The 115343-nt window shown below is 73.0% G+C and carries 92 protein-coding genes, 1 pseudogene and 2 riboswitches (1 of these 95 only partly in view); of the genes and pseudogenes, 32 read left to right on the top strand and 61 right to left on the bottom strand.

Translation table 11 applies throughout. The features are described from left to right. From serA to ABFY03_RS26385, 6 genes and pseudogenes are all read right to left on the bottom strand, one after another. A protein-coding gene (gene serA, locus ABFY03_RS26410) for a phosphoglycerate dehydrogenase (RefSeq protein ID WP_319011785.1) crosses the window boundary here: on the bottom strand, positions 1–297 show its start. 1293 nt of this gene lie to the left of the window's left edge; 297 of the gene's 1590 nt are visible here — the first part of the coding sequence; its start codon is at positions 295–297; its stop codon lies off the left edge, out of view. 236 nt (positions 298–533) lie between these two features. Further along, complete coding sequence (gene ilvC, locus ABFY03_RS26405; RefSeq protein WP_043219930.1) at positions 534–1535, bottom strand: ketol-acid reductoisomerase; 1002 nt, start codon at positions 1533–1535, stop codon at positions 534–536. Positions 1536–1654: 119 nt separating this feature from the next. After that, positions 1655–2179, bottom strand: coding sequence for an acetolactate synthase small subunit (gene ilvN, locus ABFY03_RS26400; protein WP_031010337.1), 525 nt, complete (start codon positions 2177–2179; stop codon positions 1655–1657). Between the two features lie 35 nt (positions 2180–2214). Next, positions 2215–4068, bottom strand: coding sequence for an acetolactate synthase large subunit (locus ABFY03_RS26395; RefSeq protein WP_319011786.1), 1854 nt, complete (start codon positions 4066–4068; stop codon positions 2215–2217). A gap of 227 nt (positions 4069–4295) precedes the next feature. Continuing rightward, positions 4296–7119, bottom strand: a pseudogene (locus ABFY03_RS26390) (putative bifunctional diguanylate cyclase/phosphodiesterase). 674 nt (positions 7120–7793) lie between these two features. Continuing rightward, positions 7794–8756 carry a 2-hydroxyacid dehydrogenase gene (locus ABFY03_RS26385; RefSeq protein WP_346170981.1) on the bottom strand — a complete coding sequence of 321 codons (963 nt, stop codon included), beginning with the start codon at positions 8754–8756 and terminating at the stop codon, positions 7794–7796. Between the two features lie 75 nt (positions 8757–8831). On the opposite strand from ABFY03_RS26385, the gene ABFY03_RS26380 reads away from it, so the two are divergent. Both ABFY03_RS26380 and ABFY03_RS26375 read left to right on the top strand, forming a co-directional pair. Then, the gene (locus ABFY03_RS26380; RefSeq protein ID WP_319011788.1) at positions 8832–9845 is read left to right on the top strand and encodes an aldo/keto reductase; all 1014 of its coding nucleotides are present in this window, start codon (positions 8832–8834) and stop codon (positions 9843–9845) included. A 132-nt stretch (positions 9846–9977) separates the two neighbouring features. Next, entirely contained in the window at positions 9978–11111 is a 1134-nt protein-coding gene (locus tag ABFY03_RS26375; protein ID WP_319011789.1) for a PQQ-dependent sugar dehydrogenase, read from the top strand. Positions 11112–11156: 45 nt separating this feature from the next. Here the strand turns inward: ABFY03_RS26375 and ABFY03_RS26370 are convergent, their stop codons facing one another. The 4 genes from ABFY03_RS26370 to ABFY03_RS26355 all read right to left on the bottom strand — a co-directional run bounded on the left by ABFY03_RS26370 (position 11157) and on the right by ABFY03_RS26355 (position 17351). Beyond that, positions 11157–14186: a helix-turn-helix transcriptional regulator gene (locus ABFY03_RS26370; protein ID WP_346172304.1), complete on the bottom strand. Its 3030-nt coding sequence runs from the start codon at positions 14184–14186 to the stop codon at positions 11157–11159. 33 nt (positions 14187–14219) lie between these two features. Continuing rightward, a complete protein-coding gene (locus ABFY03_RS26365; RefSeq protein ID WP_319011790.1) occupies positions 14220–14393 on the bottom strand; it encodes a hypothetical protein in 174 nt (57 codons plus the stop codon). Between the two features lie 179 nt (positions 14394–14572). Next, on the bottom strand, positions 14573–15130 hold the full coding sequence (locus ABFY03_RS26360; RefSeq protein WP_319011791.1) for a GNAT family N-acetyltransferase: 558 nt from the start codon (positions 15128–15130) through the stop codon (positions 14573–14575). Then, the gene (locus tag ABFY03_RS26355; RefSeq protein ID WP_319011792.1) at positions 15108–17351 is read right to left on the bottom strand and encodes an MMPL family transporter; all 2244 of its coding nucleotides are present in this window, start codon (positions 17349–17351) and stop codon (positions 15108–15110) included. The genes ABFY03_RS26360 and ABFY03_RS26355 overlap by 23 nt, the downstream gene beginning before the upstream one ends. A 621-nt stretch (positions 17352–17972) precedes the next feature. On the opposite strand from ABFY03_RS26355, the gene ABFY03_RS26350 reads away from it, so the two are divergent. Then, entirely contained in the window at positions 17973–19964 is a 1992-nt protein-coding gene (locus ABFY03_RS26350; protein ID WP_346170980.1) for a protein kinase domain-containing protein, read from the top strand. 77 nt (positions 19965–20041) lie between these two features. Here ABFY03_RS26350 and gatB read toward each other — a convergent pair whose 3' ends face one another. The 9 genes from gatB to ABFY03_RS26305 all read right to left on the bottom strand — a co-directional run bounded on the left by gatB (position 20042) and on the right by ABFY03_RS26305 (position 30636). After that, the gene (gene gatB / locus ABFY03_RS26345) at positions 20042–21553 is read right to left on the bottom strand and encodes an Asp-tRNA(Asn)/Glu-tRNA(Gln) amidotransferase subunit GatB (RefSeq protein ID WP_319011794.1); all 1512 of its coding nucleotides are present in this window, start codon (positions 21551–21553) and stop codon (positions 20042–20044) included. A 16-nt stretch (positions 21554–21569) separates the two neighbouring features. Then, positions 21570–21803 carry a hypothetical protein gene (locus ABFY03_RS26340; protein WP_030492500.1) on the bottom strand — a complete coding sequence of 78 codons (234 nt, stop codon included), beginning with the start codon at positions 21801–21803 and terminating at the stop codon, positions 21570–21572. A 5-nt stretch (positions 21804–21808) separates the two neighbouring features. Then, positions 21809–23302, bottom strand: coding sequence for an Asp-tRNA(Asn)/Glu-tRNA(Gln) amidotransferase subunit GatA (gene gatA, locus ABFY03_RS26335; protein WP_346170979.1), 1494 nt, complete (start codon positions 23300–23302; stop codon positions 21809–21811). A gap of 2 nt (positions 23303–23304) precedes the next feature. Then, the gene (gene gatC / locus ABFY03_RS26330; RefSeq protein ID WP_030492502.1) at positions 23305–23601 is read right to left on the bottom strand and encodes an Asp-tRNA(Asn)/Glu-tRNA(Gln) amidotransferase subunit GatC; all 297 of its coding nucleotides are present in this window, start codon (positions 23599–23601) and stop codon (positions 23305–23307) included. A gap of 110 nt (positions 23602–23711) precedes the next feature. After that, the gene (locus tag ABFY03_RS26325) at positions 23712–25823 is read right to left on the bottom strand and encodes a putative bifunctional diguanylate cyclase/phosphodiesterase (protein WP_319011796.1); all 2112 of its coding nucleotides are present in this window, start codon (positions 25821–25823) and stop codon (positions 23712–23714) included. Between the two features lie 324 nt (positions 25824–26147). Next, positions 26148–28349: an NAD-dependent DNA ligase LigA gene (gene ligA, locus ABFY03_RS26320; RefSeq protein WP_319011797.1), complete on the bottom strand. Its 2202-nt coding sequence runs from the start codon at positions 28347–28349 to the stop codon at positions 26148–26150. A 33-nt stretch (positions 28350–28382) separates the two neighbouring features. Continuing rightward, the gene (locus tag ABFY03_RS26315) at positions 28383–29381 is read right to left on the bottom strand and encodes a methionine synthase (protein WP_346170978.1); all 999 of its coding nucleotides are present in this window, start codon (positions 29379–29381) and stop codon (positions 28383–28385) included. A gap of 9 nt (positions 29382–29390) precedes the next feature. After that, a complete protein-coding gene (locus tag ABFY03_RS26310) occupies positions 29391–30089 on the bottom strand; it encodes an SDR family oxidoreductase (protein ID WP_319011799.1) in 699 nt (232 codons plus the stop codon). A gap of 7 nt (positions 30090–30096) precedes the next feature. Continuing rightward, a complete protein-coding gene (locus ABFY03_RS26305; protein ID WP_319011800.1) occupies positions 30097–30636 on the bottom strand; it encodes an LOG family protein in 540 nt (179 codons plus the stop codon). Between the two features lie 97 nt (positions 30637–30733). On the opposite strand from ABFY03_RS26305, the gene ABFY03_RS26300 reads away from it, so the two are divergent. Further along, entirely contained in the window at positions 30734–31321 is a 588-nt protein-coding gene (locus ABFY03_RS26300) for an alpha/beta fold hydrolase (protein WP_319011833.1), read from the top strand. 13 nt (positions 31322–31334) lie between these two features. On the opposite strand, the gene mnmA is transcribed toward ABFY03_RS26300, so the two are convergent. After that, on the bottom strand, positions 31335–32459 hold the full coding sequence (gene mnmA, locus ABFY03_RS26295; RefSeq protein WP_319011801.1) for a tRNA 2-thiouridine(34) synthase MnmA: 1125 nt from the start codon (positions 32457–32459) through the stop codon (positions 31335–31337). A gap of 60 nt (positions 32460–32519) precedes the next feature. Between mnmA and ABFY03_RS26290 the strand changes: the two genes are divergently transcribed. Beyond that, complete coding sequence (locus tag ABFY03_RS26290; protein ID WP_319011802.1) at positions 32520–33188, top strand: N-acetylmuramoyl-L-alanine amidase; 669 nt, start codon at positions 32520–32522, stop codon at positions 33186–33188. On the opposite strand, the gene ABFY03_RS26285 is transcribed toward ABFY03_RS26290, so the two are convergent. The 11 genes from ABFY03_RS26285 to ABFY03_RS26235 all read right to left on the bottom strand — a co-directional run bounded on the left by ABFY03_RS26285 (position 33181) and on the right by ABFY03_RS26235 (position 44713). Next, positions 33181–34344, bottom strand: a complete 1164-nt coding sequence (locus ABFY03_RS26285) for a cysteine desulfurase family protein (RefSeq protein WP_346170977.1) — start codon at positions 34342–34344, stop codon at positions 33181–33183. The genes ABFY03_RS26290 and ABFY03_RS26285 overlap by 8 nt on opposite strands. A 100-nt stretch (positions 34345–34444) precedes the next feature. Next, positions 34445–35308 (bottom strand): thioesterase family protein, encoded by an 864-nt coding sequence (locus tag ABFY03_RS26280; protein ID WP_319011804.1) that lies wholly within the window; start codon positions 35306–35308, stop codon positions 34445–34447. 22 nt (positions 35309–35330) lie between these two features. After that, positions 35331–36008, bottom strand: a complete 678-nt coding sequence (locus ABFY03_RS26275) for a trimeric intracellular cation channel family protein (protein ID WP_319011805.1) — start codon at positions 36006–36008, stop codon at positions 35331–35333. 70 nt (positions 36009–36078) lie between these two features. After that, positions 36079–37389 (bottom strand): oligopeptide/dipeptide ABC transporter ATP-binding protein, encoded by a 1311-nt coding sequence (locus ABFY03_RS26270; protein WP_346170976.1) that lies wholly within the window; start codon positions 37387–37389, stop codon positions 36079–36081. After that, positions 37386–38378, bottom strand: a complete 993-nt coding sequence (locus tag ABFY03_RS26265; RefSeq protein ID WP_319011807.1) for an ABC transporter ATP-binding protein — start codon at positions 38376–38378, stop codon at positions 37386–37388. Before ABFY03_RS26265 ends, ABFY03_RS26270 begins: the two co-directional genes overlap by 4 nt. Before the next feature lies 1 nt (position 38379). Then, positions 38380–39339 (bottom strand): ABC transporter permease, encoded by a 960-nt coding sequence (locus tag ABFY03_RS26260; protein WP_319011808.1) that lies wholly within the window; start codon positions 39337–39339, stop codon positions 38380–38382. Then, positions 39339–40334: an ABC transporter permease gene (locus tag ABFY03_RS26255; protein WP_346170975.1), complete on the bottom strand. Its 996-nt coding sequence runs from the start codon at positions 40332–40334 to the stop codon at positions 39339–39341. The genes ABFY03_RS26260 and ABFY03_RS26255 overlap by 1 nt, the downstream gene beginning before the upstream one ends. Positions 40335–40426: 92 nt before the next feature. Continuing rightward, positions 40427–42097, bottom strand: a complete 1671-nt coding sequence (locus ABFY03_RS26250; protein WP_319011810.1) for an ABC transporter substrate-binding protein — start codon at positions 42095–42097, stop codon at positions 40427–40429. A gap of 226 nt (positions 42098–42323) precedes the next feature. After that, positions 42324–43118: an enhanced serine sensitivity protein SseB C-terminal domain-containing protein gene (locus tag ABFY03_RS26245; protein WP_319011811.1), complete on the bottom strand. Its 795-nt coding sequence runs from the start codon at positions 43116–43118 to the stop codon at positions 42324–42326. A gap of 87 nt (positions 43119–43205) precedes the next feature. Then, a complete protein-coding gene (locus tag ABFY03_RS26240; RefSeq protein WP_319011812.1) occupies positions 43206–43946 on the bottom strand; it encodes an enhanced serine sensitivity protein SseB in 741 nt (246 codons plus the stop codon). A 104-nt stretch (positions 43947–44050) separates the two neighbouring features. Then, positions 44051–44713 (bottom strand): AAA family ATPase, encoded by a 663-nt coding sequence (locus ABFY03_RS26235; RefSeq protein ID WP_319011813.1) that lies wholly within the window; start codon positions 44711–44713, stop codon positions 44051–44053. Between the two features lie 172 nt (positions 44714–44885). Then, a riboswitch (glycine riboswitch) is annotated at positions 44886–44988 on the top strand. A gap of 1 nt (position 44989) precedes the next feature. Beyond that, positions 44990–45087: riboswitch (glycine riboswitch) on the top strand. Positions 45088–45140: 53 nt separating this feature from the next. Here ABFY03_RS26235 and gcvT point away from each other — a divergent pair. The 4 genes from gcvT (at position 45141) to ABFY03_RS26215 (ending at position 49524) form a co-directional block, all read left to right on the top strand. After that, positions 45141–46256, top strand: a complete 1116-nt coding sequence (gene gcvT, locus ABFY03_RS26230) for a glycine cleavage system aminomethyltransferase GcvT (RefSeq protein WP_319011814.1) — start codon at positions 45141–45143, stop codon at positions 46254–46256. Between the two features lie 77 nt (positions 46257–46333). Then, positions 46334–46711 carry a glycine cleavage system protein GcvH gene (gene gcvH, locus ABFY03_RS26225; protein WP_031010399.1) on the top strand — a complete coding sequence of 126 codons (378 nt, stop codon included), beginning with the start codon at positions 46334–46336 and terminating at the stop codon, positions 46709–46711. 24 nt (positions 46712–46735) lie between these two features. Continuing rightward, positions 46736–48004 carry a serine hydroxymethyltransferase gene (glyA, locus tag ABFY03_RS26220; RefSeq protein ID WP_319011815.1) on the top strand — a complete coding sequence of 423 codons (1269 nt, stop codon included), beginning with the start codon at positions 46736–46738 and terminating at the stop codon, positions 48002–48004. A 149-nt stretch (positions 48005–48153) separates the two neighbouring features. Then, positions 48154–49524: an L-serine ammonia-lyase gene (locus ABFY03_RS26215; RefSeq protein WP_319011816.1), complete on the top strand. Its 1371-nt coding sequence runs from the start codon at positions 48154–48156 to the stop codon at positions 49522–49524. A 67-nt stretch (positions 49525–49591) separates the two neighbouring features. Here ABFY03_RS26215 and ABFY03_RS26210 read toward each other — a convergent pair whose 3' ends face one another. The 3 genes from ABFY03_RS26210 to ABFY03_RS26200 form a co-directional block, all read right to left on the bottom strand. Continuing rightward, complete coding sequence (locus tag ABFY03_RS26210) at positions 49592–49831, bottom strand: hypothetical protein (RefSeq protein ID WP_319011817.1); 240 nt, start codon at positions 49829–49831, stop codon at positions 49592–49594. 172 nt (positions 49832–50003) lie between these two features. Further along, entirely contained in the window at positions 50004–50921 is a 918-nt protein-coding gene (locus tag ABFY03_RS26205; RefSeq protein ID WP_346170974.1) for a CopD family protein, read from the bottom strand. Positions 50922–51006: 85 nt separating this feature from the next. Then, a complete protein-coding gene (locus ABFY03_RS26200) occupies positions 51007–51222 on the bottom strand; it encodes an EF-hand domain-containing protein (RefSeq protein ID WP_015036303.1) in 216 nt (71 codons plus the stop codon). Between the two features lie 75 nt (positions 51223–51297). Here ABFY03_RS26200 and ABFY03_RS26195 point away from each other — a divergent pair, with 75 nt between their 5' ends. Then, positions 51298–51936, top strand: coding sequence for a GNAT family N-acetyltransferase (locus ABFY03_RS26195; protein ID WP_319011819.1), 639 nt, complete (start codon positions 51298–51300; stop codon positions 51934–51936). 299 nt (positions 51937–52235) lie between these two features. Here the strand turns inward: ABFY03_RS26195 and ABFY03_RS26190 are convergent, their stop codons facing one another. The 4 genes from ABFY03_RS26190 to ABFY03_RS26175 all read right to left on the bottom strand — a co-directional run bounded on the left by ABFY03_RS26190 (position 52236) and on the right by ABFY03_RS26175 (position 56385). Continuing rightward, positions 52236–52736: an ATP-binding protein gene (locus ABFY03_RS26190; protein ID WP_319011820.1), complete on the bottom strand. Its 501-nt coding sequence runs from the start codon at positions 52734–52736 to the stop codon at positions 52236–52238. A gap of 128 nt (positions 52737–52864) precedes the next feature. Next, positions 52865–53632: an enoyl-CoA hydratase/isomerase family protein gene (locus ABFY03_RS26185; protein WP_346170973.1), complete on the bottom strand. Its 768-nt coding sequence runs from the start codon at positions 53630–53632 to the stop codon at positions 52865–52867. 97 nt (positions 53633–53729) lie between these two features. Further along, a complete protein-coding gene (locus ABFY03_RS26180) occupies positions 53730–54974 on the bottom strand; it encodes an Ig-like domain-containing protein (RefSeq protein ID WP_319011822.1) in 1245 nt (414 codons plus the stop codon). Between the two features lie 193 nt (positions 54975–55167). Continuing rightward, entirely contained in the window at positions 55168–56385 is a 1218-nt protein-coding gene (locus tag ABFY03_RS26175; RefSeq protein WP_319011823.1) for a L,D-transpeptidase, read from the bottom strand. 187 nt (positions 56386–56572) lie between these two features. Between ABFY03_RS26175 and glgX the strand changes: the two genes are divergently transcribed. Then, positions 56573–58774, top strand: a complete 2202-nt coding sequence (gene glgX, locus ABFY03_RS26170; protein WP_346170972.1) for a glycogen debranching protein GlgX — start codon at positions 56573–56575, stop codon at positions 58772–58774. Between the two features lie 19 nt (positions 58775–58793). Here glgX and ABFY03_RS26165 read toward each other — a convergent pair whose 3' ends face one another. Further along, complete coding sequence (locus ABFY03_RS26165; RefSeq protein WP_346170971.1) at positions 58794–60032, bottom strand: hypothetical protein; 1239 nt, start codon at positions 60030–60032, stop codon at positions 58794–58796. Between the two features lie 112 nt (positions 60033–60144). Between ABFY03_RS26165 and ABFY03_RS26160 the strand changes: the two genes are divergently transcribed. Next, positions 60145–61941, top strand: coding sequence for an ABC transporter ATP-binding protein (locus ABFY03_RS26160; protein WP_346170970.1), 1797 nt, complete (start codon positions 60145–60147; stop codon positions 61939–61941). Continuing rightward, positions 61938–63797, top strand: a complete 1860-nt coding sequence (locus ABFY03_RS26155) for an ABC transporter ATP-binding protein (RefSeq protein WP_346170969.1) — start codon at positions 61938–61940, stop codon at positions 63795–63797. Before ABFY03_RS26160 ends, ABFY03_RS26155 begins: the two co-directional genes overlap by 4 nt. A gap of 81 nt (positions 63798–63878) precedes the next feature. Here ABFY03_RS26155 and ABFY03_RS26150 read toward each other — a convergent pair whose 3' ends face one another. After that, positions 63879–64142, bottom strand: coding sequence for a hypothetical protein (locus tag ABFY03_RS26150; protein WP_346170968.1), 264 nt, complete (start codon positions 64140–64142; stop codon positions 63879–63881). Between the two features lie 497 nt (positions 64143–64639). On the opposite strand from ABFY03_RS26150, the gene ABFY03_RS26145 reads away from it, so the two are divergent. Beyond that, entirely contained in the window at positions 64640–66667 is a 2028-nt protein-coding gene (locus ABFY03_RS26145; protein ID WP_346170967.1) for a M4 family metallopeptidase, read from the top strand. 79 nt (positions 66668–66746) lie between these two features. On the opposite strand, the gene ABFY03_RS26140 is transcribed toward ABFY03_RS26145, so the two are convergent. From ABFY03_RS26140 to ABFY03_RS26125, 4 genes are all read right to left on the bottom strand, one after another. After that, entirely contained in the window at positions 66747–68261 is a 1515-nt protein-coding gene (locus ABFY03_RS26140) for a sensor histidine kinase (RefSeq protein WP_346170966.1), read from the bottom strand. Beyond that, on the bottom strand, positions 68254–68922 hold the full coding sequence (locus ABFY03_RS26135) for a response regulator transcription factor (RefSeq protein WP_319009513.1): 669 nt from the start codon (positions 68920–68922) through the stop codon (positions 68254–68256). Before ABFY03_RS26135 ends, ABFY03_RS26140 begins: the two co-directional genes overlap by 8 nt. A gap of 65 nt (positions 68923–68987) precedes the next feature. Further along, a complete protein-coding gene (gene glgP, locus ABFY03_RS26130; RefSeq protein ID WP_346170965.1) occupies positions 68988–71555 on the bottom strand; it encodes an alpha-glucan family phosphorylase in 2568 nt (855 codons plus the stop codon). Between the two features lie 118 nt (positions 71556–71673). After that, positions 71674–72477 carry a helix-turn-helix transcriptional regulator gene (locus ABFY03_RS26125; RefSeq protein ID WP_346170964.1) on the bottom strand — a complete coding sequence of 268 codons (804 nt, stop codon included), beginning with the start codon at positions 72475–72477 and terminating at the stop codon, positions 71674–71676. A gap of 365 nt (positions 72478–72842) precedes the next feature. Here ABFY03_RS26125 and ABFY03_RS26120 point away from each other — a divergent pair, with 365 nt between their 5' ends. The 4 genes from ABFY03_RS26120 (at position 72843) to glgB (ending at position 80434) form a co-directional block, all read left to right on the top strand. Further along, positions 72843–74828 carry an alpha-1,4-glucan--maltose-1-phosphate maltosyltransferase gene (locus tag ABFY03_RS26120; protein ID WP_346170963.1) on the top strand — a complete coding sequence of 662 codons (1986 nt, stop codon included), beginning with the start codon at positions 72843–72845 and terminating at the stop codon, positions 74826–74828. After that, a complete protein-coding gene (treS, locus tag ABFY03_RS26115; RefSeq protein ID WP_319009517.1) occupies positions 74825–76537 on the top strand; it encodes a maltose alpha-D-glucosyltransferase in 1713 nt (570 codons plus the stop codon). The genes ABFY03_RS26120 and treS overlap by 4 nt, the downstream gene beginning before the upstream one ends. 224 nt (positions 76538–76761) lie before the next feature. Next, positions 76762–78111 (top strand): maltokinase N-terminal cap-like domain-containing protein, encoded by a 1350-nt coding sequence (locus ABFY03_RS26110; RefSeq protein ID WP_319009518.1) that lies wholly within the window; start codon positions 76762–76764, stop codon positions 78109–78111. 106 nt (positions 78112–78217) lie between these two features. Further along, positions 78218–80434 (top strand): 1,4-alpha-glucan branching enzyme, encoded by a 2217-nt coding sequence (glgB, locus tag ABFY03_RS26105; RefSeq protein WP_346170962.1) that lies wholly within the window; start codon positions 78218–78220, stop codon positions 80432–80434. Here glgB and ABFY03_RS26100 read toward each other — a convergent pair. From ABFY03_RS26100 to ABFY03_RS26090, 3 genes are all read right to left on the bottom strand, one after another. Further along, positions 80421–82655 (bottom strand): HelD family protein, encoded by a 2235-nt coding sequence (locus tag ABFY03_RS26100; RefSeq protein ID WP_346170961.1) that lies wholly within the window; start codon positions 82653–82655, stop codon positions 80421–80423. The genes glgB and ABFY03_RS26100 overlap by 14 nt on opposite strands. Positions 82656–82826: 171 nt before the next feature. Further along, positions 82827–83675, bottom strand: a complete 849-nt coding sequence (locus ABFY03_RS26095; RefSeq protein WP_346170960.1) for a nitroreductase/quinone reductase family protein — start codon at positions 83673–83675, stop codon at positions 82827–82829. A gap of 186 nt (positions 83676–83861) precedes the next feature. Further along, positions 83862–85268, bottom strand: a complete 1407-nt coding sequence (locus ABFY03_RS26090) for a cation:dicarboxylate symporter family transporter (protein WP_346170959.1) — start codon at positions 85266–85268, stop codon at positions 83862–83864. Positions 85269–85422: 154 nt separating this feature from the next. Here ABFY03_RS26090 and ABFY03_RS26085 point away from each other — a divergent pair, with 154 nt between their 5' ends. From ABFY03_RS26085 to ABFY03_RS26075, 3 genes are all read left to right on the top strand, one after another. After that, positions 85423–87051 carry a sensor histidine kinase gene (locus ABFY03_RS26085; RefSeq protein ID WP_319009523.1) on the top strand — a complete coding sequence of 543 codons (1629 nt, stop codon included), beginning with the start codon at positions 85423–85425 and terminating at the stop codon, positions 87049–87051. Further along, positions 87048–87737, top strand: a complete 690-nt coding sequence (locus ABFY03_RS26080; protein ID WP_319009524.1) for a response regulator — start codon at positions 87048–87050, stop codon at positions 87735–87737. The genes ABFY03_RS26085 and ABFY03_RS26080 overlap by 4 nt, the downstream gene beginning before the upstream one ends. Before the next feature lie 394 nt (positions 87738–88131). Continuing rightward, on the top strand, positions 88132–88740 hold the full coding sequence (locus tag ABFY03_RS26075; RefSeq protein WP_346170958.1) for a helix-turn-helix domain-containing protein: 609 nt from the start codon (positions 88132–88134) through the stop codon (positions 88738–88740). 255 nt (positions 88741–88995) lie between these two features. Here the strand turns inward: ABFY03_RS26075 and ABFY03_RS26070 are convergent, their stop codons facing one another. Then, a complete protein-coding gene (locus tag ABFY03_RS26070; RefSeq protein ID WP_319009525.1) occupies positions 88996–90021 on the bottom strand; it encodes a 6-phosphofructokinase in 1026 nt (341 codons plus the stop codon). A gap of 342 nt (positions 90022–90363) precedes the next feature. Here ABFY03_RS26070 and pta point away from each other — a divergent pair, with 342 nt between their 5' ends. The 3 genes from pta (at position 90364) to pyk (ending at position 95191) form a co-directional block, all read left to right on the top strand. Continuing rightward, entirely contained in the window at positions 90364–92457 is a 2094-nt protein-coding gene (pta, locus tag ABFY03_RS26065) for a phosphate acetyltransferase (protein ID WP_319009526.1), read from the top strand. Then, on the top strand, positions 92454–93662 hold the full coding sequence (locus ABFY03_RS26060) for an acetate kinase (RefSeq protein ID WP_319009527.1): 1209 nt from the start codon (positions 92454–92456) through the stop codon (positions 93660–93662). Before pta ends, ABFY03_RS26060 begins: the two co-directional genes overlap by 4 nt. A 98-nt stretch (positions 93663–93760) precedes the next feature. Beyond that, on the top strand, positions 93761–95191 hold the full coding sequence (gene pyk / locus ABFY03_RS26055; RefSeq protein ID WP_319009528.1) for a pyruvate kinase: 1431 nt from the start codon (positions 93761–93763) through the stop codon (positions 95189–95191). A 90-nt stretch (positions 95192–95281) separates the two neighbouring features. Here pyk and ABFY03_RS26050 read toward each other — a convergent pair whose 3' ends face one another. From ABFY03_RS26050 to ABFY03_RS26035, 4 genes are all read right to left on the bottom strand, one after another. Beyond that, positions 95282–96646: a hypothetical protein gene (locus tag ABFY03_RS26050; RefSeq protein ID WP_346170957.1), complete on the bottom strand. Its 1365-nt coding sequence runs from the start codon at positions 96644–96646 to the stop codon at positions 95282–95284. Further along, positions 96636–97208, bottom strand: coding sequence for a DUF6114 domain-containing protein (locus tag ABFY03_RS26045; RefSeq protein ID WP_319009530.1), 573 nt, complete (start codon positions 97206–97208; stop codon positions 96636–96638). The genes ABFY03_RS26050 and ABFY03_RS26045 overlap by 11 nt, the downstream gene beginning before the upstream one ends. 106 nt (positions 97209–97314) lie before the next feature. After that, on the bottom strand, positions 97315–97983 hold the full coding sequence (locus ABFY03_RS26040) for a DUF6230 family protein (protein WP_078868012.1): 669 nt from the start codon (positions 97981–97983) through the stop codon (positions 97315–97317). Between the two features lie 628 nt (positions 97984–98611). Beyond that, a complete protein-coding gene (locus ABFY03_RS26035) occupies positions 98612–99577 on the bottom strand; it encodes a tetratricopeptide repeat protein (protein WP_319009531.1) in 966 nt (321 codons plus the stop codon). Positions 99578–99828: 251 nt separating this feature from the next. On the opposite strand from ABFY03_RS26035, the gene ABFY03_RS26030 reads away from it, so the two are divergent. Together ABFY03_RS26030 and ABFY03_RS26025 are read left to right on the top strand one after the other, a co-directional pair. After that, the gene (locus tag ABFY03_RS26030) at positions 99829–100452 is read left to right on the top strand and encodes a TetR/AcrR family transcriptional regulator (RefSeq protein WP_319009532.1); all 624 of its coding nucleotides are present in this window, start codon (positions 99829–99831) and stop codon (positions 100450–100452) included. A gap of 9 nt (positions 100453–100461) precedes the next feature. Further along, on the top strand, positions 100462–100881 hold the full coding sequence (locus ABFY03_RS26025) for a PPOX class F420-dependent oxidoreductase (RefSeq protein ID WP_319009533.1): 420 nt from the start codon (positions 100462–100464) through the stop codon (positions 100879–100881). A 64-nt stretch (positions 100882–100945) separates the two neighbouring features. Here the strand turns inward: ABFY03_RS26025 and icmA are convergent, their stop codons facing one another. The 4 genes from icmA to ABFY03_RS26005 all read right to left on the bottom strand — a co-directional run bounded on the left by icmA (position 100946) and on the right by ABFY03_RS26005 (position 104925). Further along, a complete protein-coding gene (gene icmA, locus ABFY03_RS26020; RefSeq protein WP_319009534.1) occupies positions 100946–102646 on the bottom strand; it encodes a coenzyme B12-dependent isobutyryl-CoA mutase large subunit in 1701 nt (566 codons plus the stop codon). Between the two features lie 72 nt (positions 102647–102718). Continuing rightward, complete coding sequence (locus ABFY03_RS26015; protein ID WP_346170956.1) at positions 102719–103051, bottom strand: DUF3817 domain-containing protein; 333 nt, start codon at positions 103049–103051, stop codon at positions 102719–102721. Between the two features lie 43 nt (positions 103052–103094). After that, a complete protein-coding gene (locus ABFY03_RS26010; protein WP_319009536.1) occupies positions 103095–103604 on the bottom strand; it encodes a MarR family winged helix-turn-helix transcriptional regulator in 510 nt (169 codons plus the stop codon). Between the two features lie 31 nt (positions 103605–103635). After that, entirely contained in the window at positions 103636–104925 is a 1290-nt protein-coding gene (locus ABFY03_RS26005) for an MFS transporter (RefSeq protein ID WP_346170955.1), read from the bottom strand. A gap of 69 nt (positions 104926–104994) precedes the next feature. On the opposite strand from ABFY03_RS26005, the gene ABFY03_RS26000 reads away from it, so the two are divergent. Both ABFY03_RS26000 and ABFY03_RS25995 read left to right on the top strand, forming a co-directional pair. Continuing rightward, positions 104995–105990, top strand: coding sequence for an ArsR/SmtB family transcription factor (locus tag ABFY03_RS26000; RefSeq protein ID WP_319009538.1), 996 nt, complete (start codon positions 104995–104997; stop codon positions 105988–105990). A gap of 71 nt (positions 105991–106061) precedes the next feature. Continuing rightward, positions 106062–107081 (top strand): glycoside hydrolase family 6 protein, encoded by a 1020-nt coding sequence (locus tag ABFY03_RS25995; protein ID WP_319009539.1) that lies wholly within the window; start codon positions 106062–106064, stop codon positions 107079–107081. 12 nt (positions 107082–107093) lie between these two features. Here ABFY03_RS25995 and glxA read toward each other — a convergent pair whose 3' ends face one another. From glxA to ABFY03_RS25970, 5 genes are all read right to left on the bottom strand, one after another. Next, positions 107094–109061: a radical copper oxidase GlxA gene (glxA, locus tag ABFY03_RS25990; protein WP_319009540.1), complete on the bottom strand. Its 1968-nt coding sequence runs from the start codon at positions 109059–109061 to the stop codon at positions 107094–107096. Positions 109062–109064: 3 nt separating this feature from the next. Then, the gene (locus tag ABFY03_RS25985; protein WP_319009541.1) at positions 109065–110903 is read right to left on the bottom strand and encodes a glycosyltransferase family 2 protein; all 1839 of its coding nucleotides are present in this window, start codon (positions 110901–110903) and stop codon (positions 109065–109067) included. A gap of 91 nt (positions 110904–110994) precedes the next feature. Then, positions 110995–111648 (bottom strand): TetR/AcrR family transcriptional regulator, encoded by a 654-nt coding sequence (locus ABFY03_RS25980; RefSeq protein ID WP_319009542.1) that lies wholly within the window; start codon positions 111646–111648, stop codon positions 110995–110997. Between the two features lie 211 nt (positions 111649–111859). Beyond that, positions 111860–112153, bottom strand: coding sequence for an MTH1187 family thiamine-binding protein (locus ABFY03_RS25975; protein WP_319009543.1), 294 nt, complete (start codon positions 112151–112153; stop codon positions 111860–111862). After that, positions 112150–112503, bottom strand: coding sequence for a DUF3817 domain-containing protein (locus ABFY03_RS25970; RefSeq protein WP_319009544.1), 354 nt, complete (start codon positions 112501–112503; stop codon positions 112150–112152). Before ABFY03_RS25970 ends, ABFY03_RS25975 begins: the two co-directional genes overlap by 4 nt. 135 nt (positions 112504–112638) lie before the next feature. On the opposite strand from ABFY03_RS25970, the gene ABFY03_RS25965 reads away from it, so the two are divergent. The 4 genes from ABFY03_RS25965 (at position 112639) to ABFY03_RS25950 (ending at position 115309) form a co-directional block, all read left to right on the top strand. Next, a complete protein-coding gene (locus tag ABFY03_RS25965; RefSeq protein WP_319009545.1) occupies positions 112639–113277 on the top strand; it encodes an AIM24 family protein in 639 nt (212 codons plus the stop codon). Further along, positions 113277–113927: an AIM24 family protein gene (locus ABFY03_RS25960; protein ID WP_319009546.1), complete on the top strand. Its 651-nt coding sequence runs from the start codon at positions 113277–113279 to the stop codon at positions 113925–113927. The genes ABFY03_RS25965 and ABFY03_RS25960 overlap by 1 nt, the downstream gene beginning before the upstream one ends. Further along, positions 113924–114709, top strand: coding sequence for an AIM24 family protein (locus ABFY03_RS25955; protein WP_319009547.1), 786 nt, complete (start codon positions 113924–113926; stop codon positions 114707–114709). The genes ABFY03_RS25960 and ABFY03_RS25955 overlap by 4 nt, the downstream gene beginning before the upstream one ends. Before the next feature lie 123 nt (positions 114710–114832). Continuing rightward, on the top strand, positions 114833–115309 hold the full coding sequence (locus tag ABFY03_RS25950; RefSeq protein ID WP_031006198.1) for a MarR family winged helix-turn-helix transcriptional regulator: 477 nt from the start codon (positions 114833–114835) through the stop codon (positions 115307–115309). The last annotated feature ends 34 nt before the right edge of the window (positions 115310–115343 follow it).

Raw genomic sequence — 115343 nt, 5'->3', positions numbered from 1 at the left:
GTTGGAGGTCGGGGCGTTCACGACCATCACGCCGGCCTTGGTGGCGGCGGAGACGTCCACGTTGTCCAGGCCGACGCCGGCGCGGGCGACGACCCGCAGCTTCCTGGCGGCGGCGATGGCCTCCGCGTCGACCTTGGTGGCCGAGCGGACGAGGATGGCGTCGACGTCGGCGATCGCGGGGAGCAGCGCGGCGCGGTCGGCGCCGTCGCAGTGCCGGATCTCGAAGTCAGGGCCCAGGGCGTCGACGGTGGCGGGCGACAGCTCTTCAGCGATGAGTACGACAGGTTTCGAGCTCACGTGAGTCCTCACAGAGGCAGTGCGGACGGCCGTCCCGACGGCCGCAGGCGGTGGAGGGGGCTTGCCGCGTGAAAGCGCACGACGCTGTGGGCCAGACGCGATGTTGTTGAGCAGTGTAGTGCCGCATCGGCACACGTCGTGCGCCTCGTTGGAAGGATCACCCGTCCGTGGTTGGACGGGGTGTCCAAGGATGCGGCGCGGGGCCGGACAAGGTGTCCGGCCCCGTGCCGAGAGGCTTACGCCTCCTCGTCGTTCACCCAGCTCATGAGCTTGCGCAGCTCCTTGCCGGTGGTCTCCAGGAGGTGCTTCTCGTCCTGGGTCTTGTACTCGTTGTACTTCTTCAGACCGCCGTGGTACTCGTCCATCCAGTTCTTGGCGAAGGTGCCGTCCTGGATCTCGGTGAGGACCTTCTTCATCTCGGCCTTGGTGTCGGCGGTGATGACGCGCGGGCCGGTGATGTAGTCGCCCCACTCGGCGGTCTCGGAGACGGACCAGCGCATCTTCTCCAGGCCGCCCTCGTACATGAGGTCGACGATGAGCTTCAGCTCGTGGAGGCACTCGAAGTACGCGATCTCCGGCTGGTAGCCGGCCTCGACCAGGGTCTCGAAGCCCGCCTTGACGAGTGCGGACGCTCCACCGCAGAGGACGGCCTGCTCGCCGAAGAGGTCGGTCTCGGTCTCCTCGGTGAAGGTGGTCTTGATGACGCCGGCGCGGGTGCCGCCGATCGCCTTGGCGTACGACAGGGCCAGGGCGAAGGCGTTGCCGGTGGCGTCCTGCTCGACGGCGGCGATCGCGGGGACGCCGCGGCCCTCCTCGTACTGGCGGCGGACCAGGTGGCCCGGGCCCTTCGGGGCGACCAGGGCGACGTCGACGCCGGCCGGGGGCTTGATGAAGCCGAAGCGGACGTTGAAGCCGTGGGCGAAGAACAGCGCGTCGCCGTCCTTCAGGTTCGGGGCGATCGACTCCTCGTAGACCTTGGCCTGGATCGGGTCCGGGATCAGGATCATGATGAGGTCGGCCTCGGCCGCCGCCTCGGCGGGGGTGACCACGCGCAGGCCCTGCTCCTCGGCCTTGGCCTTGGACTTGGAGCCCTCGTGCAGACCGACGCGGACGTCGACACCCGAGTCGCGCAGCGACAGCGCGTGGGCGTGGCCCTGGCTGCCGTAACCGATCACCGCGACCTTGCGGCCCTGGATGATCGAGAGGTCGGCATCGGCGTCGTAGAACAGCTCGGCCACTGGAAATCTCCTTGAGGTGCTGGTGTTGCGTCCCACCGTACGGCGGGGAGCGGAAGGGAAGTTCTCTGGTCTCGTCAGTCGGACCGCCGGGCGGACCGGCGGTTGACGTCCGGTGACGCTCAGGCGCTGCGGTCGAGTGCCCGCAGGGACCGGTCGGTGATGGACCGGGCGCCACGCCCTATGGCGATGGTGCCCGACTGGACGAGCTCCTTGATGCCGAACTGCTCCAGCATCTTGAGCATGGCGTCCAGCTTGTCGCTCGAACCGGTGGCCTCGATGGTGACGGCCTCGGGCGAGACGTCGACGGTCTTGGCGCGGAAGAGCTTGACGATCTCGACGATCTGGGAGCGGGTCTCGTTGTCGGCGCGGACCTTCACCAGGACGAGCTCGCGCTGGATCGCGGCGCTGGGCTCGAGTTCGACGATCTTCAGGACGTTGACCAGCTTGTTGAGCTGCTTGGTCACCTGCTCCAGGGGCAGGTCCTCGACGTTGACCACGATGGTGATGCGGCTGATGTCGGGGTGCTCGGTGACGCCGACGGCGAGGGAGTCGATGTTGAAGCCGCGGCGGGAGAACAGGGCGGCGATCCGGGCCAGGATGCCGGGCGTGTTCTCGACCAGGACGGAGAGCGTGTGCTTGGACATGGTGTGTGGGTCTCTTCCCTGTGGCTCGTCGCTGCTCAGTCGTCTTCGCCGTCGCCGAAGTCGGGGCGGACGCCCCGGGCGGCCATGACCTCGTCGTTGGAGGTGCCGGCGGCGACCATCGGCCAGACCTGGGCGTCCTCGTGGACGATGAAGTCGATGACGACGGGCCGGTCGTTGATGGCGTTGGCCTCGGCGATGACCTTGTCGAGGTCGGCCGGGTCCTCGCAGCGCAGGGCGACGCAGCCCATGGCCTCGGACAGCTTCACGAAGTCCGGAACGCGGGTGCCCTTGGCCTCCGGGTTGACGTCGTCCGGGCCGGAGTGCAGGACCGTGTTGGAGTAGCGCTGGTTGTAGAAGAGGGTCTGCCACTGGCGGACCATCCCGAGGGCGCCGTTGTTGATGATGGCGACCTTGATCGGGATGTTGTTCAGGGCGCAGGTGGTGAGCTCCTGATTTGTCATCTGGAAGCAGCCGTCGCCGTCGATCGCCCAGACGGTGCGGTCGGGCATGCCGGCCTTGGCGCCCATGGCGGCCGGGACGGCGTAGCCCATGGTCCCGGCGCCGCCGGAGTTCAGCCAGGTGGCGGGCTTCTCGTAGTCGATGAAGTGGGCGGCCCACATCTGGTGCTGGCCGACGCCGGCCGCGAAGATCGTGCCCTCGGGGGCGAGCTGGCCGATGCGCTGGATGACCTGCTGCGGCGAGAGGCTGCCGTCCTCCGGCAGGTCGTAGCCGAGCGGGTAGGTCTCGCGCCAGCGGTTCAGGTCCGACCACCAGGCGGAGTAGTCACCCTGGTTGCCCTCGCTGTGCTCGGCCTGGACGGCCTGGACCAGGTCGGCGATGACCTCGCGGGCGTCACCGACGATCGGGACGTCGGCGGCGCGGTTCTTGCCAATCTCGGCCGGGTCGATGTCGGCGTGCACGATCTTGGCGTACGGGGCGAAGCTGTCCAGCTTGCCGGTGACGCGGTCGTCGAAGCGGGCGCCGAGGGCGACGATCAGGTCGGCCTTCTGGAGCGCGGTGACGGCGGTGACGGCGCCGTGCATGCCGGGCATGCCGACGTGCAGCGGGTGGCTGTCGGGGAAGGCGCCGAGGGCCATCAGGGTGGTGGTGACCGGGGCGCCGGTCAGCTCGGCGAGGACCTTCAGCTCGGCCGTGGCGCCCGACTTGATGACACCGCCGCCGACGTACAGGACCGGGCGCCGGGCGCCGGTGATCAGCTTCGCGGCCTCGCGGATCTGCTTGGCGTGCGGCTTGGTGACCGGGCGGTAGCCGGGCAGCTCGGTCTGCGGCGGCCAGGAGAAGGTGGTCTTCGCCTGGAGGGCGTCCTTGGCGATGTCGACCAGGACCGGGCCGGGGCGGCCGGTGGAGGCGATGTGGAAGGCCTCGGCGATCGTCCGCGGGATGTCCTCGGCCTTGGTGACCAGGAAGTTGTGCTTGGTGATCGGCATGGTGATGCCGCAGATGTCCGCCTCCTGGAAGGCGTCGGTGCCGATCGCCTTCGAGGCGACCTGGCCGGTGATCGCGACCATCGGGACGGAGTCCATGTGGGCGTCGGCGATCGGGGTGACCAGGTTGGTCGCGCCGGGGCCGGAGGTCGCCATGCAGACGCCGACCTTGCCGGTGGCCTGGGCGTAGCCGGTGGCCGCGTGGCCGGCGCCCTGCTCGTGGCGGACCAGGACGTGCCGGACCTTCTTGGAGTCCATCATCGGGTCGTACGCCGGGAGGATCGCACCGCCCGGAATGCCGAAGACGGTGTCCGCGCCCACCTCTTCGAGAGAACGGATGAGGGACTGCGCACCCGTGACGTGCTCGACGGTGGGGGCGGGCGTCGCGCCGCTGCGGGGCCGCGGCTGCGGATGGTGCCCGGTGGCCTGCTCGGTCATCAGCATCTCTTCTCGAAGCAGAGGGTTTTTTGCGAGGTGTTTTACGGGGTTTTGCGTCGACTTCCGGGAGAACCAGTGCAACAAAAAACCCCTCGTGCCGGAAGGCAAGCGAGGGGAGCGCGTCGGGTGGTTCTCAGCGGGCCTGAAGGGGCCCGGCCTCAGCCGACGCGCTGTCCAAGTACGAGAATTCGGGTGCGCATGGCACTGACCCTCCCTCTCGGGCCTCGCCACTGTCAAGTGGGTGGGACACGCGTCTCATCATGTGAGCGGATCGGGGGACGGTTTCCGCCGCGGCTCCGGGCCGCTCCCGGCCGGTACGGAGACGGCTCCGGGCAGCGGATAGTCGCCCCGGACGAGGGCGCGGCGGAGCCGGTACTCGTCGAGCGGCCCCGAGAAGGCCATCCCCTGCGCGTGCCGGCAGCCCATGGCGCGCAGGGCCAGCACCTGCTCGGGGACGTCGACGCCCTCGGCGAGGGTCTGCATGCCCAGCTCCCCGGCGATGCGCAGCACGCCGCTGGTGATCTTGCGGAGCCGGGCGGATTCGACCACGCCTTCGACGAGACCTCTGTCCAGTTTCAGTATGTCGACCGGCAGGCGCCGGAGGGCGTGGACGGCGACGTGTCCGCTGCCGAATCCGTCGAGGGCGATCCGCACCCCGAGCCGGCGCAGCGAGACCAGCCGCTGCTCCAGCTCGTCGAGGGGGATCCGGTGGTCGGTGTCGGCCAGCTCGATGACGAGCGAGCCGGAGGGCAGCCCGTGCCGGGCCAGCAGGGCCTCGACGGAACCGAGCGGGACCGAGCGGTCCAGGAGGCGGCGGGCGGCCAGCCGGACGGTCACCGGGGTGCGGTGGCCGCTGCCGGCCCGCTCGGCGGCCTGCTCGACGGCCTCCTCCAGGAGCCAGCGGCCCAGCTCGGCGGTGCGCTCGCCGTCGTCGGTGACCCGCAGGTACTCCGCGGGGGTGAAGAGGATGCCCTGGGCGGAGCGCCAGCGGGCCTGCGCGCTGACGCCGGAGATCCGCCCGGTGGCAAGGTCCACGACGGGCTGGTGGAGCAGGGCGAACTCGCCGTCGTGGAGCGCGCTGCGCAGCCGGGCGGCGAGTTCGGTGCGCCGGACGACCTCGGCCTGCATCTGGGGCACGTACAGCTCGACCCGGTCCTTGCCGCCCGCCTTGGCCCGGTACATGGCGAGGTCCGCGTTGCGCAGCAGGTCGCCGGCGCCGATGCCGGGCTCGGCGAAGGCGACGCCGATGGAGGCGGCGACCCGGACCTCGGTGCCCCCGTCGACGCGGTAGGGGCGGGAGAGGGTGAGCCGCAGCCGGTCGGCGATCTCCTGGACCTGGGTCTCGCGGGCGGTCCGGTCGCGCAGGCCGTCGCCGAGGATGAGGGCGGCGAACTCGTCGCCGCCGAGCCGGGCGGCGGTGTCGCCGGCCCGTACGGCCTCCTGGAGGCGGCGGGCGGCCTGGATCAGCAGGTCGTCGCCTGCCTGGTGGCCGAGCCGGTCGTTGACCGCCTTGAAGCCGTCGAGGTCGATGAAGAGCACGGCGGTGCCGGGGTCGGAGGAGCGGCGGCCGCCGAGGGCCTGCCCGACGCGGCGGGTGAAGAGCGCGCGGTTGGGCAGGTCGGTGAGCGGGTCGTGCTCGGCGTTGTGCTGCAACTGGGCCTGGAGCCGCACCCGTTCGGTGACGTCGCGGCTGTTGAAGATCAGGCCGCCCTGGTGCCGGTTGACGGTGGACTCGACGTTGAGCCAGTCCCCGCTGCCGGAGCGGAAGCGGCACTCGATCCGGGTGGTGGGCTCCTCGGCGGGCGAGGCGGCGAGGAAGCGGCGCACCTCGTGGACGACGGCGCCGAGGTCCTCGGGGTGGATGAGCGCGGCCAGTTCGGTGCCGATCAGCTCCTCGGCGTCGCGCCCGTAGACCCCGCTGGCGGCGGGGCTGACGTACCGCAGCACGCCGCTGGGCGCGGCGATCATGATGACGTCGCTGGAGCCCTGCACGAGCGACCTGAAGTGGTTCTCCTTCTGGGCCAGTTCGTGGGTGAGGGCGATGTTGTCGATCAGCATGATGCCCTGGCGCACGACGAGGGCGAGGACGACGGCGCAGCCGGTGAGGACGACGACCCGGTCGATCCGGCGGCCCTCGACCACGTTGTACAGGATGCCGAGGGTGCAGACCGCGGCGGCGAGGTACGGGGTGAGGGCGGCGAGCGACCCGGCGATGGGCCTGCTGGGCACCCCGGGGCCGCGGACGGCGGAGGGTTCCGGCGGCCGGCGGACGCCCCAGGGCGCGTAGGCGAGCAGCAGCGAGCCGGCGAACCAGCCGGCGTCGAGCAGCTGGCCGGAGACGTAGTTGGCGCGCAGCAGCGGCGAGGTGAAGAGGGCGTCGCAGAGCACGGTGAGGGCCAGGGCGGCGATCGCGGTGTTGACCGCCGAGCGGTTCCCGGGGGACCGCCGGAAGTGGAGCGCGAGGACCATGCTGACGAGCACGATGTCGAGGAGCGGGTACGCCAGCGACAGCGCGGCCTGGGCCACGGACTCGCCCTGGAAGTGGGCGGTGTGGGCGAGGGCGAGGCTCCAGGAGAGGGTCAGCAGGGATCCGGCGATGAGCCAGGCGTCGAGCCCGAGGCAGACCCAGCCGGCCCGGGTGACGGGCTTCTTGGCCAGGACGAGGAGTCCGACGATGGCGGGCGGGGCGAAGAGTAAGAAGAACAGGTCGGCGACGGAGGACTCGGGGACCTGCTGTCCGCGCACGACCTCGTACCAGCCCCAGACGGCGTTGCCGGCGCCGGCCATGAAGGACGAGAAGGCGAAGAGGAGCCAGGCGGGGCGGGTGCCGCCGCGCTCGGTCCTGGCGTAGAGGAAGCAGGAGACGGCAGCGGTGAAGGCCGCCGCGCTCAGCCCGAAGTCGCCCATGAACAGGGCGAGTCGGGGGGTTCCCCAGCCGAGGGCGGCGCCGGTGGTGTAGCCGGCGCAGACCAGGCCGAGGGCGATCTGAGCGAGGAGCGAGCCGGCCCAGGAGGGCGGCCGCTCCGGTGCGGGCGCGGTCCGCTCGGGTCCGGGCAGGCCGGGGGCGGCGGGGGCGGGCCCGCGCCGCAGCACGGCGGTCGCGCCGGTGCCGGTCACCGCGTCCTCCCGCCCCTCGTCGTGTCCGAAGCCGCCCGCCTCCCCGTCCGTCCCGCCGAAGGCGTGCGGGGCCGGGAGGTCGCGCACGGCACCGTCGGCCGCCCCGCGCGGGCGGGGGGCGCGGGAGTACGGCTCCGGGACGGAGGCGCGCAGACGGGCCCGGGCGGGTGTGGCCGGGTCCGGTGCGGTCCGCTCGCGGGACGGGACGGCGTCGGCCGGCCGTGACGCCTCGGTGCCGCGGTCGGGGCAGGGGTCCGGGACGCGGGACAGCCCCGCGGTCTCGGCGTGCGGCGGCGCGCCGTCCAGGCGTTCCGCGCGGTGGGGCGCCGCCTGGTCCGGCACCGAACGCGCGAGACCGGCAACGAGGCGCGGGAGGTCGGCAGGCGGCGTCGCCGCGCGGGACCGTCGGTCCTCCGGTCGCGCTTCACCCGTCACCCCCCTCGGATTCTGATGGCCCGTCACTTCGCTCCCCAGCGTCAGCGCGTACACGACGCAGTCCCCCGATCCGGGACGATACACCAGGACCGTCACTCAGGGACAGGGGCGGAGTACTCTCCGTGACCGCCACGGGGGTCGCGTGCGGCGCGCGAGGGGGCGCGCGCCGCCGGACGGCCTCAGGTGGTGCGGAGGACGTTCGCGAGCTCCTCCCCTGCCGCGAACCGGCCGACCTGCGCCGCGATCAGCCGCTTCGCCCTCGGCATGAACGCCGAGGTGGAACCGCCGACATGGGGGGTGACCAGGACACCCGGAGCGTGCCACAGCGGATGCCCGGCCGGCAGCGGTTCCGGGTCGGTCACGTCCAGGGCCGCCGTGATCCGCCCGCTCTCCACCTCCTTGAGCAGGGCGTTCGTGTCGACGACCGGCCCGCGGGCGACGTTGACGAGCAGCGCGCCGTCCTTCATCCGGGCGAGGAAGCCCGCGTCGGCGAGGTGCCGGGTCTCCGGGGTGAGCGGGGTGGAGAGCACCACCACGTCGGCCTCGGGCAGCAGGGCGGGCAGGTCGGCGAGGGCGTGCACGGGGCCGCGGGCCGTGGTGCGCGCCGAGCGCGCGACGCGCGCGACCCGCGCGCATTCGAAGGGCGCGAGCCGGTCCTCGATCGCCGAGCCGATCGATCCGTAGCCGACGATCAGGACGGACTTGTCGGCGAGCGCCGGGTAGAAGCCGTCCCGCCACTCCTCGGCGTCCTGGCCCCGGACGAAGCGCGGGATGCCGCGCAGGGAGGCGAGGATCAGGGCGAGGGTGAGTTCGGCGGTGCTGGCCTCGTGCACTCCCCTGGCGTTGCAGACCGACACGCCTGGGCCGAGCGAGCCGAGCCCGGGGACGACGTGGTCGATGCCCGCGGAGAGGGTCTGGACGACGCGCAGCGAGGTCATCGCGGCGAGCGGCCGGACCGCGACCGCCGAGCCCTTCATGTACGGGACGACGTAGAAGGCGCAGTCGGCCGGGTCGGCCGGGAAGTCGGGTTCACCGTCCCAGAAGCGGTAGTTCAGCCCCGACGCGCCCGGGTCGGGCAGCCCGTCGATCTCGTCGGCGGGGATCGGAAGCCACACGTCGGCGGCGGTGGGTGCGAGTGTCATGACCGGGAGGCTATGCGAAGAATCCCGCACGCCATTGGTTACTTTGGGGGGCGGCACAGGGAGGGGTAGCGGCACGTGGAGCGCAGGACTATCGGGGCGACGGCGCTCGACGTTGGGGCGGTCGGCCTCGGCTGCATGCCGATGAACTGGGCCTACGGGCGGTCGGAGCAGCGGGGCGACCGCTCGCTGCGGGCCGTGCACGCGGCGCTGGACGCCGGGGTGAGCCTGCTGGACACGGCCGACATGTACGGGCCGTTCACCAACGAACTGCTGCTGGGGCGGGTGCTGAAGGAGCGCCGGGCGGACGTCTTCGTGTCGACGAAGTGCGGGCTGCTCGTCGGCGACGGGCACGTGGTCGCCAACGGGCGGCCCGAGTACGTGCGCCGGGCCTGCGACGCCTCGCTGCGGCGCCTCCAGACGGACGTCCTCGACCTGTACCTGCTGCACCGGGCGGACCCTGAGGTGCCGGTGGAGGAGACCTGGGGGGCGATGGCGGGCCTGGTCGCCGCGGGCAAGGTGCGGGCGCTCGGGCTGAGCGCGGTCGGGGTGCGGCGGACCCGGCGTTCGCCGACCGCCGACCTGTACGAGGGAACGATCCGTCAGCTGGCCCGGGTGCAGCAGGTGTTCCCGGTGGCGGCGGTCCAGGCCGAGCTGTCGGTGTGGGCGCCGGAGGCCCTGGCGCGGCTGCTGCCCTGGTGCGGGGCGCGCGGGATCGGGTTGCTCGCCGCGATGCCGCTGGGCAGCGGTTTCCTGACCGGGACGCTGACGCCGGGCGGCGGTTTCGAGCCGGACGACCCGCGGGCCCGGCACCCGAGGTTCACGGCCGAGATGATGGCGGCGAACCAGCCGCTGGTGGCCGGGCTGCGGCGGGTGGCGGCGCGGCACGGCGACGGGGTGACCGCGGCGCAGGTGGCGCTGGCGTGGGTGCTGGCGCAGGGGCGGCACGTGGTGCCGGTGCCGGGGACGAAGCGGGAGCGGTGGGCGGTGGAGAACGCCGGGGCGGCGGGGCTGCGGCTCACCGACGGCGATCTGGCGGAGCTCGCGGCGCTGCCCGCGGCGCGCGAGTCCTGGGAGTATCCGCGGTCCTGACCTGCGGCTCGGCCGGATGTCCGGAGGGATTCCGGGAAAGCGGGCGGGAGCCGGGAACGTGATCGACGCGAGCGGTGTATCAAGAGGAGAAGGGATGCCGCTCGAACGCTCGTACCGTCGAAGGGACCGATCATGAGCCGTCCTGCTGTGCTGAGGGCCCTGGGGGGTGCCGCCGCGCTGGTGTTCGCGGTGGGCTGCTCCTCGGGCGCCGACACCGGTGTACGGGGCACCTCGCCGCCCGTCTCGTCGGCCCCCACGTCCGCTGCGGCGCCGTCTTCGGCGCGTCCGGCCGGGGACGGCCGGGTGACGGTGGCGGGGACGCTCACGGAGGGGCTGCGGTCGCCCTGGGGGCTCGCCGCGCTGCGGGGCGGCGATCTGCTGGTCTCGTCGCGGGACGAGCGGACCGTCACCCGGGTGGACGGGCGGAGCGGTGCGAAGACCTCGCTGGGCGAGGTGCCGGGGGTGGTGCCGGGCGGCGAGGGCGGGCTGATGGGCCTGGCCGTGCGCGACGGATGGGTGTACGCGTATCTGACCGCCGAGTCGGACAACCGGATCGTGCGGATGCGGTACGGCGGCGCGGCGGGCGACCGGCTGGGGGCGCCGGAGCCGGTGCTCACCGGCATCCCCAAGGGCGTGGTGCACAACGGCGGGCGGATCGCCTTCGGGCCGGACGGGATGCTGTACGCGGGGACCGGCGAGACCGGGCAGACGGGACTGGCCCAGGACCGGGAGTCGCTGGGCGGGAAGATCCTCCGCATGACGCCGGAGGGGAAGCCGGCGCCGGGCAATCCGTTCCCGGACTCGGTGGTCTATTCGTACGGGCACCGCAATGTGCAGGGGATCGCCTGGGACGCCGAAGGGCGGCTGTGGGCGGCAGAGTTCGGGCAGAACACCTGGGACGAGCTGAACCTGGTCGCGCCGGGGCGGAACTACGGCTGGCCGGACGTGGAGGGCCGGGCGGGCGAGGCGCGGTTCGTGGACCCGGTGGCGCAGTGGCCGACCTCGGAGGCGTCGCCGAGCGGGATCGCGTTCGCCCGGGGCGCGGTGTGGATGGCGGGCCTGCGGGGCGAGCGGCTGTGGCGGATCCCCTTGTCGGGGGCGGAGCGGTCCGGGGAGCCGGAGGCGTTCCTGACCGGGGAGTACGGGCGGCTGCGGACGGTCCTCGCGGGCGGGGACGGGCGGCTGTGGCTGGTGACGAGCGAGACCGACACCCGGGGCACGCCGGAGGCCGGGGACGACCGGATCCTGCGGCTCGACGTGAGATGACGGCCCCGGCCCGGCCGCGTGCGGTCCGGGGGCCGGGGCGCGGGGTCAACGCGGGGTGTCGAGGAGGTGGAGGCGGTGGGCCATCGCCGCGGCCTCGCCTCGGCCGGAGACGCCGAGCTTGGCGAGGATGTTGGAGACGTGGACGCTGGCGGTCTTCGGTGAGATGAACAGCTCCTCGGCGATCTGCCGGTTGGTCCGGCCGGCCGCGACCAGTCGCAGGACGTCCTGCTCGCGGGGGGTCAGGCCGAAGGCGTCGGACTCGGACTCCGGCTCCGGCTCCGCGGGCGCGTCGGCGGTGAGGAGGATCCGGGCGCGGGCGGCGAGCAGTTCGACGTCCTCGCGGAGGGGGCGGGCGCCGAGGGCGACGGCGGTGGCGTGGGCCTGCCGGAGCAGGGCCGCGGCCTCCTCGCGCCGGCCGCCCTCGGTGAGGAGGGCGTCGGCGAGCCGGTGGCGGGCGCGGGCCAGCGGGTAGGGCAGACCGAGCGGGGCCCATGCCTCGACGGTCTCGGCCCAGCGGGCGGCGGTCTCGCGGCCCTCGGCGCGGGCCAGTTCCTCGCTGACCTGGGCCGAGTGGGCGGCCCAGACGGGGGCCGGGGCGGCGAGGGCGCGGACGCAGCGGCGGATGGCGGCCAGCGCCTCGGCGCGGCCCTCCTCTGCGGCGGGGAGGCCCCGGCTGTCGGCCTCGGCGGTGACGGCGGTGAGGACGAGGGGCCAGCCGTAGCGGTGGGTGCCGGGCGGGAAGCCGGCCTCGGCGGCGGCCGCGACCCGGGCGCGGACGTCGGCGAGGCGGCCCTCGGCGGCGGCCGTGGCGACGTCGGCGCCGGCCAGCGGAAGCATGTACTGCGGGATCGGGTCGCGGGTGCCGTAGACGGCGCGGGCCTCGTCGAGGTGGCGGGCGGCGGTGGCGGTCTCGCCGCGGGCGACGGCGATCTGGGCGAGCCGGAGGTGGGCGGAGGCGCGGGGCTTGGTGCTGGTGGCGGAGGAGAGGAGGCGTTCGGCCTCGGCGCGGGCCTCGTCCCAGCGGCCGAGGGAGAGGAGGGACTCGGCCTTGTTGCCGCGGATCCAGCCGGCGGACTCGACCAGGCCGCGCGCGCGGGCGAGTTCGAGACCGGCGTCGGCGAGTGCGACGGCCTCGGCGGAGCGGCCGAGGGACTCCAGGGCGGAGACGATGTTGATGTGGGCGCGGGCCGCTTCGTGGAACTGGCCGAGGGCGGTGGTCCGTTCGCGGACCGTGTGCATCTCGGCGAGGCCGGCCTCGCGGTCGCCGGCGGCGACCATGATGGTGCCGAGGGTGAGGCGGGCGTTGAGCTCGGTCGCCTCGGCCTTCACCAGGCGGGCGTACTCGACGGCGCGTTCGGCGGCGGCGAGGGCGTCGGGTCCCGGGCTGCGGAGCATGCCCCAGCCCGCGGCGCCGGCGAGGACGACCGCGTGGACGGCGGACGGCGGCAGGCCCTTGACGAGTTCCTGGGCGCGGGAGATCTCGGCCCAGCCGTCGCCGCGGCCGAGGTTGGACTGGAGCCGGGCCTGCTCGGCCCAGAACCAGGCGGCGCGCAGGGGGTCGTGCTCGTCCTCGCCGTCGAGGAGCCGGAGCGCCATCTTGCCGATCTTGAGGGCGCGTTCGCGTTCGCCGCAGAGCCGGGCGGCGACGGCGGCCTCGGCGAGCAGGTCGAGGTGGCGCAGCGGGGTGGTCTCGGGGTCGCAGCCGCAGGCCGGGTAGGACTCGGCGTAGTCCAGCGGGCGCAGCCCGGCACGGATCTCGGCCGGGGCCTCGTCCCAGAGTTCCATGGCCCGTTCGAGGAGCCGGAGCTGCTCGGCGTAGGCGTAGCGCTTGCGGGTGGCGACGGAGGCGTCGAGGACGGCGGGGAGGGCCTTGGCCGGGTCGTGGGCGTGGTACCAGTACGTGGCCAGGCGGGTGGCCCGCTCGTCGGGGCGGACGAGGCCGGGATCGGCCTCCAGGGCCTCGGCGTAGCGCCGGTTGAGGCGGGAGCGCTCGCCCGGGAGCAGGTCGTCGCTGACGGCCTCGCGGACCAGGGAGTGGCGGAAGCGGTAGCCCTCGCCGTCGGGGACGGCGAGCAGGATGTTGGCGCCGACGGCGGCGCGCAGCGCCTCGATGAGGTCGTCCTCGGCGAGGCGGGAGACGGCGGCGAGGAGCCCGTACTCGACGGTGGAGCCGCCCTCGGCGACGATCCGGGCGACCCGCTGGGCGTCCTCGGGGAGGGCCTCGACGCGGACCAGGAGGAGGTCGCGGAGGGAGTCGCTGAGCGGGCCGGCGCCGTCGCCGCAGGTGCGGGAGGCGACGAGTTCCTCGACGAAGAAGGCGTTGCCGTCGGAGCGGTCGAAGATCTCGTCGACGAGGCCGGGGGCGGGTTCGGCGGCCAGGATGCCGGTGAGCTGGCGGTGCACCTCGGTGCGGGTGAAGCGGGAGAGCTCGATGCGGCGGATGGTGCGCATCCGGTCGAGTTCGGCGAGGAGGGGGCGCAGCGGGTGGCGGCGGTGGATGTCGTCGGCTCGGTAGGTGGCGACGACCACGATCCGGCCGCGGCGCAGGGTGCGCAGCAGGTAGGTGAGGAGGTGTCGGGTGGAGGTGTCGGCCCAGTGCAGGTCTTCGAGGACGAGGACCAGGGTGCGGTCGGCGGCGAGCCGTTCCAGCAGGCGGACGGTGAGCTCGAAGAGGCGGGCGGTGGCGTCCTCGTCGCCGGCGTCGGCGCCGCCGGGGTCGCCGAGCTCGGGGAGGAGGCGGGCGAGTTCGCCCTCGTGGCCGTCGGCCGCGGCGGCGACCTCCTCGGGGAGGCGGCGGCGCAGGGTGCGCAGGGCGGCGGAGAAGGGGGCGAAGGGGAGCCCGTCGGCGCCGAGCTCCACGCAGCCGCCGACGGCCACGACGGCGCCGGTGGCGCAGGCGGCGTCGCGGAACTCCTCGACGAGCCGGGTCTTGCCGACGCCGGCCTCGCCGGCGACGAGCAGGGCCTGGGGCTCTCCCGCGGTCGCGCGGGAGAGCGCCTCGGTGAGGGCGGTGAGTTCGCCGGCGCGGCCGACGAAGACGGGGCTGACGGACCTGGTCTCCACGGCGCCGAGCATCGCACAGGCGCTCCGCGGGTCACCCATACGGGGTCACGCGACCTGGGCGTAGCGGTCCCTGCCGGTGCTCACCCGGCCCTCCGGTTCATGGCGTCCGGCCCGGCGGGCGGCCTTGGCGGCGCGGGCGGCCTCGCGGCCGAGGCGCTGGGCGGCGGCCTCGCGGACCAGCTCGGCGTGGGCGGCGCGGTGGAGTTCGTAGACGAACATGGGGTGCTCCCTGGGCTGTGGTGTCGGCATCGCTCCTTGCGATGCCTCCACCTTCCTCGCCCAGCCGGTGCCGGGGCATCGGGCGAGTGCCGCATGTTCGGGGTGCGGGGGGCCTTAGGGCGGTCCCGGGGGTGCCTTAGGCCGCCCGGGGAGGGTCCGTACGCCCCCGGGCAGCGGCTCTAGGCGTCCCGGGCGGCGCGCCAGTCGGGGGCGAGGACGGACCAGATCTCGGTGTCGGTGCGGGTGCCGCGGTAGAGGTAGTGCTCGCGGAGGACGCCGTCGCGGGTCATGCCGAGCCGGCGGGCGACCGCGATGCTGGCCTCGTTCTTCGAGGAGACGAACCACTCCAGGCGGTGGATGCCCCGCTGGTCGACGGCCCAGTCGATGATGATCCGGCAGGCGCGGGTGACCAGGCCGCGGCCGGCGGCGGCGGGTTCCAGCCAGCAGCCGACCTCGGCGTTGCCGGCGGCCACGTCCATGGTGCGGAACATGACGCCGCCGACGAGGGTGCCGTCCGCCCAGATGCCGTAGAGGCGTCCGGCGTCGTTCGCGGTCTTGTCGGCGTAGCCGCGGAGGAAGGCGCGGGCGGAGTCGAGGTCGTGGACGACGTCGGCGAGGCCGATGTGCGTGCCGACGTACTCCCGGCCGCGGTCCATGTGGGCGAGGAACTCCTCCGCCTGCCAGGGCTCCAGGGGCCTCAGCTCGGCTCCGTCGTCACCCAGCGATATCGCGAACATCCTCGTTCTCCTCCGTGGCCGGTACCGTCACGCGCTGCCCGGGGATCTTCGCACGGGCGTCGGCGGCGGTGCGGCACTCGGGGGGTTCGATGCTGATCCGGGGCAGGATCCGGTCGAGGCTCCGGGGCAGCCACCAGTTGGCGCCGCCGAGCAGGTGCATCAGGGCGGGGACGAGGAGGGTCCGCAGGACGAAGGCGTCGAGGGCGACGGCGGCGGCCAGGGCGATGCCGAACATCGCGATGACCCGGTCGCCGGAGAGCACGAAGGCGAGGAAGACCGAGATCATGATGACGGCGGCGGAGTTGATCACCCGGCTGGTCTCGGCGAGCCCGACCCGGACCGCCCGCCGGTTGTCGCCGGTCTCCAGCCACTCCTCGTACATCCGGCTGACCAGGAAGACCTGGTAGTCCATGGAGAGGCCGAAGAGGACCGAGACCATGATCACGGGCAGGAACGGCTCGATCGGGCCGGCGCTGCCGAGGCCGAGGAGTTCGGCGCCCCAGCCCCACTGGAAGATCGCGACGACGATGCCGAAGGCGGCGGCGACGGCGGCGATGTTCATGGCGGCGGCCTTCAGCGGGATGCCGAGGGAGCGGAAGGCGAGGAGCAGGAGCAGACAGCCGAGGGCGACGACGGCGCCGACGAAGAGCGGCAGCTTGCCGACGATGATCTCGGCGAAGTCGTCGTACGAGGCGGTGATGCCGCCGACGTGGACGTCGAGGGAGGTGCCGGTCTCGGCGGCCGGGATCACGTCGTGGCGGAGCCGGTCGACGAGCTCGCTGGTGGCCTTGGACTGCGGGGAGGAGTCGGGGACGACGGTGAGGACGGCGGTGTCCCCGGAGCCGTTGTAGGTGATCGGGGAGACGGCGGCGACGCCCTTGGTGGCGGCGATCGCGTCCGGCAGCTGGTCGAGGGCGACCCGGTCGTCGGCGCCGTCGAGGCCGGCGACGAGGGTCAGGGGGCCGTTCACGCCCGGGCCGAAACCGTCGGCGAGGAGGTCGTACGCCTGCCGGGTGGTGGCGGTGGCCGGATTGTTGCCCTGGTCGGAGGTGCCGAGGTGGAGCGAGAGGGTCGGCAGCGCGAGGACGGCCATGACGACGGCGGCGACGGCCCCGAGCAGCTTCGGGTGGCGCTCGACGAAGGCGGACCAGCGGGCGGCGAACCCGGTGGGCAGCTCGGGCTGCGGGCCGTGCTCGGCCAGCCTGCGGCGCTCGCGCCGGGAGAGGGCGCGCATGCCGATGAGGGAGAGCAGCGCGGGCAGCAGGGTGACCGAGGCGGCGACGGTGAGCACGACGGTGAGGGAGGCCGCGAGGGCGACGCCGTTGAGGAAGCTCAGCCGGAGGATGAGCATGCCGAGCAGGGCGATGCAGACGGTCGCGCCGGCGAAGACGACGGCCCTGCCGGTGGTGGCGACGGCGGTCTCGGCGGCCTCGGCGACGCTCAGGCCGCGTTTCAGGCCCTTGCGGTGCCGGGTGACGATGAAGAGCGCGTAGTCGATGCCGACGCCGAGCCCGATGAGCATGCCGAGCATCGGCGCGAAGTCGGCGACCGTCATCACGTGCCCGAGGAGCACGATCCCGGAGTACGCGATGCCGACGCTGACCAGGGCGGTCGCGATGGGCAGCAGGGAGGCGGCGAGGGAGCCGAAGGCGAGGAAGAGCACGACGGCGGCGACGGCCACGCCGACGGCCTCGGCGAGGTGCCCGCCGGGCGCCTCGGTGAGGGCGACGGCGCTGCCGCCGAGCTCCACCTGGAGCCCGTCGGTCCCGGCGGCCTTCGCGGTGTCGACGAGGGCCCGCGCCTGCTCGACGGGGATGTCGTCGGCCTGCTCACGGAAGGTGACCGTGGCGTAGGCGGTCCGCCCGTCCTCGCTGACCTGGCCGCGCGCGGCGCCGTCCCCGTACGGCGAGGCGACGGCGGCGACGCCGGGCAGCGCGGCGACCTGCTCCAGCATCGGGCCGACCCGCTCCTGCACGGCGTCGGCGCGGACGCTGCCGCGCTCGGTGTGCCAGACGATGGTGTCGGTGTCGCCGCCGAGCCCCTGGAAGCCGCGGTCGAGCAGGGCGGTGGCCCGCCCGGACTCGGTGCCGGGCACCTCGTAGTCGTTGGAGTACGCGCTGCCGGCGAAGACGGCGGCGCCACCGACCCCGACCAGGGCGAGAACCCAGAGGAGGACGGCGACGAGGCGGTGCCGGATGAACCACCGTGCGATGGCTGCCAAAGGACGTGCTCCCTGCCTGGATCGGTGCTCGGGGCCCACTGTCGCAGCCAAACGTGATCGTTTGACCGTTTCGTGTCGATCCTCACAGATCGCGCGGGGGAAGGGACCGGCACCGCCTCTCGGCGGGTCGCTACTGCCGGGCGGAACCTCCGGGGCACCGGAGCTTGCTCTGGGCGAAGGCCATGAACTCCTTCATCAGCTCCTGCAGGGCGGCCTGGAGCCTGACCGTGTCAGGCGGGTCACTCAGGGAGATCCTCAGCTCGATGTACTTTCCCGGAGAGTCGGGATTCTTCGCGGGGCCGCATCCCGGTCTCCTGCCGCTGCGCGGTGCCGGTCTTCCCACTCGTCACAGGACACCCTGCTCCCCCTCGTTCGGCCCCTCCGGGCGGCCCGCGTCCTCACCCCCGCGAGGCGCTCACTTCACCCGTAGCCATCATGGCCCGGCCGCGAACCGTCCGGGGGAGGGCCTCGGTGCGTGCGCGGGTGCGAAGGGGGCGTGGGCGTGGGCGGTGCGTGCCGCGTTCGTCGGCGTGGGGGGGGGGTGCCATGCGCCTCGGTTGACCCCCGGCTCCCCCGGGCGGCAAGCTGACTTCTTGTCATTCACTGTGCCTTGGGGGGAAGTTGAGCAAGTCGGCACACCACATCGGGCCTGACTCCGCACCGGACCGCTACCGGTTGCTGCGCTCCATCGGGCGGGGCGGGGAGGCGGTGCTCTATCTCGCGGAGATCGAGCTCGCGGGCGGTACCGAGCCCGTCGTCGTCAAGGTCCTCGACTCCAAGACGACGATCACGCCCGAGATCTTCGAGCGGGTCAGCCGCAAGTGGAACGAGCAGGCCGAGCTGCTGCGCTTCGTCAGCCGGCCCGGCGTCGTCGGCGTGCGCGAGCACTTCCAGGGCTCACCCATCCACGCCCCCGGCGAGTCCGGCACCCTCACCGGCCGGGCCCTCGTCCTCGTCATGAACCACGTCGACGGCCTCGACCTGCGCGACTGGCGCGCCGAGCGGACCCTGGCCACCCCCGCCGAGCGGCGCGAGGTGATGCGGACGCTCGAACAGCTCGCGGACGTCCTCGACTGGCTGCACTCCGGCAGGGCCACCCCGTCGGGGCGGACCGTCGTCCACGGCGACCTGTCGCCGGGCAACGTGATGGTCGACGAGCACGGCCAGGCCACCCTCGTCGACTTCGGCCTCAGCAAGCTCACCGCCGACCACCAGACCGCCGAGGTCTGGTTCACGCCCGGGTACGCGGCGCCGGAGATCTTCGAGGGCAAGCGGACCCCGGCCACCGACCGGTACGCCTTCGGTGCCATCGCCTACTTCCTGCTGAGCGGCCAGTCCCCGCCGGCCTCGCCCGAGCAGCTCGCGGCCGCGCTCGCCGCCGTGCCGCAGATCGCCGGGCTCCCCGAGGAGCAGCGGCGGAAGGTGCTCGCCATCGCGGCGGCGGACGCGGACAAGCGGCCGCTGTCGCTGTCGGCGTGGGTGAAGGAGGTCCGGCACGGGGTGGTGTCCACCACGACGACCTCCCGCCCGGTGACCCCGCAGGACGCGGTCCCGCCGCGCCCGTCCGACGCCCCCGCCGTCCCGCCGCTCCCCCCGGTGGCGCCCCCGCCGGCCACGCCCCCGGCCACGTCGCCGACCGCGGCGCCCCAGGACGTCGTACCGCAGGACGCCACGCCGCCGACGCCGCCCCCGCAGCCTCCGGCCCCCGCGGCCACGCCCGCGCCCGCGGAGCCGCCCGCCCCGGCCGTCGAGGCTCCCCCGGCGGGCTTCGGCGCGCCCGCCCCGGTGCCCGCCGCGCCGCTCGGGTACGACGCCGGGCAGGGCGCGTACGGAGCGCCGACCTCCGGAGCGCCGGCGTACGGCGGTCAGGGCTACGGGCCCCCGACGGCCGGGATGCCCACGGTCGGGGGCCCGGCCGCGCCCCGGCCGCCCGAGCCGCGCAAGAGCCGCAAGGGGCTGGTGATCGGCGCCGTGAGCGGTGTCCTCCTGATCGCCGTCCTCGCCGTGATCGGCATCCGGCTGCTCGGCGACCGCGACGCCGGCAACGGCAAGAACGCCCAGGCGGGCCCGTCCGCGACGACGACCTCGGCGCCGGCGTCGCCGACCACCGAGGAACCGACGGAGGAACCCACCGAGGAGCCGACGACGGACGAGCCCACCGAGGAGCCGACCGCCGAGCCGACCGACAGCGGCAGCCCGTCGGTCGACCCCGGCTCCGTGCCGGACGCGACCGAGGCCGACCTCACCACCCTCGCCTCCGTCAGCGAGCCCGACAACGTCAGAATCGGCAGCGCGAAGATCAACACCAAGGAGTACGGCTCCGCGCTGATCGGCGACTGCTACTACGGCGGTTACGTCGAGTACGACCTGAACCGCGAGTGGAAGACCTTCGAGTTCACCGCCGGCGTCGACGACGGCTCCAAGGTCGAGACCGCCCGGGTCGTGATCTCCGTCGACGACAAGCCCGCGCTCTTCAACGAGACCGTGCGCCTGGGCAAGCCGATCTCCGAGACCCTGGACATCACCGGGGCCCTGCGGCTGCGCCTGAAGGTCGAGGAGACCTGCACCGACTCCGGCAGCGGGATCATCGCCGCCCCGATGCTGAAGCGGTAGCCGTACGACGCGGAAGAGCGGCCCCGCACCGGGTCTCCGGTGCGGGGCCGCTCTCGTACGCGTGCGGGCGGGAGGGCTCAGCCCTCGGTGACGCCCAGCTTCTCCAGGATGAGGTCCTTGACCTTCGCCGCGTCGGCCTGGCCACGGGTGGCCTTCATGACCGCGCCGACCAGCGCGCCGACCGCCGCGACCTTGCCGCCGCGGATCTTGTCCGCGATCGCCGCGTTGCCCGCGATGGCCTCGTCGACGGCGGTGCCGAGGGCGCCGTCGTCGGAGACGACCTTCAGACCGCGCTTCTCGACGACCTCGTCCGGGGTGCCCTCGCCGGCGAGGACGCCCTCGATGACCTGGCGGGCCAGCTTGTCGTTGAGGTCGCCGCCGGCCACCAGGGCCGAGACCCGGGCCACGTCCGCCGGCGTGATGGGCAGCTCCTCCAGGGAGACGCCCTTCTCGTTGGCGTTGCGGGCCAGCTCGCCCATCCACCACTTGCGGGCCGAGGCCGCGTCCGCGCCCGCCTCGATCGTGGCGACGATCGGGTCGACCGCGCCCGCGTTCAGGATGGACTGCATCTCCTGCTCGGAGACGGCCCACTCCTCGCGCAGCCGGTTGCGGCGCACGCGCGGCAGCTCGGGCAGGCCCTTCCGCAGCTCCTCGACCCACTCGCGGGACGGGGCGACCGGGACCAGGTCCGGCTCCGGGAAGTAGCGGTAGTCCTCGGCGTTGTCCTTGATGCGGCCGGAGGTGGTGGAGCCGTCGTCCTCGTGGAAGTGACGGGTCTCCTGCACGATCGTGCCGCCGGACTCCAGGACCGCCGCGTGGCGCTGGATCTCGAAGCGCGCCGCCCGCTCGACGGAGCGGAGCGAGTTCACGTTCTTCGTCTCCGAGCGGGTGCCGAAGGTGGAGGAACCCTTCGGCATCAGCGACAGGTTGACGTCGCAGCGCATCTGGCCCTTGTCCATGCGCGCCTCGGAGACGCCCAGGGAACGGATGACCTCGCGCAGCTCGGCGACGTACGCCTTGGCGACCTCGGGAGCGCGGTCACCGGCGCCGACGATCGGCTTGGTGACGATCTCGATCAGCGGGATGCCGGCCCGGTTGTAGTCGAGCAGCGAGTGCGAGGCGCCGTGGATGCGGCCGGTCGCGCCACCGATGTGGGTCGACTTGCCGGTGTCCTCCTCCATGTGGGCGCGCTCGATCTCCACGCGGAAGACCTCGCCGTCCTCCAGCTGGACGTCCAGGTAGCCGTTGAAGGCGATCGGCTCGTCGTACTGGGAGGTCTGGAAGTTCTTCGGCATGTCCGGATAGAAGTAGTTCTTCCGGGCGAAGCGGCACCACTCGGCGATCTCGCAGTGCAGCGCGAGGCCGATCTTGATCGCGGACTCGACGCCGATCTCGTTCACGACCGGCAGCGCGCCGGGCAGGCCGAGGCAGGTCGGGCAGGTCTGCGCGTTGGGCTCGGCGCCCAGCTCGGTCGAGCAGCCGCAGAACATCTTGGTCTTCGTGCCGAGCTCGACATGGACCTCCAGGCCCATGACGGGGTCGAACGAGGCCAGTGCCGCCTCGTACGACAGCAGTTCAGTGACAGTCACGGTGGAACTTTCCCTCTCAGCCCAGCAGGACGTCGTCGTCGCCGAGGCGCTTCAGCTCGCGGTACAGGATCGCGAGGCCGGTGACGATGGCGGCGGCGGACACGGCGGAGTCGATCAGGCGCAGCATGTCGTGGTCGTTGCGGGCCAGCTTGGCCTGCTTGGCGACGCTGACGGCACCGAACGCGGTGGTCGCGAGCGAGACGTAGATGCCGGTCTTCGACTTCTTGAAGTTCTTGGCCTTCTTTGCCATGGCACTCACAGCGACGGAGCCTCCTCGATCAGCGGGTGTCCCCACTTTTCCACGAAGGCGGCCTCGACGGCGGCACCGACCTTGTAGAGCCGGTCGTCCTGCATGGCGGGGGCGATGATCTGCAGCCCGACCGGGAGGCCGTCCTCCGGCGCCAGGCCGCAGGGCAGCGACATGGCGGCGTTGCCGGCCAGGTTGGTCGGGATGGTGCACAGGTCCGCGAGGTACATCGCCATCGGGTCGTCGGCGCGCTCGCCGATCGGGAAGGCGGTGGTCGGCGTCGTCGGGGAGACGATCACGTCGACCTGCTCGAACGCCTTCTCGAACTCGCGGGTGATGAGGGTGCGGACCTTCTGGGCCGAGCCGAACCACGCGTCGTAGTAGCCGGAGCTGAGCGCGTAGGTGCCCAGGATGATGCGGCGCTTCACCTCGGGGCCGAAGCCGGCCTCGCGGGTGAGGGCGGTGACGTCCTCGGCGGACCGGCTGCCGTCGTCGCCGGCGCGCAGGCCGTACCGCAGGCCGTCGAAGCGGGCCAGGTTGGACGAGCACTCGGACGGCGCGATCAGGTAGTACGCCGAGAGGGCCAGGTCGAAGGTCGGGCAGTCCAGCTCCACGACCTCGGCGCCCAGCTCCTTCAGCAGCTCGACGGACTCGTCGAAGCGCTGCATGACGCCGGCCTGGTAGCCCTCGCCGCGGAACTGCTTGACGACGCCGACGCGCATCCCGGCCACCGAGCCGTTGCGCGCGGCCTCGACCACGGGCGGGACCGGCAGGTCGACGGAGGTGGAGTCGAGCGGGTCGTGGCCGGCGATCGCCTCGTGCAGCAGGGCCGCGTCCAGGACCGTGCGGGCGCAGGGGCCGCCCTGGTCGAGGGAGGAGGAGAAGGCCACCATGCCGTAGCGGGAGACCGAGCCGTAGGTCGGCTTGACGCCGACGGTGCCGGTGACGGCGGCGGGCTGGCGGATCGAGCCGCCGGTGTCCGTGCCGATGGCGAGCGGGGCCTGGAAGGCGGCGAGCGCGGCCGAGGAGCCGCCGCCGGAGCCGCCGGGGATCCGGGTGAGGTCCCACGGGTTGCCGGTCGGCCCGTAGGCGCTGTTCTCGGTGGAGGAGCCCATGGCGAACTCGTCCATGTTGGTCTTGCCGAGGATGACGACGTCGGCCGCCTTCAGGCGCTTGACCAGCGTGGCGTCGTACGGCGGGATCCAGCCCTCCAGCATCTTCGAGCCGACCGTGGTGGGCACGCCCCGGGTCGTGAAGATGTCCTTGAGCGCGAGCGGGACGCCGGCCAGCGGGCCGAGCTTCTCGCCGCGGGCGCGCTTCTCGTCGACGGCGCGGGCCTGCGCGAGGGCGCCCTCGCGGTCGACGTGCAGGAAGGCGTGGACCTTCTCGTCGACGGCGTCGATGCGGGCCAGGTGGGCCTCGGTGACCTCGACCGCGGTCAGCTCGCCGGAAGCAATCTTCGCGGCGATCTCGGCGGCGGTGAGCTTGATGATGTCCGTCATGGTCAGTCCTCCCCCAGGATCTGCGGCACCTTGAAACGCTGCTGTTCCTGGGCGGGGGCGCCGGAGAGCGCCTGCGCGGGGGTGAGCGAAGGGCGGACCTCGTCCGCGCGCATGACGTTGGTCAGCGGCAGCGGGTGGGAGGTCGGCGGGACGTCCTGCTCGGCGACCTCGGAGACGCGGGCGACCGCGCCGATGATGTCGTCGAGCTGACCGGCGAAGTGGTCGAGTTCCTCGTCGGCGAGTTCCAGACGCGCCAGCCGAGCGAGGTGTGCGACCTCCTCGCGCGTGATGCCAGGCATGCAGCGATCCTCTGGGGTGAGTCTGATGGTGTTGGCCCAATCCTATGGGGCCCGCACCACTCCCCGTGAAACGGTCGGCCCGGACGGGCCCCCGGTTCTTCCCCTACGGGTCACTGGACGACGTGTCCGGGGGCCGGGTCGAGGGCGGTGACGGGGGCGGTGTCGACCGCCCGGCGCCAGCCGTGCTCGCCGCGGGCGAGGAGCCAGGCGGTGGTCTCGGCGGGCGGCATGGCGGCGGAGACCAGCCAGCCCTGGACGGCGTCGCAGCCCAGGTCGCGCAGCCGCTCCCAGGTCTCGTCGTCCTCGACGCCCTCGGCGACGACGAGCAGGCCGAGGGAGTGGGCGAGGTCGACGGTGCAGCGGACGATCTCGGCGTCCTCGGTGTCGACGGCGAGCCGGGCGACGAAGGAGCGGTCGATCTTCAGCTCGCTGACCGGGAGCCGGCGCAGGTGGACCAGGGAGGAGTAGCCGGTGCCGAAGTCGTCCAGGGACATCTTGACGCCGTGGCCGGTGAGGCCGTTGAGGGTGTCGGCGGCGCGCTGCGGGTCCTCCAGGAGGACGTGTTCCGTTATCTCCAGCTGGAGCGAGCCGGCCGGGACGCCGTGCCGGGCGAGGCGGGCGGCGACGGCGCCGGCGAAGCCGGGGGTGTGGACGTCGCGCGGCGAGACGTTGACGGCGACGGGCACCTCCAGGCCCTGGGCGCGCCAGCGGGCGACCTGGGCGAGGGCGGTCTCCAGGACGTACTCGGTGAGGTGCGGCATCAGCCCGGAGGACTCGGCGATGGCGATGAACTCGTCCGGTGGAACCTTTCCGCGCTCCGGGTGGACCCAGCGGACCAGGGCCTCCAGGCCGGCCACCTGGCCGTCGAAGCGGACCTTCGGCTGGTAGTGGAGCTCGACCTCGCCGGCGTCGAGCGCGCGGCGCAGGTCGCCGAGGAGGCCGAGGCGGTCGGGGGTGTTGGAGTCGCGCTTGGACTCGTACACCTCGACGCCGGTGCGGTCGCGCTTGGCCTGGTACATGGCGACGTCGGCGCGGCGGAGCAGGCCCTCGGCGTCGGCGGCGTGGTCGGGGTAGACGGCGACGCCGGCGCTGGCCTCCAGGACGAGGGTGAGTCCGTCGAGGTCGAGCGGGGAGGAGAGGGCGGCGACGAGGTGGCGGGCGACCCGCTGGGCGCTGGTGGTGGAGTCGGCGACGGGCAGCAGGACGGCGAACTCGTCGCCGCCGAGCCGGGCGGCCTCGGCGCCGCGGGGCAGGGCGAGGCGGAGCCGGTCGGCGATCTGGAGGAGGAGCCGGTCGCCGGCGAGGTGGCCGAGGGTGTCGTTGACCGAGCGGAAGCGGTCCAGGTCGATGAGGACGAGGGCGGCGCGGGCCTGCTCGCCCTCGGCGTCCTCCAGCGCGGTCCAGGTCCGCTCCAGCAGCCACTGGCGGTTGGGGAGGCCGGTGAGCGGGTCGCGGAGCTGTTCCTCGGCGCGGGCGCGGGCGATCCACAGGGTGGAGTCGAGGGCGATCAGCGGGATCGCGAAGAGCGGCAGGAGGACGGGGAAGGCGTCGGCGACGACGCAGATCAGGGGGGCGATGCCGAGCAGGGCGACGGCGACGAGCCCCTGGCGGAGCAGGGCGGTGCGGGCCACGGTGGGCAGTCCGCGGCCGGGCGGCGCGAGCGTGTACCACAGCAGCAGGCGGGTCGCGAGGAGGTACGCGCCGGCGGCGAGCACGATCTCCGGGGCGTCGGCGATCCCCCAGTCGAGCGGCTCCCAGGGGGCGTCGACGCTGGGGACGTCGCCGAAGACGGCGAGGACGAGCGCGGCGGCGCCGACGCCGAGGATGTCGGCGGCGCCGTGCAGCAGGCCCTGCCGCCAGCGGTGCCGGCGGGCGGCGCTGACGAGGACGACGACGGTGAGCGAGACGAGCCCGGCGGGGACCCAGCCGTACAGCAGGAGCACGGCGAGGGTGAGGGCGGCGCCCGATCCGGTGCCGCCCCACCAGCGCTCGCGGCCGAGGGCGACCAGGTGGCCGACGATGAGGCCGGTGAGGAGCGCGAGGGACCAGCCGGTGACCCCGCCCGGGAAGAGCGGGTGGCCGGCGGTCAGGGCCCGCTGGAGCCCGGTGACGAGCACGGCGGCGGCGGTGCCCAGCACGGCGGCGGGCAGCCCGGTGAAGCCCGCGGGGAGCACCCGGCCGCGCGGCCGTGGCACCGGGGCGGCACTCTCGGTCGGTTCCATTCCCGTCCCTCTCACAGGCGGCGGTGCCGTCGCTGTCCGATGGGCCGCGCGCGGCGGCCCGGGTGGCGTCCGGCCGCCCCGCCGTGCGCTCCGCCGGCTTCGGGGGCGGGGCGCGCGGCGCGGGGCCGTTCGTCCTGGCGCACGGCCGCGCAGAACCCTCGCGCGGCGGTGCGGGACGAGACGCACGGTCACCACACTAGGCCGCCGAGGGCGCCGAGGGGCAGCGCTCTCCCTCTCTTGCCCGAATGCGGCCTGGCCACCCGTAACGATCTGGTATGCGCCGAACGGGTGAGCTTCCGGGGTCCGGGGAGGGGCGGGCGGCGGTCACTCCTCGACCGGCTGTGCGGCCTCCCGGGCGGCCTCGGGACCCTGTTCGAGCAGGATCTTGAAGCCCTCCTCGTCCAGAACCGGAACCTTCAGCTGCATGGCCTTGTCGTACTTGGATCCCGGGTTCTCCCCCACCACGACGAAGCCGGTCTTCTTGGAAACGGAACCGGTGACCTTGGCTCCGCGGCTCTGGAGCGATTCTTTTGCGCCATCCCGGGTGAAATTCTCCAGGGTGCCGGTCACGACGACCGTCAGGCCCTCCAGCGGACGCGGTCCCTCGTCCTCCCCGGCGCCCTCGTCCTCCAGGGTGACCCCGGCGGCGCGCCACTTCCGCACGATCTCGCGGTGCCACTCCTCGGCGAACCACTGCTTCACGGCGGCGGCGATGATCCCGCCGACGCCGTCGACGGCGGCCAGCTCCTCCTCGGTGGCCTGCTCGATCCGCTCCAGGGAGCGGAACTCGCGGGCCAGCGCCTCGGCGGCCACGGGGCCGACGTGGCGGATGGAGAGGCCGTTGATGAAGCGGGCGAGCGGACGGGTCTTGGCAGCCTCGATGTTGGCCAGCATGGCGAGCGCGTTCTTCTTCGGCTCGCCCTTCTGGTTGGCGAAGACGGTGACGATCTTCTCCTCGCCGGTCTTCGGGTCCCGCTTGGGCAGTCCGGAGTCGGCGTCGAGGACGTACGCCTTGATCGGCAGCAGCTGCTCGATGGTGAGGTCGAAGAGGTCGCCCTCGTCGGCGAGCGGCGGCTCGGCGGGCTCCAGGGGCCGGGTGAGGGCGGCGGCGGCGACCGCGCCGAAGTTCTCGATGTCCAGGCACTGGCGGCCGGCGAGGAAGAAGAGGCGCTCGCGCAGCTGCGCCGGGCAGGTCCGGGCGTTCGGGCAGCGGAGGTCGATGTCGCCCTCCTTCATCGGCTTCAGCGCCGTGCCGCACTCGGGGCACTCGGCGGGCATCACGAACTCCCGCTCGGTGCCGTCCCGCAGGTCGACGACCGGGCCGAGGATCTCCGGGATGACGTCGCCGGCCTTGCGGAGCACCACGGTGTCGCCGATGAGGACACCCTTGGCCTTCACCACCTCCTGGTTGTGGAGGGTGGCGAACTCGACCTCGGAGCCGGCCACGGTGACCGGCTCGACCTGGGCGTACGGGGTGACGCGGCCGGTGCGGCCGACGCCGACCTTGATGTCGACGAGCTTGGTGTTGACCTCCTCCGGCGCGTACTTCCAGGCGATGGCCCAGCGCGGGGCGCGCGCGGTGGAGCCGAGCCGGCCCTGGAGGGGGATCTCGTCGAGCTTGACGACGACGCCGTCGATCTCGTGCTCGACGGAGTGCCGGTTCTCGCCGTAGTACGCGATGAACTCGCGCACCTCGGGGAGGGTGCCGACCACCTTGTTGTGCGTGGCGGTGGGCAGGCCCCACTCGTGGAGCAGCCCGTACGCCTCCGAGAGGCGGGTGATCTCGAAGCCCTCGCGGGCGCCGATGCCGTGGACCACCATGTGGAGCGGTCGGGTGGCGGTGACCTTGGGATCCTTCTGGCGCAGCGAGCCGGCGGCGGCGTTGCGCGGGTTGGCGAAGGGCTTGTCGCCGGCCTCGACCAGGCGGGCGTTGAGCGCCTCGAACGCCTCCATGGGGAAGTAGACCTCGCCCCGGATCTCGACGAGCTCCGGGATCCGGTCGCCGTGGAGGCGCTCGGGGATGTCGGCGATCGTGCGCACGTTGGGCGTGATGTCCTCGCCGGTGCGGCCGTCGCCGCGGGTGGCGGCGCGGGTGAGCCGGCCGTGCTCGTAGGTGAGGTTGACGGCGAGGCCGTCGACCTTGAGCTCGCACAGGAAGTGGAAGTCGGGGGTGCCGACGTCCCGGGCGACGCGCTCGGCCCAGGTGGAGAGCTCCTCCTCGTCGAAGGCGTTGTCCAGCGAGAGCATGCGCTCGCGGTGCTCGACCGCGGTGAAGTCGGTCTCGTACTGCCCCGCCACCTTCTGGGTCGGCGAGTCGGGCGTGCGCAGCTCCGGGTACTCGTCCTCCAGCGCCTCCAGGGCGCGCAGGAGCCGGTCGAACTCCGCGTCGCTGACGACCGGCTGGTCCTTCACGTAGTACCGGAAGCGGTGCTCCTCGACCTGCTCGGCCAGCTCGGCGTGCTTCTCGCGGGCCTCGGCGGGCACGACCGCCTCCCCGTCGGGCAGGGCCCCCTGTTCGACTGCCACCTTCGTCCGTCCTCCCGTACCTTCAGAACCCGGTCACTCTGGGTTGTCCGCGAGCGATCTCGCCGCCCGGGCGCAGTGGGCGAGCGCCGCCCGCGCGTACGCGGGCGAGGCGCCCGCGAGCCCGCAGGTGGGGGTGACGACCACGGACTCGGCGAGAGTCCCCGGATTCAGCCCCAGCCTGCGCCACAGCGTCCTGACACCCATGACGCTACCGCCCGGGTCGGACAATGCCGTGTCGGTGGACGGCACCACACCGGCGAAGAGCTTGGTGCCGGCCTCCACGGCCTCGCCGAGGGGCTCCTCGTCACGTTCGGTGAGCAGCCCGAAGTCGAACGAGACGCCGGCGACTCCGGCGCGCCGCAGCAGCGCGAAGGGCACGCCGGGGGCGCAGGAGTGGACGACGACGGGCCCGTCGTGGGCGGCGATCACGTCCCGCAGGGCGGACTCGACGACCTGCCGGTCGACGGCCCGGTGGGTGCGGTAGCCGGAGGCCGTACGGATCTGCCCGAGCAGGACGGCGGTCAGCGAGGGCTCGTCGAGCTGGAGCACGATCCGGGCGCCGGGGACGCGCCTGGCGACGTCGGCGAGGTGCTCGCGCAGGCCCTCGGCGAGGGAGGCGGCGAGGTCGCGGCAGGCGCCGGCGTCGGCCAGGGCGGCCTCTCCGCCGCGGAGTTCGAGGGCGGCGGCCAGGGTCCACGGCCCGACGGCCTGGACCTTGAGGGGGCCCTCATAGCCCTGGGTGAACTCCTCCAGGGCGTCGAGGTCCTCGCCGAGCCAGGAGCGGGCGCGGCGGGTGTCGCGGCCGGGCCGGTCGCTGATCCGCCAGCCGCTGGGCTCCACGTGCGCGTACAGGTCGACGAGCAGCCCGAGGGTGCGGCCGATCATGTCGGCGCCGGGGCCGCGGGCGGGGAGTTCGGCGAGGAAGGGGAAGTCCTCGAAGGACCCGGTGACGGTCTTGGCGGCCTCGCGGGCGTCGCCGCCGGGCAGGGAGCCGACGCCGGTGGCGGGGCCCCACAGCTTGGTCTCGCTCACGTGCCGGCCCTACCGTCCCGGACGGACCGTCAGGTCGTTGACCTCGGCGTCGCGCGGGAGGTCGAGGGCCATCACGATGGTGGTCGCCACGGACTCGGGGTCGATCCACTTCCCGGGGTCGTACTCCTTGCCCTCCTGCTGGTGCACCTTGGCCTGCATGGGGCTGGCGGTGCGGCCGGGGTAGACGGAGGTGACCCGGACGCCGTGGGCGTGCTCCTCGTGGCGCAGGGAGTCGGCGAGGGCCTTCAGGCCGTGCTTGGAGGCGGCGTACGCGCCCCACTCCGCGTGCGCGTTCAGCCCGGCGCCGGAGTTGACGAAGACGACGTGGCCCTGGGTGAGGCGGAGCTGCGGCAGGAAGTGCCGGGTGAGCTCGGCGGGGGCGACCAGGTTGACGTTCAGCTGGTGGTGCCAGGACTTGGGCGTCAGCTCCCCCACCGCGCCGAGGTCCACGACGCCGGCGATGTGCAGCAGCGAGTCGACCCGGTCGGGCAGGCTCTGGTGCGAGAACGCCCAGGAGAGCCGGTCCGGGTCCGCCAGGTCCCCGACGAGGGTGCGGGCGCCGGGGAACTCGGCCGCCAGCTCCTTCGCGCGCCCCGCGTCGCGCGCGTGCAGCACGAGTTCGTCCCCGCGCGCGTGCAGCCGGCGCGCGACGGCGGCGCCGATGCCGGACCCGGCCCCGGTGATCACATGAGTAGCCATGGTCACCATGGTCCCATCAGCGGGCGGCGATCTCGCCCTCCAGGTACGCCAGCGCCGTCGCCCCGTCCTCGGCGAAGAAGGCCAGCTCGGCGAGGGGCCGGGGGAGGAAGCCCTCGTCCTCCATGCGCTGGAACTGGGTCTTGAGGCCGTCGTAGAAGCCGGCGGTGTTGAGGACGACGACGGGCTTGGTGTGCCGGGCGTGCTTCTTCAGCTCCAGGATCTCGGTGGCCTCGTCGAGGGTGCCGGTGCCGCCGACCATGACGACGATCGCGTCGGACTTGGCGAGGAGGAGCGCCTTCCGCTCGGCGAGGTCCTCGGTGACGGTCATCTCGTCGGCGTTCGCACGGGCCTTGGCGGCGAGGAAGTCGACGGAGACGCCGACGAGCCGGCCTCCGGCCTCCTGGACGCCGTCCGCGACGACCTTCATCAGGCCGGTGTCGGAGCCGCCCCAGACGAGGGTGTGGCCGGCCTTGCCGAGGAGGCCGGCGAACTCCCGGGCGGGGGCGGTGTAGCGCTCGTCGAGGTCGGCGGCGGAGAGGAAGACGCAGATGTTCATGCCGCCACCGTATGCCGTGACCTGCGGGTTCCGAGATTCTTCGGGAAATCCCGGGCGACGGCGATGAGTTCCGGTGAGCCCGCCGGTCTGCCCTGCCATGGACGAGGTGAAGACGGTCGTGTCACGGGACGGGACGCCGATCGCGTACGCGCGGTACGGGACGGGGGCCGCGGACGGGCCCGCGGTGGTGCTGGTGGGCGGGGGCCCGGGCACGGAGGCGGCGGAGGCGCCGCTCGCGCGGCTGCTGGCCCGGAGCTGCCCCGTGTACGTGTACGACCGCCGGGAGGACGCGGCCGGCTGCCCGGTCGAGCGGGAGGTCGAGGACCTGGCGGCGGTCCTCGCGGCGGCGGGTCCCCGGGCGGCGGTGCACGGCAGCGGGTCGGGCGGTGCGCTGGCGCTGGCGGCCGCGGCGGCCGGGCTGCCGGTGGCGGCGGTGTCGGTCTTCGAGCCGCCGTACGACGCCACGCTCGGGCCGCTGCCGGAGGTCCACGCGCGCGTACTGGTGGTCGACGGGGGCGCGAGCCCGGCGCCGGTGCGGCGGGCGGCCCGGGAGCTGTCGGCGCGGCTGCCGCGGGCCCGGCACCGGACGCTGACGGGCCAGACCCACGAGGTGGCGCCGCACGTGCTGGCGCCGGTCCTCGCGGAGTTCGTGGCGGAGGCCGCGGAGGCGTCCGACGGCCTGTGAGCGGGGCGCCTCGTCAGGCGGGCGCGGCGGCCGTGCGACGTACCGTCGTGGCGATGGTCGCCGAGCCGACCACGCGGGTGCCGTCGTAGAGGACGATCGCCTGGCCGGGGGCGACGCCGCGGACGGGCTCGTCGAAGGTGACCTTCAGTTCGCCGTCCTCCAGGGCGGCGCTGACCTCGGTCTCGCCGCCGTGGGCGCGGAGCTGGGCGGTGTAGCGGCCGGGGCCCTCGGGGGCGGTGCCGCACCAGCGGGGCTTGATCGCGGTGAGGGCGGTGACGTCGAGGGACGCGGCGGGGCCGACGGTGACCGTGTTGTTCACGGGCGAGATGTCCAGGACGTAGCGGGGCTTGCCGTCGGCGGCCGGGTGGCCGATCCGGAGGCCCTTGCGCTGGCCGATGGTGAAGCCGTACGCGCCCTCGTGGGTGCCGAGCTTGGCGCCGGACTCGTCGACGATGTCGCCCTCCGCCCTGCCCAGGCGGGCGGCGAGGAAGCCCTGGGTGTCGCCGTCGGCGATGAAGCAGATGTCGTGGCTGTCGGGCTTCTTGGCGACGGCGAGGCCGCGCCGCTCGGCCTCGGCCCGGATCTCGTCCTTGGTGGTGAGGGTGTCGCCGAGCGGGAACATGGCGTGGGCGAGCTGCTGCTCGTCGAGGACGCCGAGCACGTACGACTGGTCCTTGGCCATGTCGGAGGCGCGGTGGAGCTCGCGGCTGCCGTCCTCGTTCAGCACCACGGTGGCGTAGTGGCCGGTGCAGACCGCGTCGAAGCCGAGGGCGAGCGCCTTGTCGAGCAGGGCCGCGAACTTGATCTTCTCGTTGCAGCGCAGGCACGGGTTGGGCGTGCGGCCGGCCTCGTACTCGGCGACGAAGTCGTCGACGACGTCGGCGCGGAAGCGCTCGGCGAGGTCCCAGACGTAGAAGGGGATGCCGATGACGTCGGCGGCCCGGCGCGCGTCCCGGGAGTCCTCGATGGTGCAGCAGCCGCGGGCTCCGGTGCGGAAGGACTGCGGGTTCGCGGAGAGCGCGAGGTGCACTCCGGTGACGTCGTGGCCGGCCTCGACGGCTCGGGCGGCGGCGACGGCGGAGTCCACTCCGCCGGACATGGCGGCGAGGACGCGGAGGGGGCGCGGAGTCTCAGTCATAGCCCTACCAGGGTACGGGGCGGCGGGAACCGCGCGGGCGGGACCGGCGTTCTGGGGAGCATGGGGAGCGAGAACGGCAAGAAGCGGGGGGTCGGCCGGCGGGCCGTGCTGCTCGGCGGCGGCGCGGCCGTGGTGGGCACGGCGGTGCTGGCGCGCGAGGAGCTGGCGCGGGCCTGGTGGCGGCTGCCGGGCATGGAGAAGCCGCGGACGGACGGGGAGCTGGACCACGAGGCGGCCGAGTGGACGGCGGCGCACCAGGCGAACTGGCGGCGGGCGGACCGCCCGGACGACTACCGGATCGACCGGGTGGTGATCCACGTGGTGCAGGGCTCGTACGCGACGGCGCTGAAGGTGTTCCGCAATCCGCTGCACGGGGCGGCCGCCCACTACGTGGTCCGCAAGGACGGGCATGTGGCGCAGATGATCCGGGAGCTCGACGTGGCCTTCCACGCCGGGAACCGGGACATGAACGAGCGGAGCGTCGGCATCGAGCACGAGGGCTTCGTGGACCGTCCCGCGGACTTCACGGCGGAGATGTACGCGGGGTCGGCGCGGCTGGCGGCGGACATCTGCCGGCGGCACGGGATACCGGTGGACCGGGAGCACATCATCGGGCACGTGGAGGTCGAGGGCACCGACCACACCGATCCCGGCCCGCACTGGGACTGGGACCGGTATCTGACCCTGGTGCGGAAGGAGCTGACGAAGCTCCCGGCCCGGACTAGCTGAGGCCGGCGGTCCTGGCGCGTTCGACCGCCGGGCCGATGGCGTCGGCGACGGCGCGTACGTCGTCCTGGGTCGAGGTGTGGCCGAGGGAGAAGCGGAGGGTGCCGCGGGCCAGTTCGGGGTCGGTGCCGGTGGCGAGGAGGACGTGGCTGGGCTGGGCGATGCCGGCGGTGCAGGCGGAGCCGGTGGAGCAGGCGATGCCGGCGGCGTCGAGGAGCAGGAGCAGGGAGTCGCCCTCGCAGCCGGGGAAGGTGAAGTGGGCGTTGGCGGGGAGCCGGTCGAGCGGGTCGCCGCCGAGGATCGCGTCGGGGACGGCCGTGCGGACGGCGGTGACGAGGGCGTCGCGCAGGGCGCCGATCACGCGGGCGAAGCCCTCCTGCCCGTCGGTGGCGACGCGGGCGGCGGTGGCGAAGGCGGCGACGGCGGGGACGTCGAGGGTGCCGGAGCGGACGTGTCGCTCCTGGCCGCCGCCGTGCAGCACGGGGACGGGGGTGTGCTCGCGGCCGAGGAGCAGGGCGCCGATGCCGTAGGGGCCGCCGATCTTGTGGCCGGAGACGGTCATGGCGGCGAGCCCGGAGGCGCCGAAGTCGACCGGGAGCTGGCCGACGGCCTGGACGGCGTCGGCGTGCAGCGGGACGCCGAACTCGGCGGCGGCGTCGGCGAGCGCGCGGACCGGCATGACGGTGCCGATCTCGTTGTTCGCCCACATGACGGTGGCGAGGGCGACGGACTCCGGGTCGCGGGCGATCGCCTCGCGCAGCGCGTCGGGGTGGACCCGGCCGTGGGCGTCGACGGGGAGGTACTCCACCTCGGCGCCCTCGTGGCCGGCGAGCCAGTCGACGGCGTCGAGGACGGCGTGGTGCTCGACGGGGCTGGCGAGGACGCGGGTGCGGCGGGGGTCGGCGTCCCGGCGGGACCAGTAGAGGCCCTTCACCGCGAGGTTGTCGGCCTCGGTACCGCCGGAGGTGAACACCACCTCGCTGGGGCGGGCGCCGAGCGCGGCGGCGAGCGTCTCGCGGCCTTCCTCGACGGTCCGCCGGGCGCGCCGCCCGGCGGCGTGCAGGGACGAGGCGTTGCCCGTGACGGCGAGGTGGGCGGTCATCGCCTCGATCGCCTCGGGCAGCATGGGCGTGGTCGCGGCGTGGTCGAGGTAAGCCATGGTGGGTCGATTCTACGAGCCCGGTCAGGGCGCTCCTCGACGAGCCCGGGCCGGCCCCGGCGGCCGTACGGTCCGGGCCGTGCCGCCGGGACCGGCCGGTTCAGTCGCGCGGGGCGCGGGCGAGCTGGCGGGACTGGGCGACGAGCCGGCCGGCGCTGTCCCAGACCTCGGCGTCCTCCTCCAGGAAGCCGCCGGCGAGGTTGCGGGTGGTGATGGCGACCCGCAGCGGGCCGGGGGCGGGGCGGCAGCGGACGTGGGTGGTGAGCTCCACGGTCGGCGTCCAGCCCTTGAGGCCCAGCTCGAAGGAGGTCGGCGGCAGGGCGTCGACGGCGAGCAGCAGGGAGAGCGCGTCGGGCTCGCGGCCGTCGGCGAGGCCGAACCAGGCGCGCATCTCGCCCTTGCCCGAGGGGGCGCCGAGCGCCCAGCCGACGCAGGCGGGGTCGAGGCGGAGGTCGAGCCGGTCGGCGATGGCGGAGGAGCCGGGGATCGCCGGGGCGGGGTTGTCGGCGGCGCTGAAGCACTGCTCGATCGGAGCGAGGGCGGGCGGGGTCGCGCTGGTGCGGACGTCGTCCGGGAGCGCGCCGAGGTCGCCGTACGAGGCGAGGACGCGGATCCGCTCGACCTCGGTGCCGTCCTCGGCGTACTGGTAGAGCGAGGCGGTGCCGGTGGAGAGGGTCCGGCCGGTGCGGACGGTCTCGGTGCGGATGACCGCGGGGCCCGGCACCGACGGGGTGAGGTAGTGCGCCGAGATGGTGAAGGGGTCGGGGTGCGGCAGGTGCTCGCCGAGGGCGCGGCCGAGGAGGGCGAGGAGGTAGCCGCCGTTGACGGCGTGGATGATCGTCCAGCCGGCGGAGAGCTCGGCGTCGTAGACCCCGGGCTCGCGGAGGGTGACGGCGGTGTCCCGGTCGAACTCGCTGCGCGCCTCGGTCCGCGGGGCCGGGCTCGTCTCGGTACTCGTGCTCATGTCCCGAAGGTACAGCAGGAAATTACTGAGCGGTAGCTTTTTCGGGCTCCTCGCGGGCGGACGACCGGCGGTTCCAGGCGCGCGGCGCCCGCCAGTGGTAGCGCATGGCGAGCAGCCGCAGGAGGAAGGCGGTGAGCACCGCCGCGCCGCTGGTGTACGCGTTCAGCACGTCGAAGCGGATGCAGAGGACGACCATGGCGGCGCCGACGATCGCGGGGACGGCGTACAGGTCGCGGTCCCAGCGGAGCAGCGAGGGCACCTCGTTGGCGAGCACGTCGCGCAGCACACCGCCGCCGACGGCGGTGGCGAGGCCGAGCGCCGCCGAGGAGGTGAGGCCGAGCCCGTAGTCGTACGCCTTCGTCGTCCCGGTCACGCAGAAGAGACCGAGGCCGGCGGCGTCGAACACGTTCACCATCGTCTGGGTGCGCTCCACCTCGGGGTGGAGGAAGAAGACCAGGGCCGTGGCGACCAGCGGCATGAGGAAGTAGCCGAGGTCGGTGAAGGCGGCCGGGGGTACGGCTCCGATGATGAGGTCGCGGAGGAGACCGCCGCCGAGCGCGGTGACCTCGGCGAGCACGGCCATGCCGAAGACGTCGAAGTTCTTCCGGACGCCGAGGAGGGCGCCGGAGATGGCGAAGACGAAGATCCCGACGAGGTCGAGCGTGTGTTGGACCGACGGGCTGAACAGATCGTGAAGCACCGGCCAATTGTGCCGTGTGTACGGAAAGGGCCCGTCCGCCACACGGCGGACGGGCCCTTCCGGCTCCGCGCTACTTGCCCCCGGCCTTCCCGGAGGCGCCCCCGTCGCCCGGGGCCCCCTCGGCCGGCGCCTCGTCCTGGGCGGCCTCCTCCGACGGGTCCTCGTCCGAAGCGGTCGCCTCGGCCGGCGCCTCCTCCGTAGCGGCCTCGTCCGAAGCGGTCGCCTCGGCCGGCGCCTCCTCCGAAGCGGCCTCGTCCGAAGCGGTCGCCTCGGCCGCGCCCTCGGCCGAGGGCGTCGCCTCGGCCGGTGTCGCCTTCGAGGCGGTCTCCTCCGCCGGGGCCTTCGCCTGGGCCGGGATCGCCGTGGCGTCGGTCTCGCCCGCCGCGCGGAGTTCGCCCGAGCGGATCTCCTGGGTGAAGTGGCAGGCCACCTTGTGGCCGTCGCCCGCGTCCGTGAGCTCCGGCCGCTCCTCCGCGCACTTGGGCTGCGCCCACGGGCAGCGGGTGTGGAAGCGGCAGCCGGCCGGCGGGTTCGCCGGGGACGGCAGGTCGCCGCGGAGGAGGATCCGCTCGCGCCGCTCCTCGACCTCCGGGTCGGGCACCGGCACGGCGGACATGAGCGCCCGGGTGTACGGGTGCAGCGGCTCCTCGTACAGCGTGTCGCTCGGCGCCTCCTCCACCAGCGCGCCGAGGTACATCACGCCGATGACGTCCGAGATGTGCCGGACGACGGCCAGGTCGTGGGCGATGACCAGGTAGGTCAGGCCCATCGACTCCTGGAGCTCCTCCAGGAGGTTGATCACCTGCGCCTGGATGGAGACGTCCAGCGCGGAGACCGGCTCGTCGCAGATGATGAGGTCCGGCTCCAGGACCAGCGCGCGGGCGATGCCGATGCGCTGGCGCTGGCCGCCGGAGAACTCGTGCGGGTAGCGGGAGAGCGCGTTGGCGGGCAGGCCCACCTTGGCGAGGATCTCCCGGATCTTCTCCCGCCGCTCCTCCTGGTTCGCGCCGATCCCGTGCGCGGCCATGCCCTCGCTGAGGATCGACTCGATGTTCTGGCGCGGGTTGAGGCTGCCCAGCGGGTCCTGGAAGACCATCTGGAGCCGGCGGCGGAAGGAGCGCAGCTCCTTCTCCGGCAGCTTGGCCACGTCGGTGCCGTCGAGGACGACGGAGCCGTCGGTGACGTCCACGAGCCGCAGCACGGCCCGTCCGAGCGTGGTCTTGCCGCAGCCCGACTCGCCGACCAGGCCGTACGTCTGGCCCGCCTCGACCTTGAGCGAGATGCCGTCCACGGCGTAGACGTGGCCGACCGTGCGGTCGAAGAGGATGCCCTTCTTGACGGGGAAGTGGACCTTCACGCCGTCGAGTTCGAGCAGGCTCATGCCGGTACCTCCGTCGTGGCGAGGACCGGGTTCGCGCAGCGGGCGCGGTGGCCGGCCGCGCGCGGTTCGGTCAGTTCGGGCGTGCCGGTGAGGCACTCCATCTCGTACCGGTCGCAGCGCGGGGCGAAGGCGCAGCCGTCGGCCCAGGCGATCTGGTCGTTGATGGACCCGCGGATCGGGTGGAGCGGCTCGCCGCGGGGGGCGTCGAGCCGGGGGATGGAGCCGAGCAGGCCGTGGGTGTACGGGTGCGTCGGGTGGGCGAACAGCTCGCGCCGGGCGGCCGATTCGACGACCTTGCCCGCGTAGAGGACGTTCACCTGGTCGCAGAGGCCGGCGACGACACCCAGGTCGTGGGTGATCATCAGCAGCGCGGTGCCCTCCTGGTCGACCAGTTCCTTGAGGAGTTCGAGGATCTGGGCCTGGATGGTGACGTCGAGCGCGGTGGTCGGCTCGTCGGCGATGAGCAGGCGGGGGGCGCAGGCCACCGCCATGGCGATGAGCGCGCGCTGCCGCATGCCGCCGGAGAGCTGGTGCGGGAACTCCTTGAGCCGCCGGGTGGGGTCGGGGATGCCGACCCGGTCGAGCAGGTGGGCGGCCTCCTTGCGGGCGGCCTCGCCCTTCAGCCCGCGGTGGCGCTGGAGGATCTCGGTGACCTGGACGCCGATGGGGACGACCGGGTTCAGCGAGGACAGCGGGTCCTGGAAGATCATCGCCATGTCGCGTCCGCGCAGGTCGCGCATCTTCGACGGGGAGAGCGACAGCAGTTCCGTGCCGTCGAGGTCGGCCCGGCCGCCGAGGGTGACGCCCTTGGCGGGCAGCAGCCCCATGAGGGCGAGCGAGGTCACGGACTTGCCGCAGCCCGACTCGCCGACGAGGCCGACGACCTGGCCCTGGTCGACGCTGAACGAGACGCCGTTGACCGCCCGGACGTCCTTGCGGCCGCGGCCGCCGAAGGTGACGGTGAGTTCGTCCACGGTGAGCAGTGGCATGTCAGCCTCGCAGCTTCGGGTCGAGGGCTTCGCGCATGGCCTCGCCGAGCAGGGTGAAGCCGAGGGCGGTGATGACGATGCCGACCGCCGGGTACATGGACATCATCGGCTCGTTGTCGAAGAACCGCTGGGCCGCGGAGAGCATGACGCCCCACTCGGGCACCGCGGGGTCGGGGTTGCCGAGTCCGAGGTAGGAGAGGGCGGCGGCCTCGATGATGGCGGTGGCGAGGCTGAGCGTCGCCTGGACGATCACCGGGCTCAGCGAGTTCGGCAGGATCTGGGTGAAGACGATCCGCCGCTTGCGGATGCCCAGCGAGCGGGCGGCGAGGACGTAGTCGCTGCCGCCCTGGGCGAGCATCGAGCCGCGCAGGAGCCGGGTGAAGACCGGGATCTGCACCACGCCGACGGCGATCATCACGGTGGTGAGCGACTGGCCCAGCACGGCGGCGACGGAGACGGCGAGGAGCAGCGACGGCAGGGCGAGCAGGATGTCGGTGACGCGCATGATCGCGTCGTCGATCCGCCGTCCGGCCTTCCCGCCGAGGGTGGCCGCGGCGCCCGAGACGATGCCGACGAGGGCGCCGATCAGCAGGCCGATGAGCATGGAGACGACGCCGACGAGCAGCGTCTGGCGGGCGCCCACGAGCATCCGGGAGAACAGGTCGCGGCCGAGGTGGTCCAGGCCGAACCAGTTCTCGGCGCGGGCGCCGACGAACTCGCCGCGGTTGGCGAAGACCTCGCCGCGCCAGGTCTGCTCGGTGGGGCTGTAGGGGGCGATCCAGGGGCCGATGATCGCGAGCACGACGAAGCCGGCGATGATCGCGCCGCCGATGAGCGCCATCTTGCTGTTGCGCAGCCGGCGCATCGCCTCGCGCCACAGGCTGGCGCCGCTGGCGGTCTCGGTCTTCGCCGTGAGCTGGGCGAGCCGGTCGATCTTGGAGGCAGTGTTGGTCAGACTCATCAGTGCACCCGCACCCTCGGGTCGATGACGCTGTACGCGAGGTCGACGAGCATGTTGATCACCACGTAGATCATGGCGATGAACATGATGAAGCCGACGAGCACCGGGTAGTCGCGGGCGTCGATGGCGGTCCGGATGAAGGAGCCGATGCCGCCGAAGGTGAAGACGGACTCGGTGAGCACCGCGCCGGAGAGCAGGCTGCCGGTGAGCAGGCCGATGGCGGTGACGACGGGGAGCAGCGCGTTGCGCAGCACGTGGCGGACGCGGACGACCCGGCGCTCCAGGCCCTTGGACTCGGCGGTGCGGATGTAGTCCTCGCCGAGCACCTCCAGGACGCTGGCGCGGGTCATGCGGACGATGACCGCGAGCGGGATGGTGGCCAGGGCGATGCCGGGCAGCACCAGGTGCATGAGGGCGTCCCAGGCGGCGTCGAACTCGCCGGTCAGCACGCCGTCGAGGACGGCGAAGCCGGTGACGCTGGTGGCGTCGATGCCGGTGGACTGGCGGCCGAAGGTGCCGAAGATCTCGCCGAAGGCGCCCTTGAGCAGCTGTGCCAGGAAGAAGACCGGGATGCAGATGCCGACGAGGGAGCCGGAGACGGAGGCCACGTCGATCCAGCCGCCGCGCTTGCGGGCGGCGAGGTAGCCGAGCGGGATGCCCACGACGGTGGCGATGAGCATGGCCGCGAGGCTGAGTTCGACCGTGGCGGGGAAGCGCAGCACGAACTCGTCCCAGACGGGCTGTCCGGTCTGCACCGAGGTGCCGAGGTCGAGGTCGAGGAGCCGCTTGAGGAAGCGTCCGTACTGGACGTAGATCGGCTGGTCGAGGCCCAGCGCGCGGTTGATGCGCGCCACATCGGCTTCGGTCGCCCGCTCGCCCAGGATCGCTGAGGCGGGTCCGCCGGGCAGTCGGTTCAGCCAGATGAAGAGCAGAACCGACAGGCCGAGCAGGGTGGGTATGAGCTGGAGAAGTCGTCGTACGACGAGTCGCAACACCCCGCGTGCCCCTTTCTTGCGTATGGAGGGTGGATGCGCGGACGCCCGGTCACGGGAGGAACGCGTGACCGGGCGGACCGCTTACGGGTGTGTTACTTGAAGGAGACCTCGGCGAAGTTCTCCTGCGTCAGCGGGGAGACCTTCGGCGGGACCACGTTCTTGCCGAACGCGATGGCCGGCGGGGAGGAGGTCAGCGGGAGACCCGGCAGGTACTCCATGATCGCCTCGTTGGCGGCCTTGTAGAGGTCCGTGCGCTTGGTCGGGTCGCCCTGGAGCGAGCCGGCCTTCACCGCGTTGAAGACCTTGTCGTTCTTGAAGCCCCACTGCTTGTCGTACCCGGCGAACCAGGTGCCGATGAAGTTGTAGCCGTCGTTGAAGTCACCGGTCCAGCCGAGCATGTGGAGGGCGCAGCCGCCCTTCTCCACCGCGTCGACGTAGTCCGGGTTCCACTTCTTCGGCTTGGGGTTGACCTTGATGCCGGCCTTCTCCAGGTCGGCCTTGACCAGCTCGAAGATGTCCTGCGGGGCAGGCATGTACGGGCGGGTGACCTCGGTCGGGTAGCAGAAGTCGACCGACAGGCCGCTCGCGCCGGCGCCGGCGAGGAGCGACTTGGCCTTGGCGGTGTCGAAGGCGTACTTCTTCACGTTCTCCGAGTAGCCGGCGACGGTGTCGGGCATGAACTGGGTCGCGACCTTGCCGCCCTCGGGCAGCTGGGTCTTGACGATGTTCTCGCGGTCGACGGCGTGCGCGATGGCCTGGCGGACCTCGGGCTTCTTCAGCGCCGGGTTGGCCTCCTGCGTCATACCGAGGTAGAGCAGGTTGAAGACGTCACGGGTCGGGACCTGGAAGCCGGCGCCCTCGAGGGTCTTGATGTCGGCGGGCGCGACCAGGTCGTAGCCGTCGATGTCACCGGCCTGGAGCGCCTGGCGGCGGCCCTCCTCGGTGTCGATCGTGCGGAAGACCAGGTTCTTGACCTTGGCCTTCTCACCCCAGTAGTCGTCGAAGCGCTCCAGGGCGACTTCCTTGTTGCCCTTGTTCCACTTCGTGATCTTGTACGGGCCGGTGCCGGCGACCGTGCCGGCCTCCTGGCTGTACTTGGGGTACGTGATGGCGTCGCCGGCCTCGGTGACCTGCTGCTTCGCGTACTCCTGGAGCGCCTTCGGCGAGTGGATCGCGAGGGCCTGGAGGGAGAAGCCGCCGGGGAGGTTGGCGGAGGGCTCGAAGACCTCGATGACGGCGGTGGCGTCGTCCTTGACCGTGCAGGACTTGTAGTTCGCCTTGGGCGTCTCCTTGTCCTCGTTGGCCTTGAAGCCGCCCATGATGGTCTGCCAGTAGTACGAGACCGCGCTCGACTGGTAGGTGCCCTTCCAGTTGAACCAGTAGTCGTAGTTGGCGCAGACCGCCTTCGCGTCGAAGGTCTCGCCGTCGTGGAACTTCACGCCCTTGCGGAGGTTGAAGGTCCAGACGGTGCCCTCGGGGTTGCTCGACCACTTCTCGGCGAGCCCGCCGATGAGCTTGCTGCCACCGGACTCGTGCTCCAGGAGCGCCTCGAACGCCTGACGGGTGACCCGGAAGGTCTCGCCGTCGGAGGCGAGGGCCGGGTCGAGGGAGGCCGGGTCGCCGGGGGCGCCGAACACGAAGGTGTCCTTGGCTCCGGACTTGTTCTCGTCCTTGTCCCGGTCGCTCGCGCAGCCCGTGGCGATGAGGCCGACCGTGATGGCCGCCGTCAGAGCCCGGGTCGACCGGGAATTGAGTATGCGCATGGGTCCACCCCTGGGTCGCCATGTGTGGTCTTGACCGGCCGAACGCTACTGGCGAGTGACGGCGCAGAGAACAGTCCGCATAGCGGTGATACCAACCTGAGACCCGGACACTCACCAAATCGGGCGGTTGCCGGACATCGACGGCCGGAGCGGCTTCAAGTGGACGCAAAACCCCGCCCTGGCAAGGCATTTCGGCCAGGGCGGGGTAACGGGTGCGAAGGGGGCGTCAGCGGTGCTGCGCCGGCGGGTAGCCGTATCCCGGACGGTGGGATCCCGCATGCTGGGACGGGGTGCCGTGCGCCTCGCGGTCGTAGAAGGGCCGCGCGTGGGCCCGCAGCCAGAGCGCGACCGGGTCGTACGCGTCGGAGAGCGCGACCGTCGAGACGGGCAGCCCCTCGGGCACGGCGTTGATCGACTGGCGCATCATCGCGCGCACCTCGTCCACGGTCGCCGCCGAACCGTCGTACAGATCGAGGCCGATGACCAGGTACGGGGTCCCGAGCGCGGGCTGCACCCAGCCGCGGCGGAGCGAGCGGACGGCCGGGGTCCGGTGCGCGTTCTGGGTCAGCTGGGCGTAGAAGTGCGGGATCTCCAGGGCGGGTTCGGAGACCCGGAGGGGCCCGGCGGGCATCCGGTCGAGGCCGGTGGCGATCCGCCGCAGATCGGCCCACGGGATGCCGACGCCGCCGCCGGGCGCGTGCGGGTTGAGCCAGACGCCCCAGCGCTCGGGGTAGAGGGCCCGGGCGATCTCACGGCCGGTGACGCGCTCGTGGGCGCGGTGCCAGCCGGAGGCGGCGAGTTCGCCGGCGGAGGTGACGCAGGGCGCGTACCCGAGGCCGTCGACCTCCATGTTGCCGTACTGGGCCTCCGGCGAGCCCGGGCTGCCCTGCCACAGCAGCATGTACAGCTCGCCGTCGGCCAGGGCGTGCAGCAGCCCCTCGTACGCGTCGTAGCGTCCGGGCGCCACCTGGCGCAGCATGTGCTCGACCTGTCCGGTCGTGGCGCCCCCTGACGCGCTCACCCTGGGTCCCGCCCCTCTGTCCTCTGTGTCGTACGGCTCGGTTCGGTGGATCGGTGTCGGTCGGTCCAGCTTAGACAGGACCGGAGGTCACCCGGTGGCGCGCTGGTAGAAGGGGCGCACCCGTTCCAGCATCCAGTCGCCGACCGGGTCGGCGGCCATGTCGAGCAGGATCAGGTTGACCGGCCAGGCGACCTCGACGCGGCCGAGGGCGCGGCCGAGGGCGTCCAGCGGGGCGTTGCGGTCGACGCCGTCCCAGCCGGTGAGCTGGACGCCGACGAAGAGGGCCGGTTCGGTGCCCTCGACGCTGGCGAGGGTGCGGCGGGCGGTGGCGACGACGCCGGTGGCGTCGAACTCGGCGGCGGCCGCGGCGAGGAAGTCGACCGGGTCGTCCTGCCAGTCGGGCTCGAAGAGCCGGACCCGGCCTCCGGACGCGGGCCCGTCGAGGGCGGTGCGCCCGACCCGGCAGAGCTCGGCGACGGCGGGCGGGGGCAGCGGGACGCCGACGACGCCGCCGGGGTTCACCGCGATGCCGAGCTGCGGGGGCAGCCCGCGGGCGAAGTCACGGGCGGGGGCGACGGTGAAGGACATGTGGTCGCCGACGCAGGCGAGGAACTGCTCCTGCGAGCTGTAGACGGGGACGTAGGCGGCGCCGCCGATCTCCATCGTGGCGAGGTCCAGGCTGGGGCTGTCGGGGCCGCCGCCGTTGGGCAGCGGGACCCAGACCTGGCTGCGGCCGAGCACCTCGATGAGCCGGCCTCCGGCCGCGGGCTCCCCGAGCGCGGCGGCCAGCGCCTCCTCCAGCTCGTTGCCCGGCCACGTCACGTCCACGGTGGTTCCGTCCCCTTCTCGTACGGCCCTGGTCCCGGCCGTCCCGCAGCACCCTAACGCCGCCCCGCCCCGGCCGTGACCAGAACCCGCCTCCGGGACGGGCGTCAGGCGGTGTCGCGGAAGCCGATGCGGCGCAGCACGGTCGCCGCGTCCCGGTCGAGGAGGGTGGCGGAGGCGCAGCCGCGGGGCAGCCGGCCCGCCTCGACGGCGGCGACGAGCCGGCCGACGGCCCTGCGGTGCCGGGCGAAGGCGTACGCGGACACCCCCCGGCCCCGCTCGCGCTGGCCGTCCCGGGCGGTGGCCGGATCGACGTCGAGGAGGACCAGGTGGAGGGCGCGGCCGCGGCGGGCGGCGGAGCGGGCCAGCCAGCCGCGGACCCAGGACTGGGTGCCGCAGTCGTGGACGACGACCCCGGCGCCGGAGCGCAGGGCCCGCCGGAGCCCGGCGTAGTGGGCGATCCGGACCAGCGGGCGGTAGAGCGCGTACGGCAGGAGGCGGGGCATCCGGGCCTCCCAGCGCTCGCGGGCGTCCTGCGAGTCGACGCCGCGGCCCTCGGCGGTCCGCCGCAGCAGCGTGGACTTGCCGCTGCCGGGCAGTCCGGAGACGACCACGACGTCGCCGGCGGCGAAGGTCAGGGCGCGCGGGCCGCGCCCGCCCCGGTCGCGCAGGTCCCGCACGACGCGCCCGCGGGCGCGGGTCCGGGCGCGGGCCCGCTGGGCCGGTATGGCTGCTTCGCCGGCGAAGACGCCGGTGTGCTGGATCCTCATCGCTGCTCCCCCTGTCGGGCCCCGGGAGACGTACCGGGTGACCTCACGGAGACCCTTGCCCACGAAGTGTAAAGAAACGGTAATCCGAGACAAGCGATTTGCGGCGCCGACACCGTATGCGAGGATGTGCGCGCCAGGCGCGCGCAGCGCCCACAACCGCATACCGGCCGCTCGAATCCGCGCGGGAGAGTTCCGGACCGGCCCTGGGGCCGTCCGGGCGCCGAAGGAGCAAGTCCCTCCCTTGAATCTCTCAGGCCCCGTACCGCGTGGATGAGGCAGATCTGAAAAGCGGGACACCCGTCGTGTCCCCACCCAAGGTGCAAGCCGGGGATGCCCCCGGTGAACCTCTCAGGTTCCATGACAGATGGGGAGGAACGTCCTTGCCTGTCATGTTTTCCGCCTTCGGGACCCGGGAGCCACGTCCATCATGAGCACCACCCCCCGCCTGACCGCCCTCGATGCCCTGCATCGTTCGCTGGGCGCGACCATGACCGACTTCGCCGGCTGGGACATGCCGCTGCGGTACGGCAGCGAGCGCGACGAGCACAACGCCGTCCGCACCCGGGCCGGCCTCTTCGACCTCTCCCACATGGGCGAGATCACCGTGACCGGCCCGCAGGCCGTCGACCTGCTCGACTACGCCCTGGTCGGCAACATCTCCACGGTGGGCAACGGCCGCGCCCGCTACACGATGATCTGCCAGGAGGACGGCGGGATCCTCGACGACCTGATCGTCTACCGCCTCGGCGAGACCGAGTACATGGTGGTGGCGAACGCCTCCAACGCCCAGGTCGTCCTGGACGCCCTGGTGGCCCGTGCCGGGGGCTTCGACGCCGAGGTCCGCGACGACCGCGACGCGTACGCCCTGCTCGCCGTGCAGGGCCCCGAGTCCCCCGGCATCCTCAAGCAGCTCACCGACGCCGACCTGGACGGCCTGAAGTACTACGCGGGCCTCCCCGGCACCGTCGCCGGCGTCCCGGCGCTGATCGCCCGGACCGGCTACACCGGCGAGGACGGCTTCGAGCTCTTCCTGAAGCCGGAGCACGCCGAGGGCGTCTGGAAGGCCCTGACCGAGGCGGGCGCGGGCGTCGGCCTGATCCCGTGCGGCCTGTCCTGCCGCGACACGCTCCGCCTGGAGGCGGGCATGCCGCTGTACGGGCACGAGCTCACCACCTCGCTCACCCCCTTCGACGCCGGTCTCGGCCGGGTCGTGAAGTTCGAGAAGCCGGGCGACTTCGTCGGCCGCAAGGCCCTGGAGGCCGCCGCCGAGCGCGCCGAGACCGCCCCGCCGCGCAAGCTGGTCGGCCTGATCGCCGAGGGCCGCCGCGTCCCGCGCGCCGGCATGCAGGTCGTCTTCGGCGGCGAGGCCGTCGGCGAGATCACCTCCGGCGCCCCCTCCCCCACGCTCGGCGTGCCGATCGCGATGGCGTACGTCGACGCGGCGCACGCGGCCCCCGGGACCGAGGGCGTGGGCGTGGACATCCGCGGCACCCACGAGCCCTACAAGGTCGTGGCGCTGCCGTTCTACAAGCGCCAGAAGTGACGCATTCGTCTCACGACACGTCTCACCCCGCAAGACCCCCGTACATCCGCACTCCCCCGATCCAGGAGAATCAGGCCATGAGCAACCCCCAGCAGCTTCGCTACAGCAAGGAGCACGAGTGGCTGTCGGCCGTCGAGGACGGCGTCGCCACGGTCGGCATCACCGAGCACGCGGCCAACGCCCTCGGTGACATCGTGTTCGTCCAGCTCCCCGAGGTCGGCTCCACCGTGACCGCGACCGAGGAGTGCGGCGAGCTGGAGTCGACCAAGTCCGTGAGCGAGCTGTACTCCCCGGTGACCGGCGAGGTCGTCGAGGCGAACCAGGACGTCGTGGACGACCCGTCGCTGGTGAACTCCGCTCCGTTCGAGGGCGGCTGGCTGTTCAAGGTGCGCCTCACGGCCGAGCAGGACGACCTGCTCACCGCCGACGAGTACACCGCCTTCACCGCAGGCTGACCGAGACCCCGTAGGGATCGCTTCATGTCGCTTCTGAACACTCCCCTCCACGAGCTGGACCCCGACGTCGCCGCCACCGTCGACGCCGAGCTCCGCCGTCAGCAGTCCACCCTCGAGATGATCGCCTCGGAGAACTTCGCTCCGGTCGCGGTCATGGAGGCCCAGGGCTCCGTCCTCACCAACAAGTACGCCGAGGGCTACCCGGGCCGCCGCTACTACGGCGGCTGCGAGCACGTCGACGTGGCCGAGCAGATCGCGATCGACCGGATCAAGGACCTGTTCGGCGCCGAGTACGCCAACGTGCAGCCGCACTCCGGCGCCTCCGCCAACCAGGCCGCGCTCTTCGCGATGGCCCAGCCGGGCGACACGATCCTCGGCCTGGACCTGGCGCACGGCGGTCACCTGACCCACGGCATGCGCCTGAACTTCTCGGGCAAGCAGTTCAACGTGGTCGCGTACCACGTGGACGAGGCCGGCCTGGTCGACATGGCCGAGGTCGAGCGCCTGGCCAAGGAGCACCGCCCGAAGGTGATCATCGCCGGCTGGTCGGCGTACCCGCGTCAGCTGGACTTCGCGGAGTTCCGCCGGATCGCCGACGAGGTCGAGGCGTACCTGTGGGTCGACATGGCCCACTTCGCCGGCCTGGTCGCGGCCGGTCTGCACCCGAACCCGGTCGCGTACGCGGACGTGGTGACCTCCACCACGCACAAGACGCTCGGCGGCCCGCGCGGCGGCGTCATCCTGGCGAAGAAGGAGTTCGCGAAGAAGCTGAACTCCTCGGTCTTCCCCGGCTTCCAGGGCGGCCCGCTGGAGCACGTGATCGCGGCCAAGGCGGTCTCCTTCAAGGTCGCGGCCTCGGAGGAGTTCAAGGAGCGCCAGCAGCGCACCCTGGACGGCGCCCGGATCCTGGCCGAGCGCCTGGTCCAGGACGACGTCACGGCGCACGGCGTCTCGGTCCTCTCCGGCGGCACCGACGTGCACCTGGTCCTGGTGGACCTGCGGAACTCGGAGCTCGACGGCCAGCAGGCCGAGGACCGGCTCCACGAGGTCGGCATCACGGTCAACCGGAACGCCGTCCCGAACGACCCGCGCCCGCCGATGGTCACCTCCGGCCTGCGCATCGGCACGCCGGCCCTCGCCACCCGCGGCTTCGGGGCCGAGGACTTCACCGAGGTCGCCGACATCATCGCCGAGGCCCTCAAGCCGGGCTACGACGAGGACAAGGCCGCGGCGCTGAAGGCCCGCGTGACGGCGCTGGCCGACAAGCACCCGCTGTACCCCGGCCTGAAGTAATTTCGTACGATTTAGTTCCGAGCCTGTTCGTACGGAACACCTGGGGCACCGCGCACACTGGACGGTGAGCGCGGTGCCCCGCCCCATGCTCAGCGTTTCTGCACCACCCCGGCAGACAACGACGTCTAGCCCCCACAAGGAGTCCTTCCGTGGCCATCTCGGTCTTCGACCTGTTCTCGATCGGCATCGGCCCGTCGAGCTCCCACACGGTGGGCCCCATGCGCGCGGCCCGGATGTTCGCCCGCCGGCTGAAGAACGAGGGCCTCCTGGCGCGGACGGCCTCGGTCCGGGCCGAGCTGTACGGCTCGCTGGGCGCGACCGGCCACGGCCACGGGACCCCGAAGGCGGTCCTCCTCGGCCTGGAAGGGAACTCGCCGCGCACGGTCGACGTGGAGAGCGCCGACGACGAGTTCGAGCGGATCAAGGCGAGCGGGCGGATCAACCTGCTCGGCGCCCACGAGATCCCGTTCTCCTTCGACGACGACCTCGTCCTGCACCGCCGCAAGGCGCTGCCCTACCACGCCAACGGCATGACGGTCTTCGCGTACGACGCCGAGGGCGGGCTCGTCCTGGAGAAGACGTACTACTCGGTCGGCGGCGGCTTCGTCGTCGACGAGGACGCGGTGGCGGGCGAGAACCCGATCATCCCGGACGACACCGTCCTGAAGTACCCCTTCCGCACCGGCGACGAGCTGCTCCGCCTCACCAAGGAGACCGGCCTGTCGATCTCCTCGCTGATGCTGGAGAACGAGAAGGCGTGGCGGACCGAGGAGGAGATCCGCGCGGGGCTCCTGGAGATCTGGCGGGTCATGCAGTCCTGCGTCTCGCGCGGCATGTCCCGCGAGGGCATCCTCCCCGGCGGCCTGAAGGTCCGCCGCCGCGCCGCGACCTCCGCCCGCAAGCTGCGCTCCGAGGGCGACCCGGCGGCGCACGCGATGGAGTGGATCACGCTCTACGCCATGGCGGTGAACGAGGAGAACGCGGCGGGCGGCCGGGTGGTCACCGCCCCGACCAACGGCGCGGCCGGCATCATCCCCGCCGTCCTGCACTACTACATGAACTTCGTCCCGGGCGCCGACGAGGACGGCATCGTCCGCTTCCTCCTGGCGGCGGGCGCGGTCGGCATGCTCTTCAAGGAGAACGCCTCGATCTCCGGCGCCGAGGTCGGCTGCCAGGGCGAGGTCGGCTCGGCCTGCTCGATGGCGGCGGGCGCCCTCGCCGAGGTCCTGGGCGGCTCCCCCGAGCAGGTGGAGAACGCGGCCGAGATCGGCATGGAGCACAACCTGGGCCTGACCTGCGACCCGGTCGGCGGCCTGGTCCAGATCCCCTGCATCGAGCGGAACGGCATGGCGGCGGTCAAGGCCGTGACGGCGGCGAAGATGTCGATGCGCGGCGACGGCAGCCACCTGGTCTCCCTCGACAAGGTCATCAAGACCATGAAGGAGACCGGCGCGGACATGAGCGTCAAGTACAAGGAGACCGCCCGCGGCGGCCTCGCGGTGAACATCATCGAGTGCTGAGCACGCGCGCGCGTACGTGACGCACGGCCGGTCCCGCCCCCGCGGGACCGGCCTTCGCGCGTGCGGGTCAGTAGCGGACCCAGAGGACGTAGACGTCCGGGCGGCTGGGGTGGAAGGGCTCGCAGAAGTAGATCTTGCCCCACATCCACTCGCCCGCCTGGCCGGCCGCCTGGCACTCCGCGTACGAGGCGTGGTGGCTGCGCGGATAGAAGCCGGGACCGGCGGCCTCGGCGGTGCCGGCGGCGCCGAGGGCGAGGGCCCCGGCGGTGGCCGCGGTGGCGAGGGCGGCGGCGACGCGACGGAACATGGCATGTCCTCCTGAAATGAACGATGCGATGCGTTACGGGATGGTGCCGTGCGTTTCGTGCCGGCTGCGCAGCCGGGACGAAACGTATCGGCCGCCCCCGTCACGGGCAATAGGTCTAGGCCAATCCCCGGACGTATGGCCGGATTCCGGGCAGACGGCCGGAATCGAGCGGTCAGGAGCGGATCCAGTGCGGGTCCGGCACCACCGTGAGGAGGGCGGAGAGGGCCACGATCACCGCGAGGGCGGTGAGCTCGATCCGGGCCGGGGGGCGGGCGTCGGCGCCGGACATCAGGCGGGAGCGGGCCATCAGGGCCAGCAGGCTGGCGCCGCCGAAGAGGGCGAGCTTCACGAGCAGGACCCTGCCGTACGCGGTCCCCAGCACGACGTCCAGCGGCAGCCGGCGCAGCGTGGAGACGGTGCCGGTGACGGCCAGGGCGGCGTAGACGAAGGCGGCCATCCGGGCGTACCGGAGCAGCACCTCGCGGCCGCCGCCGCGCAGCCGCAGCACCCGGAGGACGTACAGCAGGGAGCCGGTCCAGAGCGAGGCGGCGGTGAGGTGGACGACGGTGAGTCCGGCGCCGACGCCGAAGCCGGCGCTCTCGGGGTGGGCGCGCAGCGCCTCGGCGACGATCGCGGCGGCGAGCGGGAGGGCGGCGAGGCCGGGGCGCCGGGAGGCGGCGCAGACCGCGGCGAGCAGACAGGCGTTGGCGGTGACCAGCAGCAGCCGGCCCTCGCGGAGCCCGTAGACGACGGGGAGGCTCAGCCCGCTGACGGCGGCGAGGAGGAGCAGGAGGGCGGCGGAGGCGGCCGCGGCGAGCAGGGCGCCGGGGGCAGCCAGGCGGCGCGGCAGGGGGCCGTCGCCGGCCAGCCGGGTGCCGGCGAGTTCGCCGACGGCGAGGGCCAGTCCGGCGAGGAGGAGGATCCGGAGCAGGGTGGTGGTGCCGGCCGCGGGTATCCGCAGTTCACCGGTGCCTGTCCGGGCGAGGCCGGCGCCCAGGAGGGCGACGGCGAGGACGCCGAGGACGGCGGCGGCGGCGAGCACCGCGGCGCCTCGACGGCTCGGGGTGCCGAGGGGTCCGGGAAGCGTCACCGGACGATCGTCACCGAGCCCGGGACGGGCGGCAACTCAGGGTGAACGCCGCCCGGTCCCGGTCCCGGAGCAGGTCAGGCCCGGGTCACGCCTTGCTGAGGTGGGACCAGAACTCGTCCCACGACAGGCGGCCGTCGCCGTTGTCGTCGCGCTGCTTGATGAGGGCCTCGGCGACCGTCTCGGTGACGTTGAAGTCACCCAGCTGGGCCATGACGCTCTTGTACTCCGCGGCGGTGATGAAGCCGTCCCCGTCCACGTCGTACCGGTTGAATGCCGTGCGTGCCGACTCGATGTCCGCCACTGCTGTCCGCCCCTTCTCGGTGCTGTTCTGACGGGGGTCAGATTAGCTGGCCGCGCGGTGTCCGATGATGGCGGTATGAGCGGTGACGTGACACGGATACTGGCGGCGGCGGCGCGCGGGGAGTTCCCGCCCATGGACGGCGGGACGACGGTGGTGCCGCAGCCGGACCGGCGGGACGCCGGGGTGCTGGCCTTCACGGCCCATTCGGTGGTCTTCGCCGACGTCGACCCGGCGTGGGTGCGGGCGGAGCTGGCGGCGACCGGCAGCGACCCGCTCGCGGCGAGCATGAACCCCGGCTTTCTGGTGCGGCTGATGACCCGGACCGGCCGGCGGATGAACACGGTCGACCTGCTGACGGTCGCCGACGCCCTGCCGGGCCCGCCGCCGCTGGAGCTGCGGGAGATCGAGGACCCGGAGCACCCGCGGGTGGCGCGGGCGCTGAAGTACCGGGACGACGTACGGGTGTGGGCCGCGGACGGCGGGGTGCTGATCCTGGGGCGCGGGGTGGCAGGGCGCTGGGAGGCGGCCGTGGAGGTGGACGAGGCGGTGCGGCACCGGGGTCTGGGCCGGGCGCTGGCGACGGCGGCGCGCCATCTGACGCCGGGCGGGGTGGTCTGGGCGCAGCAGTCGCCCGGGAACGCGCGGAGCGTGCGGACGTTCCAGGCGGCCGGGTACCGACCGGTGGCCTCGGAGGCGCTGCTCACCGCCGCCTGACGCTGTCCAGTATGTGGATGATCGAGGGAAACAAACGATGAATCGCATAGCCATTCACAGTTTTCAAGGTGAGTGCCGCACGTCACCAACGATTCACAATGAAAACGTCACCATATGTCCGTTTTGATGTATATACGGGCGCTTGGCGGTATGGCCCGCCGTCTGCCATAGTCGGTGCTACGACCCCCATTGACCCGGGCCAGGTCGCTTCAGCGGCCGTGGATACACCCCCCCGTCCACGGCGCATCACACGGAAGCCCCCAGCAGCCTCACCACGGCGCACGGGGGCTTTCGTGCGTTCAGCGGTCGCTGACCCTCATCTCGAACCAGGTGGTCTTGCCGCGCGGCCCCAGGTCCACGCCCCACCGGTCGGAGAGCTTGTCGACCAGGAAGAGGCCCCGGCCGCTCACGTCGAGCTCGGCGACCGGCATCAGACAGGGCAGTCCGCGGGACGGGTCCCGCACCTCGATCCGGATCCGCCCCGGGCGCCGCTGGGCGCGCAGCGCGAAGACCCGGGCACCGGTGTGCCGGACCGCGTTCCCCACCAGCTCCGAGACGAGCAGGACCGCGTGCTCGGCGAGGGTCGGACCGAGCCCCCACTGCCGGAGCACCACGTACTGGGTCATCCGGCGGGCGGTCCTGGCGGACTCCGGCCGCGACGGCAGACGCACGTCGCCCTCCGCCGGGTTGCCCCACTCCGCCATCGCCACGAGGGCCTCTTCGTCCTCCAGGGTCGGTGTCCACCGTGCGGCGGGCACACCGCCCTGCCGCGGTTGTTCCCTGCTCTCCAGGCCCGCCATGCCCCCCATCATGACCGCCGGAGACGCACCGCGGGGGCCGTTCCGGTGGAATGGCCCCCGCGGGACGGCGCGTCGCCCTGACGGCCCGTCGGAAACGACGGGCCGTCAGGCGGACGGACGGACGGACGTCAGGCGAACTTCGCCTTGCCCGGGCCCTCCTCGACGAAGCTGCGCATGCCGGTCTCGCGGTCGGCGGTGGCGAACAGCGCCGAGAACCAGGTGCGTTCGAGGGCGAGCCCGGTGTCGATGTCGGCCTCCAGGCCCTGGTCGACGGCCTCCTTGGCGGCGCGCAGCGCCACCGCCGGGCCCTGGGCCAGCTTCGCCGCCCAGGCGTGCGCCTGCTCGTACACCTCGGCGGCCGGGACGACCCAGTCGACCAGGCCGAGCGTGAGCGCCTCGTCGGCCTTCACCATCCGGCCGGTGAAGATGAGGTCCTTGGCCCTGGAGGGACCGACGAGCCGGGACAGCCGCTGGGTGCCGCCGGCGCCGGGGATCAGGCCGAGCAGGATCTCGGGCTGGCCGAGCTTCGCGTTGTCGGCGGCGATCCGGTAGTCGGCGCAGAGGGCGAGTTCGCAGCCACCGCCGAGCGCGTAGCCGGTGATCGCGGCGACGACCGGCTTGGGGATGCGGGCGACGGCGGTGAAGGAGTCCTGGAGCGCGCGGGACCGCTCGACCATGGCCACGTGGTCCATGACCTGCATCTCCTTGATGTCCGCGCCGGCCGCGAAGACCTTCTCGCCGCCGTAGAGGACGACGGCCCGCACGTCGTCGCGGTCGGTGGCCTCCTGGGCCAGCTCGCGCAGCCGGTCCTGGGTGGCGATGTCCAGGGCGTTCATCGGCGGGCGGTCGAGACGGATCGTGCCGACGCCGTCGGCGACTTCGAGGTTCACAGTCATGGGGAAGAGGTTAGTGGCCGTTAACGGGACCGGGCCCGGTGCCGTTGCTCACAGAGCGGACGGCACCGGGCCCGGGTCGGACGCGGGAGGACGCGGATCAGGCGGTCCACTCCGCCCAGGACATGTTCCAGCCGTTCAGGCCGTTCTCCGGCTTGATCTGCTTGTCCTTGGAGTTCTTCACGATGACGACGTCACCGATGATCGACCGGTCGTAGAACCAGGCGGCGGGGGTGGAGCTGTCGCCCGCGCCCCGGGTGTCCGACAGGCCGACGCAGCCGTGGCTGACGTTCTGCGAGCCGAAGGTGGACTTCGGCGCCCAGTAGTTGCCGTGCACGAAGGTGCCGGAGGTGGACAGGCGCATGGCGTGCGGCACGTCCTTGATGTCGTACTCGCCGCCGAAGCCGACGGTGGCCCCGTTCATGCGGGTCACCTTGTACTTCTCGCTGATGACCATCTGACCGTTGTACGTGGTCGTGGACGGGGCGCCCGCGGTGATCGGCAGGGTCTTGATGATCTGCCCGTCGCGCTCGACCTTCATCGTCTTGGCGCTCGCGTCGACGGTGGAGACCTGACGGCGGCCGATGGTGAAGGAGTACGTCTTCTTCTGCTTGCCGTAGACGCCCGGGCGGCCCTCGACGCCGTCCAGGTTCAGCTCGACCGTGACCTTCGTGCCGGCCTTCCAGTACTCCTCGGGGCGGAAGTCCAGGCGGTCGTTGCCGAACCAGTGGCCCTCGATCTCGACGGCCGGCTCGGCCGTGACCTTGATGGCCTTCTCCACGGCCTCGGGGTCGGTGATGCCCCGGGTGAAGTTGATGGAGACCGGCATGCCCACGCCGACGGTCGTGTCCGCCTCCGGCGTGTAGTGGCCGATGAAGGTGTTCTTCGGGACCAGGGTCGTGAAGGTGGTGTCCTTCGCCGACTCGCGGCCCTCGGCGTCCTTCGCGATCGCGTGGACCTTGTACTGGGTGCCGGCCGACAGGTGGGCCAGCGGCTCCCAGCTCGCGCCGTCCGCCGAGATCTTCCCCTCGACCGGGGCGCCCTTGGAGTCGGCGACCGTCACGGTGGTCAGCTTGCCCTGCTCGGCGGTGACCTTGAGGGCCCCGCTGGTGGCGACCGAGTCGGCGCCGTCCTTCGGCAGGACGGTCACGACCGCCTGCGAGGCGGCGTTGTCGGGGGCCGCGGTCCCCTGGCCCGAGCCCTTGGCCCCGGCACCGTCCGCCGTCCCGGACGGCTCCTCGCCGCCGCACGCGGTCAGGACGAGGAGCAGCGCCCCCGTGGCCAGGGCCCCGAGGCGGAGCCCCCGCCGCCGCGCCGGCGTCCCCGATATCGGCTGCCCGTTCACTATGGTCTTCTCCCCTCGCACGACCCGGCGTCTGACCGGGCCCCACCCCCATGCGCACGTCCCGTGCACGGCGCTAGATAATCACACCGGAAGACACGAAAGTTCCACGTGAATGTCACCGTTCAGTCCCAGTCGGGACGGGCCGGAGGCGAGCGGGGAGCGGCCCGCGTCCGGCCCTCGCGCCGGAGCCGGGTCAGCGGAGGGCGGAACCCGCCTTCCAGGCCGCCCAGTCCAGGTTCCAGCCGCCGAGACCGTTGTCCGGGGCGACCTTCCGGTCCCGGGAGTTGACCACCTCGACGACGTCGCCGATCAGGCTCCGGTCGAAGAACCAGCCCGCCGGGGTGTCGGAGCCGCCGCCCTTCACGTCCCGCAGCCCCACGCAGCCGTGGCTGACGTTGGCGGAGCCGAAGGTGGAGGCGTCGGCCCAGTAGTTGCCGTGGATGAAGGTGCCCGACTCGGTGAGCCGCATCGCGTGCGGCACGTCCTTGATGTCGTACTCGCCGCCGAAGCCGACGGTGGCCCCGTTCATCCGGGTCACGTCGTACAGCTCGGTCACCACCATCTTGCCGTTGTACGTGGTGGTCTTCGGCGCGCCCGCGGTGATCGGCAGGGTGGCGAGGACCCGCCCGTCCCGCCGCACCTCCATCGTGTGGGCGGCGGCGTCGACCAGGGAGACCTGGGAGCGGCCGACCGTGAAGCCGACCGTCTTGCGCTGGATGCCGTAGACGCCGGGGGCGCCCTCGACGTCCCGGAGCCCCAGCTCGACCGTCACCTTCGTGCCGGGCGCCCAGTACGCGGCGGGGCGGAAGTCGAGCCGCTCCTTGCCGAACCAGTGGCCGACGACCTCGACCGGCGGGTCGGCGGTGACCCGGATGGCCCGCTCCACCTCGGCCCGGTTCTCGATCGGGCGGTTGAAGCCGAAGGAGACGATCATGCCGGCGCCGACAGTGGAACGGTTCTCCGGCGTGAAGTAGCCGATGAACCGGCTCTCCGGCACCACCGTGGTGAAGGTGGTGTGCCGGGCCGAGCGGCGCCCGTGCGCGTCGAGCGCCACCGCGTCCACGCTGTACTTCGCGGCGAGCGCGAGCCGGGTGGCGCCGGCGGGCCGCCAGCTCAGCCCGTCGGCCGAGAACGTGCCGGGGACGGCGGACCGGCGCCCGTCCGCCACCTGGGTCACGCTCACCCGTTCGAGCCGCCCGCTGTCCACCCGTACCTCCAGGGGGCCGTCGGCGGGCACCGCGCGGCTGCCGTCCTCCGGGACGACCCGGATCACGTCGCCGGGGGCCCGCGCCTTGCCGGGAAGCCCCAGGCCGACGCCTCCTTCCCCGTCCGATCCGGTGCAGCCGGCGAGACCCACGAGGAGCCCCGCGACCGCGAGGAATTGTCCGGCCCGTTCCCATACACGTGTCACGCGTGGCCCAACGACGACCCCCCTCCAGGGGAAACGTGCGCGCGGGCCATGTTGGGGGGACGGCGCTGCGGGCAGAACAGGGAGGACGACCGGGAGTACACGAGGGTGCGGGAGGACGCGCGGGGCAGGGGCCGGGACGCCCCCGCCCCGGCACGCGGGCCCGCCGGAGCCGCGGGAGGCCAGGGCGGTGTCGAGCGCAGCCGAACAGCAGGCGGTAGAGGAGCATGCCCCGGGACGGACCGCGCCCCCGGTCTGGCCGGGCGCGCCCACCCCCCTCGGGGCCCGCTGCCGGGTCGGACCGGACGGGACCCGGGGCACCAACTTCGCCCTCTGGGCGGGCGGCGCGGAGGCGGTCGAGCTCTGCCTCTTCGCCGCCGACGGCACCGAGACCCGTCTGCCGCTGACCGAGCTCACCCACGAGATCTGGCACGGCTTCGTGCCCGGCGTCGGACCCGGGCAGCGGTACGGCTACCGGGTGCACGGCCGGTGGGACCCGTGGACCGGCGCCCGCTGGAACCCGGCGAAGCTGCTCCTCGACCCGTACGCGCGGGCCGTCGACGGCGAGTTCGCGCTGCCGCCCGAGGTGTACGGGCACGTGCGGGACTGGCCGCAGCAGCACGTCGCCGACACCGTCCGCGACGAGCGGGACTCCGCCCCGCACGTCCCCAAGGGGGTCGTCGTGCGGGACGACGACGACTGGTCCGACGACCGCAGGCCCAAGACGCCCTGGCAGGACTCCGTCATCTACGAGCTGCACGTCAAGGGCTTCACCGCCCGGCACCCCGGCATCCCGGAGCGGCTGCGGGGCACGTACGCGGGGCTCGCCCACCCGGCCGCGATCGACCACCTCGTACGCCTCGGGGTGACGGCCGTCGAGCTGCTGCCGGTCCACCAGTTCGCCCACGAGGACCACCTGCTGCGCCGCGGCCTCACCAACTACTGGGGCTACAACTCGATCGGGTACTTCGCCCCGCACGCCGGCTACTCCTCGTCCGGCACCACCGGGCAGCAGGTCGGCGAGTTCAAGCGGATGGTCCGGGCGCTGCACGCGGCCGGCATCGAGGTCATCCTCGACGTCGTCTACAACCACACGGCGGAGGCGGGCGAACTCGGCCCGACCCTGTCCCTGAAGGGCATCGACAACCGCGGCTACTACCGGCTCCAGTCGGACGCCCGGCGCTACGCCGACTACACCGGCTGCGGCAACACCCTGCACGTCGTCCAGCCGCAGGTGCTCCGGCTCATCACCGACTCCCTGCGGTACTGGGTGACCGAGATGGGCGTCGACGGCTTCCGCTTCGACCTGGCGGCGGCGCTGGCCCGCTCGATGCACGACGTCGACATGCTGTCGCCGTTCCTCGCCGTCATCGCCCAGGACCCGGTGCTGCGCCGGGTGAAGCTCATCGCCGAACCGTGGGACGTCGGCAACGGCGGCTACCAGGTCGGCGCCTTCCCGCCGCTGTGGACCGAGTGGAACGACCGCTACCGGGACGCCGTACGGGACTTCTGGCGCGGCGCCCTGCCCGACGTGCGCGACCTCGGCTACCGGCTCTCCGGCTCCAGCGACCTCTACGCCTGGGGCGGCCGGCGGCCGTACGCCTCCGTCAACTTCGTCACCGCCCACGACGGCTTCACCCTCCGCGACCTGGTCAGTTACGAGCGCAAGCACAACGAGGCCAACGGGGAGGGCAACCGGGACGGCACCCACGACAACCGCTCCTGGAACTGCGGCGCGGAGGGCGAGACCGACGACCCGGAGGTGAACGCCCTCCGGCTCCGCCAGCTCCGCAACCTGCTCACCACGCTGCTGCTCTCCACCGGCGTGCCGATGCTCGTCGCGGGCGACGAGATGGGCCGCACCCAGGGCGGCAACAACAACGCGTACTGCCAGGACAACGAGATCGGCTGGCTCGACTGGTCCCTCCCCGACGACCCCGGCCGCGGCCAGCTCCTCGCCCTCACCCGGCGGCTGCTCGCGCTCCGGCACCGCCACCCGGTGCTGCGCCGCCGCGCCTTCTTCTCCGGCCGCCCCCAGGGCGCCGACGGGCTGCGCGACCTGGCCTGGTTCGGCCCCGACGGCACCGAGATGACCGAGCGGGACTGGTACGCGCCCTCCGCCACCCTCGCCCTCTATCTGTCGGGCCGCGACATACCGGGCCGTGACGAGCGGGGCGAGCAGGTCCTCGACGACAGCTTCCTCGCCGTCCTCCACGCGGGCCCCCGCCCCCTGTCCTTCCGCCTCCCGGGCCCGCCGTGGGCCCAGACGTACGAGCGCGTCCTGGACACGTCCCTCGACGACCAGACCGCGCCCCCGGGCACGCTCCACCCGGGCGGGGCGGTGCTCGACGTGGGGGCGCGGTCGGTGGTGCTGCTGCGGGTGGCGGGGTGAGGGCCGCCGCCCGCGCCGGTCAGCGGAGGGTCACGTAGCAGACGAAGTCGCCGGAGACGGAGGCCTCGGGACCGGTGTAGCCGTAGCTGACGGTCTCCTGGCCGCCGACCTGGTACGTGCCGGCCGGGCGGGCGTCCCGCGTCCACGCGGCGGGCACGGTGCGGAAGTCCTCGCGGCAGCGCTCGGCCGCCAGGGCGCGCCCGAGGCCCTGGGGGTCCTTGTTCCGGAAGGTCTCGTCGACCCGTTTCACGGCGAAGACCCGCAGGTCGGCCTCCTTGCCGCAGGGCACGGGCCGGACGAGGTCCTGCGAGCCGAGGCCGGTGTCCGTCGAGGCGCAGGCGCCGGGCTTCACCTCGCCCAGCGCCGCGGTGACCCGCTCGGCGTCGTCGGTCCGCTCCCCCGACGGGATGCCGGGCACGGTCTGCCCGCCATGCCCGGCGAGCGTGTACGTGGCGCGCAGCGAGGTGACGCCCCGCAGGACGCCCGCGCCGCGCAGGCCGCGCAGCAGCGGGGCGTAGTCGGCCTCGGCGCTCAGCAGTCGGCCGTCCTTGTCGAGGACCACCGTCACCGGGACCTCTCCCGGCGTCTTCGCGTCGCGGGAGGCGTACCCGACCGCGGCGGGCAGGAGGTCGACGAGGCTCCGGGTGTACACCTCGACGCGGTACGTCCGCCGGCCGTCCGCGCCGGTCTCGGGCGCGCGCTCCGGGTCGGCGTGGCGCACGACGTCGGCGAGGGTGCCGCCCCAGGGCTCCGACTCGCCCGCGAGGGACAGGATCTCGCCGGCGCCGTCCGTGAACTCCTTGGAGCCGGAGGCGTCGTACCGCAGCCAGGTGCCCCGGGCGGTGCGGTAGCTGACGTCGTTCTTCTCGACGGCGAAGACCTGGGAGTCGCGCGAGCCGGAGGGCAGGCCGAGTTCGGTGGCCGTGTCCTCCGGGAAGCCGCGCGGGACGACGTACGAGCGCTTCACGCGCGCGGAGTCCTTCGCGTAGTCGAGGACGCCGGCGGTGGTCTCCACGGCGGTGCCCTCGGCGGAGCCGTAGGCGAGCGTGGCGGTGAAGCGCGCGGAGCCGGTGGCGGCGGTGGCCCGGGAGGCGGCGTTGAGCTGGTCCGCGAGCCGCTCCTCGTAGACCGGCTTCCCGGTCGGCTTCGGCGCCTCGGCGGCCGGCGCCTCCGTGCCGGCCGCCTGGCAGCCGACGGCCGCGGCGAGCAGCGGCAGCAGGACGGCGGCCGCGGCGGCTCTGCTCGTACGGGTCCTCATGGTGTTCTCCCCACCCATGGTGCGTGTACCGGGCAGGGATCCTACGGTGCCGTCCGAAGCCGTCCGAAAATCGGGTGAGACGTGTCAGTGGTGAATCGTAGGGTCGGGCCTGATGCCCGAGAAACCTGTCACCTCCGAGTCCGTCCCCGTCCCCGTCCGCCGTTCGGCCGTCCGGGTGCTGCTGCGGCTCTGGCCGTACGTGCGGCCCGTGCGGGGGCGGTTCTTCACCGCCGCCTTCGTCGCGGTCGTCGCCTCCTGTCTCGCGCTCGTCATCCCGCTGGTGCTGAAGTGGCTGGTGGACGGGCCGGTCGCGGACCGGGACCCGGGCGGGGTGTGGCTGGGGGCCCTGTACCTGCTGCTGCTCGGGATCGCCGAGGCCGGGCTGTTCGGGCTGCGGCGGTGGCTGGTGGCGCGGCCGCTGTCGTCCGTGGAGGCGCGGATGCGGGAGGACCTGTACGGGCGGCTCCAGCGGCTGCCGATCGCCTTCCACGACCGGTGGGCGTCCGGGCAGTTGCTGTCCCGCGGCACCACAGACCTGATGATCGTCCGGATGTTCCTGGCCTTCCCGCTGACCTTCCTGGTCGTCAACGCGGTGACCATCCTGGCCGGCTGCGCACTGCTGCTCGCGCAGGACCGGTCGCTGGGGCTGGTGCTGCTGACGCCGGTGGTGCCGGTGGTGGTGCTGTGCTCGTACTTCGAGCGGCGGTACGGCGTGGTGGCGCGGCGGGCGCAGGACCAGGTGGGCGATCTGACGACGGTGGTGGAGGAGAGCGTCCTCGGCATCCGGATCGTCAAGGGCTTCGGCCGGCACCGCAGCCAGGCGGACGCCTTCCGCCGGCTCGCGGTGCTGCTGCGCTCGACGGAGCTGTCCAAGGCGCGGCTGCTCGCCACGATCTGGGCGCTGATCACGGTCCTGCCGGAGCTGGCGATCGGCGCCGCGCTGGTGCTGGGCTCGGTGCGGGTCGCGGACGGCGGGCTGTCGGCGGGCACCCTGGTGGCCTTCCTGTCGACGGCGCTCGCGCTGCGCTGGCCGGTGGAGTCGATCGGCTTCCTGCTCGCGATGAGCCAGGAGGCGGTGACGGCGACGGAGCGGTACTTCGAGGTGATGGACGCCGAGGAGGAGCGGGACGCGGTCGCCCCGGCGGCGGTGCCGGGGGCGCCGGACGGGCTCCGCTTCGAGGGCGTGTCGTTCCGGTACCCGGACGCGCCGGACGGCGCCCCGCCCGTCCTCGACTGCGTCGACCTGCACGTGCGGCCGGGCGAGACGCTGGCGCTGGTCGGGGCGACCGGTTCCGGCAAGACCACGCTGACCGCGCTGGTGCCGCGGCTGCACGAGGCGAGCGCCGGGCGGATCCTGCTGGACGGCGAGGACGTCGCCCTGATGGAGCGTGAGCGGCTGCGGACGCTGGTGTCGGTGGCGTTCGAGGAGCCGACCCTCTTCTCGGCGAGCGTCGGCGAGAACGTGCTGATGGGCGCGGACGCGTCCGCCGGGACGCCGGAGCTGGACCGGGCGCTCGGCATCGCGCAGGCGGACGGGTTCGTCGGACGGCTGCCGGAGGGGGCCGGGACGCGGGTCGGCGAGCAGGGGCTGAGCCTCTCGGGCGGTCAGCGGCAGCGGCTCGCGCTGGCCCGGGCGGTGGTCGGCCGGCCGCGCTTCCTGGTGCTCGACGATCCGCTGTCGGCGCTGGACGTGCACACCGAGGCGCGGGTGGAGGCGGCCCTGCGCGAGGTGCTGAAGGAGACGACGGCGCTGGTCGTGGCGCACCGGCCGTCGACCGTGATGCTGGCCGACCGGGTGGCGCTGCTGTCCGGCGGCCGGATCGCGGCCGTCGGCACCCATCAGGAACTGCTGCGGAGCAGCGCCGAGTACGCCTGGCTGATGTCGGGCGAGGGGGACGAGGAGCGATGACGGACACCACGCTCGTACAGCCGGAGGAGGAGCGGGAGGGGCGGGAGGAGCAGGCCGCGGCCGGTGACCCGTTCGACCGGGACGACCTGCCGGCGCCGCGCGGGGCGACCGGCGCGCTGCTGCGCTCGCTGCTGGCCGCGCACCGGTTCCGGGTGGCGGTGGCGGCGCTGGTGCTGCTGGTGAAGGAAGCGGCGGTCCAGGCGGGCCCGCTGCTCGTGGCGTACGCGATCGACCGCGGGGTGCCGGCCTTCCGGGCCGGGGACCACGGTCCGCTGGTCGCGGTGGCGGTGGGCTACCTGCTGTGCGCGGTGGGCGCGGGGGCGCTCCAGTACGCGTTCGTGCGGGGCGCGGCGCGGATCAACCAGGACGTGCTGCTCGATCTGCGGGGGCGGATCTTCCGGCACGCGCAGGTTCTGAGCGTGGACTTCCACGAGCGGTACACCTCGGGGCGGCTGATCTCGCGGTCGACCACCGATGTGGAGTCGCTGCGGGAGCTGCTGTCGGAGGGGCTCCAGGAGCTGATCGGGGTGGTGCTGTCGTTCGTGTCGATCGCGCTGGTGCTGCTCTGGCTGGACCTGGGGATCGGCGCGGTGGCGGTGGCCTCGTTCGGACCGCTGTACCTGCTGGTGCGCCGGTACCGGCGGCGGGCGGGCGCGGTGTTCGCGGAGCGGTCGACGGCGATCGCCGGGGTGATCGTGAAGTTCGCGGAGACGATGAACGGGATCCGGCCGGTGCGGGCGTTCCGCCGGGAGCGGGTGAACGACGCGGAGTTCGCGGGGCTCAACCACCGGCACGAGCGGAGCAACGGCGACGCGCTGCTGGAGATGGCCCGCTATGTGGTGGGCTCGCGGCTGGTGGCGAACACGGCGGTGGCCGGCATGTGCCTGTGGGGCGCCTACCGGGTGGCGGAGGGTTCGCTGGAGCTGGGCGTGCTCGCGGCGGCGGTGCTGTACGTGCGGCGGCTCTACGACCCGATCGACCGGCTCGGCATGTTCCTCAACTCGTACGAGTCGGCGGCGGCGTCGCTGTCGAAGATCGCGGGCCTGCTGGCGCAGGAGCCGGGCGTGCCGGAGGCGGCGGCGCCGCGGGAGCTGCCGGAGCGGGCCGGGACGGCGCCGGGCCGTGAGGTCGTCTTCGACGGGGTGCGGTTCGCCTACCGGACGGGCGGCGAGGTGCTGCCCCGCTTCTCCTTGCGGATCCCGGCGGGGCAGACGGTGGCGGTGGTCGGCGCGACCGGCGCCGGCAAGTCGACACTGGCGAAGCTGCTCGCGCGCTTCTACGACCCGACGGAGGGCCGGGTGCTGCTCGACGGCGTCGACCTGCGCGATCTGGCCACTCCGGAGCTGCGGCGCGGGGTGGTGATGGTGACGCAGGAGGCGTTCCTGTTCTCGGGGACGGTCGCGGAGAACATCGCGATCGGCCGCCCGGACGCCGGCCGGGAGGAGATCGAGCAGGCGGCGAAGGCGATCGGCGCGCACGACTTCATCGCCGGGCTGCCGGACGGCTACGACACGGACGTCCGTAAGCGCGGCGGCCGGATCTCGGCCGGCCAGCGCCAGCTGGTGGCCTTCGCCCGGGCGCTCCTCGCGGACCCGGCGGTGCTCATCCTGGACGAGGCGACGAGCTCGCTGGACGTACCGGGCGAGCGGGCGGTGCAGCACGCGATGGACACGGTCCTGGCGGGCCGTACGGCGGTGGTCATCGCCCACCGCCTGTCCACGGTCGAGGTCGCGGACCGGGTCCTGGTCATGGAGGCGGGCCGGATCGTGGAGGACGGCCCCCCGGCCGCCCTGGTGGCCGGCGAGGGCCGCTACGCCGGCCTCCACCGCGCCTGGCGCGACTCCCTGACGGAGTGACGGGCCGACCCGGGGCCGGGGGAACGGGCCGGCCGACCCGGGACCGGCGGAACGGGCCGGCCGGCGGCGGGTTCCGGCGGCTCAGTCGAAGGTGACGACGATCCCGACGAGGACGAGGGCCGGGGAGCCGACGAGGAGCACCGCTCCACGCAGCCGGAAGTACCCGGCCCCGGGGGAGGACGGGCCCGCCAGGCCCAGGTCGCCGGTGCGGGCTCTGGTCAGCATCCGCATCTCCTTGGCGCGTGCCGCGAGCCTGTGGGCGGTGCCGCGCAGGTTGAAGGCGAGCATCGCGCCCCACACCAGCCCGAAGACCCCGAACGCGCACAGTCCGATTCCGGCGATCACCGACGCACTCTCCCCCCGGCCTCCCGGTCCGTCGGGAGAGCCCGGCCGGATCATGCCAGAGGCATGGTCCGCCCCGGTCGTCGGCCCCGGCGGTCCCGCACGGGCGGTCGGGGCGGGGGCGGAGGTTCCGGTTCCTCGGGGTGTGATCCGGCCATCGGTTCGGTAAAGGGGGGTCGCGTCCGAAGGGCGGGACGGCGGACGCCGGGGCGGCGGGGCGGCGCGCGGGCCGGGAGGCGTTTCCGCACGCCGAACGGGGTGTGGCGGGGCGCCCAAGATCGATGAAACGTCCGGTTAACGAACGCGCCCGTGCGCGCAGCGGACGACTTCCGGCCAAGTTATTGACGCGCTCCTGACAGATACCGCCGGTAGCTGCCAGTCTTCCCCCGGTTCCTCGCAACCACGTTCGCCGCTTCACCCGATCGTGCGTCACCGCTCTGCTTGCTCCGCCCGGCCCGTCCACCCAGCGGCCCGGTACCCCCCTCGCAAAAGGAGTTCGCGTGAGATCCACGCCCAGCCGCCGTGCCACCGCGACCGGCGCGCTCGTCGCCGCCGCCGCCATGATCGCCGTCGGCGTCCAGGCCGGCAGCGCCTCCGCCGACAACCTCGGCACGGCCGCCGCCCCGGCGTCGGCCCTCGGCAAGGTCAACCCGGGCAAGCTCCCCGCCGACCTCACCCCCGCCCAGCGCACCGCGCTGATCAAGGCCGCCGACGCGGCCAAGGCCGAGACGGCCGCGGAGCTGGGCCTCGGCTCCCAGGAGAAGCTGGTCGTCCGCGACGTGGTCCAGGACCGCGACGGCACCACCCACACGCGCTACGAGCGCACCTACGCGGGCCTCCCGGTCCTCGGCGGCGACCTGATCGTGGCCGAGTCCAAGACCGGCGCCACCACCGGCGTCTCCAAGTCCTCCCGCGCGGAGCTGAAGAACGTCGACCTCACGGCCGCCGTCGCCCCCGCCGCCGCCGAGAAGCAGGCCGTCGGCGCGGCCGCCGCCGAGGGCTCCAAGGCCACCAAGAGCGAGCGCGCCCCGCGCAAGGTCGTCTGGATGGGCCCGGGCGGCGCCCCGGTCCTCGCGTACGAGACCGTCGTCGGCGGCCTCCAGCACGACGGCACGCCGAACGAGCTGCACGTCGTCACCGACGCCAAGTCCGGCGCCAAGCTGTACGAGTGGCAGGCCGTGCACACCGGCACCGGCAACACCCAGTACAGCGGCCAGGTCACGCTCGGCACCGCGCCCTCGTACACGCTGACCGACACCGGCCGCGGCAACCACAAGACGTACAACCTCAACCGGGGCACCTCCGGCACCGGCACGCTGTTCACCAACAGCACCGACGTCTGGGGCAACGGGCTGCCGTCCAACCTGGAGACGGCCGGCGCCGACGCCCACTACGGCGCCGCGCTCACCTGGGACTACTACAAGAACGTGCACGGCCGCAGCGGCATCCGCGGCGACGGCGTCGGCGCGTACTCCCGGGTCCACTACGGCAACGCCTACGTCAACGCCTTCTGGCAGGACTCCTGCTTCTGCATGACCTACGGCGACGGCACGAACAACGCCAAGCCGCTCACCTCCATCGACGTGGCCGCCCACGAGATGACCCACGGCCTCACCTCGGTCACCGCCAAGCTCGTCTACAGCGGCGAGTCCGGCGGCCTCAACGAGGCCACCTCCGACATCTTCGCGGCGGCCGTCGAGTTCTACGCCAACAACCCGAACGACAAGGGCGACTACCTCGTCGGCGAGAAGATCGACATCCGCGGCAACGGCACCCCGCTCCGCTACATGGACAAGCCCAGCAAGGACGGCTCGTCCAAGGACGCGTGGTACTCGGGCATCGGCTCGATCGACGTCCACTACTCCTCGGGCCCGGCGAACCACTTCTTCTACCTGCTCTCCGAGGGCAGCGGCGTCAAGACCGTCAACGGCGTCACCTACGACTCGCCGACCTCCGACGGCCTGCCGGTGACCGGCATCGGCATCGACAAGGCCCGGATGATCTGGTTCAAGGCCCTCACCACCAAGTGGACCTCGTCCACCAACTACGCGGGCGCCCGCACCGGCACGGTCGCGGCCGCCGAGGAGCTGTACGGCGTCGGCAGCCCCGAGGCCCTCGCCGTCCAGCACGCCTGGGCCGCCGTCAACGTCGGCACCCGCCCCGGCACCACCCCGCCCACCGGCACGGTCTTCGAGAACACCGCCGACGTCTCCATCCCGGACAACGGCGCCGCGGTGACCTCCTCGGTCAACGTCACCGGCCGCACGGGCAACGCGCCCAGCAACCTCTCCGTCGGCGTGGACGTCGTCCACACCTACATCGGTGACCTGGTCGTCGACCTCATCGCCCCCGACGGCTCGGTCTACAACCTGCACAACCGCTCCGGCGGCAGCGCCGACAACATCAGCCAGACCTACACCGTGAACGCCTCCTCCGAGGTGGCCAACGGCACCTGGAAGCTCCGCGTCCAGGACAAGGCGTCCATCGACACCGGCTACATCAACAGCTTCAAGCTGACCTTCCCGTAGCCGGCCCTCCCGGAAGGGACGGCGGGAACGGGACGCGGACGCCCGGAGGGAACCCTCCCTCCGGGCGTCCGCCCTCGTGTCACCCCGGCAGCTCGTCCCGCGCGACCAGCCGCCCGCCCGTGAAGCAGAGCCGGTAGACGGGGAGCTCCGCGAAGACCGTCGCCCGGTAGTAGCGGCACTCGTCCACGCCGCCCGGCTCCGGCGGCAGCCCCGCGGGCAGCCGCTCCAGAGCGTGCTCCGGCAGGTCGTCCACGATCTCCGCGTACGCCTGGCCGACCAGCAGCCGCGCGTAGTTGTCGGGCTCCAGGTACGAGCGGGACTGCGACCACACCGCCACGCCCGCCGTCAGCACCGCCAGCGCGGCCAGCAGCGCCAGCGGGATCCAGATCGCCCGCACCAGGTCCTTGCGCACCCGCCGCCGGGCCCGGTCCAGCTCCCGGGCCGAGGTCGGCGCGGCCGGCACCGCCGCCGGCGCCCGCCGGGGCAGCACCGCCGTCAGCGCGAACCCGCCGCCGGGCACCGGGCCGTGGGTCAGCGTGCCGCCCGCGAGCCGCACCCGCTCGTCGAGACCGACCAGACCGGAGCCCCCGGAGGCGGGCCGCCCCGCCCCGGCGCCCGGACCGTTCGCCACCCGCGCCGTCACCCGCTCGCCGTCCTCCCGGAGCTCGACCGCGACGGACGCGCCCGGGGCGTGCCGGGCGGCGTTCGTCAGCCCCTCCTGCACCACCCGGTGCAGCGCCCGGCCCGCCATCCCCGGCAGCTCCGGCACCGGACCGGCGAGCGTCACGTCGAGGCCCGACGCCCGCGCCCGGTCCACCAGCTCGCCGACCGTCTCGTCGGCCGGCGCCGTCGGGGCCGCGGCGCCCTCCTCCCGCAGCACCCCGATGACGTCCCGCAGCCGCTCGGTCGCCTCCGCCGCCGCCCGCCGCAGCTCGCCCGCCGCCCGCTGCTGCTCGGGACCGAGCCCCGGATCCACCTCCAGGACGCCCGCCCGCACCGCGATCAGCGCCAGGTCGTGGCCGAGGGAGTCGTGCATGTCCCCGGCGATCCTGGACCGCTCCCGCAGCCGCTCCCGGTCGGCGACCGCCGCCTGCTCCCGCTCCATCCGGTCCGCCAGCTCCCAGCCGCTGCGCACCAGCCGGTCGTACTGGCGCACGTACCGGCCGACCAGCCAGGGCGCCACGATCGCCAGCGCGAGCGCGAGGAGCAGGGTGAACCAGGGGCCGAGCGAGGTGCCGGTGAGCCGGGTGAGCAGCAGCCCCACCGCCGCCACGCCGCCGAACAGCCAGAGCGAGCCGCGGGTGTGGTCCTGCCGGCGCCCGGCGAGATAGCCGAAGGCGACCAGGGCGAGGCTGTACGAGGGGGTGAACAGCTCCAGCGAGGCCGGCAGGCTCGCCGCGCAGGTGACGGCGAGCGGCAGCAGCGGCCACCGGCGGCTGACGGCGACGCAGCCGCCGAGCACGGTGACGCCGGCGGCGACCTGGAACCAGGACCCGCCGTCGTTCGGGTCGGAGCGGAGCAGCACCGGGACGGAGAGCAGCAGCCACAGCACCAGGTCGAAGAGGCGGCGGCGCGCCGGGGAGGTCTCAGGCACCGGGCGGTTCCTCCGCCACCAGTCCGGCCTCGTGGGCGAGGACCGCGAGCTGGACGCGGTTGCGCAGGCCGAGCCGGGCCAGGACCGCGCTCACATGGGCCTTCACGGTGCCCTCGACGACGTGCATCCGGGCGGCGATCTCCTGGTTGGAGCAGCCGGCGGCGAGCAGCGAGACGACCTCGCGTTCGCGGCCGGTGAGCGGGGCCAGCCGGGCGCGGGCGTCGGCCGCGCGGGTGAGCCGCTCGCCGCCGAGGGTGTCGATGACCCGGCGGGCGACTGCGGGCGAGAGGGCGGCGCCGCCGGCGGCGACCGCCCGGACCCCGGCGATCAGTTCGCGCGGGTCGCCGGACTTCAGGAGGAAGCCGCCGACGCCGCCGCCGAGGGCGCGGGCGATGTAGTCGTCCTCGGAGAAGGTGGTGAGCATGACGACCGCGGTGTCCGGCAGGGTGCGGCGGAGCGCGTCGGCGGCGGCGAGGCCGTCGAGGCGCGGCATCCGGATGTCGAGGAGGGCCACGTCGGGCCGGTGGAGCCGGGCCAGCTCCACGGCCTCGTGGCCGTCGCCCGCCTCGGCGACCACCTCGATCCCCGGGTCGGTGGTGAGGATGGCCCGCACCCCGGCACGGATCATCGCCTCGTCGTCCGCGAGCAGCACCCTGATCATGCGCTCCAGCGTAGGCGGTGCCCCGCGGACCGCCCGGGGCCCGGAAGGGGCCCCGGGCGGGCGGGCTACCTCAGGAGGACCCCCGCGCCCCGGCTCGCCGCGCCCTCGCCGCCGGGCTCCTCCGGGAGGGCGACGAGGCCGAGTTCGGCGGGGTGGGCGAGGAGCGGGTGGGCGGGCAGCACGCGGACCGTGCAGCCGAAGGAGCCGGTGCGGTCGAGCTCCAGGGTGCCCGCGTAGGGCTGCCGGCCCTCCAGGTCCGGGCCGCCGGCCGGTTTGAGCGTGACGGTCCGGGTGGCGCTGAGGGTGTCGTCGGCGTCCACCCGGCCCGTGACGGCCTGCACCTCCACGTCGTCGGGGCCGAGGCCGCCGAGCGCGACCCGGACCCGGACGACCGGGGTGGCGCCCAGCTCGGCGCCGGCCTCCGCGAGGTCGTCGCCGATCTCCACGTGGTCCACCGAGACGCCCGGCCAGGCCGCCCGGACCCGGGTCTTCCAGGCGGCGAGCTGCCGGGCGCGGTCGGGGGTGAGCGCCCGGCGGGCCGCGGCGGCGGGGACGTACAGCCGCTCCACGTAGTCGCGGACCATCCGGTCGGCGAGCACCTTGGGGCCGAGGTCGGCGAGGGTGCGGCGGACCATGGCGGTCCAGGCGGCGGGGACTCCGTCGGCGCCGCGGTCGTAGAAGCGGGGGGCGACCCGGCGTTCGATCAGCTCGTAGAGGGCGGCGGCCTCCAGGTCGTCGCGGCGCTCCTCGTCGGCCGCGGCGGCGCCGTCGGCGGTGGGGATGGCCCAGCCGAACTCGGGCTCGTACCACTCGTCCCACCAGCCGTCGAGGACGGAGAGGTTGAGGCAGCCGTTGAGGGCGGCCTTCATGCCGCTGGTGCCGCAGGCCTCCAGGGGGCGCAGCGGGTTGTTGAGCCAGACGTCGCAGCCGGGGTAGAGGCCGCGGGCCATCTCCATGCCGTAGTCGGGCAGGAAGACGATCCGGTGCCGGACCCGGGGGTCGTCGGCGAACCGGACGAGTTCCTGGACGAGCTTCTTGCCTCCGTCGTCGGCCGGGTGCGCCTTGCCGGCGACGACCAGCTGCACCGGCCGCTCGGGGTGGAGCAGCAGGGCGCGCAGCCGTTCCTTGTCGCGGAGCATCAGGGTGAGGCGCTTGTACGAGGGGACCCGGCGGGCGAAGCCGATGGTGAGGACGTCGGGGTCGAGGACGGTGTCGGTCCAGCCGAGTTCGGCGGCGGCGGCGCCGCGCTGCCGCCAGGAGGCCCGCACCCGGTCCCGGACGTCGGCGACGAGCCGGCCGCGCAGGGCGCGGCGCAGTTCCCACAGCTCGCGGTCGCTCGCGTCGGCGCCGAGCCGGGTGACCTCGGGGGCGGTCCAGGTGGGGGCGTGGACGCCGTTGGTGACGGAGCCGATGGGCACCTCGTCGGCGTCGAAGCCGGGCCAGAGTCCGGCGAACATCTCGCGGCTGACGGTGCCGTGGAGGGTGGAGACGCCGTTGGCGCGCTGGGCGAGGCGCAGGCCCATGGCGGCCATGTTGAAGACGCCGGGGTCGCCGCCGAGCGGGGTCTCGTCGCCGAGGGCGAGGACGCGGCCGGTGTCGAGGCCGGGCAGGGCGCCGTCGTCGCCGAGGTGGCGGGCGACGAGCTCGCGGTCGAAGCGGTCGATGCCGGCCGGGACGGGGGTGTGGGTGGTGAAGACGGTGCCGGCCCGGACCGTTTCCAGGGCGGCGTCGAAGTCCAGTCCCTGCCCCTGGAGTTCACGGATGCGTTCGAGGCCGAGGAAGCCGGCGTGGCCCTCGTTGGTGTGGAAGACCTCGGGCTCGGGGTGGCCGGTGAGCCGGGTGTACGTGCGGACCGCGCGGACGCCGCCGATGCCGAGGAGCATCTCCTGGAGGAGCCGGTGCTCGCCGCCGCCGCCGTACAGCCGGTCGGTGACCGACCGCTCGCCGGGGGCGTTCTCCTCGACGTCCGAGTCGAGCATCAGCAGCGGGACCCGGCCGACCTCGGCGACCCACAGGTGGGCGTGGAGGCTGCGGCCGCCGGGCAGGGCGAGGGCGATCCGGGCGGGGGTGCCGTCGGCTTCGCGGAGCAGGGTGACGGGCAGCTCGCCCGGGTCGAGGACGGGGTACTGCTCCTGCTGCCAGCCGTCGCGGCCGAGGGACTGCCGGAAGTAGCCGTGGCGGTAGAGGAGTCCGACGCCGATGAGCGGGACGCCGAGGTCGCTGGCGGACTTGAGGTGGTCGCCGGCGAGGATGCCGAGCCCGCCGGAGTACTGGGGCAGGGCGGCGGCGACGCCGAACTCGGGCGAGAAGTAGGCGAGGGCGGCGGGCCCGTCGCCGGAGCCGCGCTCCTGGTACCAGCGGGGCCGGGTCAGGTAGGCGTCGAGGTCGTCGGCGGCGGCGGTGATCCGGTCGAGGACGTCGCGGTCGGCGGCGAGCGCGGCCAGCCGGGGCGCCTCCAGGGCGGCGAGGACGCCGACGGGGTCGGCGCCCTCGAACCCCGCGGGGGCGAGGGAGTCGAAGAGGGCGCGGGTCGGCTCGTGCCAGGACCAGCGCAGGTTGCGCGCCAGGGCGGCGAGGGGTCGAAGGGTGTCGGGGAGGACAGGACGCACGGTGAATCGACGGATTGCCTTCACGTGTCCCACCTTCGCAGGCCGGTGACGGAACGGAGCGGACGCACCACGCTGTGCGTCCGGCGTGCCGCACCGAGCGTAGGGGCTCGGCGGCCGCGCGGCCACGGTGCCTCCGCCGCGGTCAGACCCGGCGGGGCGCGGCGGCCCGGTACTCCCCCGGGGTCATGCCGTAGGCGGTGCGGAAGGCGAGGTGGAAGCCGACCCGGCTGCGGTAGCCGACGCGGGCGGGCACGGCCGACTGGGGAAGCCCGGTCTCGGCGAGCAGCCGGGCGGCCTCCCGTATCCGGCGGGCCGTCAGATGGCGGGCCGGGGGTGTGCCGACGGCCTCGCGGAAGGCGGCGGTGAAGGCGGAGCGGGACATCCCGGCCTCGCGGGCCAGGGTGACGACGGTCCAGGGCTCGGCGTACCGGGTCTCGATGGCGGCGACGGAGCGGTCGATGCCGGGGTGGCGGCCGGGGCCGTCCGGCGACCGGGGCGCGGCGGCCAGGCCGAGGGCGGTCTCCAGGACCCGCAGGGCGAGCAGCCGGTCGCCGGGGCCGGGGCGCCGGCCGGGGGCGGCGAGCAGGGCGAGGGTGTCGCGGAGCAGCGGTTCGGCCTCGACGCGGGCCCGGTCGAGGCGCAGGGCGCGGGGCAGGGCGGCGGCGAGGAGCGGGCCGGGCGGGCGGCCGTAACCGCCGCGGACGGTCAGGATCCGGACACCCGCGCCGGGTTCGACCACGGAGACGGCGGGCCCGGCCGGTCCGGCGAGGGGCGGGAAGGGCGGACCGTCCGGCCCGGGCGCGAGCCGGTGGCGGGCGCCGGCGGGGAGCAGCGCGAGGTCTCCGGGGGCGAGTTCGAGGGCGCGGACCCCCGCGGCGGCGAGTCGGCACCGTCCGGCGAGGATGTGGTGGAGGACGGCCCGCGTGCCGCCGGTCTCGGTCTGCATGGGGATCTGCCGCCTTCCGCACCCGGTGAACGACGGACGGTCAGCGTAGCGAGCGCGGCCGGGAGATCGGGCCCGCCCGGGGCGTCCGGCCGGGTTTCGTGTCCGGCACGCGTCTTGCCCCGCCCCCTACGCCCTAGTAGTTAACAAAGGGCCGGATTGCCCGCCCGGGAAGCTGGGCAAGGCTCCCCCGGTACCCCCCGAATCCGTCCTCCCCGTACCCGTCTTCATCCCTGTGGGCCCGCCATCCGAGTGAACGCGGAGGGGCGCGGCGATGCCGTCCTCCCCCCGGCCTCCGGCGCGGCTAGAAAGAGCGCACCACCACCCGCACCCCCGTACCCCCGTCAGGTGATGCTGTGAATCCGCTCATGGGACGCATTCCCGTACTGGACGTCCGCCCGCTGGTCGACTGTGGCCGGCGCCCCGCGAAGGCGGTGGCCGGCGAGACCTTCGAGGTGTCGGCGACCGTCTTCCGCGAGGGCCACGACGCGGTCGCCGCCAATGTCGTACTGACCGGCCCGACCGGTCGGCCGGGGCCGTGGACCCCGATGCGCGAGCTCGCCGAGGGCTCCGACCGCTGGGGTGCCGAGGTCACCCCGGACTCCGAGGGCCTGTGGACGTTCACCGTCGAGGCCTGGAGCGACCCGCTGGCGACCTGGCGTCACGCGGCGAAGATCAAGATCCCGGCCGGGATCGACTCCGAACTCGTCCTGGCCGAGGGCGCGGAGCTGCACGAGCGGGCCGCCAAGGGCGTCCCGAAGAAGGACGGCGGGCGGGAGGCGGTGCTCGCGGCGGCGGACGCGCTGCGCGACGCCTCCACGCCGGCGGCGGCCCGGCTCGCGGCGGCGCTGGCGCCGCGGGTGACGGAGACGCTCGACCGGTATCCGCTGCGCGAACTGGTCTCCGCCTCCCCGGCGTTCCCGCTCCGGGTGGAGCGCGAGCGGGCGCTGTACGGCTCCTGGTACGAGTTCTTCCCGCGCTCGGAGGGCGTGCGGAAGGTCAAGGGCCGTACCGTGCCGGGGAACTTCCGGACCGCCGCCGAACGGCTCCCGGCCATCGCGGCGATGGGCTTCGACGTGGTCTATCTGCCGCCGATCCACCCGATCGGCGAGACCCACCGCAAGGGCCCCAACAACGCCCTGTCGGCGGCGCCGAACGACGTCGGCGTGCCGTGGGCGATCGGTTCGCCGGAGGGCGGGCACGACGCGGTCCACCCCGACCTGGGCACGATCGAGGACTTCGACGCCTTCGTGGCCCGGGCCCGCGAACTGCGCCTGGAGATCGCGCTGGACTTCGCCCTCCAGTGCTCGCCGGACCACCCGTGGGTGGAGAAGCACCCGGAGTGGTTCCACCACCGGGCGGACGGTTCGATCGCGTACGCGGAGAACCCGCCGAAGAAGTACCAGGACATCTACCCGATCGCGTTCGACCAGGACATGGACGGGATCGTCGCGGAGACGGTCCGGGTGCTGCGGCACTGGATGGACCACGGGGTGCGGATCTTCCGCGTCGACAACCCGCACACGAAGCCGGTGGTGTTCTGGGAGCGGGTGATCGGGGAGATCAACGCGAAGGACCCGGACGTGATCTTCCTGGCGGAGGCGTTCACCCGGCCGGCGATGATGCGGACGCTGGGCGCGATCGGCTTCCAGCAGTCCTACACGTACTTCACCTGGCGGAACACCAAGGACGAGCTGACCGAGTACCTGACCGAGCTGTCCGGGGACGTGGCCGCGCAGATGCGGCCCAACTTCTTCGTGAACACCCCGGACATCCTGCACGCCTACCTCCAGGAGGGCGGCCGTCCGGCCTTCGAGGCGCGGGCAGTGCTGGCGGCGACGCTCTCGCCGACCTGGGGGATCTACGCCGGGTACGAGCTGTGCGAGAACACCCCGCTGCGTCCGGGCAGCGAGGAGTACCTGGACTCGGAGAAGTACCAACTCCGGCCGCGCGACTGGGAGTCGGCGGAGCGCGCGGGCGCGACGATCACTCCGCTCATCACCACGCTGAACCGGATCCGGCGCCGCCACCCGGCGCTCCGGCGACTGCGGAACCTGACCTTCCACACGACGGACAACGCGCAGGTGATCGCGTACTCCAAGAAGTCGGGTTCGAACACCGTTCTGGTGGTCGTCAACCTCGACCCGCACCACACCCAGGAGACGACGGTCTCGTTGAACATGCCGGAACTCGGCCTCGGCTGGCACGAGACCGTACCGGTGCGCGACGAGCTCACCGGCACCACCTATCACTGGGGCAGGAACGCCTACGTGCGCCTGGAACCGGGCGTCGCGCCCGCGCACGTGCTCGTCCTGCGACCGTCCCCGCAGACCGGAGGGTCACCCACCTCATGACTGTCAACGATCCCGTCCCCGACACCTTCGAGGACACCCCCGCCAAGGACCGCGACCCCGAGTGGTTCAAGCGGGCCGTCTTCTACGAGGTCCTCGTCCGGTCCTTCCAGGACAGCAACGGCGACGGCGTCGGCGACCTGAAGGGCATCACGTCCCGGCTGGACTACCTCCAGTGGCTGGGCGTGGACTGCCTGTGGCTGCCGCCGTTCTTCAAGTCCCCGCTGCGCGACGGCGGCTACGACGTCGCCGACTACACCTCGGTCCTCCCCGAGTTCGGCGACCTCGCCGACTTCGTGGAGTTCGTGGACGCGGCGCACCAGCGCGGGATGCGCGTGATCATCGACTTCGTCATGAACCACACGAGCGACCAGCACCCGTGGTTCCAGGAGTCGCGGCGCGACCCGGACGGCCCGTACGGCGACTACTACGTCTGGGCCGACGACGACAAGCAGTACCCGGACGCCCGGATCATCTTCGTCGACACGGAGACCTCCAACTGGACCTTCGACCCGGTCCGCAAGCAGTACTACTGGCACCGCTTCTTCTCGCACCAGCCGGACCTCAACTACGAGAACCCGGCGGTGCGGGAGGAGATCCTGTCGGCGCTGAAGTTCTGGCTGGACCTGGGGATCGACGGCTTTCGGCTGGACGCGGTGCCGTACCTGTACCAGCAGGAGGGCACCAACTGCGAGAACCTGCCGGCCACCCACGCCTTCCTGAAGGAGGTCCGGAAGGAGATCGACGACCACTACCCGGACACGGTGCTGCTCGCCGAGGCGAACCAGTGGCCCGAGGACGTGGTCGACTACTTCGGCGACTTCCGCTCCGGCGGCGACGAGTGCCACATGGCCTTCCACTTCCCGGTCATGCCTCGGATCTTCATGGCCGTGCGGCGCGAGTCCCGCTACCCGGTCTCGGAGATCCTGGCGAAGACGCCGGAGATCCCCTCCGGCTGCCAGTGGGGCATCTTCCTCCGCAACCACGACGAGCTCACCCTCGAGATGGTCACGGACGAGGAGCGGGACTACATGTACGCCGAGTACGCCAAGGACCCGCGGATGCGGGCCAACATCGGCATCCGGCGGCGGCTCGCCCCGCTCCTCGACAACGACCGCAAGCAGATGGAGCTGTTCACCGCGCTGCTCTTCTCGCTGCCGGGATCGCCGGTGCTGTACTACGGCGACGAGATCGGCATGGGCGACAACATCTGGCTGGGCGACCGGGACGGGGTGCGGACCCCGATGCAGTGGACCCCGGACCGGAACGCTGGCTTCTCCTCCTGCGACCCGGGCCGACTCTATCTGCCGACCATCATGGACCCGGTGCACGGCTACCAGGTGACCAACGTGGAGGCGGGCATGGCCTCGCCGTCCTCGCTGCTGCACTGGACGAAGCGGATGATCGAGATCCGCAAGCAGAACCGGGCCTTCGGGACGGGCACGTACACCGAACTCCCGGCGTCCAACCCGTCGGTGCTCGCCTTCCTCCGCGAGACCGCTCCAGAGGAGGGAGAGGACGCCGATCTCGTGCTCTGCGTCAACAACTTCTCGCGGTTCGCACAGCCGACCGAACTGGACCTGCGGCGCTTCGCCGGAATGCGGCCGGTGGAGCTGATCGGCGGGGTCGCCTTCCCCGCGATCGGCGAGCTGCCGTACCTGCTGACGCTGGCCGGCCACGGCTTCTACTGGTTCCGCATGCAACGGAGTTGACAACGCGTCAGCTCGACACGCACCGGGGTGGGGCGGTTTCCGCCGTCCCACTCTGGGAACGGTGTCCCACACACGAACCATCCCCATCCGGGTCCATCCATATGGATCTTCCCTTTCCGACACGTCCCGCACATCCGGACAGCCCCAGCCGCCATCCGGGACAATCTGCGCATTTGAACGCCTACGACAGCCAACTGCGCGCCCCGGGGAAAGGACGCGATGCCATGCCGGAGACCGCATCCACCACCCGGGCCCCGGACGCCCTCCTTCCGTCCCTCACGCCCCTGCTCCGCGAATGGCTGCCCCGGCAGCGCTGGTTCGCGGGCAAGGGCCGCCGGGTCACCGGATTCACGCTGGACGCGGCCACCGAGCTGCTGCCCCTGGACGGCGCCGGGCCCGGACTCCTCCACCTCCTGCTGCGGGTGGAACAGCCAGGCCGCCCGGCCGGCGAACCCGCCGACTGCTACCAGGTCCTGCTCGGCGTGCGGTCCCAGCTGCCGCCGCGCCTCGCCCCCGCCCTCATCGGCCGGATCCGGCAGGGACCGCTGGCCGGCCGCGCCGTCTACGAGGGGCTGCGCGATCCGCGCCTCGCCGGGCTGCTGTACGAGCGGCTGCGCACCCCCGGCCGCACCGGACCGCTCCGCTTCCACGCCACCCGCCCCCTGCCGGGGGCGCTCGCCCCCCGGGTCCTCGACGCCGAACAGTCCAACTCCTCGCTCGTCTTCGGCGACGCGTACATCCTGAAGATCTTCCGCCGGGTCAGCCCCGGCGCCAACCCGGACCTGGAACTGCCGCTCGCCCTCGACCGGGCCGGCTGCGCCCGGGTCCCGGCCCCGGTGGCCTGGTTCGAGTCGGGGGCGTCGACGCTGGGCGTGCTCCAGCCGTACCTGCGGGACTCCCGTGACGGCTGGCGGCTCGCCCTCGACGCCCTAGCGGCGGGGCGGGAGTTCGCCTCCGAGGCGCGGGCGCTCGGCCGGGCCACCGCCGAGGTCCACCTCGCCCTCGCCGAGGCGCTGCCCACCCAGCGGCTGCCGCGCGCCGAGACCGAGGGCCTGGCGGCCGCGATGGACCGGCGGCTGCACGCGGCCGCCCAGGCCGTCCCCGCGCTCCTGCCGTACGTCCCCGGCCTGCGGGCCGTCTTCGCGGCGGCCGGCGACGCGGAGGGCGCGGGCACGGTCCAGCGGATCCACGGCGACCTGCACCTCGGGCAGACCCTGCGCGGCTCCGACGGCGCCTGGGCCGTCATCGACTTCGAGGGCGAGCCGGCGAAGCCGCTCGACGAGCGGTGCCGCCCGCAGCCGACCGTCCGGGACGTCGCCGGCATGCTCCGTTCCTTCGACTACGCGGCCCGCACCCACCGGCCGTGGAACGCCGACTGGGCGGCCCGCTGCCGGGCCGCGTACTGCACCGGCTACGCCGAGGTCGCCGGCGCGGACCCCCGCGCCGATCCCGCGCTGCTGCGGGCCTACGAGACCGACAAGGCGGTGTACGAGGTCGTCTACGAGGCCCGGCACCGCCCCGACTGGCTCCCCGTGCCGATGTCCGCCATCCACCGCCTCGCCACCACCCGGTGAGCGGGTGGCACCGGGCGGGCGAGATGGCCCGTTCGGCGGAGTGTCCTGGCACCCGGCGAGGGAGTTGCCTATTTCATACACTTTTCGACGTTTCAGGAGGCTACCGGTGACCGCCAAGACGCCCCGCACGGCGCCCCCGATCGACCCCGGCGAGCGCGCGCGGCTGCTCGCCGGGGAGCACCACGATCCCCACGCGCTGCTCGGCGCCCACCCGGTGAAGGGCGGCGTCGTCCTCCGGGCGCTGCGGCCCTGGGCCCGGTCGGTCACGGCCGTCCTGCCGAAGGGGCGGACGGTCGAGCTGCGCGACGAGGGCGACGGCCTGTTCTCGACGCTGCTGCCGCGGCTCCGGAAGGTCCCGGCGTACGAGCTGCGCGTGCGGTACGGGGACGGGCCCGAGCTCGTCGTCCAGGATCCGTACCGGCACCTGCCCTCGCTCGGCGAGCTGGACCTGCACCTGATCGGCGAGGGCCGACACGAGGAGCTGTGGACGGCGCTCGGCTCCCGGGTGATGACCCACGGCGGGGTGTCCGGCACCCGTTTCGCCGTCTGGGCGCCGAACGCCCGGGGCGTCCGCGTCACCGGCGACTTCGTGCACTGGGACGGCACCGGCCTGCCGATGCGCTCGCTCGGCTCGACCGGCGTGTGGGAGCTGTTCGTGCCCGGCATCGGGGAGGGGGCGGTCTACAAGTACGACATCACCCGCCCCGACGGCTCGCACACCGTGCGGGCCGACCCGATGGCGCGGCGCACCGAGTGCCCGCCGGACACCGCCTCGATCGTCACCGCGTCGCACTACGAGTGGAGCGACCAGGAGTGGATGGCGCGGCGTGGCGCCCGGCCGCCGCACGAGGCGCCGATCTCCGTCTACGAGCTGCATCTGCCGTCCTGGCGGCCCGGCCTGACCTATCGCGAGCTGGCCGGGGAACTGCCCGCGTACGTCCGTGAACTCGGTTTCACGCACGTGGAGTTCATGCCGGTCACCGAGCACCCCTTCGGCGGCTCCTGGGGCTACCAGGTCACCGGTTTCTACGCGCCGACCGCCCGGCTCGGCACTCCGGACGACTTCAAGTACCTGGTGGACGCGCTGCACCGGGCCGGCATCGGGGTGCTGATGGACTGGGTGCCGGCCCACTTCCCCAAGGACGACTGGGCGCTGGCCGAGTTCGACGGGCGACCGCTGTACGAGCACGCGGACCCGCGCCGCTCGCACCACCCGGACTGGGGCACCCTGGAGTTCGACTACGGCCGCAAGGAGGTGCGGAACTTCCTCGTCGCCAACGCGGTCTACTGGTGCCAGGAGTTCCACGTCGACGGCCTGCGGGTGGACGCGGTGGCGTCGATGCTCTACCTCGACTACTCGCGCGAGTACGGCGAGTGGCTGCCGAACGAGCACGGCGGCCGGGAGAACCTGGACGCGGTCGCCTTCCTGCAGGAGATGAACGCCACCGTCTACCGCCGCTGCCCCGGCATCGTGACCTTCGCCGAGGAGTCGACGGCCTGGGACGGGGTGACCCGGGCGACGGACCTGGTCGGCCCGGGCGGCTTCGGCGGGCTCGGCTTCGGCATGAAGTGGAACATGGGCTGGATGCACGACTCGCTCCAGTACATGGAGAAGGAGCCGGTGCACCGCAAGTACCACCACCACGAGATGACCTTCTCGATGGTGTACGCGTACAGCGAGAACTACATCCTGCCGATCTCGCACGACGAAGTGGTGCACGGCAAGCGGGCGCTGGTGTCCAAGATGCCCGGCGACTGGTGGCAGCGGCGCGCCAACCACCGCGCCTACCTGGGCTTCATGTGGGCCCACCCGGGCAAGCAACTCCTCTTCATGGGGCAGGAGTTCGCGCAGGGTTCGGAGTGGTCGGCGGACCACGGGCCGGAGTGGTGGCTGCTCGACCCGGAGTACGGCGCCGAGGCCGACCACCGGGGCGTGAAGGACCTGGTGCGGGACCTGAACCGGGTCTACACGGCGACGCCGTCGCTGTGGGAGCGGGACACCGTGCCGGAGGGCTTCGAGTGGGTGGTCGGGGACGCGGCCGACGACAACGTCCTCGCCTTCCTCCGCTACGACGCCTTCGGCTCGCCGCTGCTCGCCGTCTGCAACTTCTCCCCCGTGGTCCGGCACGACTACCGGCTCGGGGTGCCGGACTCCTTCGCCGCGTGGGGCGAGGTGCTGAACACGGACGCCTCCCGGTACGGCGGTTCGGACGTGGTCGGCACCGACCCGGTGAAGACCGAGTCGGTGCCCTGGCACGGGCGGGCGGCGAGCGTCCGGATGACGCTGCCGCCGCTCGCGACGGTCTGGCTCAGGCCCGCCTGACGATCCCGAGCCGCTGGGTGGCCCGGGTCAGCGCCACGTACAGGTCGTTCGTGCCGTGCGCGGCGCCGGCCCGGATGCCCTCCGGGTCGACGACGAGGACCGTGTCGAACTCGAGGCCCTTCGCCTGGCGGGGGTCGAGGAGGACCACCGGCCGGGTGAGGTCGGGCTTCGGCCCGTGGGAGGCGTCGGGAAGGGCCGCGGCCAGGCCGGGCAGCAGCTCCGGCGGGGCGATCACGGCGATCCGGCCCTCGCCGCCGAGTTCGGCGGCGACCGCGTCGGCGGTCTCCTTCACCGGGTCCTCGACGGTGCGGTCCCACGGCTCGACGCCGGTGGAGCGGACCGAGCCGGGCGGCTCGAAGGCGGGGTCGTCCGCCCGGCGCACGGCGGCGGCGACCGCCATGATCTCGGCGGGCGTGCGGTAGTTGACCCCGAGCCGCACGTGCTGCCAGCGGTCCTGCACGTACGGGGCGAGGATCGCGTCCCACGCGCCGACGCCGGCCGGGTCGCCGGTCTGGGCGGGGTCCCCGACCAGGGTCATCGAGCGGGTGGGGCTGCGGCGCATCAGCAGCCGCCACTGCATCGCGGACAGCTCCTGCGCCTCGTCGACGATGATGTGGCCGAAGGCCCAGGTGCGGTCGGCGGCGGCCCGCTCGGCGGCGGTGCGGTGGTCGGCCTCCTCGTGCCGCTCGGCGAACCGCTCGGCGTCGATGATGTCGTGCGCGGACAGCACCTCGGAGGCGTCCTCGTCGAGCTCCTCCTTGTCCTCGAACTCGTAGGTGCGGGAGGCGAAGGAGACGTCGAGGACGCCCTGCGCGTACTGCACCTGCCGCTGCCGTTCGGCCTCCTGCGCGGCCCGCTCGGCGGAGTCGTCGCGGCCGAGCAGCTCGGCGGCCTCGTCGAGGAGCGGTACGTCGCCCGGGGTCCAGGCGCCGCCGTCGCGGCGGATCGCCGCCGCGTCCTCCTCGGGGAGGTGGGTGGGCTCGGCGAGGTAGTCGGCGAGGAAGTCCTCGGGGGTGAGGTCCGGCCAGAGGGTGTCGATCGCGGCGTGCACGTCGGGGTTGGCGGCGATGCCCTTGGCGAGCAGGGCGATGTCGTCCGGGCCGAGGAAGTTGGGGCCGCCGTACGGGTCGGCGCCGATCCGGTCGGCGAGCTGCGCGGCGAGCGCGTCGAGGATCCGGAAGGCGAAGTAGGGGCGGGCGAGGTTGTGCGGGAGGGCGGTCTCGCGGGCCTTGTGGCGGGCCTCCAGGGCCATGTCCCAGTCGATGACCAGGTCGCCGTCCTCGTGCGGGACCACGAGCGGGGCGCCGCGCTCGGGGACCTGCTGCCGGTCGCGCACGGCCTCCGCCAGGGCGGCGGCCATCCGGGCGTCGCCCTTCACGGCGGCGGCGCGGGGGGTGTCCGTGGCGGTGGCGTGGACGCCCGGGTACAGCTCGCCGGGGGTGGAGAGCAGGACGCCGGTCTCGCCGAGCGAGGGCAGCACGTTCCCGATGTAGCCGAGGAAGGCCGGGTTGGGGCCCACGATGAGGACGGCCCGCTTGGCGAGCTGCTCGCGGTGGGCGTAGAGCAGGTACGCGGCGCGGTGCAGGGCGACCGCGGTCTTGCCGGTGCCCGGACCGCCCTCGACGACCAGGACGCCGGCGTGCGGGGAGCGGATGATGGCGTCCTGCTCGGCCTGGATGGTCTGCACGATGTCGTGCATGCGGCCGGTGCGGGCCGCGTCGAGCGCGGCGAGCAGCACCTCGTCGGCGTCCCGGCCCTCGTGGCCGGAGCGGGTGCGGTCGGCGAGGTCGAGGACCTCGTCGTGGAGGGAGACGACCTCCCGGCCCTTGGTGGTGATGTGCCGGCGGCGGGTGAGGCCCATCGGCTCGTGGCCGGTGGCGAGGTAGAAGGGGCGGGCGATGTCGGCCCGCCAGTCGACGACGAGCGGGGTCCGCTGCGGGTCGTCCTCGCGCAGGCCGATGCGCCCGATGTGGTGGTCGCGCCCGTCCCGGAAGACGAGCCGGCCGAAGCAGAGCCCGGTCTCGCCGGCGTTGAAGGCGGCGAGCAGTCCGGACTGCTCGGCCACCATGATGTCCCGCTCCAGGCGCGACTGCGCGCTCCCGGTCCCGGGCGTCCTGAGCGCCTCGCCGACGGCGGCCTCGGCCCGGTCCCTCAGGTCGTCGAGCCGCGCGTAGAGCGAGGTGATGAATTTCTGCTCTTCCCGAATTGGCTCGGTTGACAATTCGACTCCCAGCGCGATACAGTGCCTTTAGTGAAATGCTCCATTAATTCCTCACGAGATTCTCGTGAGTGAGCACACGGAATTCACTAATATAGGCGCCGCACCACCCCGACTGTCAATTCAGCCGGGGTTTTTTCGTGTGCCGGGCGGGAGCGGCGCCGGGGTGCGGGATCAGCCGGCCGCTCTGAGGAGCGGGACGATCTCCGCCTCCTCGTACGCGAAGTGCGTCTCCAGTTCCGTCCGCAGCCGGTCGAACTCGGGGCGCAGCTGGTCCGGACCGGTCTCGTCGACCCGGGCGAGCAGCTCCCGCAGGCCGTCGAGCGCGCGGGAGACGGTGGCGTGTTCGGCCTGGAGCCGCTCGAAGACCCCCGCCCGGTCGGGGAACTCCCGGGCCAGGTACGGGAAGAGCCCCGCGTCCTCGCCGCCGTGGTGGTGGGCGAGGCCGGCGCAGAAGGTGAGGCAGTGCCGGCGGAGCTCCACCGTGAGGTCGGTGGCGCCCGGCGCGGCGAGGCCGTCGGCGAGGGCGGCGAGTTCGCCGCGCAGCCAGTCGTGGATCTTCACCAGCTCGTCGGCGAGGGCGTCGAGCCGGTTCGGCGGGGTGTAGTCGGAGACGGGGTTCCGGTGGAGGACGACGACGGGCAGGACCCGGTCGGTGGCCTTCTGGTAGTCGGCGTAGCCGGGGGCGACGGCGACGACCTTCGCGAAGAGCTCGTCCCGTTCGGCGCCGGTGGCGGCGACCGCGGTGGCCTGCCAGGTGTCCGCGCCCAGCTCCACGGTCACCGTGGGGTGGACGAGGACGTTGCGGTACCAGTCCGGATGGCGGTCGGAGCCGCCGGCCGAGCCGACCACGAGGAGGCGGTCGCCGTCCTCGACGAAGCCGAGCGGAGTGGTGTGTTCTTTTCCGGACCTGGCGCCGGTGGTGGTGAGGAGAAGGAGCACCCATCCCTCGAAGGGGCCGCCGAGTCGACCGGCGTTGGTGCGGAATTCTTCGATGACGCTGACGTTGAAGTCGAGAGGCAACTGCCGTCCCTACTGCCCTCTTGCCTCCATGTCTCCGCTTTCGAGCGCGGACCGACACGCGACGTGAGTGGGCCCATTCTGACGCGGAGGCCCTTGACGGTGTCAAGGGCCTTTCGCACGGGGCGGGTTCCTCCCGGTGCCCGGATCCGGCTCAAGGCCCGGGTCCCGGGAGGAGGTTCGGGGCGGTCAGACGCCGGCGCGGGCGCGCTCCTCGCCCTGGTCACGCTGGTCGGGTACGGCGGCCGGGTCCTCGCCGGCGTGGTCGGCGTGGCCGGCGTGGTCGTCGGCGAAGCTCTTCTCGTCGAAGGGGAACTTCCCCGCCAGGACCTCCGTCACCCGCGTCCGGTCGATCTCCTTCGTCCAGGTGCCGACGAGGACGGTGGCGACGGCGTTGCCGGCGAAGTTGGTCAGGGCCCGGGCCTCGCTCATGAAGCGGTCGATGCCGACGATCAGGCCGACGCCGTCGACCAGGTCGGGGCGGTGCGACTGGAGGCCGCCGGCGAGGGTGGCGAGACCGGCGCCGGTGACGCCGGCGGCACCCTTCGAGGCGATGATCATGAAGACGAGGAGGGAGATCTGCTCGGCGATCGAGAGCGGGTCGCCCATCGCCTCGGCGACGAAGAGCGAGGCCATCGTGAGGTAGATGGCGGTGCCGTCGAGGTTGAAGGAGTAGCCGGTGGGGACGGTGATGCCGACGACCGGCTTGGAGACGCCCAGGTGCTCCATCTTCGCGATCAGACGCGGCAGCGCGGACTCGGACGAGGAGGTCGAGAGGATCAGCAGGAACTCGCGGCCCAGGTACTTCAGGAGCGACAGGATGTTGATCCCGGCGACCAGCCGGAGCAGCGCGCCGAGGACGACGAAGACGAAGAGCGCGCAGGTCACGTAGAAGCCGACCATGATGACGGCGAGCGACTTCAGCGCGTCGAGGCCGGTCGCGCCGACGACGGCGGCGATGGCGCCGAAGGCGCCGACCGGGGCCGCCCACATGATCATGGCAAGGATCCGGAAGACGAGCCGCTGGATGTGACCGATCCCGCGCAGCACCGGCTCGCCGGCCGGGCCCATCGCCTGGAGCGCGAAGCCCGCGAGGAGGGCGACGAGCAGGGTCTGGAGGACCTCGCCGCCGGTGAAGGCGGAGACCAGGGTCGTCGGGATGATCCCGAGCAGGAAGTCGGCGGTGCCCTCGCTCGCGCCCTCCGCCTGCTTGGCGCCGGCCTCGGCCAGCTCCTTGGTGAGGTGCAGGCCGGAACCGGGCTCCAGGAGGTTGCCGACGACGAGGCCGATCGCGAGTGCGACGGTCGACATCACCATGAAGTAGCCGAGCGCGAGGCCGCCGACGGCACCCACCTTGGCGGCCTTGCGGACCGAGCCGACGCCCAGCACGATCGTGCAGAAGATGATCGGCGAGATCATCATCTTGATCAGGTTCACGAAGCCGGTGCCCAGCGGCTTCAGCTCCACGGCCACGCCCGGGGCGAGGAAACCGACGCCGACGCCGAGCAGGACGGCGCCGATCACGGCCAGATACAGATAGTGGGTACGGTCCCGGCGAGCGGCCACGGGGTCCTCCTCGTGCTGATGGGTGTCCACGTCCCGGTGGACTCCGCGACTATCCATCAGCCTGTGACCCGGGTCACCGTTGCGTGCGTTTCGTTCACGGCCGAACCGTGGGGCCCCGCTTCGGGTGGAGAACGATTCGGGAACGCAATGCCCCGGAGCAAATCCCGGCGTGCACACTTGCCGCATGCGCCTCCCGCACTTCCGCCCCCTCCCCCTGCCGCGGCCCCGCAGCTTGGCCGGCCAGCTCTTCGCGATGCAGGTCGTGCTGATGGCCGCGGTCGTGGCCGGCTGCGCGGTCTTCGCGTACGTCACGGACCGGGCGCAGGCCGAGGAGACCGCGCGCCGGCAGTCCACGGCGACCGCGACGGCGGTCGCCGGCTCGCCGTCCGTGGTGGCGGCGGTCCGCACCGCCGACCCGTCCGCCGCGCTCCAGCCGTACACGGAGGAGCTGCGCCGGCGGGCGGACGTGGCCTTCGTGGTGATCATGGCGCCGGACGGGACGCGGTGGACACACCCGGAGCCCGACCGGATCGGCCGCCACTACCTCGGGCACATCGAGCCGGCGCTGCGCGGCGAGACCTACTCGGAGACGTACCCGGGGACGCTCGGCCCGTCGGTGCGGACGATCACCCCGGTGCTCTCCGGCGGCCGGGTCGTCGCCCTGGTCAGCGCGGGCATCACCATCGAGCGGATCAGCGCGCAGGTACGGGAGCAGGTGGCCGCGCTGCTCGGGATGGCGGGCGCGGCGCTCGCGCTCGGCGGCGCCGGCACGTACGTGATCAACGCGCGGCTGCGGCGGCACACCCACGGGATGAACGCCGCCGAGCTGAGCCGGATGCACGACTACCACGAGGCCGCGCTGCACGCCGTCCGGGAGGGCCTGGTGATGCTCGACGGACGGCGCAGGATCGCACTGATCAACGACGGGGCGCGCGAGCTGCTCGGCCTGGACGAGGGGGTGGTCGGCCGGCCGGCGGCCGAGCTGGGGCTCCCGGCGCCGCTCACCGGGGCGCTGCTCTCCTCCGAGCCCCGGGTGGACGAGACCCATCTGACCGACGACCGGGTCCTCGTCGTCAACACCCGCCCGGTGGTGGGCGGGGAGCGGCGCGGCACCGTGGTGACGCTCCGCGACCGCACCGAACTCCAGGCCCTGTCAGGTGAGTTGGACTCCCAGCGGGGTTTCACCGAGGCGCTGCGCTCGCAGGCACACGAGGCGGCGAACCGGCTCCACACGGTGGTGTCGCTGATCGAACTCGGACGGGTGGCCGAGGCGGTGGAGTTCGCGACGGCCGAGCTGGAGCTGGCGCAGGCGCTCACCGACCGGGTGGTGGACGCGGTCGGCGAGCCGGTCCTCGCGGCGCTGCTGCTGGGCAAGGCGGCGCAGGCCAACGAGCGGGGCGTGGAGCTGGTCCTCACCGAGGACAGCCGGATCGACGACGGGCTGCTCCCGCCGGCGCTCGGGCCGCGGGACCTCGTCACCGTGCTGGGCAATCTCGTGGACAACGCGGTGGAGGCGGCGGGCGGCACCCCGCACGCGCGCGTGACGGTCACGGTGGCCGCCCGCTCCGGCGACGGCGAGCTGCTGCTCCGGGTCGGCGACAGCGGGCCCGGCGTCCGCCCCGCCGACCGGGACGCGGTGCTCGGCCGCGGCTGGTCGACCCGGGGCCCGGGCCGCGGGCTCGGCCTGGCGCTGGTCCGGCAGGCCGTCGTCCGCGCGGCCGGCACGCTCACCGTGGACGAGGCGCCGGAGGGCGGCGCCCGCTTCACGGTGCGCGTCCCGCTCCCCCGCACCCCCGCCGGAGGCGACGCGTGAGCGGGCCGCAGGAGATCCGGGTGCTCGTGGTCGAGGACGATCCGGTCGCCGCCGACGCGCACGCGCTGTACGCGGGCCGGGTGGAGGGCTTCCGGGTGGTCGGGGTGGCGCACTCGCGGGCGGCGGCGGTGCGGCTGCTCGACCGGATGCCCGTCGACCTGATCCTGCTCGACCTCTACCTGCCGGACGGCTACGGGCTCGCCCTGCTGCGGGCGCTGCGGGCCGCCGGGCACGGGGCGGACGTCATCGCGGTGACCTCGGCGCGCGATCTGGCCGTGGTGCGCGAGGGGGTCTCCCTCGGGGTGGTCCAGTACGTGCTCAAGCCCTTCGCCTTCGCCACCCTGCGGGACCGGCTGACCCGGTACGCCGAGTTCCGGGGCGCGGCCGGCGAGGCGTCCGGGCAGGACGAGGTCGACCGGGCGCTCGCGGCGCTGCGCGCCCCGCGGCCGGCGACCCTGCCGAAGGGGCTGAGCGGTCCGACCCTGGAGTCGGTCACCCGCTCGCTGCGCGAGGCGCCGGCCGGGCTGACCGCCGCGGAGGCGGGCGCGGCGGTGGGCATCTCGCGGATCACCGCCCGCCGCTACCTGGAGCACCTGGTCACCGAGGGCCGCGCGGTCCGCGCGCCCCAGTACGGCCAGATCGGCCGCCCGGAACTCCAGTACCGCTGGCGCGCCGACACCCGCTGACCGGGACGCCCGGCCCCGGGACCGCCCCTCCTCCGGCGCCTTGCCCCCTCCCGGAGCGACCGGGGCGGCGCGCACCCTCCGGGCTCCGCCGGCGCGGAACCCGTACCCCGCCCAGAGCCTCGGGCCCGGAGCCCGCACCCCTCCTGGAGCCGCCGGCCCGCAGCCCGCACCCGGAGCCCTCGTCGCGAGGCCCGCGCGCCGGGCCGCCGACCTCATCCCGCTCACCGGACGTCACCGTCCGATTACCGGCCGGTTCCCACCTTCCTCCAGGCTGTGGCCTCAGATGAACGCACCGTAGCCATCGGTCGCCCCGCGTGCCTACCGTGGCGTGGTGCACCATCCCTCTCCTCCCTTCGACGCCCCGGCCGCGCGCCGCCTGCGTCAGGGGCTCGGCATGGCACCGGGCCATGTCGCGTACGGCCTGCGCGCCCAGTACGGCCTCTTCGTCACGCCCGACACCGTCGCCGCCTGGGAGCGCGGCACCCTCACGCCGAGCGAACAGGAGCTGACCGCGCTCGCGGGCGTCCTGTGGTGCTCGCCCGCCGATCTGATCGCCGTCGCCTCCACCCTGCGGGAGCACCGGGTGGCCCGCGGGCTCTCCGTGGAGGACCTCGCCCGGCAGGTGGGCGTCGCCGCGCACGCGTACCGCCGGATGGAGGACGAGGGCAGCTGGAAGGGCACCGAGCGGCAGACGGCCGCGCTCGCCCAGGTGCTCGGCCTCGGCCCGCGGGCGCTGATCACGGCCACCGGCGGCGACGGCCGCCTCGCGGAGCTGCTGCGGGACGCGGCGACGACCCGCTGGCAGGCGTACGTGAAACCGGCCGTCCGGATGCTGCCGCTGCCCCGGCGGGTGCTGGAGCCCGCGCTCGCGCGGCTGCACGCCGAGTACCACGCCCACATGGCGGCGACGTCCAGCTGGGGCGCCTCCGGGGCGACCGGCGACGAGGGCCGGGCCTATCTGGAGGCGATCACCGACCACTTCTGGGCGGCGGTGGGGCACTAGGCCGTCTCTTCCGGCTCATGCCGGGCTCGCGACGCCTGGCACGCACCCTCGCCGCGTTGTGGTCGGTCGCCGACTCCCCCGGCCACCAGCTGGGAGGTGCCCCCACCGCGTCGACTCCCTCCTCCGCCTTGCGAGCGCACGCACCCGACGCCGCTCCCCGATCCGGCCCGGTCTGAAAGAAACGACCTTGGCCCCGGGAAACGGAGGACGGAGGTCCCGCCCTGCGGGACCTCCGTCGCTGCGTGTCCGGCACGGTCAGAAGACCGACTCGGCCTCGCGGATCCGGTCCGCCGGGACCGTCTTCAGCTGGGTGATGGCCTCGGCCAGCGGCACCATCTTCACGTCGGTGCCGCGCAGCGCGGTCATGTTGCCGAAGTCGCCGCGGTGCACGGCCTCCACCGCGTGCCAGCCGAAGCGGGTGGCGAGGACGCGGTCGTACGCCGTCGGGGTGCCGCCGCGCTGGACGTGGCCGAGGATGACCGGGCGGGCCTCCTTGCCGAGCCGCCGCTCCAGCTCGTAGGCGAGGGCGGTGCCGATGCCCTGGAAGCGCTCGTGGCCGAACTGGTCGATCTCGCCCTTGCCGTAGTCCATCGTGCCGTCGGCCGGGTGGGCGCCCTCGGCGACGCAGATGACCGCGAACTTCTTGCCGCGGGAGAAGCGCTCCTCGACCATCTTGACCAGGTCGGCCGGGTCGAAGGGGCGCTCGGGGAGGCAGATGCCGTGGGCGCCGCCGGCCATGCCGGACTCCAGCGCGATCCAGCCGGCGTGGCGGCCCATCACCTCGACGACCATCACCCGCTGGTGGGACTCGGCGGTGGTCTTCAGCCGGTCCATCGCCTCGGTGGCGACGCCGACGGCGGTGTCGAAGCCGAAGGTGCGGTCGGTCGACGAGATGTCGTTGTCGATCGTCTTGGGGACGCCGACGACCGGCACGCCCGCGTCGGAGAGCATCCGGGCGGCGGTCAGCGTGCCCTCGCCGCCGATCGGGATGAGCGCGTCGAAGCCGCTCTTCTCGACCAGCGCCTTGGCGTTGTCGCAGGCGGCGGCGAAGCGGTCGCGCTCCAGGCGGGAGGAGCCGAGGATGGTGCCGCCGCGGGCGAGGATGCCGCTGACGGCGTTGAGGTCGAGGGGGCGGTAGCGGCCGTCGAGGAGTCCGGCGTAACCGTCCTCGAAGCCGATGACCTCGTCCCCGTAGTGGGTCACGGCCCGGTGCACGACCGACCGGATCACTGCGTTCAGGCCGGGGCAGTCGCCGCCTGCGGTGAGGACTCCGATGCGCATCGTGCTGTGTCTCCTGCTCGGTCGCGGTCCGTTCAAGCCGTTCCGATTCTCACACGACCGATCCCTCCGGGGCGCTCCCCGCCGCACCGCGCGTGCCGGGAGCGGGGCCGAACGGGGGCCTTTCGTCCCCCCGGGAGGGCCTTTCGTACAGCGGGCGACCTACCCAGGTGCAGGGGTATTGTCAAGGGGGTAATGCCACCCTGTCGGCTTCTTTTCGAGATCGAAGGTTGACAGGGGCGACGCAGGGCGAGGGCCGGGCCCCGAGGACGGGCCGGGCCCTCACGCAGGACGGCCCTTCCACGGGACGGGCCCCTTCCGCAGGACTGGACAGGAGACCACGGCGTGACGCGCAGCGTGTACGTGACCGGGATCGACCGCGGGGACGGCCGCCAGGTCGTCGAGCTGGGAGTCATGGAGCTCCTCACCCGACAGGTGGACCGGGTGGGGGTGTTCCGCCCCCTGGTGCACGACGGCCCGGACCGTCTCTTCGACCTGCTGCGCGCCCGCTACCGGCTGACCCAGGACCCCGCCACGGTCTACGGCATGGACTACCACGAGGCGTCCGCCCTCCAGGCCGAACAGGGCACCGACGAACTGGTCTCCCGGCTGGTCGACCGCTTCCACGCGGTCGCCCGCGACTACGAGGTCGTCCTCGTCCTCGGCACCGACTTCGCCGCCACCCAGCTCCCCGACGAGCTGGCCCTCAACGCCCGCCTGGCGAACGAGTTCGGCGCCTCCGTCATCCCCGTCGTCGGCGGCAAGGGCCAGCCCTCCGAGTCGGTGCGCGCCGAGGCCCGCAACGCCTTCCGGGCCTACGACGGCCTCGGCTGCGACGTCCTCGCGATGGTCGTCAACCGGGTGGCGGCCGAGGACCGCGAGACCATCGCCGAGCGGCTGACCGCCCGGCTCCCGGTGCCCTGCTACGTCCTCCCGGACGAGCCGGCGCTCGCCGCCCCCACCGTCGCCCAGATCACCCACGCGCTCGGCGCGACCGTCGTCCTCGGCGACGACGCCGGGCTCGCCCGCGACGCCCTGGACTTCGTCTTCGGCGGCGCGATGCTGCCGAACTTCCTCAACGCGCTGACCCCCGGCTGCCTGGTCGTCACCCCCGGGGACCGCGCCGACCTGGTCGTGGGGGCGCTCGCCGCCCACTCTGCCGGTACGCCCCCGATCGCCGGCGTCCTGCTCACCCTGGACGAGCGGCCCACCGACGCGATCCTCACCCTGGCCGCCCGGCTCGCCCCCGGCACCCCGGTGATCTCCGTCGCCGGCAACAGCTTCCCCACCGCCGCCGAACTCTTCGCCCTGGAGGGCAAGCTCAACGCGGCCACCCCGCGCAAGGCGGAGACCGCGCTCGGCCTCTTCGAACGGCACGTGGACACCGCCGACCTGCTCAAGCGGATCTCGGTGGCGCCCAGCGGCCGGGTCACCCCGATGATGTTCGAGCACGAGCTGCTGGAGCAGGCCCGGGCCGACCGGCGCCGGGTGGTGCTGCCCGAGGGCACCGAGGAGCGGGTGCTGCGCGCCGCCGACGTGCTGCTGCGCCGCGACGTCTGCGACCTCACCCTGCTCGGCGACGTCGAGGCCATCCGCAAGAAGGCCGCCGACCTGAGCGTGGACCTGCGGGACACCCAGCTGATCGACCCGCAGACCTCCGAGCTGCGGGACGACTTCGCCGCGAAGTACGCCGCGCTCCGCGCCCACAAGGGCGTCACGGTGGAGCTGGCGTACGACGTCGTCTCGGACGTCAACTACTTCGGCACCCTGATGGTCCAGGAGGGCCTGGCCGACGGCATGGTCTCCGGCGCGGTCCACTCCACCGCGGCGACCATCCGCCCGGCCTTCGAGATCATCAAGACCAAGCCGGACGCCTCGATCGTCTCCTCGGTCTTCTTCATGTGCCTGGCCGACAAGGTGCTGGTGTACGGCGACTGCGCGGTCAACCCGGACCCGGACGCGGAGCAGCTCGCGGACATCGCCGTGCAGTCGGCGGCCACCGCGGCCCGCTTCGGCGTCGACCCGCGGATCGCGATGCTCTCGTACTCCACCGGCACCTCCGGGTCCGGCGCCGACGTCGACAAGGTCCGCGAGGCCACCAAGCTGGTCCGCGAGACGCACCCGGCGCTGCGGATCGAGGGCCCGATCCAGTACGACGCGGCCGTGGAGCCCTCCGTGGCGGCCACCAAGCTGCCCGGCTCGGAGGTCGCCGGCCAGGCGACGGTGCTGATCTTCCCGGACCTCAACACCGGCAACAACACCTACAAGGCAGTGCAGCGTTCGGCCGGCGCCGTCGCCGTCGGCCCGGTCCTGCAGGGCCTGCGCAAGCCGGTCAACGACCTCTCGCGCGGCGCCCTCGTCAGCGACATCGTCAACACGGTCGCGATCACGGCCATCCAGTCCCAGGTCCCCGCCCCGGCTGAGGAGCTTCCCGCATGACCGGCACCCCCACCCGCGTCCTCGTCCTGAACTCCGGCTCCTCCTCGGTGAAGTACCAGCTCCTCGACATGCGCGACGGCGACCGGCTCGCGCAGGGCCTGGTGGAGCGGATCGGCGAGGAGACCTCCCGGCTCGCCCACACCCCGCTCCTGGGCGGCGCGAAGCGGGAGCGGACCGGGCCGATCCCCGACCACGCGGCGGCGCTGAAGGCGGTCGCCGAGGAGCTGGCGGCGGACGGCCTCGGCCTGGACTCCCCCGAGCTGGCCGCGATCGGCCACCGGGTGGTGCACGGCGGGCTGCGCTTCACCGAGCCGACGGTCATCGACGAGGAGGTGATCGCCGAGATCGAACGCCTCGTGCCGGTGGCGCCGCTGCACAACCCGGCGAACCTGATCGGCATCCGCACGGCCATGGCGCTCCGCCCCGACCTGCCGCAGGTCGCCGTCTTCGACACCGCCTTCCACACCACGATGCCGGAGGCGGCGGCCCGGTACGCGATCGACGTGGAGACCGCCGACGCGCACCGGATCCGCCGCTACGGCTTCCACGGCACCTCGCACGCGTACGTCTCCCGGGCGACGGCGAAGCTGCTCGGCAAGGAGCCCGGGGAGGTGAACGTGATCGTGCTCCACCTCGGCAACGGCGCCTCCGCCTCGGCGGTGCGCGGCGGCCGCTGCGTGGACACCTCGATGGGCCTGACCCCGCTGGAGGGCCTGGTCATGGGCACCCGCTCGGGCGACATCGACCCGGCGGTCACCTTCCACCTCAGGCGGGTGGCGGGCATGTCGACCGACGAGATCGACGTCCTGCTCAACAAGAGGTCCGGGCTCGTCGGACTCTGCGGCGACAACGACATGCGGGAGATCCGCCGCCGGATCGACGAGGGCGACGAGCGGGCCGCGCTCGCCTTCGACGTCTACGTCCACCGGCTGAAGAAGTACATCGGCGCGTACTACGCGGTCCTCGGCCGGGTCGACGCGGTGGCCTTCACCGCGGGCGTGGGCGAGAACGCGGCGCCGGTGCGGGAGGCGGCCATCGCCGGTCTGGAGGAGCTGGGCCTCGCCGTGGACGCCGGTCTCAACGCCGTACGGTCGGACGAGCCGCGGATCATCTCGCCCGAGTACGCCCGGGTCGCGGTGGCCGTGGTGCCGACCGACGAGGAGCTGGAGATCGCCCGTCAGAGCTACGCACTCGTGAGCGGGTAGCCACTCGAAGGAGTGAACGCCTGAGCGGGACCCCGCCCATTTGTACTTTCCGCCAGCCGGAATATTCCGCAGTGAAACAAACCGATAGGATCCGCCTCATGCGCCGTTCCAAAATCGTCTGCACGCTGGGCCCCGCCGTCGACTCGTACGAGCAGCTGAAGGCTCTCATCGAGGCCGGCATGAACGTGGCCCGTTTCAACATGAGCCACGGGACCCAGGCAGAGCACCAGGAGCGGTACGACCGTCTCCGCAAGGCCGCCGCCGACACCGGCCGCGCCGTCGGTGTGCTGGCCGACCTCCAGGGCCCCAAGATCCGGCTGGAGACCTTCGCGGAGGGTCCGGTCGAGCTGGTCCGCGGGGACGAGTTCACCATCACCACCGAGGACGTCCCCGGCGACAAGTCCGTCTGCGGCACCACCTACAAGGGCCTCCCGGGCGACGTCTCCAAGGGCGACCAGGTCCTCATCAACGACGGCAACGTCGAGCTGCGGGTCGTCGAGGTCGACGGGCCCCGGGTCAAGACGGTCGTCATCGAGGGCGGCGTGATCTCCGACCACAAGGGCATCAACCTGCCCGGCGCGGCGGTCAACGTCCCGGCCCTCTCCGAGAAGGACGTCGAGGACCTCCGCTTCGCGCTCCGGATGGGCTGCGACATGGTCGCGCTCTCCTTCGTCCGCGACGCCGCCGACGTCAAGGACGTCCACAAGGTGATGGACGAGGAGGGCCGCCGGGTCCCCGTCATCGCCAAGGTCGAGAAGCCGCAGGCCGTCGAGAACATGGCCGAGGTCGTCGCCGCCTTCGACGCCGTCATGGTCGCCCGCGGCGACCTCGCCGTCGAGTACCCGCTGGAGCGGGTGCCGATGGTGCAGAAGCGGCTCGTCGAGATGTGCCGCCGGAACGCCAAGCCGGTCATCGTCGCCACCCAGATGATGGAGTCGATGATCACCAACTCGCGGCCGACCCGCGCCGAGGCGAGCGACGTCGCCAACGCCATCCTGGACGGTGCCGACGCGGTCATGCTCTCCGCCGAGTCGAGTGTCGGCGCCTACCCGATCGAGACCGTCAAGACGATGTCGAAGATCGTCGCCGCGGCCGAGGAGGAGCTGCTCTCCAAGGGCCTCCAGCCCCTGGTCCCGGGCAAGAAGCCGCGCACCCAGGGCGGCTCGGTCGCCCGCGCGGCCTGCGAGATCGCCGACTTCCTCGGCGGCAAGGCGCTGATCGCCTTCACCCAGTCCGGCGACACGGCCCGCCGCCTCTCCCGCTACCGGACGCAGCAGCCGATCCTCGCCTTCACGACGGACGCGAACACCCGCAACCAGCTCACCCTGAGCTGGGGCGTCGAGTCCTTCCTGGTGCCCTTCGTCGACAACACCGACGCGATGGTCGACCTCGTCGACGCCGAGCTGCTCAAGCTCCAGCGCTACAACGAGGGCGACACCATGATCATCACCGCCGGCTCGCCCCCCGGCGTCCCCGGCACCACCAACATGGTCCGCGTGCACCACCTGGGCGGCGGCGAGCGCGCCTGACGCGCACCCCGCACGGCACCATGGCGAAGCCCCCGTCCGACGGATCGGACGGGGGCTTCGCCCTGTGCGGCTCCCGGGGTGGTACGGGGGTCAGGCCGGCTCGACGGTGTTGCGGAGGTCCTCCACGTGGAGGTTGCCGCCGAACTGGCCCGCCTGCTTGAGCTTCACGTTGGTGAAGAAAACCGCCGGGAGGTCCAGCGGCGGCGGGGACTCCGGGCCGAAGGTGATCGGGATGATGCCCAGGAGGTTGCCCTTCAGCTCCTCCGTGTACATCGTCACCGTGCCGCCGGTGATGGTCGACGTCGAGCCGCGCCGGGAGCGGACGTGGCCGACGCGGCCCTCGGAGTGCTCGGTGATCTGGTGCAGGTCCTTGATGCCCACGTAGGTCGCGGTGAACTTCAGGACCTTCTTCTCCTGGCCGCCGTAGGTCTTCACCTCGACGATGCCGTGGTACTTCAGACCGCTGAGCGTGAGCATCGTGCTCTCCAGGCGCCACGGCTCGTCCGGCAGCAGCGGGATGCCCGGCTCCAGCTCGGCCGCCGCGAGCGCCGCGTCGTCGCGCTCGGGGCACGGGAAGCGGGGCTTGGCGCCGTCGGGTATGTCGGTGTCCCGCTTGGCGTCCAGGCCCTTGACGCCCTCGTCGAGCTCCGCGACCTCGACGCCGGCCTGCTTCGCGGCCTTCTCGATGGCGGCCTTGGTCTTCGCGGCGGCGGCGTCGGCCTTGGAGGCGGCCGTGTCGGCCGTCGTCCTCGTGTCGGCCGTGTCCGTCCGCTCCGCGGGCGCCTCGGTGGGCGCCGGCTCGTCCTCCGTGGCCGCCTTCTGCTGCGGCGCGGCCGTCGTCGCCGACGGGGCCGGGGCGGGCGTCGCGGTGGCGGACGGGGTCGCCGTCGGCTCCCGGTCCGGCGCCAGGCCGTCGAAGAAGTCCGTGATGGCGTCGCCGACGCCCAGCGGGTCGAGCGGGTTGACCGACGTCGTGGGCGTGGGCGTCGGGGCGGGCGCGGCCGTGGTCGCGCCGGCGGCGGACGCCGGCAGGGCGGACGCGGTCGCCGTCGGCTCGGGGGCCGCCGTGGCGGTGGGCGCGGCGGTCGCGGTCGCGGACGGGGTCGCCGCCGGCTCGTCGGACGGCTCGGTCGGCTCGGACGGCTTCGTGGCCGTGGCCGTCGGTTCCGGCTTCGCGGTCTCGGTGGCCTTCGCCGTGGGCGTGGCCGTCGTCTCCTCCGCCGCCGGCTCGTCGGAGCGGGTCACACAGGGGCCGGGGGCGAAGGGGATGTCCTTCTCGTCGGCCAGGGCGGGACTGGGCGCCAGGCCCATGCCCATGAGCACCGCGGTCGGCATGGCGGCGAGCGCCATGGCCTTGCCCGCGGGGCCCTGGATCCTGTTCAGCAGCGTCTTGCGAGGGGCCGCGTGGCGCGGCCCGCTCCTCCCGAGGCCCTGCTGGGTCTCGTCACCCCGCACTGTTCCTCCCGCCGTTGGCGTCGATCGTCGTGTCGGTCGCCGGCCCGTACGCCTCGCGCTGCTCCGGGACCCCGGCCGCCAGGACGGTCTCGGGCTCGGAGTCGGCGTCGTACGCGGTCTCCTCGGAGGCCGCCGGCTCACCGTCGTGCTCCGCGTCGCCGGTCTTCTCGACCGGCGGGGCGGGTGCCCAGGCCGCGGACATGCCGCCGCCGACGAGGGCGAACAAGAACCCGATGACGAGACCGCCGAAGTTCGACACGGGGATGGAGACCAGGCCGAGCACGATCGCCGCGATGCCCGCGAAGACCCGGACGACGGGCTGGAACCACATCGTCAGGCCGAGGGTGAAGAGCAGGACGCCGATGATCAGCGCACCGGCTCCGGCGGTCGTGGCCATGGCCAGGGTGATGTTGCCGAGGCGTACGTCCCCGTACGGGAGGTAGGCGATCGGCACGCTGGCGAAGATCGTGAACAGGCCCGCCCAGAAGGGCCGGGTCTGCCGCCAGACCTTGAACCGGTTCTCCTTGCGGACTTCGGGGGAGGCAGGGGTCTCGGCGCTCATGGAAAACAGCTCCCTGGAAGCGGTGTTGCTGAGAAAGGTGAGGAGACCGGGGCTGGCCCGGTGCAGGTGCGGGCCGCCGGAACGGCCCGCACCCCGGAGCACCAGGTCAGTCCTGGAAGCACTCCTTCTCGGTGCCCCGGTGCAGGGACAGCTTGAGGTCGGGGAGCTTGAAGGTGGCGGCCGTGGTGGCCCACGCCTTCTGCTTGACGTTGGTCAGGACGACCTCTTCGGCGCGCTGCGCGAAGCCGTTCGGGTTGGCCTTGGTGTTGGGCTGGATGCCCTGGCCGCCGTCGTACTTCGGCAGTCCGCCGGCCGCGACGCCGATGTCGATGTTCTTGAAGTCGGCGTCGGCGTCCAGGTAGGAGACATCGAGGTAGATGTCCTTGGCCTGGACCTTGTCCGCGTCCGCGCCGCTCTTCGCGGCGGCCTTGCCGGCCTCCAGGCGCAGGGTGATGTCACCCAGGCCCAGGACCGGGGTCACGACGGACTGGCACATGTTGGTGATCTTGGCGGTGTCGAAGCCGGAGACCGCGACCGGAGCGGCGAACGGCTTGCCCTCCAGGTCCTTGCCCTGGTCGACGCTGCCGTACTGGACGAACTCGGTGCCCTCGAGCTTGTCCGTCGTGACCTTGAACTCCTGGCCGGAGATCGCGAAGGACGCGGCGAGCGCGCCCTGCGCCAGGCCGACACCGATCGCGGCCGTGGCCGCCAGGCTCGGGACCATGACGACGGCGAACCGCTTCCATCTGGTCCCGCCACGAACCTGGGAACTCATGAGAATCCTCCTTCTCGGACGTACATCTCCAGCAGGGGCCCGGGGCCCGTCCTGGGATGGGAGAAGAGCTACGTCCTCGGGAAGGAGAGCGCCGAGGCATCAGGAGACGCGACGCGCGTCCGGATCACCGGCGATCACCCCCGAGCGACAACCATGTGCCGCGCGTGCGCACGGCCCGGTGGACAGGTCCTGCCCGGTGGGAGCAGGAACCCCCCTGTCCGATGGCCGGCAGCCTGGGGCGCCGGCCCGCCCGGTGGGGACCCGCGCCGCGCGTCCCAGGCGGTTGCCGGGGCGTGCGGTTCGGACCGAGCGTGGCCGATCGTGGTCCATTCCCGGCGCCCGCACAAGGGGTTCATTACTCGCTAGTAACGGACGCGTGACCGCGCCATGGCGTGATGCCGTCGGGCGGGCACGCAGGGTGGGGGCGCGAGGTGCGGAAAATCCGCTTATAGGAGGGGGAACCCGGACAGACCCACGGGTTCGATTTACTGCAAGTAACAGCGGCCGCGATTATCAAGATTTGGTAAAGCGCGGCCGCCGATTGTCACCGTGTCGCCAGATCGTCGGACGATCCGGCACCCTCCCCCGCCCTGAGCAGGCGCTTAGTCCCAGGCCGGGGAGCAGGGGCTCAGAACAGCACGCGCGCCAGCGCCTGCCGGGCCGCGATCACCCGCGGGTCCTCGGGGCCGATCACCTCGAACAGCTCGAGGAGGCGGAGCCGTGCCGTGTTCCGGTCGTCGCCGAAGGTCCGGCCGACCGTCTCGACCAGCCGCCCGAAGGCGTCCTGCACATGACCGCCCGCCAGATCCAGGTCGGCGGCGGCGATCTGCGCCTCGACGTCCGCCGGGTGGTCGGCCGCGTTCTTCCGCACCGCCTGCGGGTCCATGCCCTGCACGCGCTGCAGCAGCTCGGCCTGGGCGAGGCCCAGCCTGGCCTCGGGGTGCTCGGGGTCGTCGGCCAGCACGTTCTTGTACGCCTGCACCGCGCCGGCCAGATCGCCCGCGTCCAGGGCGGACATGGCCGCCTCCAGGAGGGCGTCGTACGGACCGGCGACCGGCCGCGCCGCCTCGGAGCCGGCCGCGTCCCGGTCCACCGTGAGGCCGGTGAGACCGAAGCGCTCCTCGCCGACGTGGATCAGCTGGTCGAGGGTCTCGCGGATCTGCGCCTCCGGCACCGCGCCCTGGAAGAGGGGCAGGGCCTGGCCGGCGACGACCGCGAAAACGGCCGGAATTCCCTGGATGCCGAACTGCTGCATCAGCATCTGGTTGGCGTCGACGTCGATCTTCGCGAGCAGGAAACGGCCGTCGTACTCCACGGCCAGCCGCTCCAGGAGCGGACCCAGCTGCTTGCACGGCTCGCACCACTCGGCCCAGAAGTCGAGGACGACCGGGACCTCGGCGGAGCGCTGGAGCACATCGCGCTCGAAGCCCGCCTCGTCGACGTCGATCACGAGGGCGGAGGGCGGCACCGCCGCGGGTCCGCCGTGGCGCGCCGCCTCGGCGCGCGCCTGCTCCGCCTTCGCCTTGGCCTCTCCGGCCGCCTTCACCGCGGCGAGGTCGACGACGCCGCTCATGGACATGTTTCGGGGCTGCATGAGTACATCCTCCCCCTTCCGCGCGCGGAACCGGTAAGCCATGGCTGAACAGCGCCCTCCGCCGAGGGCGCCCGTACCCGCCGGGTCCCCACCCGGCGGTCCTGCATGGTTGTCGCTCAGGCCGCTCGATGCCTTTCGCTACGGGTCGTAGCGTAATGGCCGGGGCCGGGCCCGGGGGAGCATCCGGCCGTGAACTGCCTCACACGTCGGGCCTCTGGCGCCCTACCTACCGGCGAGTATGGTCGTCGTTCATGTGTAGCCGCACCACCCCCCGTACCGGCCGCCCCCGCTCCACCGAGGCCGACGCGGCCATCCTGGAGGCGACCCGCGCGGCCCTGGTGGAGCTGGGCTGGTCGAAACTCACCATGGGCGACGTCGCCGGCCGTGCCGGAGTCGCCAAGACCACCCTGTACCGCCGCTGGGCCAACAAGAACGAACTGGTCGTCGACGCCGTCGCCGTCCTCTTCGATGAACTCGAACTGCCCGACCTGGGTTCCCTCCAGGCCGACATCGAGCATGTGGTCCTCCAGTTCGCCGCCCTCCTGGAGCGGCCGGAGACCAAGACCGCGCTGATGGCCGTCGTCGCCGAGTCGACCCGGGACGTGCCGCTGCGGGAGCGGATCCGCACCTCCATCGTGGAACGCCAGAAACGGCTGGTCCTCGACGGCCGGCGGCGGGCGCAGGAGCGCGGCGAACTCCCCGCGGACCGGGATCCGGTGGCCGTGGACGCGACCGACGACCTGATCTTCGACGTGGTCGCCGGCGCGGTGGTGCACCGGGCGCTGGTGAGCGCCGAGCCGGTGGACGGCCAGTGGGTGGCCCGGCTCTCCGCGCTGCTGGTGGGGGGCCTGGGCGCGGTGGCGCTGCTGGGCTAGCGTGCCCGCATGATCACTCGTACGGACAACCCGCTCTCCGCGGCGGTGCGCGCCCTGCTGGACGACCCGAACCACGCCGTCCTGGCCACGATCCAGCCGGACGGCTCCCCGCAGACCTCGGTGGTGTGGGTGGGCCGGGACGGCGACGACGTCCTGATCTCCAGCCAGGAAGGCCGCCGCAAGGTCAAGAACGTCCGGGCCGACGCCCGGGTCTCCCTCACCCTCCTCGACCGGCGCGACCCCGACCGCTACGCGGAGATACGCGGCACGGCCACGGTCGCCGAGGACGAGGGCCGGGCCCTGGCGGTGGCGCTGGCGGAGAAGTACGAGGGCGCCGGCGCCGGGCAGGAGTACCTGGACCTGCCGCCGGAGAAGGTCCGGGTGACGCTCCGGATCACCCCGTCGAAGGTGCTGGGCTCGGTCCGCTGACGCGGGCGCGCGAAGGGCCGGTACGGAGTCCCGTACCGGCCCTTCGCGCTGTCGCCGGACCGGCTCAGAAGCCGGCGGGCTCCACGTACACGCCCCACTCGTCGCGGAGCACGTCGCAGATCTCGCCGAGGGTGGCCTCGGCGCGGACCGCGTCGAGCATCGGCGGGATCATGTTGGAGCCGTCCCGGGCCGCCGCCAGCATGGCGTCGAGGGAGGCGCGGACCGCGGCCTCGTCGCGCCGGCCCTTGCGCTCGCCGAGGACCCGGACCTGCTCCCACTCGACCTCGTGGCTGACCCGCAGGATCTCCAGGTCGCCGGTGACCGAGCCGTGGTGGACGTTGACGCCCACGACCTTCTTCTCGCCCTTCTCCAGGGCCTGCTGGTAGCGGAAGGCGGACTCGGCGATCTCGCCGGTGAACCAGCCGTCCTCGATGCCGCGCAGGATGCCGGAGGTGATCGGGCCGATCGGGTGCTGACCGTCCGGGTGGGCGCGCAGGCCGCGCTCCTTGATCTGGTCGAAGATCTTCTCGGCGTCGGCCTCGATGCGGTCGGTGAGCTGCTCGACGTACCAGGAACCGCCCAGCGGGTCGGCCACGTTGGCGACGCCGGTCTCCTCCATCAGCACCTGCTGGGTGCGGAGCGCGATCTCGGCGGCCTGCTCGCTGGGGAGCGCGAGGGTCTCGTCGAGCGCGTTGGTGTGGAGGGAGTTGGTGCCGCCGAGGACGGCGGAGAGGGCCTCGACCGCGGTCCGCACGACGTTGTTGTACGGCTGCTGGGCGGTGAGCGAGACGCCGGCGGTCTGGGTGTGGAAGCGGAGCCACTGCGCCTTGTCGGTCTTGGCGCCGTAGACCTCCTTCATCCAGCGGGCCCAGATCCGGCGGGCGGCGCGGAACTTGGCGATCTCCTCGAAGAAGTCGAGGTGCGCGTCGAAGAAGAAGGAGAGGCCGGGCGCGAAGACGTCGACGTCGAGGCCGCGGGAGAGGCCGAGCTCGACGTAGCCGAAGCCGTCGGCGAGGGTGTACGCCAGCTCCTGCGCGGCCGTCGCCCCGGCCTCGCGGATGTGGTAGCCGGAGACGGAGAGCGGCTTGTACGCGGGGATGCCCTGCGCGCAGTGCTCCATCAGGTCGCCGATGAGGCGCAGGTGCGGCTCGGGCGGGAAGAGCCACTCCTTCTGCGCGATGTACTCCTTGAAGATGTCGGTCTGGAGCGTGCCGTTGAGCACGGCCGGATCGACGCCCTGGCGCTCGGCGGCGACCAGGTACATGCAGAAGACGGGGACCGCGGGGCCGGAGATCGTCATCGATGTGGTGACGTCGCCGAGCGGGATGTCCTTGAAGAGGACCTCCATGTCGGCGGCGGAGTCGATGGCGACGCCGCAGTGGCCGACCTCGCCGAGCGAGCGGGGGTCGTCGGAGTCGCGGCCCATCAGGGTGGGCATGTCGAAGGCGACCGAGAGTCCGCCGCCGCCGGCGGCGAGGATCATCTTGTACCGCTCGTTGGTCTGCTCGGCGTTGCCGAAGCCGGCGAACTGGCGGATGGTCCAGGTGCGGCCGCGGTAGCCGGTGGGGTGGAGGCCCCGGGTGAAGGGGTACTCGCCCGGCCAGCCGATGCGCTCGAACCCCTCGTAGCTGTCTCCGGGGCGGGGCCCGTAGACGGGCTCGACCGGGTCGCCGGAGAGCGTGGTGAAGTCGGCGTCCCGCTTGCGGGCCTTGTCGTAACGGGCCTGCCAGCGACGGCGGCCTTCCTCGATGGCGTCAGCGTCCATGCCTTCGAATTTACTAGGACGTCCTAGTAAATGTCGACGGCAGACCCCCGCACATCTGTGCGGGGGTGGGTGTCAGGCGTTGGCGGGAACCGGCTGCGCGCCGCTGACCAGCGGCTTCACCTCGGCGACGACCTTGCGCTCGACGAAGAAGGCGGCGAAGGGGATCGTGCCGGAGAGCAGCACCCACACGATCTTGCCGAACGACCAGCGGGCCTTGGAGCCCAGGTCGAAGGCGAAGACGAGGTAGACGATGTACAGGACACCGTGCAGCTGGGAGACCGCGAAGGTCAGGTCCTCGCCGGTGTCGAAGCCGTACTTGGCGACCATGCAGCCGCAGAGCACGAGCAGCATGACGGCGGTCACGTACGCCATGACGCGGTAGCGGGTCAGCACGCTGGATTTCATGCCGTCGAGCGTAACCGCCCGTTCCGGGCGATCTTCGCCGGGGTCAGCCCTCGTCGAAGTCGTGCGCCGCGACCCGCAGGGGGCGCAGCAGGGCGAAGATCTCGGCGCACTCCTCGGCGTCGTACGCGCCCAGGCCGAACTCCATCTCCATCAGGTCGCGGGTGGCGGACTCGACCACCTCGCGACCCTTCTCGGTGATGGAGGCGAGGGTGCCGCGCCCGTCGTTGGGGTTGGGGCGCTTGTCGACCAGGCCCGACTTCACCAGGCGGTCCACCGTGTTCGTCACCGAGGTGGGGTGGACCATCAGCCGCTCGCCGATCTTCGACATCGGCAGCTCGCCCTCCTTGGAGAAGGTCAGCAGCACCAGGGCCTCGTAGCGGGCGAAGGTCAGCCCGTACGGCTTGACCACGGCGTCCACCTCGGCCAGCAGGATCTGGTGGGCGCGCATGATCGAGGTGATCGCGGCCATCGAGGGGACCGGGCCCCAGCGCTTCTGCCAGAGTTCGTCGGCGCGGGCGATGGGGTCGAAGGGGAGACTGAGCGGCTTCGGCACGCTCCGACCTTACCGACTGGTCATATGGCGGTCAGCCCCGTCTCATCTTTCGGCCGGCCGCCGCGCGGCTCTCGGCCAGCAGGGCGGCGACGGCGACGGTGGCGAGGACCCCGGCGCCCGCGACGGTCAGGTGGACGGGGACGAACTCGGCGACCAGCCCGGCGCCGGCCATGCCGACGCCCTGGACGGTCATCATCCCGGCCGTCATGAGGGTCATGGCCCTCCCCCGCCGCTCCTCCGGGACGGCGGCGACGAACCAGGCGTCGAGCCCGAGGGTGTACGCGCCGGCGGCGCCGGCCAGCACGAGGGCGAGCGCGGCGAGCGCGGGGCCGGGGCGGAGCGCGTAGAGGAGGAAGGGGAGGAAGCCGGCGAGGAGGAGCGGGGCGACCAGCCGGGAGCGGGTGGCGGGGCGCAGCACGGCGCCGGCCAGCAGCTCGCCGGCGATGGTGCCGACGGGCATGGCGCACATGAGGAGGCCGAGGGCGGCGGTGGAGACGCCGAGCTCGTCCGCGTAGGGCGCGGCGAGGGCCTCCGGGACGACGACGAAGAGCGGCGGCACCCAGAAGAGCAGCATCAGGGCCCGGATCCGCCGGTCCCGCAGCAGTGACCAGGTGGCGCCGAGGCCCTCGCGCCGGTCCGCGGCGCGGGCGGGCCGGCGGGCGGTGCCGAGGCGCAGCAGGAGCGCGGAGAGGAGGAAGGTGCCGGCGGTGAGGGCGATGGCGCCGCGCGGGGGCACGGCGGTGAGCAGGACGCCGCCGACGCCGAAGCCGGCGAGCAGGGCGGACTGGGAGACGATCCGGAGGAGGGAGCGGCCGAGGACGAAGAGGTCGCCGTCGCCCAGGATGTCGGCGAGCGTCGCCATCCGCGTCCCCTGGAAGACGGGCGCGACGGCGGCGACGGCGCAGCGCAGCGCGAGGAGCCCGGCGACCGGGGTGGCGGGCAGCACCATCAGCGCGACGGCCCCGGCGCAGACCAGGTCGCAGACGACGAGCACCCGGCGGGGCGGGTGCCGGTCGGCGAGCCCGGCCAGCAGGGTGCCGCCGAGGAGGTACGGGAGGAAGCCGAGGGCGAAGGTGAGGGAGGAGAGCAGCGGGGAGCGCGTGAGGTCGTAGACGAGCACGGTGAGCGCGATCTCGCTGACGACGAGCCCGAGCAGTGACAGCAGGTGCGCCCCGAACACCCACCGGAACTCCCGGACCCGGAAGACGGCGGCGTAACCGGTCGGGGAGGCGTCGGCGGCTCCGGCCGCGGGCGCGGCCGTGGGCTCCGGCGGGGGCGGGGTCTCGGACGCGGCGGCGGCGGTGGGTGTGGTCGGGGGCATGGCCGCAGCCTGCGGTGCGGGGGCCGCCGGGCCTAGACTTTCGGCTCCAGCCGAATCTTGGGGGCCCGGGTGCCGTATCACCTCGTCTTCGGTGAGGCCGATCCGCTGCGGATCCGGTTCGCCGTGTCGCCGCTGTGGGAGACCCAGTCGGCCGTGCGGGTGCTCGCGCGGCCGGGGCAGCAGGGGTACCACCTGCCGTGGCTGCGGCGGATCGGCGGGGCGGCGCGGGAGCTGGAGCTGGCGCCGCTGCAGCTGCTCATGCCGGTGCGGGGGCATTCGCCGGACTTCCTGTACCCGCCGCCGCTGGGGCCCGCCGCCTCCTTCGAGGAGGAGCTGGCCGCCGTGCGGGCGGTCGATCCGGCGCTGGTCGGGCCGGATCTCGCCCGGGCGCTGGCCGGTACGCCGGGGGCGGCGGAGAGCGCGGAGGGCCGGCGGCTGCTCGCCGACCCCGCGGGCGCGGTGGAGCGGCTGGCGGATCTGCTGGAGGCCGCCTGGGAGGCGCTGATCGCCCCGCACTGGCCCCGGCTGCGGGCGCTGCTCGAAGCGGACGTCGCGTACCACTCGCGGCGGCTGGCGGAGGGCGGTCTGGAGCGGCTGCTGGGCGAGCTGCACCCGTCCTTCACCTGGGACCCGGAGGCGGCGGTCCTGGAGGTGGGCGGCTACCGCGGCGAGCACGTGCGGGCGCTGGGCGGGCAGGGGCTCGTGCTGATGCCGTCGGTGTTCATCTGGCCGGAGGTGGTGAGCGGTTTCGAGGAGCCGTGGCAGCCGACGGTGGTGTATCCGGTGCGCGGGATCGGCGGGCTGTGGACGGAGTCGCGGGAGCGGACGCCGGAGGCCCTGGCCCGGCTGCTCGGCCCGGTCCGGGCGGACGTGCTGTGCGCGCTCGACGAGCCGACGGGGACGACGGCCCTCGCGCACCGACTGGGGCGGGCGCCGTCGTCGGTCTCGGCGCACCTCTCCGTGCTGCGGGACGCGGGGCTGCTGACCGCGCGCCGTTACGGCCACCAGGTGCTGTACGAGCGGACGCCGCTGGGGATCGCGGTGTCGCAGCCGGACGTCGGCTGACCGTCATGTCACGATACGTCCCGTTGGTTCCGCCACCGCCACTCCCCTGTGCTGCCGACCCTGGGGGCCGGATGTCCCGCCGTACCACCGCCACCGCCTTCGCCCTCGCGACCGTCCTGCTGCTGACCGGTGGCGGATGCTCCTCCGACGGGCCCGCCCCCTCCCCCGTCGGCCCGCCCGCGACGAAGGGCGAGGCCCCGGCGCCCACCGGCGGTTCGCCGTTCTGGGTGGACCCGGAGAGCGACGCGGCGAAGCAGGTGCGCCAGTACGAGGCGCAGGGCCGCACCGACGACGCCCGGGTGCTGAAGCGGATCTCGGAGCAGCCGGTCGCGGACTGGCCGGCCGGGGACGACCCGGTGCCGGAGATCCTGCGGGCGGTGCGCGGGGCGACGGCCGAGAACCGGACGGCGGTCTTCGTGGCGTACAACATCCCGCACCGGGACTGCGGCATGTACTCGGCGGGCGGGGCGCCCGACGGGCAGGCGTACCGGGAGTGGGTGGACGCCTTCGCGTCGGCGATCGGGGACGCCTCGGCGGTGGTGGTGCTCGAACCGGACGCGGTGCCGCACATGGTGGACGGCTGCACGCCGGGCCAGTACCACGAGGAGCGGTCGCGGCTGCTGACGGAGGCGATCGAGCGGCTGAAGCGGCAGCCGCGGACCCGGGTCTACCTGGACGCGGGGAACCCGGCGTGGATCGACGATCCGGGGAAGCTGGTGGAGCCGCTGCGGCGGGCGGGGATCTCCCGCGCGGACGGCTTCTCGCTGAACGTGTCGAACTTCCAGACCAACGCCGCGGTGCGGGACTTCGGGGCGACCCTGTCGGGGCTGCTCGGCGGGATGCACTTCACGATCGACACCAGCCGGAACGGCGCCGGCCCCCTCCCGGGCGACCGGGCGGATGCCTGGTGCAATCCCCCGGGCCGGTCGCTCGGCGTGCCGCCGACGGACCGGACCGGGGACGCGCTGGTGGACGCGTATCTGTGGATCAAGCGTCCGGGGGACTCGGACGGGCAGTGCCGGGGCGGCCCGGCGGCCGGGACCTGGTGGCCGGACTACGCGCTCGGTCTCGCCCGCCGCGCGGAGTCCTGACCGTGTCCGGCGTCAGTCCCCCTTCACCTGGACCCAGGTGGCCTCCGAGGGGATGCCGGCGTCGTCGGTGACGAAGAGCATGTACCAGCCGGGCGGCACGAGGGTGCGGTCCTCGGGGGCGTCCACGGTGACGGTGAGCCCGTCCTTGCCCCTGGTCAGCTCCAGGGCCACCGAGCGCTGTTCGACGTCGGTGGTGTGGGTGACGGCGCTGGGCCGCATGAGGCGGGCCTTGGCGATCCGGCCTGCGTCCTTGGTCTTGAAGGTGGCGCGGCCGTTCCGGTCGAGCTCCCGCGGGCCCTCGCCGAGGGTCGGCCGGTCGGCGCCGGCCTTGTGCAGGTAGGGCGGGGTGAAGACCTCGATGCGCTGCTCGAAGGTGCCGAGCTTGGTGTTGTCCTTGTCGTCGAAGAGCGGGTCGGAGCCGAAGGTGGCGACCCGGCCGTCGGGCAGCAGCAGCGCCTCCGAGTGGTAGTTGCGGCCGACGGTGGGGTCGGCGGCGGCCGCGAAGGCGTTGGCGGCGGGGTCGTAGAACTGGGCCTTGAGGATGTCGCTGCCGCCGCGGCCGCGGTAGTCGCGCGAGCCGCCGGTGGTGAAGACGGTGTCGTCGGGGAGCAGGACGCTGCTGAGGTAGCGGGTGCCCTGCGGGAGGGCGGGGCCGTCCCGGAAGGTCGGGCTGTCGGTGTTCAGGTCGACGATGGAGGTGCGCGCGGTGGACTTGGCGGACTCGCCGACCCCGCCGCCGCCGAGGACCATCACCTTCTGCGCCTGCGCCGGCGGCAGGATCAGCGAGGCGGAGGTCTCCAGCTGGTCGGGGTCGGTCAGGCCCGGCAGGGTGGTGAACTTGTTGGTCTTCAGGTCCCACAGGCCCGGCGCGCGGCCCTTCTCGGCGGGCCCGTAGCCGGCGTTGGAGCCGGTGTAGAGGAGCTTGCCGCCCTTGGTGAGGAAGAGCGAGGGGTAGGTGGGGAAGTAGCGGAAGGGGCCCTTGCTCCACTTCTTGGTGACGGGGTCGTAGATCTCGTTGTCGCCGGGGACGACGTCGCCGACGTCGTTGAGCCCGGAGACGGCGAGGACCTTGCCGTCCTGGAGGCCGACGAGGGTCGGGTACCAGCGGGCGTCCTTCATCGGGGCGACCGGGATGTACTTCTCCGCCTTGGGGTCGAACTCGTAGGCGGCCTTGATGCCCTGGAAGTCCTGCTTCTCGGTGGTGAGCTTCTGGGCGAGGCCGTACACGTTGTCCGCCTGCTCGCCCTTGAGCCCGACGACCTCGTACTGGGCGGCCTCGGTGGTGAGGCCCTGCGGGCCCTCCTCGACGGCCTCGACGAAGACCCGGGCCTCGGCCGCGGTCACCTTGGTCTTCCACGGCTTCATCTGGCCGCTCTTGAAGTACGAGATCTCGAACTCGCGCTTCGCCTTGGGGACGGTGACGTCGGTGGTGGTCACGTACTCGACCCCGGACGGGGAGCGGAAGCGGGTGCCCTTCTTCAGCGTGACGGCCTTGTCGGGGCTCTCGTTCTTCACCCGCATCCCGCCGCCGGCCTTCTTGACCCCGCCGTCGAGGACCTCGTAGCGGGCGGTGCCGCCGGCCACCAGGAGCCGCCCGTCGGGGAGCTGGCTGTGGCCGGCGCAGAAGAAGTCCTCGGGGGTGGGGATCTTCTTGAAGGTGTTCTTCACCGGGTCCCACAGGACGGTGTCGAAGGTCCCCGCGTCGAAGTTCTTCTGGTTGTTGCCGGAGCCGGCGATCAGCAGCACCTTGCCGGTGTGCAGCAGGGCGGCGTGGATGGCGTTGATCCGGGCCCCGTCGGGGACGGAGACGCCGCCCCAGGAGCCGTACTTCTTCTTGTAGCCGGGCTGGGCGATCTTGTAGGCGTGGTACTTCTCCGAGGCGAAGGAGACGGCGGCGGGGGCGTTGAGCGCCGCGAGGACGACGACGGCGCCGCTGCCGAGCAGGGTCTTCTTGAACTTCTTGGACGGCCGGTAGGCCATGGATCAGTTCCCTCCGGTCGTCGTGGGCGCGGGGGTCGCGGGCGGGTGCGGGGGCAGGGGCGGGAACTGCGGCAGCGGCGGTACGGTGCGCAGCTCGATCCCCTTCGGGGCGAGGGCGAGACGGCGGTCGCGGGTCCGCGTGCGGGCCCGCTCGCGGAGCGCCCGGGCCCGCCGGTCACGCAGCAGGGTCCAGGTCCAGACGGTGACCGGGGCGAGCGCGATGACCAGGGCGAGGACCGCCCAGGTGCGCATGGCCGCGTGGGTGTGGTCGAAGCGGACCGAGGCCACCAGGGAGGCGACGAGGACGACCGCCCAGTAGAGGTGGATGCGGAAGGTGAGGACCCGGTCGGGGCTGGCGGCGCCGCCCTTGGGGGTGACGACGAAGCGACCGCGGGTGCGCAGCAGCGCGGAGCCGAGGGACTTCAGGTAGATGGGCGCGGAGAGCGCGGACATCACCATGCCGGCGAGGCCGCCGGAGCCCTCGGGTTCGTGCGGGGAGACGTTGTGGCGGCGGTTCCAGAGGTAGAGGCCGATCTGGAGGGCGACGGCGTCGCTGTAGATCATGAGCCAGACCTGGGAGGAGACCTGGGTGCCGGAGGCGCCGAGCCACAGGTAGAGGACGCAGCTGAGGATGCCGAGCAGCCAGTTGACGGCCGTCATGGGGTAGTAGACGAGCATCAGCGTGTAGTTGAGGAGGCGGCCGGGCGGCATGCTGAACGGCGCCTTCCAGTACTGCTTGATGATCGTCTCGTACGTCCCCCGGGACCAGCGGAGCTGCTGGGTGAAGAAGTCCGTCCAGGACTCGGGGCCCTCGCCGACGGCGAGCACGTCGGGGGTGTAGACGGAGCGCCAGCGGCGGCCGGTGGCCGGGTTCTTGCGGCGGTGCAGCTCGAAGCCGGTGGCCATGTCCTCGGTGATGGAGTCGTAGAGGCCGCCGATCTGCTTGAGCGCGGCGATCCGGACGACGTTGTTGGTGCCGACGAACATGGGGGCGCGGTAGCGGTTCCCGGCGCGCTGGATGAGCGCGTGGAAGAGGAACTGCTGGGACTCGGCGGCCTTGGTGACGGCACCGGTGTAGTTGCCGTAGACCTGCGGTCCGACGACGAAGGCGATGTCGGGGTCGCGGAAGTAGCCGAGCATCCGCTCCAGGAAGTTCGGGAGCGGGACGTGGTCGGTGTCGACCGAGGCGAAGTAGTCGTAGGCGTCGCCGTGCATGGCGAGCCAGGCGTTGTAGTTGCCGTGCTTGGTCTTCGCCTTGTGGGGGCCCTTGCGGCGGTTCCACTCGGGCACGCCGGCCCGGGTGAAGTGCCGGACGCCGAGTTCGGCGCAGAGGGCCTTGGCCTCGTCGGAGTCGCCCTCGTCGAGGAGCCAGACGTGCAGGGTGCCGTCGTGCCGCATGCGGACGGCGGCCTCCAGGGTGCCGCGCACCATGGCGAGGGGTTCCTTGCCGGGCACGTACGTGGTGAGGAAGGCGACCCGGGTGCCCTTCGCGGGGTACACCGGGACGGGGTCGCGGGCGACCATGGTGGCGTGCGCGATCGAGGTGACGTTCACCAGCATGAAGAGGCAGATGAGGCCGATCGACACGAGCATCACCGTGTCGTACGGCACCCGCCAGGTGTCGTCGCCCTCGCGGACGGTCCAGTGGGTGGGCCAGACCAGGTAGGCCAGGAGCACCGCGGAGAGCAGCGGCGCGAGGGCCATGAGGAGGACGGCTCGTATTCGGTGCGGTTCCTTCGAGAGCAGACTCGTGTACTGCACCTGGTACTCCGCCGTGTCCGGTTCCGTGAGGGGACCGGCGAGTCGGCTGTAGGTGTCGTAGTCGTAGCCTCCCGGCCGCACGGTGCCTCCAGCTGTCGTCGATCGGGTCGATATCCCCACGAAAAGGGACATCATCCGGCGTGTCGACTGGAGTACTCCGAGTGAGGGCGTTCTAGCGCCCCCGTCCACCCGATCGACGCAGCGTGTAGGCGACCGCCTTCCGCGCCACCGGGTTCAGCTCCTCCACCGCGGCGATCAGCGCGCCCAGCTGCTCCAGCGCGGTCAGGGCCGCCTCGGCGCCCTCCGGGTCGACGCCCTCGTAGAGTTCGAGCCCGACGAAGGAGGCGGCCACGGCCCGGGCCAGCCCGGCGGGGTCGGCGAAGCCGTCCAGCGGGGTGCCGGCGAGCACCCGCCGCAGCACGGCCTCGATCTCCTCGACCCACAGGTCGAGCCCGGCGGCGGTGGCGGGCGCGAGCCTGGGGTGGCTCTGGGCGCCGGCCAGCAGCTGGGCGAGGACGGCGACGTGCCCGGCGTCCCGCTCCTCCTCGTGCATCCGGCGGCCGAAGGCGAGCAGCTCGGTGAGACCGGTGACGGCCCGGAGCCGGTCGCGGTGGCGGGCCACCCGCTGCTCGGCCCCGCGCCGGCAGGCGGCGGCGAGCAGCTCGTCGACGGACCCGAAGTGGTAGAAGACCAGCGCCTGGTTGACCCCCGCGGCGGCGGCGACGGACCGGGCGGAGGTCCCGGTGATCCCGTGCTCGACGAGCGATCGCAGCGCGCCGTCGAGCAGCTTCTCGCGGGTCTCCCGCCCCTTGGCGTCCTGAGCCATCCCACCCCTTCCCGCGGACGCGGCGCGCCGCCGGCCCGGTGGCACTCCCCCGCGGAGACACCGGCGCCGGCGGTGGCCGGAGAACGGGGTCACCCCGTCTTGAGCGCTCGCTCAAGGAGGACGGTAGCGGATGTTGAGCATCCGCTCAAAGTCTCCCCGGGAAACGACGAAGCCCCTGGCCGGAGGGCCAGGGGCGTCGGATGCGGCGGACTCAGCCGGCCAGGTGGCGCTCCACCGTCTCGACCTTGGCGGTGAGACCGTCGGTCACGCCGGGCCGGATGTCGGCCTTGAGGACGAGGGAGACGCGCGGGGCACGGGCCTCGACGGCCGCGACGGCCCGCTTCACCACGTCCATGACCTCGTCCCACTCCCCCTCGACGCTGGTGAACATGGCGTCGGTGCGGTTCGGCAGGCCGGACTCGCGGACCACCCGGACGGCGTCGGCGACGTACGCGCCGACCTCCTCGCCGACACCGAGCGGGGTGACGGAGAACGCGACGATCACGCCTTCACCGCGCCCTCGGCGGCCTCGGCGCGGGCCCGGGAGGCGACGACGGCCGCCTCGGCCTCGGCCTTCAGCTTGCGGTCGGCGAAGAAGCCGCCGAAGGGCAGGACGGAGAGGACGAAGTAGACCGCCGCGGTGCCGAAGCTCCACTTGGTGCGGTTCCAGGCGTCCAGCCAGAAGAGCACGTACAGCACGAAGAGCAGGCCGTGGACGGCGCCCATCACCGGCACCGCGTTGAAGTCCGTGGTCCGCTTCAGCACCGAGCAGACCAGCAGGAGCAGGAACGAGACGGCCTCGGGCGCGGAGACGAGCCGGAGGCGGTGGAGCGAGGAAGCGGTCTTGAGGTCCACGGAGGGGTCACCTTCGTTCGAGCCGATGAGCAGGCTGCCGAGCCGATCTTGTGAACGGATGCACAAGGGCGGGCGGGTCCATTGTGCATGCCGACTTTGCTGTCTCTTTATCCGGGTCCCCGCTACCTTCGACCGGTGGCTACGTTCCGACTCCAAGGCAGCAAGGTGCTCGCCGTGACGATGACCGGCGACGCCGTCAAGGCGAAGAACGGCTCGATGGTCGCCTACGACGGGCAGATGGCGTTCAAGAAGATGAGCGGCGGCGGGGAGGGCCTGCGCGGCATGGTCACCCGGCGGCTGACCGGGGAGCAGATGGAGGTGATGGAGGTCAGGGGCCAGGGGACCTGCTGGTTCGCCGACCGGGCCTCCGAGATCAACCTCGTCCAGCTGCACGGCGACAAGCTGTGGGTGGAGGCGAGCAACCTGCTCTGCACCGACGCGGGGCTGCGCACCGGCACCACCTTCACCGGGCTGCGCGGCGGCGCGACCGGCAACGGCCTCTTCACCACCACGGTGGAGGGCACCGGCCAGGCGGCGATCATGTCCGACGGCCCGGCGACGGTGCTCCGGGTGACCCCGCAGTACCCGCTGTCGGTCGACCCGGGCGCGTACATCGCCCACCAGGGCAACCTCCAGCAGCACTTCCAGTCGGGTGTGACCTTCCGCACCCTGATCGGCGAGGGCGGCGGCGAGGCGTTCCAGATCCGCTTCGAGGGCGACGGCCTCGTCTATGTGCAGCCGAGCGAGCGCAACACGATCGGAGGGGACGTCTAGTGCCGTTCCGTGAGATCAACTCGAAGATGGTCGAGGCGACCGTGATCCCCGGTCAGCGCCTCTTCAGTCAGCGCGGCGCGATGCTCGCGTACCGCGGGGACGTCACGTTCACGCCGAACATGGCGGGCGGTCAGGGCGGCCTGATGTCGATGATCGGCCGCCGGGTGGCCGGCGAGGCGACGCCGCTGATGACCGTGGAGGGCAGCGGCACCGTGATGTTCGGGCACGGCGGCCACCACATCCAGGTGATCGCGCTGACCGGCGACACCCTCTACGTGGAGGCGGACCGGCTGCTCGCCTTCGACGGCACCCTGGAGCAGGGCACCATGTTCATGGGCTCGCAGGGCGGCGTGATGGGGCTGGTCCGCGGCCAGGTGACCGGCCAGGGCCTCTTCACCACGACCCTCAAGGGCCACGGCTCGGTGGCGGTCATGGCGCACGGCGGGGTGATCGAGCTGCCGATCACGCCGGGCCGTCCGGTGCACGTCGACCCGCAGGCGTACGTGGCCCACCACGGCGACGTCCGCAACAAGCTCTCGACGGCGCTGGGCTGGCGGGACATGGTGGGCCGCGGCTCCGGCGAGGCGTTCCAGCTGGAGCTCAGCGGCAGCGGTGCGGTGTACGTCCAGGCGTCGGAGGAGAAGCTGTGAGCACCCCTGTCATCCACGATCCGCACACCCTGCCGTCGGACGACAACGTCAACGCGTACACCTTCTGCGTGGAGCTGAAGGGCTCCCCCTGGTTCCTGCAGAAGGGGAAGATGATCGCCTACTACGGGCGGATCGAGTTCAACGGGATCGGGCACGGACGGCTCGACCGGCTGGTGCGGACCGCCTTCCACTCGCCGCTGCACGCGAGCGACTGGGTGGTGGCCGAGGGCACCGGCAAGATGCTGCTGGCGGACCGGGCCTTCGACGTGAACTCGTACGACCTGGACGAGGGCAACCTGACGATCCGTTCGGGGAACCTGCTGGCCTACCAGCCGACGCTGGCGCTGAAGCAGTCGATCGTGCCGGGCTTCGTGACGCTGATCGGCACGGGCAAGTTCGTGGCCGCGTCGAACGGGCCGGTGGTCTTCATGGAGCCGCCGCTGCGGGTGGACCCGCAGGCGCTGGTCGGCTGGGCGGACTGCCCCTCCCCCTGCCACCACTACGACCACGCCTACCTGACGGGCGTGATGGGCGGCGTGCGGGCCCTGACGGGCATCGGGGGCTCCTCGGGCGAGGAGCACCAGTTCGAGTTCGTCGGCGCGGGCACGGTGCTGCTCCAGTCGACGGAGCTGCTGATGGCGGAGCGGGCGATCGGCGGTCCGCCGGCCCAGGCGGGGGTGCCGGGCGGGCACGGAGCGCACGGTTCCGGCCAGGCGGCGCAGGGTGCGGTACCGCGCCTTCCCGGCCAGCTGGGCGACCTGCAGCGGCGCTTCGGGCTGTGAGCGGTACTCTGCGGAGCGTGACGCGTCGAACGGCCGCGCGGGGCGCGCGGCCGGCCTGGCGGGTGCCGAGCGTCACCCCGCAGATATCGTCAAGTATTCAACTTCTTAGGTAGAATCCACTCTATGGACACCGAGACGGCCACTCCCTGGCTCACCGACGCCGAGCAGTGCGCGTGGCGCACCTTCCTCGACGTCCAGAGAATGCTGACGCACCAGCTGGAGCGGGACCTCCAGCCCTTCGGCCTGACCATGAACGACTACGAGATCCTCGTCAACCTCTCGGAGTCCGCCGAGCGCAGGCTCCGCATGAGCGACCTCGCCACCGCCACCCTCCAGTCCAAGAGCCGCCTCTCCCACCAGATCACCCGGATGGAGAACGCCGGCCTGGTCGAGCGGGTGAACTGCGAGTCCGACCGGCGCGGCCTGTACGCCGTCCTCACCGACCACGGCATGGAGACCATGCGCAAGGTCGCCCCGCACCACGTGGAGTCGGTCCGCGACCACTTCATCGACCGGCTCACCCCGGAGGCGCTCGGCGACCTCCACGAGTCGCTGAAGCCGGTCGCCGAGCGGCTCCGCGGCAAGCGCGGCAAGCCGTGACCTGACAGAGATGCGCGGAAGGGCCTCCCCGAGG

This window comes from Streptomyces roseofulvus (assembly GCF_039534915.1).
Lineage (GTDB): Bacteria > Actinomycetota > Actinomycetes > Streptomycetales > Streptomycetaceae > Streptomyces > Streptomyces roseofulvus.
The sequence above is the reverse complement of the archived record's forward strand: the minus strand, read 5'-3'. Positions and strand labels throughout refer to the sequence as shown.

Excerpts from the sequence above, each read along its gene's own strand:
- ABFY03_RS26005 (WP_346170955.1), bottom strand. The coding sequence starts at position 104,925 with ATGCCCCCGACCACACCCACCGCCGCCGCCGCGTCCGAGACCCCGCCC.
- ABFY03_RS26195 (WP_319011819.1), top strand. The coding sequence starts at position 51,298 with ATGAGCGGTGACGTGACACGGATACTGGCGGCGGCGGCGCGCGGGGAG.
- ABFY03_RS26265 (WP_319011807.1), bottom strand. The coding sequence starts at position 38,378 with ATGCCACTGCTCACCGTGGACGAACTCACCGTCACCTTCGGCGGCCGC.
- ABFY03_RS26190 (WP_319011820.1), bottom strand. The coding sequence starts at position 52,736 with ATGGCGGGCCTGGAGAGCAGGGAACAACCGCGGCAGGGCGGTGTGCCC.
- ABFY03_RS26110 (WP_319009518.1), top strand. The coding sequence starts at position 76,762 with ATGCCGGAGACCGCATCCACCACCCGGGCCCCGGACGCCCTCCTTCCG.
- gatC (WP_030492502.1), bottom strand. The coding sequence starts at position 23,601 with ATGCCTGGCATCACGCGCGAGGAGGTCGCACACCTCGCTCGGCTGGCG.
- ABFY03_RS25995 (WP_319009539.1), top strand. The coding sequence starts at position 106,062 with ATGTCCCGCCGTACCACCGCCACCGCCTTCGCCCTCGCGACCGTCCTG.
- ABFY03_RS26075 (WP_346170958.1), top strand. The coding sequence starts at position 88,132 with ATGGCACCGGGCCATGTCGCGTACGGCCTGCGCGCCCAGTACGGCCTC.
- ABFY03_RS26235 (WP_319011813.1), bottom strand. The coding sequence starts at position 44,713 with ATGAGGATCCAGCACACCGGCGTCTTCGCCGGCGAAGCAGCCATACCG.
- ABFY03_RS26300 (WP_319011833.1), top strand. The coding sequence starts at position 30,734 with ATGGACGAGGTGAAGACGGTCGTGTCACGGGACGGGACGCCGATCGCG.
- ABFY03_RS26135 (WP_319009513.1), bottom strand. The coding sequence starts at position 68,922 with ATGATCAGGGTGCTGCTCGCGGACGACGAGGCGATGATCCGTGCCGGG.
- ABFY03_RS26250 (WP_319011810.1), bottom strand. The coding sequence starts at position 42,097 with ATGCGCATACTCAATTCCCGGTCGACCCGGGCTCTGACGGCGGCCATC.
- ABFY03_RS26040 (WP_078868012.1), bottom strand. The coding sequence starts at position 97,983 with ATGAGTTCCCAGGTTCGTGGCGGGACCAGATGGAAGCGGTTCGCCGTC.
- ABFY03_RS26125 (WP_346170964.1), bottom strand. The coding sequence starts at position 72,477 with ATGCAGACCGAGACCGGCGGCACGCGGGCCGTCCTCCACCACATCCTC.
- ABFY03_RS26340 (WP_030492500.1), bottom strand. The coding sequence starts at position 21,803 with ATGGCAAAGAAGGCCAAGAACTTCAAGAAGTCGAAGACCGGCATCTAC.
- ABFY03_RS26260 (WP_319011808.1), bottom strand. The coding sequence starts at position 39,339 with ATGAGTCTGACCAACACTGCCTCCAAGATCGACCGGCTCGCCCAGCTC.
- ABFY03_RS26015 (WP_346170956.1), bottom strand. The coding sequence starts at position 103,051 with ATGAAATCCAGCGTGCTGACCCGCTACCGCGTCATGGCGTACGTGACC.
- ABFY03_RS26375 (WP_319011789.1), top strand. The coding sequence starts at position 9,978 with ATGAGCCGTCCTGCTGTGCTGAGGGCCCTGGGGGGTGCCGCCGCGCTG.
- mnmA (WP_319011801.1), bottom strand. The coding sequence starts at position 32,459 with ATGACTGAGACTCCGCGCCCCCTCCGCGTCCTCGCCGCCATGTCCGGC.
- ABFY03_RS26360 (WP_319011791.1), bottom strand. The coding sequence starts at position 15,130 with ATGTTCGCGATATCGCTGGGTGACGACGGAGCCGAGCTGAGGCCCCTG.
- ABFY03_RS26325 (WP_319011796.1), bottom strand. The coding sequence starts at position 25,823 with ATGGAACCGACCGAGAGTGCCGCCCCGGTGCCACGGCCGCGCGGCCGG.
- pyk (WP_319009528.1), top strand. The coding sequence starts at position 93,761 with ATGCGCCGTTCCAAAATCGTCTGCACGCTGGGCCCCGCCGTCGACTCG.
- gcvH (WP_031010399.1), top strand. The coding sequence starts at position 46,334 with ATGAGCAACCCCCAGCAGCTTCGCTACAGCAAGGAGCACGAGTGGCTG.
- ilvN (WP_031010337.1), bottom strand. The coding sequence starts at position 2,179 with ATGTCCAAGCACACGCTCTCCGTCCTGGTCGAGAACACGCCCGGCATC.
- ABFY03_RS26120 (WP_346170963.1), top strand. The coding sequence starts at position 72,843 with ATGGGACGCATTCCCGTACTGGACGTCCGCCCGCTGGTCGACTGTGGC.
- ABFY03_RS26305 (WP_319011800.1), bottom strand. The coding sequence starts at position 30,636 with ATGAACATCTGCGTCTTCCTCTCCGCCGCCGACCTCGACGAGCGCTAC.
- ABFY03_RS26290 (WP_319011802.1), top strand. The coding sequence starts at position 32,520 with ATGGGGAGCGAGAACGGCAAGAAGCGGGGGGTCGGCCGGCGGGCCGTG.
- ABFY03_RS25950 (WP_031006198.1), top strand. The coding sequence starts at position 114,833 with ATGGACACCGAGACGGCCACTCCCTGGCTCACCGACGCCGAGCAGTGC.
- glxA (WP_319009540.1), bottom strand. The coding sequence starts at position 109,061 with ATGGCCTACCGGCCGTCCAAGAAGTTCAAGAAGACCCTGCTCGGCAGC.
- icmA (WP_319009534.1), bottom strand. The coding sequence starts at position 102,646 with ATGGACGCTGACGCCATCGAGGAAGGCCGCCGTCGCTGGCAGGCCCGT.
- ABFY03_RS26045 (WP_319009530.1), bottom strand. The coding sequence starts at position 97,208 with ATGAGCGCCGAGACCCCTGCCTCCCCCGAAGTCCGCAAGGAGAACCGG.
- ABFY03_RS26365 (WP_319011790.1), bottom strand. The coding sequence starts at position 14,393 with ATGTTCGTCTACGAACTCCACCGCGCCGCCCACGCCGAGCTGGTCCGC.
- gatA (WP_346170979.1), bottom strand. The coding sequence starts at position 23,302 with ATGACGGACATCATCAAGCTCACCGCCGCCGAGATCGCCGCGAAGATT.
- ABFY03_RS26395 (WP_319011786.1), bottom strand. The coding sequence starts at position 4,068 with ATGCTGATGACCGAGCAGGCCACCGGGCACCATCCGCAGCCGCGGCCC.
- ABFY03_RS26035 (WP_319009531.1), bottom strand. The coding sequence starts at position 99,577 with ATGCAGCCCCGAAACATGTCCATGAGCGGCGTCGTCGACCTCGCCGCG.
- ABFY03_RS26285 (WP_346170977.1), bottom strand. The coding sequence starts at position 34,344 with ATGGCTTACCTCGACCACGCCGCGACCACGCCCATGCTGCCCGAGGCG.
- ABFY03_RS26155 (WP_346170969.1), top strand. The coding sequence starts at position 61,938 with ATGACGGACACCACGCTCGTACAGCCGGAGGAGGAGCGGGAGGGGCGG.
- ABFY03_RS26185 (WP_346170973.1), bottom strand. The coding sequence starts at position 53,632 with ATGACTGTGAACCTCGAAGTCGCCGACGGCGTCGGCACGATCCGTCTC.
- ABFY03_RS25980 (WP_319009542.1), bottom strand. The coding sequence starts at position 111,648 with ATGGCTCAGGACGCCAAGGGGCGGGAGACCCGCGAGAAGCTGCTCGAC.
- ABFY03_RS26385 (WP_346170981.1), bottom strand. The coding sequence starts at position 8,756 with ATGACACTCGCACCCACCGCCGCCGACGTGTGGCTTCCGATCCCCGCC.
- glyA (WP_319011815.1), top strand. The coding sequence starts at position 46,736 with ATGTCGCTTCTGAACACTCCCCTCCACGAGCTGGACCCCGACGTCGCC.
- ABFY03_RS26210 (WP_319011817.1), bottom strand. The coding sequence starts at position 49,831 with ATGTTCCGTCGCGTCGCCGCCGCCCTCGCCACCGCGGCCACCGCCGGG.
- ABFY03_RS26070 (WP_319009525.1), bottom strand. The coding sequence starts at position 90,021 with ATGCGCATCGGAGTCCTCACCGCAGGCGGCGACTGCCCCGGCCTGAAC.
- ABFY03_RS26165 (WP_346170971.1), bottom strand. The coding sequence starts at position 60,032 with ATGAGGACCCGTACGAGCAGAGCCGCCGCGGCCGCCGTCCTGCTGCCG.
- ABFY03_RS26160 (WP_346170970.1), top strand. The coding sequence starts at position 60,145 with ATGCCCGAGAAACCTGTCACCTCCGAGTCCGTCCCCGTCCCCGTCCGC.
- ABFY03_RS26370 (WP_346172304.1), bottom strand. The coding sequence starts at position 14,186 with ATGCTCGGCGCCGTGGAGACCAGGTCCGTCAGCCCCGTCTTCGTCGGC.
- ABFY03_RS26025 (WP_319009533.1), top strand. The coding sequence starts at position 100,462 with ATGATCACTCGTACGGACAACCCGCTCTCCGCGGCGGTGCGCGCCCTG.
- ABFY03_RS26085 (WP_319009523.1), top strand. The coding sequence starts at position 85,423 with ATGCGCCTCCCGCACTTCCGCCCCCTCCCCCTGCCGCGGCCCCGCAGC.
- ABFY03_RS26270 (WP_346170976.1), bottom strand. The coding sequence starts at position 37,389 with ATGAGCCTGCTCGAACTCGACGGCGTGAAGGTCCACTTCCCCGTCAAG.
- ABFY03_RS26060 (WP_319009527.1), top strand. The coding sequence starts at position 92,454 with ATGACCGGCACCCCCACCCGCGTCCTCGTCCTGAACTCCGGCTCCTCC.
- ABFY03_RS26280 (WP_319011804.1), bottom strand. The coding sequence starts at position 35,308 with ATGAGCACGAGTACCGAGACGAGCCCGGCCCCGCGGACCGAGGCGCGC.
- gcvT (WP_319011814.1), top strand. The coding sequence starts at position 45,141 with ATGAGCACCACCCCCCGCCTGACCGCCCTCGATGCCCTGCATCGTTCG.
- ABFY03_RS26030 (WP_319009532.1), top strand. The coding sequence starts at position 99,829 with ATGTGTAGCCGCACCACCCCCCGTACCGGCCGCCCCCGCTCCACCGAG.
- treS (WP_319009517.1), top strand. The coding sequence starts at position 74,825 with ATGACTGTCAACGATCCCGTCCCCGACACCTTCGAGGACACCCCCGCC.
- ABFY03_RS26310 (WP_319011799.1), bottom strand. The coding sequence starts at position 30,089 with ATGGTGACCATGGCTACTCATGTGATCACCGGGGCCGGGTCCGGCATC.